This window comes from Streptomyces sp. NPDC041122 (assembly GCF_055592445.1).
In genome coordinates this window covers 491,301-572,642 of record NZ_JBVIYQ010000006.1, presented here as the reverse complement: position 1 = coordinate 572,642, position 81,342 = coordinate 491,301, and the positions used below count along the sequence as shown (strand labels likewise).

General features: G+C 72.2%; 59 protein-coding genes (1 of these 59 cut by a window edge). 28 read left to right on the top strand and 31 right to left on the bottom strand.

Annotation, left to right across the window (positions count from 1 at the left end):
* The 3 genes from ACZ6B8_RS24385 to ACZ6B8_RS24375 all read right to left on the bottom strand — a co-directional run.
* Positions 1-314, bottom strand: a 314-nt coding sequence (locus ACZ6B8_RS24385; protein WP_471608591.1) for an alpha-amylase family glycosyl hydrolase, incomplete at its 3' end; no start/stop codon positions are given.
* Positions 311-2,389 carry an alpha-1,4-glucan--maltose-1-phosphate maltosyltransferase gene (locus ACZ6B8_RS24380; protein ID WP_471608590.1) on the bottom strand — a complete coding sequence of 693 codons (2,079 nt, stop codon included), beginning with the start codon at positions 2,387-2,389 and terminating at the stop codon, positions 311-313. The genes ACZ6B8_RS24385 and ACZ6B8_RS24380, both read right to left, overlap by 4 nt.
* A 59-nt stretch (positions 2,390-2,448) precedes the next feature.
* The gene (locus tag ACZ6B8_RS24375) at positions 2,449-2,694 is read right to left on the bottom strand and encodes a DUF5133 domain-containing protein (protein ID WP_355819589.1); all 246 of its coding nucleotides are present in this window, start codon (positions 2,692-2,694) and stop codon (positions 2,449-2,451) included.
* Between the two features lie 301 nt (positions 2,695-2,995).
* Here ACZ6B8_RS24375 and ACZ6B8_RS24370 point away from each other — a divergent pair, with 301 nt between their 5' ends.
* The 6 genes from ACZ6B8_RS24370 (at position 2,996) to ACZ6B8_RS24345 (ending at position 11,628) form a co-directional block, all read left to right on the top strand.
* The gene (locus ACZ6B8_RS24370; protein WP_471081415.1) at positions 2,996-3,478 is read left to right on the top strand and encodes a pep a2; all 483 of its coding nucleotides are present in this window, start codon (positions 2,996-2,998) and stop codon (positions 3,476-3,478) included.
* A 124-nt stretch (positions 3,479-3,602) separates the two neighbouring features.
* Positions 3,603-5,723, top strand: a complete 2,121-nt coding sequence (gene glgX, locus ACZ6B8_RS24365) for a glycogen debranching protein GlgX (protein WP_471608589.1) — start codon at positions 3,603-3,605, stop codon at positions 5,721-5,723.
* Positions 5,724-5,772: 49 nt separating this feature from the next.
* Positions 5,773-6,417 carry an endonuclease gene (locus ACZ6B8_RS24360; protein ID WP_471608588.1) on the top strand — a complete coding sequence of 215 codons (645 nt, stop codon included), beginning with the start codon at positions 5,773-5,775 and terminating at the stop codon, positions 6,415-6,417.
* Between the two features lie 95 nt (positions 6,418-6,512).
* On the top strand, positions 6,513-8,096 hold the full coding sequence (locus ACZ6B8_RS24355) for an FMN-binding glutamate synthase family protein (protein ID WP_471608587.1): 1,584 nt from the start codon (positions 6,513-6,515) through the stop codon (positions 8,094-8,096).
* Between the two features lie 50 nt (positions 8,097-8,146).
* Positions 8,147-9,877 carry a thiamine pyrophosphate-dependent enzyme gene (locus tag ACZ6B8_RS24350; protein ID WP_471081427.1) on the top strand — a complete coding sequence of 577 codons (1,731 nt, stop codon included), beginning with the start codon at positions 8,147-8,149 and terminating at the stop codon, positions 9,875-9,877.
* Positions 9,878-10,104: 227 nt separating this feature from the next.
* Positions 10,105-11,628: a catalase gene (locus ACZ6B8_RS24345; RefSeq protein WP_471081430.1), complete on the top strand. Its 1,524-nt coding sequence runs from the start codon at positions 10,105-10,107 to the stop codon at positions 11,626-11,628.
* A gap of 90 nt (positions 11,629-11,718) precedes the next feature.
* Here the strand turns inward: ACZ6B8_RS24345 and ACZ6B8_RS24340 are convergent, their stop codons facing one another.
* Positions 11,719-13,764 carry a SpoIIE family protein phosphatase gene (locus ACZ6B8_RS24340; RefSeq protein WP_471608586.1) on the bottom strand — a complete coding sequence of 682 codons (2,046 nt, stop codon included), beginning with the start codon at positions 13,762-13,764 and terminating at the stop codon, positions 11,719-11,721.
* 261 nt (positions 13,765-14,025) lie between these two features.
* On the opposite strand from ACZ6B8_RS24340, the gene ACZ6B8_RS24335 reads away from it, so the two are divergent.
* The 5 genes from ACZ6B8_RS24335 (at position 14,026) to ACZ6B8_RS24315 (ending at position 19,492) form a co-directional block, all read left to right on the top strand.
* Entirely contained in the window at positions 14,026-14,292 is a 267-nt protein-coding gene (locus tag ACZ6B8_RS24335) for a GlsB/YeaQ/YmgE family stress response membrane protein (protein ID WP_389722894.1), read from the top strand.
* A 173-nt stretch (positions 14,293-14,465) separates the two neighbouring features.
* Positions 14,466-15,095 (top strand): alpha-ketoglutarate-dependent dioxygenase AlkB, encoded by a 630-nt coding sequence (locus tag ACZ6B8_RS24330; protein WP_471608585.1) that lies wholly within the window; start codon positions 14,466-14,468, stop codon positions 15,093-15,095.
* A 702-nt stretch (positions 15,096-15,797) separates the two neighbouring features.
* Entirely contained in the window at positions 15,798-17,210 is a 1,413-nt protein-coding gene (locus ACZ6B8_RS24325) for a family 2B encapsulin nanocompartment shell protein (protein ID WP_471608584.1), read from the top strand.
* A 52-nt stretch (positions 17,211-17,262) separates the two neighbouring features.
* Entirely contained in the window at positions 17,263-18,582 is a 1,320-nt protein-coding gene (locus tag ACZ6B8_RS24320; RefSeq protein WP_471608583.1) for a family 2 encapsulin nanocompartment cargo protein terpene cyclase, read from the top strand.
* Between the two features lie 16 nt (positions 18,583-18,598).
* Positions 18,599-19,492 carry a geranyl diphosphate 2-C-methyltransferase gene (locus ACZ6B8_RS24315; protein WP_471081445.1) on the top strand — a complete coding sequence of 298 codons (894 nt, stop codon included), beginning with the start codon at positions 18,599-18,601 and terminating at the stop codon, positions 19,490-19,492.
* A 72-nt stretch (positions 19,493-19,564) separates the two neighbouring features.
* Here ACZ6B8_RS24315 and ACZ6B8_RS24310 read toward each other — a convergent pair whose 3' ends face one another.
* The 12 genes from ACZ6B8_RS24310 to ACZ6B8_RS24255 form a co-directional block, all read right to left on the bottom strand.
* Positions 19,565-20,965, bottom strand: coding sequence for an MDR family MFS transporter (locus tag ACZ6B8_RS24310; protein WP_471608582.1), 1,401 nt, complete (start codon positions 20,963-20,965; stop codon positions 19,565-19,567).
* A complete protein-coding gene (locus ACZ6B8_RS24305; protein ID WP_471608581.1) occupies positions 20,962-30,960 on the bottom strand; it encodes an amino acid adenylation domain-containing protein in 9,999 nt (3,332 codons plus the stop codon). The genes ACZ6B8_RS24310 and ACZ6B8_RS24305 overlap by 4 nt, the downstream gene beginning before the upstream one ends.
* 1 nt (position 30,961) lies before the next feature.
* Positions 30,962-31,747: an ABC transporter ATP-binding protein gene (locus tag ACZ6B8_RS24300; protein WP_471608580.1), complete on the bottom strand. Its 786-nt coding sequence runs from the start codon at positions 31,745-31,747 to the stop codon at positions 30,962-30,964.
* Positions 31,744-32,742: a FecCD family ABC transporter permease gene (locus ACZ6B8_RS24295; protein WP_471608610.1), complete on the bottom strand. Its 999-nt coding sequence runs from the start codon at positions 32,740-32,742 to the stop codon at positions 31,744-31,746. The genes ACZ6B8_RS24300 and ACZ6B8_RS24295 overlap by 4 nt, the downstream gene beginning before the upstream one ends.
* Before the next feature lie 2 nt (positions 32,743-32,744).
* The gene (locus ACZ6B8_RS24290) at positions 32,745-33,779 is read right to left on the bottom strand and encodes a FecCD family ABC transporter permease (protein WP_471608579.1); all 1,035 of its coding nucleotides are present in this window, start codon (positions 33,777-33,779) and stop codon (positions 32,745-32,747) included.
* Positions 33,776-34,771 (bottom strand): ABC transporter substrate-binding protein, encoded by a 996-nt coding sequence (locus ACZ6B8_RS24285; RefSeq protein WP_471608578.1) that lies wholly within the window; start codon positions 34,769-34,771, stop codon positions 33,776-33,778. Before ACZ6B8_RS24285 ends, ACZ6B8_RS24290 begins: the two co-directional genes overlap by 4 nt.
* 135 nt (positions 34,772-34,906) lie before the next feature.
* Positions 34,907-35,758 (bottom strand): siderophore-interacting protein, encoded by an 852-nt coding sequence (locus ACZ6B8_RS24280; protein WP_471608577.1) that lies wholly within the window; start codon positions 35,756-35,758, stop codon positions 34,907-34,909.
* The gene (locus ACZ6B8_RS24275; protein WP_471081465.1) at positions 35,755-35,994 is read right to left on the bottom strand and encodes a phosphopantetheine-binding protein; all 240 of its coding nucleotides are present in this window, start codon (positions 35,992-35,994) and stop codon (positions 35,755-35,757) included. Before ACZ6B8_RS24275 ends, ACZ6B8_RS24280 begins: the two co-directional genes overlap by 4 nt.
* A 326-nt stretch (positions 35,995-36,320) precedes the next feature.
* Positions 36,321-37,700: a mycothione reductase gene (locus tag ACZ6B8_RS24270; protein WP_471608576.1), complete on the bottom strand. Its 1,380-nt coding sequence runs from the start codon at positions 37,698-37,700 to the stop codon at positions 36,321-36,323.
* 60 nt (positions 37,701-37,760) lie between these two features.
* The gene (locus ACZ6B8_RS24265) at positions 37,761-37,988 is read right to left on the bottom strand and encodes a hypothetical protein (protein WP_471608575.1); all 228 of its coding nucleotides are present in this window, start codon (positions 37,986-37,988) and stop codon (positions 37,761-37,763) included.
* A 117-nt stretch (positions 37,989-38,105) separates the two neighbouring features.
* On the bottom strand, positions 38,106-38,873 hold the full coding sequence (locus ACZ6B8_RS24260; RefSeq protein ID WP_471608574.1) for a heparin lyase I family protein: 768 nt from the start codon (positions 38,871-38,873) through the stop codon (positions 38,106-38,108).
* A gap of 208 nt (positions 38,874-39,081) precedes the next feature.
* The gene (locus ACZ6B8_RS24255; protein WP_471081477.1) at positions 39,082-39,648 is read right to left on the bottom strand and encodes a DoxX family protein; all 567 of its coding nucleotides are present in this window, start codon (positions 39,646-39,648) and stop codon (positions 39,082-39,084) included.
* 187 nt (positions 39,649-39,835) lie between these two features.
* Here ACZ6B8_RS24255 and ACZ6B8_RS24250 point away from each other — a divergent pair, with 187 nt between their 5' ends.
* The 3 genes from ACZ6B8_RS24250 (at position 39,836) to ACZ6B8_RS24240 (ending at position 41,786) form a co-directional block, all read left to right on the top strand.
* Positions 39,836-39,985, top strand: coding sequence for a hypothetical protein (locus ACZ6B8_RS24250; RefSeq protein WP_355819660.1), 150 nt, complete (start codon positions 39,836-39,838; stop codon positions 39,983-39,985).
* A 169-nt stretch (positions 39,986-40,154) separates the two neighbouring features.
* Positions 40,155-40,727 carry a dihydrofolate reductase family protein gene (locus tag ACZ6B8_RS24245; protein WP_471081481.1) on the top strand — a complete coding sequence of 191 codons (573 nt, stop codon included), beginning with the start codon at positions 40,155-40,157 and terminating at the stop codon, positions 40,725-40,727.
* A gap of 54 nt (positions 40,728-40,781) precedes the next feature.
* Positions 40,782-41,786: a YdcF family protein gene (locus ACZ6B8_RS24240; RefSeq protein WP_471081484.1), complete on the top strand. Its 1,005-nt coding sequence runs from the start codon at positions 40,782-40,784 to the stop codon at positions 41,784-41,786.
* A gap of 226 nt (positions 41,787-42,012) precedes the next feature.
* Here ACZ6B8_RS24240 and ACZ6B8_RS24235 read toward each other — a convergent pair whose 3' ends face one another.
* Complete coding sequence (locus tag ACZ6B8_RS24235; protein ID WP_471608573.1) at positions 42,013-43,110, bottom strand: LacI family DNA-binding transcriptional regulator; 1,098 nt, start codon at positions 43,108-43,110, stop codon at positions 42,013-42,015.
* Between the two features lie 334 nt (positions 43,111-43,444).
* On the opposite strand from ACZ6B8_RS24235, the gene ACZ6B8_RS24230 reads away from it, so the two are divergent.
* The 4 genes from ACZ6B8_RS24230 to ACZ6B8_RS24215 all read left to right on the top strand — a co-directional run bounded on the left by ACZ6B8_RS24230 (position 43,445) and on the right by ACZ6B8_RS24215 (position 49,226).
* Positions 43,445-44,425 carry an ABC transporter permease gene (locus tag ACZ6B8_RS24230; RefSeq protein WP_471081490.1) on the top strand — a complete coding sequence of 327 codons (981 nt, stop codon included), beginning with the start codon at positions 43,445-43,447 and terminating at the stop codon, positions 44,423-44,425.
* Between the two features lies 1 nt (position 44,426).
* Positions 44,427-45,332, top strand: coding sequence for an ABC transporter permease (locus tag ACZ6B8_RS24225; protein ID WP_471608572.1), 906 nt, complete (start codon positions 44,427-44,429; stop codon positions 45,330-45,332).
* On the top strand, positions 45,329-47,464 hold the full coding sequence (locus ACZ6B8_RS24220) for a dipeptide ABC transporter ATP-binding protein (RefSeq protein WP_471608571.1): 2,136 nt from the start codon (positions 45,329-45,331) through the stop codon (positions 47,462-47,464). The genes ACZ6B8_RS24225 and ACZ6B8_RS24220 overlap by 4 nt, the downstream gene beginning before the upstream one ends.
* 82 nt (positions 47,465-47,546) lie before the next feature.
* Positions 47,547-49,226 carry an ABC transporter family substrate-binding protein gene (locus ACZ6B8_RS24215; protein WP_471608570.1) on the top strand — a complete coding sequence of 560 codons (1,680 nt, stop codon included), beginning with the start codon at positions 47,547-47,549 and terminating at the stop codon, positions 49,224-49,226.
* On the opposite strand, the gene ACZ6B8_RS24210 is transcribed toward ACZ6B8_RS24215, so the two are convergent.
* The 3 genes from ACZ6B8_RS24210 to ACZ6B8_RS24200 form a co-directional block, all read right to left on the bottom strand.
* Positions 49,187-51,655 carry a glycoside hydrolase family 3 C-terminal domain-containing protein gene (locus tag ACZ6B8_RS24210; RefSeq protein WP_471608569.1) on the bottom strand — a complete coding sequence of 823 codons (2,469 nt, stop codon included), beginning with the start codon at positions 51,653-51,655 and terminating at the stop codon, positions 49,187-49,189. The two genes, ACZ6B8_RS24215 and ACZ6B8_RS24210, sit on opposite strands and share 40 nt — an antisense overlap.
* A gap of 35 nt (positions 51,656-51,690) precedes the next feature.
* A complete protein-coding gene (locus ACZ6B8_RS24205) occupies positions 51,691-53,451 on the bottom strand; it encodes a discoidin domain-containing protein (protein ID WP_471608568.1) in 1,761 nt (586 codons plus the stop codon).
* A 151-nt stretch (positions 53,452-53,602) separates the two neighbouring features.
* Positions 53,603-54,715: a DUF1996 domain-containing protein gene (locus ACZ6B8_RS24200; protein WP_471081508.1), complete on the bottom strand. Its 1,113-nt coding sequence runs from the start codon at positions 54,713-54,715 to the stop codon at positions 53,603-53,605.
* 351 nt (positions 54,716-55,066) lie between these two features.
* On the opposite strand from ACZ6B8_RS24200, the gene ACZ6B8_RS24195 reads away from it, so the two are divergent.
* Complete coding sequence (locus ACZ6B8_RS24195; protein ID WP_471608567.1) at positions 55,067-56,845, top strand: coagulation factor 5/8 type domain-containing protein; 1,779 nt, start codon at positions 55,067-55,069, stop codon at positions 56,843-56,845.
* Between the two features lie 272 nt (positions 56,846-57,117).
* Positions 57,118-58,068 (top strand): trypsin-like serine peptidase, encoded by a 951-nt coding sequence (locus ACZ6B8_RS24190; RefSeq protein WP_471608566.1) that lies wholly within the window; start codon positions 57,118-57,120, stop codon positions 58,066-58,068.
* Between the two features lie 201 nt (positions 58,069-58,269).
* Here ACZ6B8_RS24190 and ACZ6B8_RS24185 read toward each other — a convergent pair whose 3' ends face one another.
* Complete coding sequence (locus ACZ6B8_RS24185; RefSeq protein ID WP_471608565.1) at positions 58,270-58,821, bottom strand: AAA family ATPase; 552 nt, start codon at positions 58,819-58,821, stop codon at positions 58,270-58,272.
* 473 nt (positions 58,822-59,294) lie between these two features.
* Here ACZ6B8_RS24185 and ACZ6B8_RS24180 point away from each other — a divergent pair, with 473 nt between their 5' ends.
* From ACZ6B8_RS24180 to ACZ6B8_RS24160, 5 genes are all read left to right on the top strand, one after another.
* Complete coding sequence (locus ACZ6B8_RS24180) at positions 59,295-59,954, top strand: carbonic anhydrase (protein WP_471608564.1); 660 nt, start codon at positions 59,295-59,297, stop codon at positions 59,952-59,954.
* Positions 59,955-60,007: 53 nt separating this feature from the next.
* Positions 60,008-61,528 carry a SulP family inorganic anion transporter gene (locus ACZ6B8_RS24175; protein WP_471608563.1) on the top strand — a complete coding sequence of 507 codons (1,521 nt, stop codon included), beginning with the start codon at positions 60,008-60,010 and terminating at the stop codon, positions 61,526-61,528.
* A gap of 155 nt (positions 61,529-61,683) precedes the next feature.
* Entirely contained in the window at positions 61,684-61,845 is a 162-nt protein-coding gene (locus ACZ6B8_RS24170; protein WP_355819701.1) for a hypothetical protein, read from the top strand.
* A 203-nt stretch (positions 61,846-62,048) separates the two neighbouring features.
* Positions 62,049-63,284 (top strand): phenylacetate--CoA ligase family protein, encoded by a 1,236-nt coding sequence (locus tag ACZ6B8_RS24165; protein ID WP_471608562.1) that lies wholly within the window; start codon positions 62,049-62,051, stop codon positions 63,282-63,284.
* Between the two features lie 23 nt (positions 63,285-63,307).
* Positions 63,308-63,856: a glycine-rich domain-containing protein gene (locus ACZ6B8_RS24160; protein ID WP_471081530.1), complete on the top strand. Its 549-nt coding sequence runs from the start codon at positions 63,308-63,310 to the stop codon at positions 63,854-63,856.
* 424 nt (positions 63,857-64,280) lie between these two features.
* On the opposite strand, the gene ACZ6B8_RS24155 is transcribed toward ACZ6B8_RS24160, so the two are convergent.
* Positions 64,281-65,627 (bottom strand): phosphatase PAP2 family protein, encoded by a 1,347-nt coding sequence (locus tag ACZ6B8_RS24155; RefSeq protein WP_471081532.1) that lies wholly within the window; start codon positions 65,625-65,627, stop codon positions 64,281-64,283.
* A 288-nt stretch (positions 65,628-65,915) separates the two neighbouring features.
* On the opposite strand from ACZ6B8_RS24155, the gene ACZ6B8_RS24150 reads away from it, so the two are divergent.
* Positions 65,916-66,521: an HAD family hydrolase gene (locus tag ACZ6B8_RS24150; RefSeq protein WP_471608561.1), complete on the top strand. Its 606-nt coding sequence runs from the start codon at positions 65,916-65,918 to the stop codon at positions 66,519-66,521.
* A gap of 29 nt (positions 66,522-66,550) precedes the next feature.
* Here the strand turns inward: ACZ6B8_RS24150 and ACZ6B8_RS24145 are convergent, their stop codons facing one another.
* Genes ACZ6B8_RS24145 through ACZ6B8_RS24135 form a run of 3 tightly spaced genes read right to left on the bottom strand, consistent with a single transcriptional unit; the run spans position 66,551 to position 71,135 of the window.
* Positions 66,551-67,897: an MFS transporter gene (locus ACZ6B8_RS24145; protein ID WP_471608560.1), complete on the bottom strand. Its 1,347-nt coding sequence runs from the start codon at positions 67,895-67,897 to the stop codon at positions 66,551-66,553.
* Complete coding sequence (locus ACZ6B8_RS24140; RefSeq protein WP_471608559.1) at positions 67,894-69,918, bottom strand: PEP/pyruvate-binding domain-containing protein; 2,025 nt, start codon at positions 69,916-69,918, stop codon at positions 67,894-67,896. Before ACZ6B8_RS24140 ends, ACZ6B8_RS24145 begins: the two co-directional genes overlap by 4 nt.
* Positions 69,915-71,135, bottom strand: a complete 1,221-nt coding sequence (locus tag ACZ6B8_RS24135) for an ATP-grasp domain-containing protein (protein ID WP_471608558.1) — start codon at positions 71,133-71,135, stop codon at positions 69,915-69,917. The genes ACZ6B8_RS24140 and ACZ6B8_RS24135 overlap by 4 nt, the downstream gene beginning before the upstream one ends.
* A gap of 426 nt (positions 71,136-71,561) precedes the next feature.
* On the opposite strand from ACZ6B8_RS24135, the gene ACZ6B8_RS24130 reads away from it, so the two are divergent.
* Both ACZ6B8_RS24130 and ACZ6B8_RS24125 read left to right on the top strand, forming a co-directional pair.
* Complete coding sequence (locus ACZ6B8_RS24130) at positions 71,562-72,857, top strand: PAS domain S-box protein (RefSeq protein WP_471081547.1); 1,296 nt, start codon at positions 71,562-71,564, stop codon at positions 72,855-72,857.
* 163 nt (positions 72,858-73,020) lie between these two features.
* Positions 73,021-74,412: an aminopeptidase P family protein gene (locus ACZ6B8_RS24125; protein ID WP_471608557.1), complete on the top strand. Its 1,392-nt coding sequence runs from the start codon at positions 73,021-73,023 to the stop codon at positions 74,410-74,412.
* 62 nt (positions 74,413-74,474) lie between these two features.
* Here the strand turns inward: ACZ6B8_RS24125 and ACZ6B8_RS24120 are convergent, their stop codons facing one another.
* From ACZ6B8_RS24120 to ACZ6B8_RS24095, 6 genes are all read right to left on the bottom strand, one after another.
* On the bottom strand, positions 74,475-75,341 hold the full coding sequence (locus ACZ6B8_RS24120; RefSeq protein WP_471608556.1) for a calcium-binding protein: 867 nt from the start codon (positions 75,339-75,341) through the stop codon (positions 74,475-74,477).
* A 248-nt stretch (positions 75,342-75,589) separates the two neighbouring features.
* Positions 75,590-76,543, bottom strand: a complete 954-nt coding sequence (locus ACZ6B8_RS24115; protein WP_471608555.1) for a DUF5829 family protein — start codon at positions 76,541-76,543, stop codon at positions 75,590-75,592.
* A gap of 556 nt (positions 76,544-77,099) precedes the next feature.
* Positions 77,100-78,785, bottom strand: a complete 1,686-nt coding sequence (locus ACZ6B8_RS24110; RefSeq protein WP_471608554.1) for an FAD-dependent oxidoreductase — start codon at positions 78,783-78,785, stop codon at positions 77,100-77,102.
* Positions 78,786-78,814: 29 nt separating this feature from the next.
* A complete protein-coding gene (locus ACZ6B8_RS24105; protein WP_471081562.1) occupies positions 78,815-79,729 on the bottom strand; it encodes an AurF N-oxygenase family protein in 915 nt (304 codons plus the stop codon).
* A 209-nt stretch (positions 79,730-79,938) separates the two neighbouring features.
* On the bottom strand, positions 79,939-81,129 hold the full coding sequence (locus ACZ6B8_RS24100; RefSeq protein ID WP_471081565.1) for an MFS transporter: 1,191 nt from the start codon (positions 81,127-81,129) through the stop codon (positions 79,939-79,941).
* Positions 81,113-81,342: the end of a GNAT family N-acetyltransferase gene (locus ACZ6B8_RS24095; RefSeq protein WP_471608553.1), read on the bottom strand. It continues 349 nt past the right edge of the window; only the last 230 of its 579 coding nucleotides appear in the window; the start codon falls outside the window, past its right edge; its stop codon occupies positions 81,113-81,115. The genes ACZ6B8_RS24100 and ACZ6B8_RS24095 overlap by 17 nt, the downstream gene beginning before the upstream one ends.

Genomic DNA, 81,342 nt, shown 5'->3' with positions numbered 1-81,342 from the left:
GAGTCGACGAATTCCACGAAGTCGGCGAGGTCACCGAACTCGGGGAGTACGGCGGTGTAGTCGGAGACGTCGTAACCGCCGTCGCGCAGGGGGGACTTGAAGAACGGGGGCAGCCACAGGCAGTCCACCCCCAGCCACTGCAGATAGTCGAGCTTGGCGGTGATGCCCTTCAGATCGCCGATGCCGTCACCGTTGCTGTCCTGGAAGGAACGGACCAGCACCTCGTAGAAGACGGCACGCTTGAACCACTCCGGATCGAGATCTTTCTCCGGAGTGTCCTCGAAGGTGTCCTTGACGGGCTCATTGATGATCATTGCGTGGGTGACCCTCCGTTCAGTGGTGGAGACGGTCGCAGGACGAGGACGTGCGCGGGGGCCTGGCCCGGTTCGAGGCGCACGTAGTTGGTCCTGCCCCAGTGGTAGGTGTCGCCGGTGAGCTCGTCGCGCACCGGCACGGTCTCGTCCCAGCCGAGGCCGAGGCGCGGCATGTCGAGGGCGACGGTGGCCTCCTGGGTGTGGTGCGGGTCCAGGTTGACCACCACCAGCACGGTGTCGTCGCCGGAGCGCTTGCTGTAGGCGATCACCGCGTCGTTGTCGGCCCGGTGGAAGTGCAGGTCGCGCAGTTGCTGCAGGGCCGGGTGGTCCCGCCGGATCCGGTTGAGCGCGGTGATCAGGGGGGTGATGGTGCGCCCCTCGCGCTCGGCCGCCGCCCAGTCGCGCGGGCGCAGTTGGTACTTCTCCGAGTCGAGGTACTCCTCGCTCCCCGCGCCGGCCGCGGCGTTCTCGCACAGCTCGAACCCCGCGTACACGCCCCAGCTCGGCGCGAGGGTCGCGGCCAGCACGGCCCGCAGCTCGAAAGCGGGACGGCCACCCGTCCGGAGGAACTCCGAGAGGATGTCCGGGGTGTTCACGAAGAAGTTGGGCCGCAGATACGGGGCGGTCTCCCCGGCGAGCTCGGTGAGGTAGTCGGTGAGCTCCTGTTTCGTGTTCTTCCAGGTGAAGTAGGTGTACGACTGCTGGAACCCGGCCTGGGCCAGCGCCCGCACGACCGGCGGCCTGGTGAAGGCCTCGGCCAGGAAGAGCACGTCCGGGTCGGTGGCGTTGATGTCGGCCAGGACCTTTTCCCAGTAAGCGACGGGCTTGGTGTGCGGGTTGTCGACGCGGAAGATCCGTACGCCGTGGCCCATCCAGAAGCGCAGCAGCCGCACGGACTCCTCGACCAGGCCCGGCAGATCGCGGTCGAAGGCGATCGGGTAGATGTCCTGGTACTTCTTCGGCGGATTCTCCGCGTACGCGATGGAGCCGTCCGGGCGATGGGTGAACCATTCGGGGTGCTTCTCCACCCAGGGGTGGTCCGGGGAGCACTGCAACGCGAAGTCCAGCGCCACTTCGAGCCCGAGCCGCCCCGCCTCGCCCACGAACGCGTCGAAGTCCTCCAGCGTGCCCAGGTCGGGATGGACCGCGTCATGACCGCCCTCGGGCGAACCGATCGCCCATGGCACACCGACGTCGTGGGGGCCCGCGGACAGGGAGTTGCCGGGGCCCTTGCGGTAGGTGGTGCCGATGGGGTGGATCGGCGGCAGGTACACGACGTCGAACCCCATGGCCGCGATCTCCGGGAGCCGCCGCGCGGCCGTGCGGAAGGTGCCGGACACCGGCGGCGCGCCCTCGCGCACTTCGGCGCCCTCCGAGCGCGGGAAGAACTCGTACCAAGAGCCGTACAGCGCCCTGCGCCGCTCGACCAGCAGAGGCAGAGCGTCCGAACGGGTGACGCGCTCGCGCAGGGGGAACCGCGTGAGCACCGCGGTCACCGCGGGGGCCAGGGCGGCGCCGAGACGTGCGGAGGGTGTGCGCAGGTCGTCCTGCAGCGCGTCCGCGGCGGCCAGCAGGGTGCGGCGTTCCGTACCCGCCGGGGCCCCGGCCGCGGCCCGCTCGTACAGCGCCGCGCCCTCCTCCAGGACCAGCCCGACGTCGATGCCCGCGGGAATCTTGACCTCGGCCGCGCGACGCCACTCGGCCACGGGATCCGTCCACGCCTCCACCGCGTACGTCCAGCGCCCCTCCGCGTCCGGCGTCACCTCGGCGCCCCAGCGGTCGGAGCCCGGGGACAGCTCGCGCATCGGCGTCCAGGGTCCGCGCCGCCCGTCGGGGCCGCGCAGCACCACGTCGGCACCGACCGCCCCGTGTCCTTCGCCGAACACCGTCGCCGTGACCTGGAAGGTCTCGCCGGGCACGGCCTTCGCCGGGCGACGGCCGCCGTCGACGCACGGCCGGACGTCCCGCACCGGCACGGACAGCACCGCCGCCTGCGCTCGTGCCGGCGCCTGCGCCCGCGCGCGGACGGAACTCGGCGCCGCGGAGGCGGCGTTCGTCTCCGGAACTGCGGTCATCGAATCTCTCCTCCGCCGCGCTCGTGGTGGGCGCGGCCCCGGGCAGGAGCCGCGCGTGACTACTGCCCCAGACGCTCGGGCGCCGGCCGCGGCCGGCACGCGGCGCGCGGACGCAGGTACTCCTCGGCCGCCTCGGCGGCAGCCCGGGCCGTGCACTCCCCCATCAGCACACAGAGGGTGTACGCGGTGTTCTCGAAGTGCGTGCGCACGTCACGGTCGGCGGGGCGGACGAACAACAGCCGTTCCCACGACCGGTACTGACTCAGATGCCGCGCGACGACATCTTTGGCGGGCAACAGCACCACGCTGCTCACCTACGTTCTGCGACGGGTGCGACCGGAGCGCCTGGCCGACGCGGAACGGCACCGCACATGGAGGACCGGACAGCTCGCGCCGACCGGGTTTCCAGACTCATGGTGCACGCTCGACCACGCAGCGTCTTGTTGGCTATTCAACAAGTGGCCCCTGGTGCTCGTGTTGCGCGAATGGAGTAGTGCTCTCACTCTGAGACTGACTCAGGAGCGATCAGTGCTCACGCTTCGTGTTCGGGGCTCGGTCCGCAGGGCCGAAGAGGAGCGAGAGCTCCGCCGAGAGGAGCCAAGCGCAATGAAGTCGGCAACCCCCCGCTACTACCACCTCGATGTGGAGATCAGCCCGGAGAGGATCGTTCAGATCGATCGCATTCTCGCGGCCCATCTCCGGCACTGGGGCCTGGGGATCCTCGTCGAGCCCGTCGGCCACTGCACCCGTGTGCTGCTGCGGGCCATCGAGGAGCACGCAACGAACAAGCAGACGGCCGTCGAGCTGTGGTGGACGGGGCACCATCTCATCACCGGTGTGTCGGACAAGGACCGCGACCTCGGACCGCACTACGCACCGCAGGGGTTCCTCGCCCAGATCGCCGCGCTGAGCGACGGCTGGGGCAGCTGCCCGGCGGCCGACGGAAAGATCATCTGGTTCGCCCACCGCGACCGCACGCCCGACCACGCCCCTCTCTCCCCGCTCACTCCCGTGCCCTGTGTGCCCGAGTCGCTCGAGGTGCCGCAGGAGGAGACCATGGCAGTCCTGGCGGGTGTGCCGGAGACGTGAGACCCGGCGCGCAGCGGCCCGTTCGCCCCATCGGCGACGGCCGCACGCCACCCGCGCAACTGGAGGCGGAGGCCCTGCCCGTACGGGCGCGGGGCCTTCCGTCCATCGTCAGGAAGGCAGCCGTGTGCGCACCTGGACCGGATCCCCTTTCCCCCTGGGCGCCACCTACGACGGGGAGGGCACGAACTTCGCCCTGTTCAGCGAAGTGGCCCACCGCGTCGTCCTCGTCCTCTTCCACGAGGACGGGACGCACGACGACGTCACCCTCACCGAGGTCGACGGCTTCGTCTGGCACTGCTATCTGCCCGGGGTCGGCCCCGGCCAGCGGTACGGCTACCGGGTGCACGGCCCCTGGGACCCCGCCGCGGGCCACCGGTGCAACCCCGCCAAACTCCTCCTCGACCCCTACGCCCGGGCCATCGAGGGCGAGATGGACAACCACGCCTCGCTGTACGAGCGAGCGGCGCAGGGACCCGAGCGGGCGGACAGCGCGGGGCACACCCCGCTCTCCGTCGTCGTCGACACGTCCTTCGCCTGGGGGGACGACCGGCCGCCCCGTCGGCCCTACGCGGAGACGGTCGTCTACGAGGCGCACGTCCGCGGTCTGACGCAGCGGCATCCCGGGGTCCCCGCCGAGCTGCGGGGCACGTACGCGGGCCTCGCGAGCGACGCCGTCATCGACCACCTCACCTCCCTCGGGGTGACCGCCGTCGAACTGATGCCGGTGCACCAGTACGTGCAGGACGGCTTCCTGCGCGACCGCGGGCTCTCCAACTACTGGGGATACGCCTCCATCGGCTTCTTCGCCCCGCACAACGGGTACGCCGCGCGCGGCGCCCGCGGCGAGCAGGTCGACGAGTTCAAGTCGATGGTCAAGGCGCTGCACGCGGCGGGCCTCGAAGTGATTCTCGACGTGGTCTACAACCACACGGCGGAGGGCAACGAGAACGGCCCCACGCTCGCCTTCCGTGGCCTCGACAACGCCTCGTACTACCGGCTGCCGGAGGACGACCGGGCCCACTACTTCGACACCACCGGCACCGGCAACAGCCTGCTGATGCGGCACCCGAACGTCCTGCAGCTGGTCATGGACTCGCTGCGGTACTGGGTCACCGAGATGCACGTCGACGGCTTCCGCTTCGATCTGGCGGCCACGCTGGCCCGGCAGTTCCACGACGTGGACCGGCTCTCGGCCTTCTTCGACCTGGTCCAGCAGGACCCGGTGGTCAGCCGGGTCAAGCTCATCGCGGAGCCCTGGGACGTCGGCGACGGCGGCTACCAGGTGGGCAACTTCCCGCCCCTGTGGTCGGAGTGGAACGGCAAGTACCGGGACGCGGTGCGGGACTTCTGGCGGTGCGGGGACCACACGCTCGCCGAGTTCGCCTCCCGGCTGACCGGCTCGTCCGACCTCTACCAGCACGACCGGCGCCGCCCGCGGGCCAGCGTCAACTTCGTCACCGCCCACGACGGCTTCACGCTGCGCGACCTGGTCTCGTACGACGCCAAGCACAACGAGGCCAACGCGGAGGACAACCGGGACGGCGAGAGCGACAACCGCTCGTGGAACTGCGGCGCCGAGGGTCCCACCACCGACGAGCGGATCCTGGAGCTGCGCGCCCGCCAGCAGCGCAACTTCCTCGCCACCCTGATGGTCTCGCAGGGCATCCCGATGCTCGCGCACGGCGACGAACTGGGCCGTACCCAGCAGGGCAACAACAACGCCTACTGCCAGGACAACGAGCTCTCCTGGGTCGACTGGGACCTCGACGACGACCAGCGCGACCTGATCGGGTTCACCCGGCGGGCCATCGAACTGCGCGCCGCGCACCCGGTGCTGCGCAGGCGCCGCTTCTTCCGCGGCGAGCCGCCGGCCCGCGACAGCCGGCCCCTGCCCGACCTGGTGTGGCTGCGGCCCGACGCCCGGGAGATGACGGACGAGGACTGGCAGCGCCCCGACGCCCACGCCGTCGGTGTCTTCCTCAACGGCGACGCCATCGCCGAGCCCGACGCGCAGGGCAGGCCCGTGGTGGACGACTCCTTCCTGCTGCTCCTGAACAGCTGCGGGGACCCGGTCGTCTTCCGGCTGCCCGACGCCTCGTACGGCGAGCGCTGGGAGACGCGTCTGGACACCACCGATCCGCAGGGCCTCTCGGACGAGACGGAACACAAGGCCGGCGGTGAGGTGACCGTCGCCCCGCACAGCCTTCTCGTGCTCTCGCGTCCCTGTGTGGGCACGGCGTCATAGCGGGCAGGGGAACGCTGTCGGACCGGACCCATGCCAAGGAGGTGGCGCCATGGCCGGAAGGAAGGCCGTGCTGCGGGAACTGCTCAGGACCTCGGGACAGACGTACGCCGCCGAGGCGGGCATCCGGCTGACCTGCACCCCGCAGCCGCTCTACCGCACGCTCGTCCTGTCCTGCCTGCTCAGCGCCCGCATCCGGGCCTCCGTCGCGGTGGCCAGCACGCGCGCGCTCCACGACGCGGGGATGCGCGGGCCCCGGCAGATGGCCGACGCCACCTGGCAGCAGCGCGTCGACGCCCTGGGGCGTGGCGGCTACCGGCGCTACGACGAGAGGACCGCGACACAGCTCGGTGACGGCGCCCGGCTGGTGATCGACGAGTGGCACGGCGACCTGCGCCGGGTCCGGGACGAGGCCGACGGCGACGTGGCCGCCCTGAAACGCATGCTGCGGCGGGTGCCGGGCCTCGGCCCCACCGGCGTGGACATCTTCCTCCGCGAGGTGCAGGACGTATGGCCCGAGTACCGGCCGCACCTGGACGCCAAGGTGCTGCAGGGGGCGGAGCGCCTCGGCCTGCCGCGGGACGCGTCCGCGCTGCTGCGGCTCACCGACGAGCGGCCGAGCGTGGTGGCCGCCGCCCTGGTGCGGGCCGCCCTCGACGGGAAGATCGCGGAGGAGTGCCTGGAGCGGGCCGGCTAGTGCCTGTCGCGCCTCCGGCCGCCGCGCACCCCCGGGCCACGGATTCGGTGGCCCGGCTCACGTGTGACCTGCCGGATTCGGGTCACGTGAGGATCATGACCCGATTTGCAACGGTAGGCCTGCTGGTGGCGGGCGCGCTGGGCGGCGTGCTCCTCGCGCTGCTGGTGTCGCCGTGGTGGTGGCTGCTCGCGGCGCCCCTCGTGGCCCTTGCGCTCACCGGCACGTACGACATCCTCCAGCGGCGCCACAACGTGCTGCGGAACTATCCCGTGCTCGGGCATCTGCGTTATCTGATGGAGGCCCTGCGCCCGGAGCTGCAGCAGTACTTCGTGGAGCGTAACTACGACGGCAGGCCGTTCGACCGCGACACCCGCAGCATCGTCTACGAGCGGGCCAAGGGTGTCTCCGCCGAGGAGCCGTTCGGCAGCGAGCGCGACATGGACCAGCGCGGCTACGAACTGCTCATACCGTCCATGGCTCCGGTGGACGTGCCCCACGAGCCGCCCCGGATCCGCGTCGGCGGCCCCGACTGCGCCAAGCCGTACGACATGGCGCTGCTCAACGTGTCGGCGATGAGCTTCGGCTCGCTCTCCGCCAACGCCGTGCTGGCCCTCAACACCGGGGCGGCGCGCGGCGGCTTCGCGCAGGACACCGGGGAGGGCGGTCTGTCCGAGTACCACTTGCGGCCCGGCGGCGACCTCGTCTGGGAGATCGGCACCGGCTACTTCGGCTGCCGCACCCGCGACGGGGACTTCGACGCCGAGCAGTTCGCCGAGAAGGCCGCCCACCCCACCGTCCGCTGTGTGTCGCTCAAGCTGTCGCAGGGGGCGAAGCCGGGCATCGGCGGCGTCCTGCCCGGCTCCAAGGTCAACGCCGAGATCGCCTCCGTACGAGGGGTGCCGAAGGGCGAGACCGTCGTCTCGCCGCCGTACCACCGCGTCTTCTCCACCCCGCGCGAGCTCGTCCTCTTCCTCGCCCGGATGCGGGAGCTGACGGGCGGCAAGCCGGTGGGCTTCAAGCTGTGCCCCGGCTCCCGGAGGCAGTTCCTCGCCGTGTGCAAGGCGATGGCGGCCGAGGGGATCACCCCGGACTTCATCGTCGTGGACGGCGCGGAGGGCGGCACGGGCGCGGCCCCGCTGGAGTTCGCCGACCACCTCGGGCTGCCGCTCACCGACGGCCTCATCACCGTCCACGACGCGCTGACCGGCACCGGGCTGCGGGACCGCGTCCGTGTCGGAGCGAGCGGCAAGGTCGCCACGGGCGCCGACATCGTCAAGCGGCTCGCCATGGGCGCCGACTACACCAACGCGGCCCGCGCGATGATGTTCGCGGTCGGCTGCATCCAGGCCCAGCGCTGCCACACCAACCGCTGCCCGACCGGCGTCACCACCCAGGACCCGCGCCGCGCCCGCGCCCTCGACGTCGCCGACAAGTCCGCCCGCGTCACGCGCTACCAGCAGGCCACCGTGCAGAGCGCGCTGCGGATCATGGCCGCGATGGGCGTGCGCGACACCGCGCAGCTCGGCCCGCACCTGCTGCGGCGCCGCGAGGACCGCGGCCACTTGCGCTCCTACGCCGAGCTGTACGAGTGGCTCTCCCCCGGCGAGCTGCTCGCCGAGCCGCCGGAGAGTTGGGCCGCGGACTGGCGCGCGGCCGACCCGGACGCCTTCACCCTCTGACGGCACCCCCGATGTCCCGATCGCTTCCCGATCCCCCGAAAGGAACACTCATGTCCCGCACTGTTGCCCGTGTCGTGGTCGACGCCCTGGAAGAGCTCGGAGTGCGCCACGTCTTCGGCGTGGTGGGCGACGCCCTGAACCCCTTCACCGACGCCATCCGCGAATCCGGTTCCGTCGACTGGGTGGGATGCCGGCACGAGGAGGCCGCGGCCTTCGCCGCCGGCGCCCAGTCCCAGCTCACCGACACGCTCGGGGTCTGCATGGGCACCGTGGGTCCGGGCTCCGTGCACCTGCTCAACGGGCTGTACGACGCCGCCAAGAGCGGCACCCCGGTGCTCGCCATCGCCGGCCAGGTACCGCTCGCCGAGGTGGGCACCGACTACTTCCAGGAGGTCGACAACGACCTTCTCTTCCGTGATGTCGCCGTCTTCCGCGCCACCGTCACCTCACCGGAGCAGATGCCCGGCCTCCTCGAGATCGCCGTCCGCTCCGCCATCGGCCGCCGCGGCGTGGCCGTCCTGACCGTGCCCGGCGACGTCGGCGGCCAGGAGCTGGCGAACGACCGGCCCGCCCGGCTCTCCGTGGCCGGGTCCGCCAACCGGCCCGACGACCCGGTCCTGGACGAGGCGGCCGCCGCGCTCGACGACGGCGGCAAGGTCACCATGCTGGTCGGCCGAGGGGCGCGCGGCGCCCGCGAGGACGTCCTCGCCCTCGCCGACCGCCTCGGCGCGCCCATGGTGCTCACCCTGAAGGCGAAGGAGGGCTTCGAGGGCGACAACCCCTACCAGGTCGGCCAGACGGGGCTGATCGGCAACCCGGCCGCCGCCCACGCGATGGACCACGCCGACACCCTGCTGCTGCTCGGCACGGACTTCCCGTACCGGGAGTGGTACCCGGAGGGGAAGAAGGTCGTCCAGGTCGACCGGGTCGCCGAACACATCGGCCGGCGCGTGCCGGTCGACGTGGCCCTCGCCGCCGACGTCGGCCCCACCGTGCGCGGCCTGCTCACCCGCCTGAAGCGGCGCGAGGACCGCGGGCACCTGGACGGAGCGCGGGAGAAGTTCGCCAAGTGGCAGCAGGGCCAGCAGCGGCTGGCCCGCCCCGACCACGACCACGGCCTGGTCGGCAAGGTGCGGTCCGCCCTCGACAACCGCGACCACCTGGTGCGTCCGGAGGCGCTGGCCGCCGCGGTGGACTCCGTCGCCGCCGACGACGCCGTCTTCACCTCCGACACCGGCATGGCCACGGTGTGGCTGTCGCGCTTCGTGGAGATGCGCGGGTCCCGCCGGCTGCTCGGCTCGTACAACCTCGGCTCGATGGCCAACGCGATGCCGCAGGCGATCGGCGCGCAGCTCCTGGACCCCGAACGGCAGGTCGTCGCCTTCTGCGGCGACGGCGGCCTCGGGATGCTGCTCGGTGACCTGATGACCATCCGCAGCAAGCAGCTGCCGGTCAAGCTGGTCGTCTTCGACAACCAGCGGCTGGGGATGGTGAAGCTGGAGCAGGAGGAGGCGGGCCTGCCGGAGTTCGGCACCGAGCTCGACAACCCGGACTTCGCCGCCGTCGCGGAGTCGATGGGCATCACGGGCATCCGGGTGACCCGGGCGGAGGAGCTGACCGCGGCCGTCGAGCGGGCGTTCGCCACGCCGGGCCCGGTGCTCCTGGACGTCCTCACCAACCCCGAGGAGATCGCGGTGCCGGCCAAGCCGACCGTGCAGCAGGGCTGGGGGTTCGCCATCGCCAAGATCCGCGAGAACCTCTCCAGCTCGGACGGCCGCTGACTCGGGCGGCCGCTGAACCGAAGCCGAACCAGACAGATGTGCGGAGCAGGTATTGGCGGCGCCAAGCCGGGCACTCGATGGCTGTCCGGTGAGAGATCCAGCCGGGTCTCCCCGGGGTCGTACCCGGGCCGCACCCGGAACGGCGAAATAGCAGCACCGCAGGAAAAGCCGCAATATGGACTTATCGCCAACGCCAGACACCGCCGCAGGAAAGGCACACGTAGCCCATGAACGACGCCACAGGTAAGGCCACCACCACCGATGCCGGCGTTCCGGTCGAGAGCGACGAACACTCGCTCACCGTTGGCGCCGGTGGCCCGATCCTCCTGCAGGACGGCTATCTGATCGAACAGATGGCCCAGTTCAACCGGGAGCGCATCCCCGAACGGCAGCCGCACGCGAAGGGCAGCGGCGCCTTCGGCCACTTCGAGGTCACCGCCGACGTCAGCGCGTACACGAAGGCCGCGGTCTTCCAGCCCGGGACCCGGACCGACCTCGTGGCCCGGTTCTCCACCGTGGCCGGAGAGCGCGGATCCCCGGACACCTGGCGGGACCCGCGCGGTTTCGCGCTGAAGTTCTACACGTCCGAGGGCAACTACGACATGGTCGGGAACAACACCCCGGTCTTCTTCGTGAAGGACCCGATGAAGTTCCAGCACTTCATCCGGTCCCAGAAGCGCAGGGCGGACAACAACCTCCGCGACCACGACATGCAGTGGGACTTCTGGACCCTCTCGCCGGAGTCGGCCCACCAGGTCACCTGGCTGATGGGCGACCGGGGCATCCCGCGCACCTGGCGCCACATGAACGGCTACACCTCGCACACGTACATGTGGATCAACGCGCAGGGCGAGCGGTTCTGGGTGAAGTACCACTTCAAGACCGACCAGGGCGTGGAGTGTTTCACCCAGCACGAGGCCGACCAGATGGCCGCGGCCGACACCGACTACCACACCCGGGACCTCTTCGAGCACATCCGGGACGGCGACTTCCCCAGCTGGACGCTGTACGTGCAGATCATGCCGTACGAGGAGGCGGCCACCTACCGGTTCAACCCGTTCGACCTGACCAAGGTGTGGCCGCACGGCGACTACCCGCTGATCGAGGTCGGCAGGATGACGCTGGACCGCAACCCCACGGACAACCACGCCGAGATCGAGCAGGCGGCGTTCCAGCCGAACAACCTGGTGCCGGGCATCGGTCCCAGCCCCGACCGGATGCTCCTCGCGCGGCTGTTCTCCTACGCCGACGCGCACCGCCACCGGATCGGCGGCAACTACCAGCAGCTGCCCGTCAACGCGCCCGTCGTGCCGGTGCACTCGTACTCCAAGGACGGAGCCATGGCCTACCGCAAGGTCACGGATCCGGTGTACGCGCCGAACTCCAAGGGCGGCCCGGCGGCCGACACCGCCCGTTACGGCAACCCGCCCAGCTGGCACGCGGACGGCGAGATCACCCGCGCCGCCTACGTCGACCACGCCGAGGACGACGACTGGGGCCAGCCGGGCACCATGGTGCGCGAGGTCCTCGACGACGCGGCGCGCGAGCGCCTCGTGGACAACGTCGTGGGGCATCTCCTCAACGGCGTGACCGAGCCGGTGCTCCAGCGGGCCTTCGAGTACTGGAAGAACATCGACAAGTCGGTGGGCGAGCGCATCGAGCAGGGTGTGCGCGCCAAGGCGAACGAGAAGGACCCGAAGGCCGACCAGCAGGCCAACCCGGCGCGGAGCAGCATGCAGGACAAGGCCTGACCCGCGTCCGACGCGACAACCGGTAGTGTGCCGCCGCCCGAAGGATGGCGGCACCTCCATGTGTGCCGCCGGCCGGCCGCGTACGAGTGATCAGGCGTCCGGCACCGCGAAGTCGCACCAGACGGCCTTGCCCTCGCCGCGTGGTTCGACGCCCCAGCCGGACGCGACCGCCTCCACCAGGAGCATCCCCCGGCCCGAGGTGGCGGTCTCCCCCGGCGTCCGCTTGCGCGGGCGGTCGCTGGAGCGGTCCTTCACCCAGAGCCGGACGCGGCGCGGCGGTCCCGTGAGCACCTCCAGGGTGAGGATCGCGCCGCCTTCGGTGTGCACCAGGGAGTTGACGAGGAGTTCACCCGCGGCCACCTCGACGTCGTCGGCGACCATGCCGAGGCCCCAGGAGGCGAGGTGCTCCCGCAGCGCCGCGCGCGCGTCGGCGAGGCCCTCGGGGTCGGCCTGGTGCACGTACCGGTGGATGCGCGGCTCCTGGAGAGTGCCGGGGTCGGGGAGGCGGCGCAGCACCAGGAGCGCCACGTCGTCACCGGTGCCCCAGCGCTCCCACAGCGCGTTCGAGAGGTGGTCCGCCAGCTCCTCCGCCGATTCGGGTGCGGCGCGCAGCACCTCGGCGAGGTTCCGCATGCCGGTGTCGAGGTCGAGTCCGGCGTCCTCGACGAGTCCGTCGGTGCACAGCACCATGGTCTCGCCGGGCACCAGGTCGAGCCGGACCTCGGGGTAGTCCTCCATGCCGAACTCCGTGGCCAGCCCCAGCGGCAGCCCGCCGCGCACCCGGGGCACGCCGACCCGGCCGTCCTGATGGCGCACGAGCGGTGGCAGATGTCCGGCCCGCACCGCGCGCACGATGCCGGTGGCGGGGTCGAACTGGGCGTAGGTGCAGGTGGCGAACCGCTCGGTGTCCAGCTCGGCCAGGAAGCGGGAGGTGCGCGAGAGCACCGTCGCGGGCGGGTGCCCCTCGCCGGCGAAGGCGCGCAGGGCGATGCGCAGCTGCCCCATGATGGCGGCGGCGTGGGTGTCATGTCCCTGGACGTCCCCGACGACCACGCCGATGCGCCCACGGGGCAGGGTGATGACGTCGTAGAAGTCGCCGCCGACGTCACGGCCGCCCCAGGCGGCGTGGTAGCGCACGGCCACCTCGGTGTCCGCGACCTCGGGGATCCCCCGCGGCAACATGGTGGCCTGGAGGCTCTTGGCGAGGTCGCGCTCCTCGTCGAAGAGCATGGCGCGCTGCAAGGACTGGGCGACGATGCCGGAGAGGCCGATGCACAGGTTGCGGTCCGCGTCACTGAAGTTCCTGCGGCCCCGGTAGAACAACGCGAGTCCGCCGATGGCGCGGTCCTGCGCGACGAGCGGCAGGAACGCCGCCGAGTCCAGCTTCATCTCCTCGATGTAGGGCCGCAGCCGGGTGAAGCGCCGGGCCAGGTCGGGCAGCGAGCCCACGAACCGGGGCTGGCGGGTCATGACGGCCTCGGCGAGCGGCAGCGACTCGTCGACCTTGTACAGCTTGAGTTCGTCGAGGACCTGCATCGAGTGGCCCACCAGCGCGATGAGCTTGAGGTTCTCTCCCTCGACGAGGCCGAGGACGAGGCCGTCGGCGGCGAAGCGGTCGAGGCCGGACGCGCCGGAGAGCACGGCCACCACGTCGTCGACGGTGACGGCCCGCGAAAGGGCCTGCGTGGTGCCCTGCACCATCAGGGCGATGCCCTGGCGGCGCTCCTCACGGGCGTCGGTGGCCGCGAGTTCGGCACCGTCGCTCGCGGCATCCCGCAGGGTGCCGATGACGCGTACGGCCAGTCCCTCCGGGGAGCGCGTGATGTGGCCGCGGGCGTGGCCGAGGTGCAGGGAGCCGTCGCGGTGCCGAGCCCTGAAGTAGACCCCGTAGTGGTCGGCGCCGGTGTTCACGGCCTCGGTGACCGCGTAGTTGATCCGGACGGCCTCTTCGGGGGGCAGCCGCCCCTGGAGCGAGCCGACGGTGCCCTCGAACTCCTCGGGGCGCAGGTCGAGCAGGGCGAGCGAGCCGGCGTCGAGGCTGAGCTCACCGCTGACCAGGTCCCAGTCGAAGCAGCCCACGCCGGTCAGGAGCAGGCACCGTTCCAGCTCGATGGGGGGCTTCTTGGCTGACGTCATATCTGTCTCCGGTATGCCGCCTCGCCACCTTATGCGCCAACTGCCCGGCGCGCGCGGCCGGGCACCTCGGGTGACGATGGTGACCGCGGGCCCCTTCCGCCACCGGGCGGCGCCGAAACCGCGACCTTCGTCCCTCGTGACGTGACCTTGGTCCTGTGTGAGACGCCCGGAGCGGGACATCCGTCACGGTGTCGGACAGCAGGTCTCCTGCCGTCACGTGAACAAGCGACCGTCTTGTACGCAAGCGAAAGGAACGTACTCGTGGGCATCATCGCCTGGATCCTGATCGGTCTCATCGCCGGAGCCATCGCCAAGGCCCTCACGCCCGGCAAGGACCCGGGCGGCTGCCTCGTGACGATGCTCATCGGCATCGTCGGTGGTCTGCTCGGCGGCTGGCTGGGCAAGGTCATCTTCGGTGTTCACTCGATCAACGGCTTCTTCCACCTGTCGACGTGGATCGCCGCCATCGTCGGCTCCGTGATCGTGCTGTTCCTCTACCGGCTCTTCACCGGCAAGCGGGCGCACTGACCCGAACGGCGCAACGCGCGGCGCCCGCCCGGTGCCGACGACTCGGAGGCCTTCTCCGTCGTCGGTACCGGGCGGGCGCTTTTCGCGCGCCCGCGCGCGGGCCTCGCCGGTCCGCGCGGCCCCGCCGCGAACATAATTCGTGCACGCGTTCGATTCAGGTGTAGCCTGGTCCCATGTCCGGCCACCAGCTCCAGGGATCGCTCTTCGACCAGAGCGACGACGTACGCCTGGGCTCCCTGGAGGGCCTTCGCAGGACGGTCCTCGGCGACGGGGCGTGGATCGACCTCCTGCCGGGCTGGCTCCGGGGCGCCGACGAACTGTTCGAACGCCTGGCCACGGACGTCCCGTGGAAGGCCGAACGCCGGCAGATGTACGAGAGGGTCGTGGCCGTGCCGCGCCTGCTGTCCTTCTACGGCGCCGGCGAACCACTCCCCCACCCCGTCCTCGACGAGGCTCGGCGGTCCCTCTCCGCGCACTACGCCGACGAGCTCGGCGAACCGTTCACGACGGCCGGCCTGTGCCACTACCGCGACGGGCGGGACAGCGTCGCCTGGCACGGCGACCGCATCGGACGCGGCGCCCGCGAGAACACGATGGTCGCCATCCTCTCCGTGGGAGCACCCCGCGACCTGCTGCTCCGCCCGCTGCGCGGCGGCGGGACCGTCCGGCGGCCGCTCGGGCACGGCGATCTGATCGTGATGGGCGGATCCTGCCAGCGGACCTGGGAGCACGCGATCCCGAAGTCGGCCCGGGCCACCGGCGGACGCATCAGCGTCCAGTTCCGGCCGCACGGAGTGCGCTGATCCGGTCGTTCGGGGTGCGCTGACCGCCCGCCGTCAGCCCCGGGGGCGGGCGAGCGCGAAGACGTGCCGACGGACAGCCGCGCGTCCACGAGCCACTCGGCGACGGAGGCTTCCCGGGGCGCTCGACGTCACCGTCTCGCAGTGGGCCGCCGCAAGCACGCGTACCGTCGGCAGGGTCGACACCCTTCAGCGAGTACGGACGACGAGTGGTGCCGGCGGTCGGCCGTGGCCGGTCCGTCCCCTCGACTCGGCGCCCCGCTCGCACTCCGGGCGGCGCACGCGAGGGGCTCGGACGGAAGTGCCGTGCCGCGGACGGGACATGACGCGGCGCTCACCGAAGTGTGACCGCATCCGCCGCCCCGTCGTGCTGTGCCCTGACGCGATTCGGACAGCCACCGGTGGGATCGACGGCGGCACATGCGACAGGCATGCGCAGGGTGCGGGCGCGAGCGGCCCGCACGGCCCGTCGGGGATCACCCCGCACATCACGGCTGGATCCCGTCGGTACCCGGGCAAACATCGCAAGGGCGCGATCATCGTATCGAGTTAATGTCGTCGGCTTTTCCTGGTCCGGCGGGTGGAGCGGCCCTTAGTGTTCCCCTGGATCTGGACGGATTCCCGTTCCTATACCCCTTTTTCCTCCTGTTGCCCGATGGCGCCCGTATCGGCGCGTACCCGCCATGACCAAGGAGAGCCCGCCTGATGACCGTTGACTCGAGCCCGCAGGCCCGGACGGCGCCGCCCAAGCAGTCCAGCCTGGGCACGGCCGCCGCCCGGAACCTCGCCACCACGACCAAGTCCGCCCCGCAGATGCAGGAGATCACCTCCCGCTGGCTGCTGCGGATGCTCCCCTGGGTGGAGACCAAGGGCGGCGCCTACCGCGTGAACCGCCGGCTGAGCTACACCGTCGGCGACGGACGCGTGGACTTCATCCAGGACGGCGGCACCGTCCGGGTCATCCCGGGCGAACTCGGTGAACTGGCCCCGCTGCGCGGCTTCGACGACGAGGAGGTGCTCCGCGCCCTCGCCGGCCGGTGCGTCCAGCGCGACTTCGAGGTGGGCGAGACGCTGGTCGAGCGCGGCGCGCCCGCAGACCGGCTCCACCTGATCGCCCACGGCCGCATCGGCCAGACCACCGAGGGCCCGTACGGCGACGAGGTCGCCCTCGACGTGCTCGCGGACGGCGACCGGTTCGGGGACGACGCGCTGCTCGACGAGGGCGCCCGCTGGGAGCAGACGGCGACCGCCGAGACCTCCGGCACGCTGCTCACCCTGTCCCGCGAGGACTTCAACGCCGTGCTCTCCTCGGCGTCGAGCCTGCGCGACCACATCGAGGAGTACAAGGCGCGTGGCGACCGCCGGCAGAACCATCGCGGCGAGGCGGAGATCGCGATGTCGGCCGGGCACACCGGCGAGGCGGAGCTGCCGGGCGCGTTCGTCGACTACGAGGAGAAGCCGCGGGAGTACGAACTCTCCGTCGCCCAGACCATTCTGCGGATCCACACCCGGGTTGCCGATCTCTACAACGGCCCGATGAACCAGACCAAGGAACAACTGCGGCTCACCATCGAGGCGTTGCGCGAACGCCAGGAGCACGAGCTGATCAACAACCGGGAGTTCGGCCTGCTCCACAACGCCGACTTCAAGCAGCGCATCCAGCCGCACTCCGGCCCGCCCACCCCGGACGACCTGGACGAACTGCTGTGCCGCCGGCGCGGATCCAAGTTCTTCCTCGCGCACCCCAAGACCATCGCGGCGATCGGGCGCGAGCTGAACGCGCGCGGCGTCTACCCGGACCACGTCGACCTCGGCGGCCAGCAGGTGCCCGCCTGGCGCGGCGTACCGATTCTGCCCTGCAACAAGATCCCGATCAGCAAGGAGAAGACCAGCTCGATCCTCTGCATGCGTACCGGCGAGGAGAACCAGGGCGTCATCGGTCTGCACCAGACCGGTCTCCCGGACGAGTACGAGCCGGGCCTCTCGGTCCGTTTCATGGGCCTCGACGAGAAGGCGATCACCTCTTACCTCGTCAGCACCTACTACTCCGCCGCGATCCTCGTGCCGGACGCGGTCGGCGTCCTGGAGAACGTGCAGATCGCCCGCTGGCCCAAGTAGTAGCGGTCGCCCGTAGTGGCCCCCGCAGCGGCCCACCTTCAAGGAGCCATTGATGCCCGCGCCTGAGCCGACCCCCCCGCAGCCGAGTGCGCCGGAGGCCGTCACCCCTTTCGGGGCGGACGTCCTCGCGGACGCCGCGGCCCGCGCCTGCGACATCAGGGCCGCGTTCGGCGACCCGCCCGCCGCGCCCGACCTGCCCACCCCTTCACCACCACCCGAGGCTTCCGCCGCTCCCGCCGCTCCACCGGCCGAAGTACCGGGGGCCGGGGGCGGTCTGGCGCGGCTGCTCAGCGGCCCCAGCGGGATCGGCACCGCCGGTCTGCGGCTCGTCCCGCGCGAGGAGCCACCGCCGGCGGCGCCCGCGGCCCCGGCCGCCGCGCCGTCCGAGGCGGAGGGCACCCCGATCCCGGGCCTCTACCACCATCCGGTGCCCGAGCCGGATCCCGCCCGGGTCGAGGAGGTCAGCCGCCGGATCAAGTCCTGGGCGCTGGACGAGGTGAGCCTCTACCCCGACGACTGGGAGGAGGAGTTCGACGGCTTCCTGGTGGGGCGCTACATGGTGGGCTGCCACCCGGACGCCCCGACCGTCGACCATCTGATGCTCGCCACCCGGCTGATGGTGGCCGAGAACGCGGTGGACGACTGCTACTGCGAGGACCACGGCGGCTCCCCCGACGGTCTCGGGGAGCGGCTGCTCCTCGCGCACACCGCCCTCGACCCGCTGTACACCACGCGGGAGTACCAGCCGCAGTGGGAGAAGTCGCTCCACTCGGACGCTCCCCGGCGGGCCTACCGCTCCGCCATGGAGTACTTCGTCGAGGCGTCCACCGCCTCCCAGGCCGACCGGTACCGGCACGACATGGCCAGGCTCCACCTCGGCTACCTCGCCGAGGCGGCCTGGGCGCAGCTGGACCACGTACCGGAGGTGTGGGAGTACCTGGCGATGCGCCAGTTCAACAACTTCCGCCCCTGCCCCACCATCACCGACACCGTCGGCGGCTACGAACTGCCGGCGGACCTGCACGCACAGCCCGCCATGCAGAAGGTCATCGCGCTCGCGGGCAACGCGACGACCATCGTCAACGACCTGTACTCGTACACCAAGGAGCTCGCCTCCCCCGGCCGGCACCTGAACCTGCCGGTGGTGATCGCCGAGCGCGAGGGTCTCTCCGACCGGGAGGCCTATCTGAAGTCGGTCGAGGTCCACAACGACCTGATGCACGACTTCGAGGCCGAGGCCGCTGCCCTGGCCGCCGCCTGTCCGGTGCCGACCGTGCAGCGCTTCCTGCGGGGCGTGGCCGCGTGGGTCGACGGCAACCACCACTGGCACCGGACGAACACCTACCGCTACAGCCTGCCCGACTTCTGGTAAGAGAATGGATTCACCTGTGACCAGCACCGAACTCACCGCCACCCCGGCCACCGCCGCCACCCCGCTGCGCATCCCCGGCCCGGCGACGCCCTATCAGGGGGACATCGCCCGCTACTGGGACGGCGAGGCCCGGCCCGTGAACCTGCGTCTCGGCGATGTCGACGGTCTGTACCACCACCACTACGGCATCGGCGAGGTCGACCGGAGCGCGCTGGGCGACCCCGGTGACAGCGAGAGCGAGAAGAAGCTGATCGCCGAGCTGCACCGGCTGGAGTCGGCGCAGGCCGAGTATCTCCTGGGACACCTCGGCGACATCGGCCGCGCCGACACCCTCGTGGACGCCGGCTGCGGCCGCGGCGGCTCGATGGTGATGGCCCACCAGCGGTTCGGCTGCAAGGTCGAGGGGGTCACGCTCTCCGCGAAGCAGGCCGACTTCGCCAACGGGCGCGCCCACGAACTGGGCATCCAGGACCACGTCCGCGCCCGCGTCTGCAACATGCTCGCCACGCCCTTCGAGACCGGTCTGGCCGCGGCGTCGTGGAACAACGAGTCGAGCATGTACGTCGACCTGCAGGACCTCTTCGCCGAGCACTCCCGTGTCCTCAAGGTCGGCGGCCGCTACGTGACCATCACCGGCTGCTGGAACCCCCGGTACGGCCAGCCCTCGAAGTGGGTCTCGCAGATCAACGCGCACTTCGAGTGCAACATCCACTCCCGCCGCGAGTACCTGCGCGCCATGGCCGACAACCGCCTCGTGCCGCAGGCCGTCATCGACCTGACGCCGGACACGCTGCCCTACTGGGAGCTGCGGGCGACGTCCTCGCTGGTGACGGGGATCGAGGACGCGTTCATCAACTCCTACCGGGACGGCTCCTTCCAGTACCTCCTCATCGCGGCCGACCGCGTCTGAGCGACGGAACGACCGGGGAGGGCCCGACAGTCGCGGGCCCTCCCCTCCCTCTTGCCCATGCCCCTTTCTTGCCTACGCCCCCTTGGGCCGCGTACGGGGCAGTCGCGTCGCCCCCGCCGCCGCGAGGAGGCAGAAGGCGAGCACCCACCAGAAGGTGTCGCCGAACGCCGCGGGGATGTCCGCGTCCCGGGCGGACAGCCGGTTCTGAAGGACGACCGCGAGAGCGGCGGTTCCCACCGAACCTCCCACCGTGTTCAGGAGGTTGAGCGCTGCGGACGCCCTCGGCAGGTGCTCGGGCCCGATGCGGCTGTAGACGATGTTCATCACCGGCGCGCCGATCATCGCCATCCCGATGCCGCGCACCGCGAGCGCCGCGATGATCACCGCCTCGGGCGGCGCGTGGCCGAGCTGGGTGAACGGGACCGTGCCGGCGACGATCAGCACGATGCCCGTGACCACCAGGGTCCGCGGCGCCACCTTGTCGATGGTCCTGTTGACCAGGAACGAACCGGCGGCGGCACCCAGCCCCTGCGGCGCGAGCAGCAGCCCGGCCTCCCACGGGGAGAGACCGCGACCGGTCTGGAAGTACAGCGGCAGCAGGAACGTCGTGCCGAACACCGACGCGCCGAGGACCAGCAGCGCGAGCGCGGCGGCACCGAACGGCGGCCGGGTGAACAGGCGCGGGTCCACCAGCGGCGTCCCGTCGGTCCGCAGCCCGTGCACGGTGAAGGCGGCCAGCATCGCCACGCCCGCCACCACCCCGGCCACGGCGGGCAGCGTGGCGCCGTGGGCCACCTCGGTCAGCCCGTAGACGAGGGCGGCCAGACCGGGTGAGAGCAGCGCGGCGCCCCGGAGGTCGAACGCCGTGCGCCGCGGCGAGGGCGGCACGTCGGGCACGTACCGGCGGGCGAGGACGGCCGCGACCACGCCGATCGGCAGGTTGACCAGGAACAGCCACGGCCAGGAGGCGATGCCGAGCAGCGAGCCGCCGACGAGCGGGCCGAACACCGGGGAGAGCAGCGGGACGACGGCGACGACGCTGATCACCCGGCCGGTGCGGTGTCGTCCCGCGACCCGGGCCAGGATCGCCTGCCCGGTGGCGGGCAGCAGCCCGCCGCCGAGGCCCTGGATCACTCGGAACACGACCAGGCTGGCCGCCGACCACGCCAGCGCGCAGAGCACCGAGCCGAGCAGGAACACGCCCGCGGCGGTGAGCCAGACCCGGCGGCCGCCGCATCGGTCCGACAGCCAGCCGGACGCGGGCACCGCCGCGACGACGGCCAGCAGATAGGCGGTGCTCACCCACTGGATGTCGGCGACGGAGGCGTCGAACTCCTTGGTCAGGCGGTCGATTCCGACGCTGACGATGGTGGCGTCGAGCGTCGCCATGAAGGTGCCGAGCACCAGGATGAACGCCATCCGCAGCAGGTCCCCGTCCACCCGCTCGGCCGGTGGTGCGACATCGCCGGTCATCGCGCCTCCAGGAACGTGCTGACGTCGTCGTCGAGGTGGCGGTCCAGGGAGCGGAGCAGGGTGAGGAGTTCGTCGGCGAGGCCGTCGACGTCCACGCCGGCACGGTGGGCGAGGACGCCCGTCCAGCCGTCGCCGTCCGGCATGACCGTCAGGGTCACCGGGTGGTGGGTGGACTCGCGGAACCGGGTGCCGACGACCGTGAGACCGGGGGCCGGTTCGCGCAGGCGGTCGGGGTCGACGGGGTAGTTCTCAAACACCACCAGGCTGTCGAAGAGCCTGCGCCGTCCGGTCAGCCGCTCCAGATCGGCGAGCGCGACGTGGTGATGGTCCACCAACGCCCGCTGTCTGGCCTGGAGTTCGGTGAACGTTTCGGCGAGGGTGCCGGTGAGGCGCGCCCGTACCGGAACGGTGTTGGCGAGCAGGCCGACGATCTCCTCGACGCCCGCCAGCTCCGGGGGGCGGCAGGCGACCATGGCGCCGAAGCAGACGTCGGCGCGGCCGGAGCGGCGGGCGAGCAGGACCGACCAGGCGCCCTGCACCAGCGTGTTGCTGGTCAGGCCGCGGCGTGCTGCGAGCCGGCCGAGGTCGGCCATGAGGCCCGCGTCGAAACTGATGAGCGCGGGGTCCTGCCAGGCCGCGCCGACCTCACCTGCGGCGAGATGGTCCCCCTCCGGGAGGTCTTGCAACTCGACTTCCCACGGCATGAGTTCGGGCTCATGGTCGGCGCGCCAGCGCAGGTAGTCGCCGAAGGGCACAGGCGCGGGCAGGTCGGGTGCCGTGCCGCGGACCCGTGCGGTGTAGAGCTCGAACAGCTCGGTGAGGATGCGCGGTGCCGACCAGCCGTCGGAGAGCACATGGTGGCTGGTCATGACCAGGTCGGCGCGCTCGGGGCCGGTCCGGATCACCGTGAGCCGCAGGAGTGGGCCCGCGGCGAGGTCGAACGGCTCGGCCAGGTCGGCCGCGAGGGCCTCGTCGGCCGGTCCGTCGACGACACGGAAGTCCGGCGTCGGCGTCTTAGGGATCACCGCCAGGTCGGCGGGGAACACGGCGCCCAGGTTGGGGTGGCGGGCCAGCAGGTCGGCGCCCGCGACGCGCAGGGCGTCGATGTCGAGCGCGCCCGCCAGGGAGAACGTCGACTGCACGGTGTACGGGTCGGGCTGCTCGGTGCGCGAATGGCGCAGCATCACTTCCTGGAGCGGGGTGAGGGGCTGGATCTCGGCGACTCCCCGGTCGTGGTCGAGCGCGGAGATCTCCGGTGCGGCGGCGAGGTCGAGGAGGGCGGCCCGCAGGCACTCAGCCAGTTCCGCGATCTCCTCGGCGGTGAACAGTTCGGCGGGCCAGGTGATGCGGACGCCGAGGGCGTCGTCGCGCACCAGGGCGTTGACCATCAGGCCGTGCGGCAGGGGAAGGTCGTCGGTGCCGCCGGAGCCGAGCGGGTCGGCGTCCGGGGCCGGCCGCCACGGGGTCTCCCGGGACGGTGCGCCGGGGAACTGGCCGAGGTAGTTCCAGGCGATCTCGGGCTCCACCGGGGCGAGCAGGCCCGCCGAGGTGAGGATCCCGTACCCGAGCGCGTCTCCCTGGGCGCGCAGCCGCTCCCGGACCGCCCGCACGTCGTCGTCGGCGTGCAGCCGCACCGGGTGGACGGCGGTGAACCAGCCGACGGTCTGCGAGAGGTCGACCTGCTGCGGTCGTCCGTGGCTCTCCAGTGCGACCAGAACCTCCGGCGCGCCGCGCCACTCCCGTACCGCTCGCGCGAGCGCCGTGAGCAGCACCGCGTCCGGGGTGCCGCGGTGGGCGGCGGGCAGCGTGGTGATCAGGGCGCGCGTCGACGCGGCGTCGAGCCGGAGCTCGTGGTGGCGTGCCGTCGCCACGGTGTCCCGCGCCGGGTTGAGCGGACGGGCGGCGAGGGGCTGGGTGGCGGTCATCCGCCGCCAGTGCGGCAGCTCGGCCCGGCGGTCGGCGTCGCGCAGCGTCCGCGCCCAGCCGAGGAAGGACTCGCCGTGGCGGGCGGGGGTGCCTCCGGCGTGGGCGTGCTCCAGGTCGTCGAGGAGGACGCGCCAGGAGACGCCGTCGACGACGAGGTGGTGGGCGATCAGGACGAGCCTGCCCGGGCGTTCGGGCCCGGCGTCGACCCAGAGGGCGCGCAGCATGGGCCCCGTGCGTGGGTTCATCGCGGCGCGGGCCGCGGCGACGTGGGCGTCGATCACCGGACGCAGGTCGTCGTCGGTCGCCCGTACGCAGGTCAGGACGTCGGCGCCGGTGAGCGTGCCGGTTTCGGGGATGTGCAGGGCGTCGTCGGTGAGGCGGGCGCGGAGGACGTCGTGCCGGGCGAGGAGGGTGTCGAGCACGGTGCGCCAGGTGGCGGCGTCGCCGCCCGGCGGGACGCAGATCTCCGTCCACTGGCAGAACCCGTCCGCCGCCGTGCCGGCACGGCGCAGCAGGTCCCGCATGACCGGGGTGAGCGGCGCGTCGCCGGTGGCGGGTGCCTCGCCCGTCTCCAGGGCGCGGGCGCGGGCCGCGATCCCGGCGACGGTCAGTCCCTCGAACACGTCGCGGGCGGTCAGGCCGAGGCCGTGGCGCCGGGCGCGCGAGACGACCTGGAGCGAGACGATGCTGTCGCCGCCGATGGCGAAGAAGTCGTCGTCGGGGCCGACGGCGTCGGTGCCGAGGACGTCCCGGAAGACGCCGAGCAGCACCGCTTCGGCTTCGGTCGCGGGTTCACGCCGTGCGGCCGTCACCGTCTCGGGAGCGGGCAGCGCGGTGGGGTCGAGCTTGCCGCTGGGGCTCAACGGCAGCCGGTCGATGGGTACAAGAGCCGTCGGCACCATGTGGTCGGGGAGCTCGTCGGCCAGGTACGCGCGGAGCTGCGCGGTGTCCGGGTCGGCGCCGTCGGTCGGGACGACGTAACCGACGAGCCGCCCCTCGCGCACGATCACGGCGCAGGCCCGTACGTCGGGGTGGCCGGTCAGCGTGGACTCGATCTCGCCCGGCTCGACGCGGAAGCCCCGCACCTTGACCTGGTGGTCGACGCGGCCGAGGAACACCAGCTGCCCGTCGGGCCGCCACCGCACGAGGTCGCCGGTGCGGTACATCCGCTCGCCGGGCGGGCCGAACGGGTCGGCGACGAACCGCTCGGAGGTCAGGCCGGGGCGGCCGAGGTAGCCGCGGGCGACGCTGGGCCCGCCGAGGTACAGCTCGCCCGTCACACCGGTGCCGGTGGGCTGGAGTCCGCCGTCGAGGACGTAGGCGCGGACGTTCGGGTCGGGCCGCCCGATCGGCAGCGGCCCCTCGTCCTGCGGGTCGTAGTGCCAGGTCACCGCGTTGATGGTGACTTCCGTCGGGCCGTACGCGTTGAAGAGCGCCCGGCGGCCGCGTCCCCAGCGGCGCGCCAGCTCGGGGTCGAGCCGCTCGGCGCCGACGACGAAGAACACGTCGGGGTCGACGGTGCGGTCGTCGGGCATCGCGGCGAGGAACGACGGCAGCAGGTTCACCCCGGTCACGCGGTGTTCGGCGATGTAGTCGAGGAGTTCGTCGCCGGGGACGCGCACCTCCTCGGGGGCGATGACGGAGGTGCCGCCGGACAGCAGCGGCACCATGGTCTGCCAGAACGCGACGTCGAAGCCGGTCGACGCGAAGTGCAGGTAGCGGTCGTGCTCGGTGACGCCGACGACCTCCTCCTGCAGGGCGATCAGGTCGGGCACGCCCCGGTGGGTCACGCCGACGCCCTTGGGCCTGCCGGTGGTGCCGGAGGTGTAGATGACGTACGCGAGGGCGTCGTCGGTGAGCTTCGCGCGCGCCTCGGCCGGGTCGGTGTCCGGCAGAGCGGCGAGCGTGGCCGGGTCGTCGAGGCGCAGGACCGGGATCTCGCGGGCGACGGGCAGTTCGGCGCCGGTGGAGACGACGGCGGCCGGGGCGATGTCGTCGAACATGAACGCGAGCCGCTCGCGCGGGTAGCTCGCGTCCATCGGCACGTGGACCGCGCCCGCCTTGGCCACGCCGAACAGCGCGACGGTCATCTCGATGTCGCGGCCGAGCAGGACGGCGACGGGGTCCTGCGGTCGTACCCCGTGCGCGATGAGGGCGTGGGCGAGCCGGTTGGCCCGCCGGTCGAGCTCGGCGTAGCTGAGGCGGCGGTCCCGGCAGACCAGGGCCTCGGCGTAGGGCTTGCGGTCGACCCAGGCGGCGAACTCCGTCAGCCAGTGGCCGCGGTCCTTGGCGGGGACGATCCCGGTGCCGGTGCGCAGGATCCGCTCGCGCTCCTCGGCGTCGAGCGTGGGCAGCCGGAGCGCGGGACGTGCCGGGTCGGCGACGAGTTCGCGCAGGAGGGTGTGCAGCCGGCGGCCGTGGTCGCGCACGGTGGCGGGGTCGAAGGCGCGCGGCTGGTAGCCGAGGCCGATGGTGATCTCGTCGTCGGGGATGACGATGACGGTCAGGGCGTAGTGCGTGGCGTCGGTGATGTCGACGCCGGCGAGGTCGAGGCCCGGGGCCAGCGGAGTGCGCTTCCGGCTGGAGAGCGGGAAGTTCTCCATCACCAGCATGGTGTCGAAGAGTTCGCCGACGCCCACCGCCCGCTGGATCTCGGGCAGTCCGACGTGGTGGTGCTCGGCCAGCGCCACGCTCTCGGCGTGGACCTGGGCCATGAGGTCCCGGGCGGTCTGGTCCTGGGTGTGCCGGACGCGGACCGGGATGGTGGTGCCGAGCTGGCCGATCATCGACTCCACGCCGGCGACCTCGGCGGGCCGGCCGGAGACGGGGCAGCCGAAGACGACGTCGCGGCGGCCGGTGAGCCTGCCGAGGAGCAGGCCCCAGGCGGTCTGCAGGACGGTGGTCAGGGTGACGCCCTGTTCGCGGGCGAAGGCGCGCAGCCGGTCGCTGAACTCGCGGCCGAGTGCGAGGGTTTCGCGGTGGGGGCGCTCGACGCCGCTCTCGGCGCTCGCGGGCGCGAGGCGCGTCGCGTCGTCGACGCCGGCCAGCGCGTCCCGCCAGGCGGTGAGCGCCACGTCGTGGTCGCGCCCTGCCAGCCAGTGGAAGTACTCCGACAGGGGCGGGGCGGCGGGGGCCGCGGGGCCGCCCCCGAGCTCGGCGTAGAGGGCGAGCAGGGTGCGGCCGACGAGCGGCATGGACCAGCCGTCGAGCAGCGCGTGGTGGTTGGTGATGACCAGCTTGTGCTCGTCGGGTCCGACGCGGGACAGCAGGAAGCGGATCAGCGGAGGACGGGTCGGGTCGAAGGGGCGGGCCAGTTCGGCGCGGGCGGCCTCCGGGAACCGGTCGTCCTCGCGCCAGTCCAGGGCGACGTCGGCGGGGACGACCTGGACGACGTCGTCCCCCGCCGTGGCCAGGTGGACGCGCAACGCGGGGTGGCGGCGCAGCAGTTCGCGGGCGGCCTCCGCCATCCGGCCGGGTTCGAGGTCGCCGACGAGGGTGGTCACGGCCTGGACGACGTAGACGTCGGCGTCCTGGTCGTCGCGGACCAGGGTGTGGAAGGAGAGGCCGACCTGCAGCGGGGTGGCGGGCAGCACGTCGGCGATGCGGCCGGTGCGTTCGATGGCGTCGATGGCGGCCTGGTCGAGAGCGACGTGCGGCAGGTCGGAGGGGGTGAGCCCGCCGCAGGTGTGGCGCGCGTGCTCGGCCAGCGCGTCCAGCGTCGCGACCCAGGTCTCCCGCAGGGCCGTCACGGTGTCGGCGTCGAGCACCTCGGAGGCGGCCGTCCACTCGACGGCGAGCCGGGGCGCGCCCTCCTCGTGGACGAAGCAGTTGAGGGCGAGCACCTGTTCCAGCGCCTTGGCCCCGGGCTCGGTCACCGAGAAGGCGTCGCGCTCGGGCAGGCGCCAGCCCGTGCCGGGCAGCGAGCCGAATCGGCCGAGGTAGTTGAGCAGGACGTCCGGGGGCGGCACGGCTCCGAGCTCCGGGCTGATCTGCGGGTCGAGGTGGCGCAGGACGCCGTAGCCGATGCCGCCGTCGGGGACCGCGCGCCGGGCCTCCTTCGCCGCGCGCAGCGCGCGCCCCGCATCGCCCTCCAGGGGCACCCGTACCGGGTACTCGCCGGTGAACCAGCCGACCGTGCGGGACAGTTCGAGGTGCTCGCGGCCGTGGCCCTCCAGGGAGACGGTGACCGCGTCCCCGGGCAGGCCCCAGGCGCGCAGGGTGAGGGTGAGGGCGGCGAGGAGCACCTCGTCGACGCCGGCGCGGTAGGCCGCGGGCAGCGTGGTGAGGAGTGCCTCGGTGGTCTCCGGTGAGGCCACGGTGGTCGACCGGTGGGCGGTCGAGACGGTGTCGCGCGCCGGGTCGAGGGGGCGGGCGCCCAGCCGGACGGCGGAGCCGAGTGCGGTCCGCCAGTGGGCGAGTTCGCCGCGTCGCGCTCCGGACTCGCCCTGGGCGGCCAGGTACAGGGCGTGGCGTCGCCATGAGGTGCCGGTGGGTTCGAGGGGCGCGCCCGTGCAGGCCGCGTACAGGTCGGGGAGCAGGATGCGCCAGGACACGCCGTCCATGGCGAGGTGGTGGACGGCGACGACCAGCAGGTCGGCTTCGTCGTCAGCGGTGCGGATCAGGCAGGCGCGCACCAAGTCGCCGGTACGGGGGTCGAGTTGACCGGCGAGGTGCTCGGCCACGGTGGTCGTGTCCGCGCCGTGCACCTCGTCGACGACGGCGCGCACGGCGCCGCGGGGCAGCACCTCCAGGCCGCCGCGGGGCAGCACCTCCAGGCCGTCGTCCGCACGCAGCCGCAGCGCGTCGTGGTGGTCGAGCACCGCCTGGACGCCCGCGACCAGGTCGGCGCGGTCGAGCGCGTCGACGCCCACAGCGGTCCACTGCGCGTATCCGGCGACGATGTCCACGTCCGGGTGCGGGTCGAGCAGGCCGCGCACGATGGGCGGCGCGGGGACCGGCCCGATCGGGTCGTCCACGGGTTCGGCGACCGACTCGACGAGCCCGGCGGACGCGGCGAGGGCGGCGAAGCTGCGGCGGGCCAGCAGGTCCCGCGGCCGCAGGTCGAGGCCCTTGGCCCGGAGGCGGCTGCTGAGGGTGATGGCGGTGATGCTGTCGCCGCCGAGCGCGAAGAAGTCGTCGTCGACGCCGACCCGTTCGACCTCGAACACCTCCGCGAGTACGGCACAGAGCAGCCGCTCCCGTTCGGTGGCCGGTTCCCGGCCGCCGCCGGTGGAGGCGGGGGCGGGCAGGGCGGCACGGTCGAGCTTGCCGTTGGGGGTGAGCGGGAGCGCGTCGAGGACGACGACCGCCGCGGGCACCATGTGGTCGGGCAGCCGCTCCGCCAGCAGGGCGCGTACCGCGTCCCCGGTGGCCGTGGCGGACACCACGTAACCGATGAGGCGGGAGGAGCGGATGGTGGCGGCCGCCGCGGTGACGCCGGGCAGCGCGCCGAGCGCGGCCTCGACCTCGCCGGTCTCGACCCGGTGGCCGCGGATCTTGACCTGTCCGTCGGCGCGGCCCAGGTACTCCACGCCCCGGCCGGGCACCCAGCGGGCCAGGTCCCCGGTGCGGTACATCCGCTCGCCCGGCGCGCCGAAGGGGTCGGCGACGAACCGTTCGGCGCTCGCCCCGGGCCGGCCGAGGTAGCCGCGGGCGAGGTGCGGTCCCGCGAGGTACAGCTCGCCCGTGCGACCGTGCGGCACCGGTTGCAGCGCACTGTCGAGGAGGTGGACGCGGGTGCCCGCGAGGGGGTGGCCGATCGTCGGGGCGTCGCCGTCGATCCGTGCGGTGGTGGCGTCGACGGTGGCCTCGGTGGGCCCGTAGAGGTTGCGCGCGGTGATCCCGGAGGCGGCGATCCGCCGCCACAGGGCGTTCGGGGTGGCCTCGCCGCCGAGGACCAGCAGCGTCGGCTCCCGCTCCAGGAGCCCGGCGTCGATCAGCGGCGCGGCCATCGACGGCGTGGTGTCCACGATGTCGATGCCGTCGCGGTCGAACGCGGCGAGCAGCGCGTTGGCGTCCCGGACGGTGTCGGCGTCGTAGACGTGGAGTTCGTGGCCGCACAGCAGCCAGACCAGGTGGTCGAAGGCCGAGTCGAAGGCGAACGAGTAGGTGTGGGCGGCGCGCAGGCGCCGCCCGGCGGCCCGTTCGGCCTCGGCGACGACCGTGGCGCGCTGGTGGTGCAGGAGCGAGGCGAGTGCGCCGACCCGGCCGAGCACGCCCTTGGGGCGGCCGGTGGAACCGGAGGTGTGGATCACGTAGGCGAGGTGCTCGGGGTGGCGGGGCGCGGCCAGTTCGGCGGCGGCCAGCGGCGCGCCGGACAGGGTGGCGGCCTCGTCGAGCAGGGTCTGCCAGGGCAGCCCGTCGACGGCGTCGGTGGCGGTCAGGACGAGGGCGGGGCGGGTGTCGTCGAGCAGGTCGCGCAGCCGCTCGGCGGGGTGGGCGGTGTCCAGGGGCAGGAACGCGGCGCCCGCGTCCATGACGGCGAGCAGGGCGGTCACGGAGTCCGCGGAGCGCGGCAGGGCCAGCGCGACGATGTCCTCGGTCCCGATGGAGCGGGCCCGCAGCGCGCGGGCGACGCGGTGCACGCGGTCGGCCAGCGCGGCGGCCGTCAGCCGGTGTTCGCCGCAGACCAGTGCCGTGCCGTCGGGATCGGCTGCGGCCATCGCGTCGAACGCCGTCGGAACGTCGACGGGCGTGCCGGGCAGCGCGGGCGGGCACCGGTCCGCGAGGAGCCGGTCCGCGTCGTCGGCCAGGGCGATGCGTCCCACGGGCAGGCCGTCGAGCAGCCGGGAGAGCAGGGTCCGCAGCGCGGCGAGGAGGGCGTCGACGGCGGCCTGGTCGTTGGTCCGTGCGTCCACCTCGAAGCCGAGCAGCAGCCCGCCGTCGTGGGCGGGCAGGACGCTCAGGCCCATGTCCTCCGGCGGCCCGCCCGCGACGTTGCGCAGCACGCCGCGCGCCCCGGCGAAGTCGAGGGCCAGGTCGAAGGCCTTGAGGTTGATCCCGCGGCCGTGCAGCAGCGCGCCCGCACCGGGCACGCCGAGGTCGCGCGGCAGGTCCTCGCCGCGGTAGCGCTGGTGGTCGCGCATCTCCTTCGTCGCGGCGGCCACCCGCCGGCCCAACTCGCCGAGAGTGTCGCCGGGTTGGACGGTCAGCCGCATCGGCAGGATGTTGACCGCCATGGCCGGGGTGCGCAGTTCGACCGAGCCGGCACGGCACATCAGCGGCAGGGCGAACACGATGTCGGTGCGGCCGAGCATGCGGTGCAGGAAGGCGGCGTAGCCGGCGATCAGTGCCTCGCCCCAGGTGACGCCCTGCTCGTCGGCGTAGGCGCGCAGCCGGGCCGTCTCCTCGGGCGAGAGGGCGGCGCGGGCGGTCAGCGTGCTGTCGGGCGCGCCGGCGGCGATGTCGTTCTCGCCGAGGTCGGGCAGCGGGGTGAACCGCTCGACCCAGTACGCGCGGTCCTCGCGGGCCCGGTCGCTCTCCCGGTAGGCGCGGTCGGCGGCCACGAAGTCGGCGAAGCCTCCGAAGGCCGACGGGCGCGGCTCCGCCCCTTGGACCAGGGCGGTGTAGCGGGCGGCGGTGCGGCGCGCGAGCATCGCCGCGGTGTAGCCGTCGAAGACCAGGTGGTGGCCGAGCTGGGTGTACCAGATCTCGCGGTCGGAGAGTCTGATGACGGTACGCGCGTACAGCGGCCGGTCCACCATCCCCCGGCAGGCCTCGCCCACCCGGGCCCGCTCCGCGTCGACGAGGGCGTGGGCCGCGGCGACGGGGTCGGCCGCATCACTGACGTCGGCCACCCGGGGCGGTGCGACCGGCTCCTGGCCCACCCGCTGGCGCGGCCCTTCAGGGGTGTCGTACACCCGCAGCCGCAGTGTCTCGGCCTCCTCGGTGGTCGCCCGGACGGCCTCGACGAGCGCCGCGACGTCGACGGGGTCGCCACCGGATATCTCCACCACGTCGCCGACCACGTAGTACGGCGAGTCCGGCTCCAGGCGCTGTGCGTTCCAGATGCCCGTCTGGGCGCCGGTCAGCGGGAGCAGGCCGTCCGAGGAGACGCTTGCGGTGCTCAACTCATTCTCCTTGCAGGGTGGGGACGACCATCGGCGTATCGGTCACCGGGTCGGGGACGATGACGCTCGGCAGGTCGAAGACGTCCTTGATCAGGGCGGCGTCCACGATGTCCGTGGGGACGCCCTCTGCGGCCACCCGGCCGTCCTTCATGGCGACCAGGTGGTCGGCGTAGCGGCACGCCTGGTTGATGTCGTGCAGGACGGCGATGACCGTGCGGCCCCGGTCGCGCAACGCGGACAGCAGGCCGAGCAGTTGGTACTGGTGGGTGATGTCCAGGAAGGACGTCGGCTCGTCGAGCAGCAGGCAGGGCGTCTCCTGGGCGAGCACCATGGCCATCCACACCCGTTGGCGCTGCCCGCCGGAGAGTTCCTGCACCGGCCGTTCGGCGAGGTCGGTGACGCCGGCGGCGTCCATCGCCTCGGTGACGGCCTTCTCGTCGGCGGCGGACCACAGCGCGAGGAGCGACTGGTACGGGAAGCGGCCCCGGCCGACGAGTTGGCGGACCTTGATGTCGTCGGGGGCCTGCGGGTCCTGCGGCAGGAAGCCGAGTTGCTTGGCCAGGGCCTTGGCCGGGTAGCCGCCGATCTCCAGGCCGTCGAGCTGGACGTGGCCGCTGTCGGGGCGCAGCAGCCGTACGAAGGCCCTCAACAGGGTTGATTTGCCGCAGCCGTTGGGGCCCACGACGGCGGTGAACGCACCGTCGGGGACGTCGAGGTTCAGTCGGGTGGAGACCACGCGGTCTCCGTAGCGCAGGGTGAGGTCCCGCGCGGTCAGGCGTGCGCTCACGCGCGCCTCACCTCCTTGGTCAGCAGCCAGATCAGGTAACAACCGCCGATCGCGGTGCTCACCACGCCCACCGGCAGCGCGACGGGCGCCAGCAGCATCTGGGCGATCAGGTCGGCGCCCAGGAGCAGCACCGCCCCGGTGAGCGCCGCGGGGAGCAGCGGGACACCGGCGGCGCCGGCGAGCCGGCGGCCGATCTGCGGGGCGGCGAGCGCGATGAACGCGATCGGCCCGGCCACCGCGGTCACCGTCGCCGTGCAGCCGACGCCGACCAGGACCATGACGAGGCGGAGCCGGTCGAGGGCGACGCCGGTGGTGACGGCGACGGCGTCGCCGAGCGACGCCTGGTGCATGGCGTGCGCCCGGGTGGCCATGAGGGCGAGCAGCACGCCGATCACCGTGAACGGGATGCCCAAGTCCTCCCAGCCGACGCCGTTGAGCGATCCGGCGCTCCAGCCGACCGCCGCGATCGCCACGTCCAGGTCGGCGCGGAGCACGATCCACGCATTGACCGCGGTCACCATCGCGTTGACGGCGATGCCGATGACGACGAGGCGAAGGCCGGAGAATCCGCGGTCGAAGGAGAGGAGGTAGATGGCGGCCGCGACGACGAGCCCGCCGGTCACGGAGCCGACGGCCAGTTGGGCGGAGGTGCCCGACAGGGCGGTGAGGGCGACGAGGGCTCCGGTGTAGGCGCCCGCGTCGAGGCCGATGACGTCGGGGCTGCCCATCGGGTTGCGGGTGAGGTTCTGGAAGAGGGCCCCGGCCACGCCGAGTGTGGCGCCGAAGACCAGTCCGGCGAGCACCCGCGGCAGCCGCCAGTCCGAGATGACGACGGAGGGTTCGGTGCCGCTCAGCGCGGAGAACACCTCGTCGGGGGTGGACCAGGAGGCGCCGTAGCAGAGCCCGGTGAGGGCCAGGGCGAGCGTGAGGGGGACCAGGACGGCGACGAGCACCACCGTGCGGCGCTCGGTCCGCAGTCCGCGGACGTTGAGCATGCTCACAGCGACCCCGCCCCGTGGCGGCGGACGGCCCAGATCAGCATCGGGCCGCCGAGGAAGGCGGTGACGATCGCCACCGGCACCTCGCCGGTGGGCAGCAGCACGCGCGAGCCGATGTCGGCGATCAGCAGCAGGATCGGCCCGAGGACCATCGAATGGAGCAGCAGCCACGGCACCGAGCCGCCGGCCGGCCTGCGGACCAGGTGCGGCACGATCAGCCCGACGAACAGGATGGGCCCGGCCACCGCCGTCGCGGCCCCGCTCAACACGGTGATCAGGACGAGTGCGGCGGTCCGTACGCGGACCACGCTCGCGCCCAGGGTCTGTGCCACGTTCTCGCCGAGCGCCAGTGCGTTGAGGGCCCGGCTCAGCAGCAGGGCGCCGAGCAGGGACACCGCGATGGCGGTCAACGGCCAGGCCAGCGGGGCCTGTTCGCGGGACGCGAGCGAGCCGACCGACCAGAACCGGTAGACGTCGAAGGTGTCCGGGAGCATCAACCGCAGGCCCAGCGCGACGCCGCCGAGCACCGCGGTCAGGGCCACACCGGTGAGCACGAGGCGCAGCGGGGAGCGGCGCCCGACGGCGGCGACGAGGAGCGCGGCGAGCACCGAGCCGGTGACCGACCAGCCCAACTGGCCCGCCTGCCCGGCGGCGAGACCGAGTCCGGAGCCGACGGTGATGGCGAACCCGGCGCCCGCGGTGACCCCGAGGATGCCGGGTTCGGCCAGCGGATTGCGGGCCAGCGTCTGGATCAGCGCGCCCGCCACCGCGAGGGCGGCGCCCACCGCGACGGCGAGCAGCGCGCGGGGCGCGCGGACGTCGCGCACGATCACGTGGTCGTCGGTGCCCCGGTGGTCGACGAGGGCGCGGACGACCTCGGTGGGCGCGATGTGCCGGGCGCCGACGCCGACGCTGAGCACGGCGACCACCAGGAGCAGGACGACTCCGCAGGCGAGGAGGGCTACCTGTGCTCCGCTGCGCGGGCCGGCCCGCCGGGTTCCGAGCGCCTCGGGGGCGCGGCCCGCGACGGTCACCGCTTCAGGAGCGGCGCGAACGACGTGTCGACCGCGTCCAGGGTCCGCATGGCCTGGCCGTAGGTGGCGGACTCGGTGTAGCGCAGCGGGAAGGTCTTGCCGGCCTTCACGGCGGGCAGGTTCTTCCAGAGCTTGGAGTCCATGACGTACTTCACCGGCTGCGGGATGCTGCCGTCGGCGTTGACGGAGTACGTGATGGCGTCGGCCTCGCCGAGCGCGTCGGGGAGCTCTTCGAGGGAGGGGTACTCGCTGACGGCGCGCGAGCCGGGGCCCTTCTTCTTGACCTTGCCGTAGTACGTCGCGCCGACGTCCTCCGCGATGTTGGTGCCCCAGGAACGGCCGAACTCCCGCTGCCAGGTGCCCTTGGCACTCTCGCCGTACGCGCCGACGTGGCCCAGCTTCAGCTGTGGAAGGACCTTCCGGTACTTCTTCGCCAGCCGCGCGGCCTTGGCCTCGTAGGTGTCCTTGATGGCGTCGAACTTCTCGAGCCCGCCCGCCGCGTCGGCCTGCTGGCGGGACTGTTGGCGCCACATGGACGGCACGGTCGGGCCGATCGCCACCACGGGCGCGATGGACTCCAGACGCTTGACGTCGACGTCGCCGAGGGCCGGCTTCGGCACGCCGATCACGATCAGGTCGGGCTTCGCCTCGGCGACGGCCTCGTAGTTGGTCTCGGCCGCCTGTTCGCCCGCCACCTTGGGGAGCTTCTTGTACGTGGCGAGGTCCCGCTTGCTCATCATCGGCTCGCCGCGCTTCCACGACGAGACCCCGACCAGCGGCACATGGGCCTCGATGAGGACGGGCACGGCGTAGCCGGTGGCGACCACACGCTTCGGGTCGGCGGGGATCTTGATCTTGCCGTTGTCGGCGGCGAACACCCGGGGCGAACCCTTGCCGGAGCCCTTCGAGCCGCCGTCCGACGACCCGCACCCGGTCAGCGCCAGGGCCAGGGCCACGGCTCCGATCAGCCCCGACGATCTGCGTATGGACATTCTTCCACTCCTTGTTACTTAGGTAAGGCTAACCTTAGTTGATGTTTTCGGGAGACAGCACATCCCAGGTCCGAACCCGTTCCGCCCGGCCGGCTCGACCGCTCGGTCAGCCGTCCCGGCCGGTCGGCCGTCGCGTCAGTGGTCGTCCTCGTCGAAGTCGGCGACGCCGCGCTTCCAGTAACCGGTGATGTCGTGGTCCGCCTTGCCGAGCCCCAGCGCGTCGCGGACCCAGCGGCGCAGCGGCTTGATCTGCCCCGCCTCGCCGGCGATCCACACGTACAGCCGCTCCCCCTCGGGCACGGCCACCGCGGTCACGGCACGCTCCAACGCGCCGCCGGTGCCCGCCGGAAGAGCTCCCCGGTGCAGCCAGTGCACCTCGAAGCCCTCGGGCGCCGAGAGCTCGATCTCCTCCGTGGCATCGGCGACTTCGATGAAGGCCCAGCCCTTCGCGGTCCGGGGCAGCTCTTCCAGCCGGCGGGCGATCGCGGGCAGGGCGGTGATGTCGCCCGCGAGGAGGTAGCGGTCGTAGGCGTGCGGGACGATCAGGCCGCCGGGAGGCCCCGCCACGTGCACGACCGCGCCCGGCTCGACCCGGTGCGCCCAGTCCGAGGCGAGCCCGCCGTCGTGCGGGACGATGTCGATGTCGAGCTCACGGGCGGCAGGGTCGTACCGGCGCACCGTGTACTCCCGCGAGGTGGGGGCGGGCCGCGGCCAGCGCAGCATCGATCCGTTCCGCTCAGGCAGTCGCAACGAGCCGTCCGGCTCCGGGAAGATGAGTTTCACGTGCTCGTCCGGCGCGTGCGCCTCGAACCCCTCGATGCCCGCACCGCCCAGAGTCAGCCGCAGCAGACCGGCACCGACCTCGGCCGTGCGGACGACCTCGGCCTGCCGGAGGCCGATCGGGTAGCCCACCTTCTCGGCGTGCGCACCGTTTTGCACCTCGGCGATCCGCTCCAGGTGCCGGTCGCGATGGTCGACCCGCCTCATGCGTCACGGCCCGTCAGGAGCGCGGTCCAGTGGGCCAGTTCGGGCCGCTCGGCCAGGTCGGGGAACTCCAGCGAGCCGGCGCCCGCGTCGCGCCACCGCTGAACCAGCGTCATGATCCGCACCGAGTCGAGCCCGAGGTCGAAGAGGTCCTCCCCCGGCACGATCTCGGCTGGATCGCAGTCGAGCAGCTCCGCGATGTCGGCGCGGACACGCTCGGGCGACAGGGTCTGGCTCATCGGGTGACTCCTTCGGGACGGTTGCCGCCCGCCGGCGCGTTCGGCGAGCGGTGGCGAGCGGTGGCGATACGGACATACGGGGACACCCCCGCACGGCGCGGGCGAGACGGGCAGCATCGGCGCAGCTCGGTGCACACTTCCCCGCCCCGCCAATTAGTGAGGCAAGGCTAACCTAACCTACGGGCACGAGGGGCATGCAAAAGGGGAGGCACACCATGTGACCTCCCCTGACTCCGGCTCTCCGCCGCCGCGTCACATCGCGGCGCGCACGGGCCCGTTGACCGCGCGGGCCGCGGAGGCGGCTCCCGCCGCGCCGCCCGCGCCCCTCACCCGTCCTCCCCCAGGTCGAGATCGCGCAGCGCGTTGTCGACGACCTCGGTGAGGGCCGGGTGGACCCACAGCGGGCGTTCGGCGACCTCCCGCGCCTTCAGCCCGAAGGTCATGGCGAGGACGAAACTCTGGATGAGGGTGGCGGCCTGCGGACCGAGCACGTGCGCGCCGAGCAGCCGTCCGGAAGCCCGGTCGGCGAGAACCTTGCAGAATCCCTGGGTGTCCTCCAGCGCCCAGCCGTACGCGACGTCCTCGTAGCGGCACGTCCCGACCGCGTAGTCCAGGCCCTGCTCCACGGCCGCCTGTTCGGTGAGGCCGACCTGGGCGATCTGGGGGCGGGTGAAGACGGCCGAGGGCACCACGTCGTACGACATCGTGCGTGGCCGGCCGGGGTGGAGGAGGTTGTGCGCGACCACCTCGCCCTCCCGGTTGGCCACGTGCTTCAGGGGCGGCCCCGGCACGATGTCGCCGAGGGCCCACACGCCCTCGGCGCTCGTGCGCAGTTGCTCGTCGACCTCGATCAGGCCGTCGTCGTCGCAGGTGACGCCGGTTCGGTCCAGGTCGAGCCGGTCGCTGTTCGGCGTGCGCCCCACGGCGACGAGCAGGGTGTCGGCCTCGATCTCCGAGCCGTCGTCGAGCGTCAGCCGCAGCGCTCCGGGGCTGCCCTCCACGCGGACCAGTTCGCGGCCGAGCCGCAGGTCGTGGACGGGACGCACGATCTCGGTGAACGCCGAGGCGACCGAGGTGTCCTGCCCGGCGAGGAGCTTGTCCTGCTTCTCCACGATGGTCACGGAGCTTCCCGCCGCGTGGAAGACGTGGGCCAGCTCGGCGGCGATGTAGCCGCCGCCGAGGACCACCAGCCGCCGCGGCACCTCGTCGAGGCGCATCACGGTGTCGGACGTCTCGTAGGGCAGTCCTGACGCGGCGACCACGGGCGGCACCACGGGACGCCCGCCCGCGGCCACCACGATCCGGTCCGCGCTCACGGAGACGGGGCCGTCCACCGTCTCCACCAGCAGTTCCCGCTCGCCGGTGAACCGCGCGCGCCCTTGGTACACCGTCACGAAGTCGTCGTCGCGGCGGCCGGCCTCGCCGTCCCGCGCGGTGGTGTCGAGCCGGCCGAAGACGCGTTCCTGGACGGCCGGCCAGGCGATGCCCTCCAGGCTCGCCCGCACGTCGTGCCGACCGGACTCGCGGACCGTGTCGGCCACCTCCGCCGTCACGGCGAGCATCTTGCTGGGGATGCAGCCCGCGTTGAGGCAGGTGCCGCCGAAGGGGCCCGCCGCGACGAGGGCGACGTCGAGGTGCGCGAAACGGTCGTCGATCACCGCGTTGCCGGTGCCCGCGCCGAGGACGAGAAGATCATGGTGTCGCATATGCGGAGCGTATCCAGGTATGCCCGTCGCACACCTCGTACACGGCGGAGCGGCCCGGCCCTACAGGTGGCGCGGCGGGCTGTTGCGGATCGCCGAGCGGCGGGCCCACAGCGCGCACCCCAGCAGCGCGAGTCCGGCGAACGAGTACACCCACGCGTTCGTCGTCCCCGTGGCCGCGCCGATCGCCCAGACCAGCGACCACACGGCCAGCAGGACGCACAGGGCGCTCCAGGCCACGCCCCACATCCGCTGGCGCGCTTCGAGTCGCTGCGACGTACCGCGTTCCATCTCTCCCATGGCGGGCGGGCCACTGTGCTCTTCACGCATCGTCATACTCGGCCGAATGCCCCCGCCTCCGTTGATCAATCCCCGCGGTCGGCGGGTTCAACTTCCGCCGTGGCGTGGTCAGTCGACGTCCGAACGGGTCTGCCCCATCGCGAGCCCGTCGATCCAGTTGATGGACGCCGTACTCACGTCGGTGCCCCAATAGGTGCCCCAGCGCGGCTTGTTGCCGAGGTCGTCCCAGGTGCGGGCGCCGGTGCGGGAGGCGATCTCCTGACCGTCGAGATAGACGGAGAGCTTGCCCGAGCTGCCCGAGCTGGTGGTGATGCCGAGCTGGATCGCGTGCCAGGCGCCGGCCGACCACGCGGCGGAGCCGATGGGGGTCCACACCTCGCCGGGCGCGACGTACCAGACCTTCAGCTTCCCGTCCTCCACCTTCATGATCACGGGATAGTTCTGGCTGTGCTGGTCGTTGGTGCCGTTCGACTTCCACTGGAAGACGGTCTGGGCGTCGCCCGTCTTGGTCATGGAGTCCCAGCCGAACCAGTAGGTGCCGCCCTCCCGCCACGGGTACTCACCGGACGCGGTCCGCACGTTGTGCGCCTCACAACGCGGCACACCGATGGGCTTGTTGAACTTGAAGATGTCGCCGCGCGAGCCGCCCCAGTTGTCGACGGTGACACTCGCCGGCGATGCGCACAGGGTGGTGCCGAACACGCCGAGTCCGTTCGACGCGTCGCCGTCCCACAGCACGCTTCGGGTCCCGGCGGGCCTCTTGTCGCGCTCGGGCGCCGGGGCGCCGCTGGATTCGGGGGCGGCGAGGGCCCAGGCGGCGAGAACGGCGACGGCGACGCCGCCCGCCGAGGTCAGTGTCTTCCCGGTACGGTGCACGGCTGCTCCTGCGCGTCGTGGGGGGGGTGACGGATTCGGCCACCGGCCGAGAATGACACCGGCCCGCGGGGGCAGCAAGCGCTTTCACACCGGGGATCCCGACCTTCACAACTCCGGTACGCGACACCCGAACGGCGCGCCACCGGAGTACCGATGACGCGCCGTCAGGTCTGCTGTCGTATCGGCCGGTCGCGGATCCGGCCCTTCCTCACAGATGCCGCGTGACGGCCTGCTGCGCGCTCTCGGACAGCGAGCGGACCGTCCCCGCGGCGCCCTCCGCCGCCCCGCTCAGCGCGCCGACGGCGTCGCGCCGGGCGCGCCGGGCGGTGCGCCGGCCGGTCACCGCGGCGGCACGGGTGCGGTAGGCGACGGACGGCTTGCCGTGCGTGTCGGCCGCCGCGATGAGGAGTCCGCCGAACAGCGAGACGTTCTTGATGAACTGGGTGCGCTGGGCGGCCCGTCGCTCGGGGTCCTTCTCCTTCCACCAGGCGTGCCCGGCCAGCGTCGTCGGCACCAGCGTGCCGGCCAGTGCGAGGGCGGCCACCCGCGGCACCCGCCCGGTCGCGAGCATCAGCCCGGCGCCCAGCTGCACCGCGCCGTTGAGGCGGACCAGCTTCTCGGGGTCCTCGGGCAGCCAGGGGATCCGGGAGGCGACGGGGGCCGCGAGCGGCTCGGCGGCGGGTGCCACGCGCTCCGGGTTCCGGAGGGTGTGCACCCCGCCGGTGACGAAGACGGAGGCGAGCATCGGACGTGCGCATTTCCTGAGAACAGCCATGTCTCTCGGCTGCCCGCAAAGGCCGCGTCCAGACACGTTTTCCCGCCGAACGGGACACGGCGCCCCGCTCCCCCGTCGTGCTCACCGGGCCGACCCGGGGTGAGGACGCGGCTACGGGGTACGGGAGCAGCGACCCGACGACAGCGACACATCCGCCGCCACGGCGGTGAGAACCCGGGAGGACCTCATGGCCGGACTGATCGCACGCCTCAAGGCCTACAGCCGCACCCCGCAGGGCCGGCAGACCGTCGACACGGTGCGCCGCGCCGCCGCCGACCCGCGCAAGCGCGCGCAGGCCCGTTCGCTCCTCACACGTCTGCGCGGGCGCCGCCACTGACCCGCCGCCCTCGTACGGGCGAACCGGGCTGAGGCCGGTGCGTCTTGCGGCGATGAGTTTCTCCACGCCCCGGGGTCTTCAGGGATAGTTGGCGCACCGCGGCCGGACCACCGGTTCCGCGGGCGCCGGCCGACCGCTTCCCGCCCACCCGATCCACCCAGGAGACCCCATGCGCACCCTCATCAGCACCGCCTTCGTCTCGCTCGACGGCGTGGTGGAGGCCCCGGGCGGTGAGCCCGGCTACCGGAACTCCGGGTGGACGTTCAAGGACGTCGAGTTCCTCCCGGAGGCGTACGAGATCAAGGGCAGGGAGCAGCAGGAGGCCGCCGCGATGATGCTGGGCCGGGCCAGCTACGAGGCGTTCAGCGCGGTCTGGCCCGACATGACGGATTTCGCGCGGTACAAGGTGCTGCCGAAGTACGTCGTCTCCACGACTCTCGACGAGAAGGACCTGGTGGAGAACTGGGGCGAGACCACGATCCTGCGCTCGCTGGACGACGTCGCCGCCCTCAAGGAGACCGAGGGCGGCCCGATCATCGTCCACGGCAGCGCCGCCCTCAACCGGAGCCTCTCGGACGCGGGCCTCATCGACCGCTACCACCTGCTCGTCTTCCCCCTGCTGCTCGGGGCGGGCAAGCGGCTGTTCAGCGACACGGACAAGGACGCCCAGAAGCTGCGCCTCGTCGAGCACGAGGTCTACGCCAACGGCCTGCAGAAAAACGTCTTCGACGTCGTCCGCTGAGCTCCGGACGGCCCGGAGACCGGAACACTCGGACACTCGGAGACCCTGTTGCGGATGGTCATTTACGCCCCGGCGGCGCTGCTTTTCCTCGTCTTCTGCTGGCGCATGGCGCGCGAACGCCGCCGGTTCGGCAACGCCGTGCTCCTGGGCCTGGCCGCCCTGTGCGCACTGGCGGCGTGGATGTACCAGCTCGTCACGGCGGGCTCCACCTCGGGCCGGATCGTGGCCGCCGCGCTGCTCGGCCTCGGCGCGCTCGGCATTCTCGTCCTCGTCTGCCTGCTCTTCCTCAACGGCCTGAACATGGTGCGCAAGGAGGGCAGGAGCCCCACCAATCTGCTCTCCCTGATGGGCGCGGTGTGCGTCGTCGCCGTCGTGGCGCTCGTGATCACCGCGGCCGTGCTGCGCACGCCCGTGCTGATCGGTGTGGGGGTGGCGGCGCTCGGACTGGCCTGTTACCTCTCGTTCCTGTTCCTGAGCTTCGTCGTGTACGCGTTCCTGTACGGCCGCATGCGGATCCGCCGCAAGGCCGACTTCGTGGTGGTCCTGGGATCCGGCCTCATCGGCGGCTCCAAGGTGCCCCCGCTGCTCGCCAGCCGGCTCCAGCGGGCCCAGGAGGTCCACGCGCTGCTCAGCAAACGCGGCGGCGCACCCGTGCTCATCGCCTCCGGGGGCCAGGGGCCCGACGAGGAGCTTCCGGAGTCCCACGCGATGGCCGACTTCCTCACCGAGCGCGGCTTCCCCGCCGACCTGATCGAGCGGGAGGACCGGTCGACGACGACCGAGGAGAACCTGCGGTTCAGCAAGGCGATCATGGAGAAGACCGACCCCGGCTACCGGTGCGTCGTCGTCACGAACAACTACCACGCCTTCCGTGCCGCGCTCACGGCGCGCCGGGTCGGCGTCCGGGGGCAGGTGGTGGGCTCGACCACGGCCGCGTACTTCTGGCCCAACGCGACGATCCGCGAGTTCGCGGCCGTCCTCGTCGCCTACAAGCGGACGAACATCGCCCTGTGCCTGCTCTTCGTCCTCAGCGGGATCCTGGCCTGGGCCACGCGCTGATCGGAAGGCCCTCCGAGATCTCTGGGAAGAGATCCGTGTAACCGCATCCGTGGTGGGCAGGCGTACCAGTGCAGGGGTGACATCCTGCTGGGGCCGCCGAGAATGGTCAGTGGGCGGCCCTCCTCCGAGCTGAGCGGCCGCGCCTTCGTGGGACAGGGACGCGGCCGCTCACGTTCTGTCCGCACCCCGGACCCGCACCGTGAGCGGCACGTCGCGCGGGCGGCCCTCAGGCGGAGTCCCGCACCACCAGCTCCGGCTCGAAGATCATCGAGGTCGGCTCGGTGCGGGTGCCCTGCACGTGTTCCTGGAGCAGCCCGGCCATGGCCGCCGTCATCCTCTCCACCGGCTGCCGCACGGTGGTGAGCGGCGGGTGGCAGGTCAGCGCCACGCTGGAGTCGTCGAAGCCGACCACCGCCACATCCCGCGGCACGCTCCTGCCCCGCTCGCGCAGCAGCTCGCACACGCCCTGCGCCATGAGGTCGTTGGCCACGAACACCCCGTCCAGATCCGGGTGCTCGGCCAGCAGCCGGACCATCGCCTCGGCGCCGCTCTCCCGGGTGAAGCCACCCTCCGCGATCGGCACGCGCGCCGTCCCCGCGCGCTCCAGCGCCTCGCGGAAGCCGGCGAGCCGCTCCCGTCCGGCCGGCAGGTCCAGCGGGCCGGTGACGCTCGCCAGTCTGCGCCTGCCCCGGGCCAGCAGGTGCTCGGCGGCCAGCCGCCCGCCGTCCCGGTGCGCCAGGTCGACGTAGCTGATCGGCACGGGCCGTGCGGGCCGCGCGAAGCACACCGCGGGCAGCCCCTCCGCCACCAGCATCGAGGGCAGCGGGTCCGCCGCGTGCGTGGAGACCACGAGGGCCCCGTCGGCGCTGCCCTGCCGGAGGAAGCCGGTCACCTGCTTCCTGGCCTCCTCGGTCTCGGCGACCATCAGCACCGGATGCATCGAGCGCGGCCGAAGGAAGCCGACCACGCCGCTGACGACCCGGCCGAAGAAGGGGTCGGCGAAGACACGGGCGGCGAAGGCGTTCTGCGGGGCGTCGCCGTCCGCGCCGTGCGGGCCGTCGGTGGTGGCCACGTCCCCGGGCGTCCGGGGCTCGCTCTCCTCGCCCGCGCCCGAGATGACCAGGGCGATGGTCTCCGTACGCCGGGTGACCAGGGAGCGTGCCGCGCGGTTCGGCGCGTAGCCGGTGCGCTCGATCGCGGCGCGCACCACGTCCCGGATGGCCGGGTCGACGTTGCGGACGCCGTTGATCACCCGTGACACGGTCGCCCGGGAGACGCCCGCCTCCCGTGCCACGTCCTCGAGCGTCAGCGACCGTCTCTCCATGCGTGCACTCTAACTTCCCTTCCGGACACGGAGATAGAGCGCTCTCCCGGGGCGGGACCTCCGCGGAAGCCGACGCGTCGGGCATGCCGCCACGTGCCCGAGATCGTTTTTGCTTCGGCAACATTGCGATCTCTACGGCAGCATTGCGGCCTCATGGCGGAACCAGGCAAAACCTGGCGCGGCCCTCCGGTACGGACCAAGCTGACATTCGCCCCTTCGAGGGCACGTTCCGTACCCGTACGCCCCAGAAAGCTCCACCACACATGTACTCGACCTGTCCCTCCGGCGCCGTCCCGGCGCGTCCCGCACGTGTGGCGAGGGGGCGGTCCGCACCATGCGCTATGTAGTGCGCAAGGCGGGCGGCTGGCTCCTGATGATCGCGGTCGCGACCAACGCGACGTACTTCCTGGCCAGTTGGTTCCTCGACCCGCGCTCGAACTACAAGGAGCTGCGCCCCGTCCGCACGGAGGAGCAGATCGGCCGGGCCCTCGCCCCGTACAACCTCGACCCCGGCGTGCCGGTGGTGCAGCGGTGGTGGAACTGGCTCACCTCGGTGGTCACCGACTTCGACTGGGGCAGCTCACCCACCGGTGTCTCCGTCAACGGCGAAGTGGGCTACCGCGCGCTCGTCAGCGCCGAGTTGGTCGTCACGGCGACCGTCCTGTCCGTCGTGATCGGCGTCGCGCTCGCCGTGTACACCGCGTCGCGCCAGTACGGTGTGGCCGACCGCGTCTCGCAGGCCGTATCCATCGCCGTGTTCAACGTCCCGACGTCCGTCGCCGCGCTCGCCGTGGTCTTCGTCGCCATCTGGCTCAACCAGCACGCCGGGCTCGGCTTCCTCTACGTCGCCGGGGAGAACTCACCCGACGTGCAGGGGCTGCTCCCGACGATCGGCGACCGGCTCCTCCATCTGATCCTGCCGACGCTCACCCTGACGCTGATGGGTTACGTGGGCTACCACCTGACACAGCGTTCGCTGCTGCTCGACACGATCAACGCCGACTTCGTGCGTACGGCCCAGGCCACCGGCCTCACCCGCGGCCAGGCCGTCCGCAGGCACGCCCTGCGCGCCGCGCTGATCCCGACGGTGGCCTCCGTGGCGTTCAGCGTGCCCGCCATCTTCACCGGAGCCGTCATCACCGAGACGGTCTTCGGCTGGAACGGCATGGGCCGGTACTTCATCCAGACCATCGGCAAGAACGACGTGCACGGCACCGTCGCGACGGCCGCGTTCGCCGCGGTGCTCACCGCGATCGGCGCGATCCTCGCGGACATCGCCACGGTCTTCCTCGACCCGAGAGTGCGGGTGAACTGACATGGCGACAGCAACCGCCACCGGCGCCGTCACGGTCCGCCCCGACCTCGGCCGCGGCCGGCTCTACCTGCGACGCTTCCTGCGCAACCGCCTCGCCGTCGCGGGGGTCGTGATCTTCGTCCTGCTCGTCCTGTTCAGCCTGTTCGGCGGCCTGTTCACGCCCTACACCCACACCGACGCCGACTTCGCCGCGCTCACCCGGCCGCCGAGCGACGTGCACTGGTTCGGTACCAACCAGGGCGGCAACGACGTCTACGCCAGTGCGGTGCACGGGCTGCGGCGCTCCCTGGTGATCGCCGTCAGCGTGTCCGTCCTGACCATCGTCGTGGCCGCGGTCATCGGCTCCAGCGCCGCGTACTTCGGCGGCCGGGTGGAGAGGCTGACGCTGGCCGCCATCCACTTCCTGCTGATCGTCCCCTCGTTCCTCATCCTCGCCCTGGTCTCCAACCGCCTGGCCGGCGACTGGCGCGTGCTCATCATCGTCCTGACCCTGTTCGGCTGGATGTCCACCGCCCGGGTCGTCTGGGCGGTCTCGACCTCCCTGCGCGAGCGGGACTACGTGAAGGCCGCGGAGTTCATGGGCGTCCCCCCGCTGCGCATCATCCTGCGCCACATCATCCCCAACCTCGGCTCCCTGCTCATCGTCAATCTGACGCTCGGCGTCGTCGCGACCGTGCTCAGCGAGACCGCCCTCTCGTTCCTCGGATTCGGCGTCCAGACCCCGGACGTCTCCCTCGGCACGATGCTCGCCGACGGGGCGACCACCGTCACCAGTGCCCCCTGGCTCTTCGCCTTTCCGGCGGGTCTCGTCGTCCTGCTCACCGTCTCGATGACCTTCATCGGCGACGGGCTGCGCGACGCCCTCGACCCCACCTCGGTGACCGGCGCGGCAGGAGGCCGACGATGACCCTCACCACTCCCCTGCGGGACGACCCGGTCTCCCCCGCCGGCGCCACCCCCGTGCTCTCCGTACGGGACCTGCGGATCTCCTTCCCCTCCGAGTCCGGGCCCGTCGAAGCGGTCCGCGGCGTCAGCTTCGACCTGCTGCCGGGCCGGACTCTCGGCATCGTCGGCGAGTCGGGATCGGGCAAGTCGGCCACCGCGATGGGCGTCATGGGCCTGCTGCCGCCCACCGCCGGCCTGAGCGGCCAGGTGCTGCTCGGCGGGCAGAACCTGATCGGCCTCGACGACCGTGCCCTCTCACGGGTGCGGGGCAAGTCGATCGGCATGGTGTTCCAGGATCCGCTGTCCGCGCTCACCCCCATCTTCTCCGTGGGCAGGCTGCTCTCCGACGCGCTGCGGGTCCACCAGGACCTGACCAGGAAAGCTGCCTGGGAGGAGGCCGTCGAACTGCTCGACCTCGTCGGCATCCCCGACGCGCGCAACCGTGCCTCGGCCTTCCCCCACGAGTTCTCCGGCGGCATGCGCCAGCGGGTGGTCATCGCCATGGCGATCGCCAACCGGCCCAGCGTGCTGGTGGCCGACGAACCGACCACCGCGCTCGACGTCACCGTGCAGGCGCAGATCCTCGACGTACTGCGTCTCGCGCAGCGGGAGACCGGCGCCGGGCTCGTTCTGATCACCCATGACCTCGGCGTCGTGGCCGGTCACGCGGACGACGTCGCCGTCATGTACGCGGGCCGCTTCGTGGAGAAGACGGACGTCCACGCGCTGTTCCGGCGGCCGACGATGCCGTACACCGCACGGCTCCTGGCCGCGGTGCCGACCGTGGACGGCGGGATCCGCCGGCCCCTCGTACCGATCGGTGGGGAGCCGCCCGCCCTGTCGGACCTCCCGGGCGGCTGCCCCTTCGCGAGCCGGTGTGCCGTCGCGCTCGACGCGTGCTCCTCCGACGAACCGGAGCTGCGCCGGGTCGCCGGGCACGGGGACGTGGCGTGCCTGCGCGCGGACGAGATGGCCGACGGCACGCTCGACCCCACCGGGGGCGTCGCGTCCACCGGGCGGGAACCGGGCACGGGCGCCGCCACGGACGGCGACGTGGTGCTCCGCGTCGAGGACCTCGTCAAGACCTTCCCCGTCACCAAGGGCGCCTTCATCAAGCGCCGGGTCGGCACCCTGCACGCGGTCAACGGAGTCAGCTTCGAGCTGCGCGGCGGGCAGACGCTGGGGCTGGTCGGCGAATCCGGCAGCGGCAAGACGACGACGCTGATGGAGATCCTGCGGCTCGCACGGCCCGAGGGCGGCCGGATCGAGATCGCGGGGCAGGAGGTCGGGGCGACGGCGGGCAAGGACGCCGGTGCCGCGGCGGGTGCCACCGCTTCCTCGTCCGGTCCGGGCGAGCGCGCACGCGCCCTGCGGCACGACGTGCAGATCGTCATGCAGGATCCGATGGGCGCCCTGGACCCGCGCCTGACCGTCCACCAGCTGCTCGCCGAACCCCTGCGGGCCGTGGGCCGCGACCGCGACGCCATCCGGTCCCGCGTCCACGAACTCCTGTCACTCGTCGGTCTCGACTCCTCGATGAGCACCCGCTTTCCGGCCGCGCTCTCCGGAGGCCAGCGCCAACGCGTCGGCATCGCCCGCGCCCTGGCCACGGACCCGAGGCTGCTCGCCCTCGACGAGCCGCTCTCCGCCCTGGACGTGTCGGTACAGGCCGGGGTGATCAACCTCCTCGACCGGCTCAAGCGTGAGCTGGGGCTCGCCTATCTCCTGGTCGCCCACGACCTCGCCGTGGTGCGCTACATCTGTGACCGCATCGCGGTGATGTACCTGGGACACGTCGTCGAGACCGGCGACACGGAGACGCTCTTCTCCGACCCCAAGCACCCCTACACCCAGGCGCTGTTGTCGGCGATCCCGGTCCCCGACCCGGAACGGGAACGCACCCGCGAACGGATCGTCCTCCAGGGCGAGCAGCCGAGCGCCACGAACCTGCCGAGCGGTTGCGTGTTCATCGACCGCTGCCCGTTGTACCGCCTCGCCGACGAGGACGTCCGGGAGCGCTGCCGCACGGAGCGCCCCGCGCCCAGGTCGGCGCCGGGGCGACCGGGCCACGCGTACGCCTGCCACGCCGCCTGATCAGGGCCCGACGGCCACCGCCGGCCACCCGACGACCGACTCCTCCATCACCCTCTTTCCCTCACCCCAAGGACGCTCTCCCATGCGCGCAAGACTCGCCCTGCCCGTCGCTCTCATCGCGGCCATCTCCGTCACCGCCACCGCGTGCCAGTCCTCATCCGGTGACGCCGCGGGCTCGGACGGCAAGGACACCCCCTCCGCCGCGTCGGCCGCCGCCGACTACAACCCGACGCCGTACGACGAGCTCAAGGACGGCGGGACCTACACGACGGTGGGCACGTTCGACGAACAGGGCAACCCCTTCCACGTCAACGGCACTCTGGTCGCCTCCCGGGTATGGGCCTGGTACAACGCGAACGCGATCACCTTCTCGCCCACCGGTGAAGTGCGGTACAACCCCGACTACTTCAGCGATGTGAAGGTCTCCGTGAAGGGTGGCAACCAGAAGGTCGTCCTCACGATCAACAAGAAGGCCACCTTCAACGACGGAACGCCGATCGACTGGACCGCGATCAAGGCCACCTGGAAGGCCAACAACGGTTCCGACAAGGACCTCGCGGCCTCGTCCACCGAGGGCTACGACCGGATCACCGACGTCGCGCGGGGCAAGGACGACAAGCAGGCGGTCATCACCTTCAAGGGCGTCAACGCCGCCTGGCCGAGCCTGTTCTCCACGTTCCTGCACCCGAAGGCCGCGACGGCCGACCACTTCAACAAGGCGTACGTGAAGAAGGCGCACCCCGAGTGGGGCGCGGGCCCGTACACGGTCGGCTCGTGGAACACCCACTCGGGCAACATCACCTTCGTCCGCAACCCGAAGTGGTGGGGCAAGAAGGGCAAGCTCGACAAGCGCGTCTACGTCAACCTGGAGTCGACCGCGGCGGTCAACGCCTTCAAGAACGGTCAGATCGACTACGTCTCCGCCGTCGACGCCGAGAGCCTCAAGCAGGTGAAGGGGCTCAAGGGCACCGAGATACGCAGCGGCGGCAGCCCGTTCGAGTACTCGCTGAACTTCAACACCAAGTCGTCGGTCCTCGGCGACAAGGCGGTACGCAAGGCGATCCAGGAGAGCATCGACCGCACCCAGATCGCCAGGATCCAGTTCCAGGGCCTGGACTACAAGGAGCCGCTGCCCGGATCGGCCGTTCTCTACAGCTTCCAGAAGGGGTACGAGGACAACGTGTCGGCCGTCCTGAAGTACGGGCCCGACCAGGCGAAGAAGGACCTCGACGCGGCGGGCTGGAAGCCGGGGAGCGACGGTGTCCGGGAGAAGGGCGGCAAGAAGCTGGAGGTCGGATACACGCTGCTGGGCGACGACCCGCTGGGCAAGGCCACCGCGGGCGCGCTGGCCGCGATGCTGAAGCCGGTCGGCGTGCGCCTCGCCATCAAGAAGGGCGACGACGCGGACTTCTCCACCATCCTCAGCGAGCGCAAGTTCGACCTGTTCCTCTCGGGCAACCGCTCGATGGACCCCTACGGCACCCGCTACCTGTGCGAGACCTACTGCTCGGACCGTGATTCCAACATCACGGGGGCCGGGTCCCCCGCACTGGACAAGGAGATCCGCGCCACGTCGGACATCGCCGACCTGGACCGGCAGACCACCGCGGTGAACAAGGTCGAGCGGAAGGCGCTCCAGGACTACGCCAAGCTCCCGCTGTTCAGCGGCCCGTCGACGTACGGCGTCAAGAAGGGCCTGGCGAACGTGGGCGCGACCATCTTCTACAACCCCCTGCCCGAGACGGTGGGCTGGGAGAAGTAGCCCTCCTGCACGTCCACGGCGGTGGCGAGGGGCAGATCGCCCGCGGAGCGCCCCACCAGCACCGAGAACCGGCCCGGCTCGATCCGCCAGGATCCGGCCGGAGTCGACCAGTGCCGCAGGGCGCGTCCCGGGACGCGCACCACCGCCTCCGCCGTCCCGCCCGGCACCGTCCGCACCGCGGTGTAGCCCGCGAGCCAGCGCACCGGGCGCTCCACCGCCGACCCCGGCCTGGCCAGATACACCTGGACGACCTCGCGGCCGGAGCGCCCACCGGTGTTGCGCAGCCGCACCCGTACGTGGAAGTCGTCGCCCGCCATCACGGCGGCCGGCGCCTCGACGGCCTCGTACGCCCAGGTCGTGTAGCCGAGCCCGTGCCCGAACCAGTAGGCGGGCGAGCGCCCGGCGCGCAGCCACGCGCGGTGGCCCAGGTGCAGGCCCTCGGCGTAGGTCACGGCGTTCCGGTCGGGGTGGGTGGCGGCGACCGGGGCGTCGTCGAGCCGGGCGCCCCAGGTGGTCGGCAGCCGGCCGCCCGGTTCGGTCCCGCCGAAGAGGACGTCGGCGAGGGCGGCGCCCGCCTCCTGCCCGGGGAACCAGGTGAGCAGCACGGCGGCGACCGCGTCCCGCCAGGGCAGTTCGACCGGCGCGCCCGCTTCGACGACGACCACCGTCCGCCTGTTGGCGGCCGCGACGGCGGTGACCAGGGCGTCCTGGTGGCCGGGCAGGGCGAGCGAGGTCCGGTCGTGGCCCTCGGCTTCCGCGCCCTCCGCGGTGCCGACCACGACCACCGCCACGTCGGCCCGGCGCGCCGCCTCGACGGCCTCGGCGAGCGCCTCGTGCGGGTCGGGGCGGGGCGGCGCGGCGGTGACGACGGTGGCGCGGCCGGTGTCCGGCGCGAGTTCCCGCCGGGCCACCACGAGCACCGGCTCGGTGCCGCCGATCTCCGCCCGTCCGTACCGGCAGGGCGGGGTGACGTGCTTGACGGCCGGGTCGTCGGTGCGGCACGGGAAGTCGCCGTCCACCACGGGCCGTCCGTCGACGGTGAGCGTCATCCGGCCGAAGCCGCCGACGCCGAAGGTCCACGCGCCCGCGGCCGTCGGGGTCAGCAGCGCCCTGACCTCCACCGTGTGCGCTCCCTGCGGGGTCGGCGGCTCCAACTGGCGTCCGGTCGTGCGGTGTTCGGCGTGCAGCTCTCGGCCATGGGGGTCCAGGACCCTGACGAGGACACCCGGCTCCCCCGTGCTCGGGTCGAGGCAGTTCTCGGTTCCCAGCGGGGGCGGCGGGGCACCGACGGCCGGGCCGGGGGCGTGGACGACCCGCGCCCGGCCGCGCAGGTGGTCACGGATCCCGGCCAGCGGCGTGACGATCCGCTCCGGGTGGACCCCGGCGCTGCCGCCGCCCTGCACCTGGGGCCGTGCCGCATGGGTTCCGATCACCGCGACCGTGCCCGACTCCGTTGCCGACAGGGGCAGTAGACCGTCGTTGGACACGAGCACCGTGCCGGCCGCCGCGGCGCGGCGCAGCAGCCGGCGGGTGGACCCGGGCGGCGGTACGGGCACGGCGGCGGACCGGGCGGGGCCGAGGGCCCCCACCCGGTCGGCCAGCCGCAGGACCCGGACCACCTTGTCGTCGATGGCCGCCTGGGGAACGCGGCCGGCGCGGACGGCATCGAGGAGTGTCTCGGCCCACGGGCCGCCGGGCCCCGGCATGACGAGGTCGAGGCCGGCGGTCGCGGTGTCGACCGTGGTGCGGGCGGCGCCCCAGTCCGAGAGCACGGCACCGTCGAAGCCCCACTCGTCCTTGAGCGGCCGGGTCAGCAGGGAGTGGGCCGTCATGGTGGTGCCGTTGACGCCGTTGTAGCCCGCCATCACCGCCCACGCCCCGGCCCGCACCGCCGCCTCGAAGGGGGCGAGGTACACCTCCCGCAGGGTCCGCTCGGCCACCCGGACGTCCAGCGTCATGCGGCCCGCCTCGGAGTCGTTGGCCACATAGTGCTTGGGGGTGGCTGCGACGCCGTGCGCCTGGATGCCGCGGACCAGGGCGGCCCCGGTCCGGCCCGCGAGCTCCGGGTCCTCGGAGAGGCATTCGAAGTGCCGGCCGGCCACCGGCGAGCGGTGCAGGTTCAGCGTGGGGGCGAGCAGCACGTGCACGCCCTTGCGCCGGGCCTCCCGGGCCAGCAGCCCGCCGAGTTCCTCGACGAGCGGCTCGTCCCACGTCGCCGCGAGCGCGGACGCCGACGGCAGGAGCGCCGACGTCCGCCGCTCGTCCCAGGCCTCGCCCCGTACTCCGGCGGGTCCGTCCGAGGTCACCATCTCCCCCAGGCCGACGGCCGGTTCGGCGTGGGTGCGCCAGGTCGTCGCACCGGTCAGCAGGCGCACCTTCTGCTCGGTGCTCAACTTGTCGAGCAGCCGCAGGAGTTCCTCGTCGTTCATCGAATCCGCCTTGTTCTCGTTCCGGACGGGCTGGGTCAGCGGTAGACACCGAACTCGTAGAGCGAGTAGCCCCATCCGGTGCCGCGGGCGGTGCCGTTGACGCGGACGTAGCGGCCGGTGCCGCTGACGTCGAAGTCGTCGATGCCGCCGTTGCCGTCCCGTACCTCGCGGACGGTCCGCCAGTTCTGCCCGTCGTCGGAGGTCTGGATCGTGTAGGCCTTGGCGTACGACGTCTCCCAGTTGAGCTGGACGTGCCGGAACGACTGGCTGGAGCCGAGGTCGACCTGGAGCCACTGGGGGTCGCTCCAGTCGCTGGCCCAGCGCGTGGTCACCTTGCCGTCGACGGCTCCCGCGGGGGTGCAGGGGCAGTCGCCGCCGCCGGTCTGGTGGGAGGAGGCGGTGGCGGTCTTGCCGAGGGCGATGTTCGTGCCGTTGACGGGCGGTGCCACGACCCGTACCGAGCGCGTCTCGACGCCGACGTTGCCCTTGCCGTCGGTGACCTTCACATAGATCTTCCAGACGCCCGTGCGGTCGGGTGCGGTGACCTTCAGCCGGCCGGAGCCGAGGTTCGTCAGGGGCAGGGGCGTCAGGTTCTTGTCCTTGTCGATGTACATGCTGTTGGCGAGGACCTCGTAGGACAGGGTGTCGCCGTCGGGGTCGGTCGCCTTGGTGGCGAGGGTCAGCGCGCCGCCCGCGGGGACCTTGGCCGCGTCCCCTTCGACGGTCATCCCGGAGATGACGGGCGGGGTGTTGTCGTGCGAGGTGTCGGCTCCGTAGGCCTTCTTCACCGCGTAGTACGACAGGCGCTTCTGGCCCGCGGGCAGCAGGTTGAACCAGATCCCGCCGAAGTCGTACTCGGTGCCGTAGTGGAACATCGTGGCACCGAGCGCGACGCCCTTGTGGCCGGTGATGCAGTTCCAGGCCTTGGTGTAGCCCTCGGCCTTGGCCCGGTCCGTGGGCTCCTCGGGCACTCCGTTGGCGTCGTCGGGGACCTCCCACTCCCCCGCCGGCCCGGTCTCGGTGACGATGTAGGGCTTGGTGTAACCGCCCTGCTCCCAGGTGGACTTGATGTCGCACACGGCGTTGTAGGAGTTCACGGCGTACAGATCGAGGTCCGGCGCGTTCCTCTTGTAGTAGGGCCAGGCTCCGGTCCACGCGTCGGTGGAGGTCACGGGGTGGTTCGGGTCGACGGAGTGGATCTTCTTGGCGATGTCGTTGACGAAGGTGGTGTAGGCGTTGCGCTGCCGTTCCAGCTCGTCACCGGTGTAGCAGTTCTGGAGTCCGAGCACCGACTCGTTGCCGACGTTCCACATCAGGACACCGGCGTGGTCCTTGTAGGTCTGCACCCACTTGGGGAACTCGTCGAGCATCTGGTTCTTGTACGCGGTGTCGGTCAGGTAGTTGACGCAGCCGCCGCTGCCCGGGCCGCCGCCCGGCTGCAGCCAGAAGCCCGCGATCACCTTGACGCCATGGGCGGCGGCCGAGTCGAACAGCGGCTTGCTGGAGGCGTCGGTGCCCCAGGTGCGGATCGTGTTGACGCCCATGGACTTGAGGTCCGGCATGTACTTGTCGGCGTCGGCGACGCTCGGGCCCCAGGTCAGGCCCTTGATCTGGTAGGGCGAACCGTTCACCGAGAGCTGCCAGTTGCCCTGGGAGCCGGTCACCTTCACCACGTTGCCCGCGGCGCCGGCCTGCTGGGCGGGCAGCGCGAGACAGCCGGTGGCGAACAGGGCGACGGTGAGCGGAACGGCCAGGCGACGGCCGCCTGTCGGCCGGGATGCGGGGGTCGAGGGCATGGGGGATCTCCTGAGGGAGGGTGAGGAGCAGGCGTGCGAGGGAGGTGGCTCCGGGGAGCGACACGGAACCCGGAGGACGGAACCCGAAGAGCGGGAGGGAAGAGAAGGAACCGGGGGCGGCCCGGGGGAGCCGGGCCGCCCCCGGCGTGTGTCACGGCAGCTCGTAGTTCTCGTCGAGCGCCGCGCCGGCCTCGGGGTGCGTCTGGTCGTACCCGCGGGCGTCGCACTGCAGGCCGCCGACGACACAGTGGTCGACCAGCGCCTTGAGCGTGGCGGGGTCCCACGCGTTGAAGAAGTCGTAGTGGAAGGAGTGGCCCTCGCCGCTGGCCAGCCGCACCTGCGAGAGATCACCGTTGACCGGGAACGCCATCTTGAACTCGATCATCGGCAGCGCGACCGGGTGGGAGGCCGGGCAGACGTTGTCGTTGGTGCCGGACTTCACCTGCGGATAGGCCATGTGGCTCTGGTGGTCGGGAGAGTCCAGGTGCACGCCGTCCCAGCAACTGGGGGCCTGGAAGCGGATGTTGAGCTGAGTGGACTGCGTGGTCGGACAGTTCTTGGGAATGTCGACGTTGAAGTAGCTCTCACCGCACTCCCAGCCCTCCACGAAGCCGGGATGGCGGCGGAACTCGTCCGCGGACTGCATGGGGCTGCCCACGACGTAGCGCAGCCCTTCAGGGAAGGGACGCACGCTCGTGTAGTCGGTGACGCCGGCCTTGTAGTAGATGGTCTGCGGGCCGACCGGCAGCACCGGCTGGTCGCCCTTGAACAGGGTGGGCATCCAGTACGCCGACTTGTCGCCCGGGGCCTTGCAGGCGGTGTTCCCCTGCTTCAGGGAGTCCGTGGTGCTGCGGGCGTCGGTCGTCGTGTTGCCCATGAAGGTGTGGTCGTGGGACTTGCCCGGTTGCCCCGGGTAGACGATCGGGTCGTCCGGCCTGGTGTGCGTGACGGAACAGTTGGCCTGGAACTCGTGGAAGTACCGGTGGGGCGGGTCCTTCAGCGCGGGTTTCACGTCGGTGACCGGGGACTTCGCCGGGATGAAACCGTCGCCGTCACGGTCCTCGGCGGCCGGGACGGTGGACGCCGCCATGGCGTGCCCCGCCCGTTGCGCGGAGTGCGCCGTGTGCGCGGAACCGCCGCCGGCCGCGCTCGCCGGTACGGGGTCGGCGTCGGCGCCCAGCGCCATGCCGCCCACCCCCAGCGAGGTCACCAGGAGCGCGCCGGATACCAGTAACCCTGAGATGATCTTCGATCTCCGTGCCATGGAGACCTCCTGCCGCATCGGAAGGGACTGCCTTGGGGGACCTTGCGAGCGCTCCGGGAGAGCGCTCTCCCGTTTCCGGAGTGTTGCGGTCCTGGCGTGACCGTGTCAATAGAAAGTGAACGCTCGACGGCTCCCTCCCCTCCTGCCTCCAGAGCGCGCACCGACCGCGCCGCACCAGAGCCGCTTGGGCTCAACTAGCCGACTTCGTACGGTTTTTGACGCTTCAACAGCGAAAACAACCGTCACTACAGAGCTACCTCTTGACGCGCCCTTCACGCGGATGAACTATTCCCGGTCAAGAGAGCGCTCCCACGGCCCCTGATCGTTCACTTTCTGAAACAGGAGAGCCCCATGCCAACCTCCCCCACACGTCGCACGGTTCTGGGCGCGATCGCCGCGTCGGCCGCCGCCGCGAGTCTCGCTCCCACGACCGCCGCCGCCTCCCCGGCCTCATCGGCCTCCGCCCGGACCCCGGCCGCACGCCTCCCGGGCGGCGGTGACCTCGGGCCCAACGTGATCGTCTTCTCGCCGTCCACCTCCGGCATCCAGGCCAGACTCGACGAGATCTTCAAGCAGCAGGAGAGCGCGCAGTTCGGCACCGGGCGCTACGCGCTGCTGTTCAAGCCGGGCACGTACAACGGCCTCAACGCCCAACTCGGCTTCTACACCTCGATCGCGGGGCTCGGCCTCTCCCCCGACGACACGTCGATCAACGGCGACGTGACGGTCGACGCCGGCTGGTTCAACGGCAACGCCACCCAGAACTTCTGGCGTTCGGCGGAGAACCTGGCGCTCACGCCGGTCAACGGCACCAACCGGTGGGCCGTGGCGCAGGCGGCCCCGTTCCGCCGCATGCACATCAGGGGCGGCCTCAACCTCGCCCCGAACGGCTACGGCTGGGCCAGCGGCGGCTATATCGCCGACAGCCGGATCGAGGGCAGCGTGGGCCCCTACTCGCAGCAGCAGTGGTACACCCGGGACAGCTCGGTGGGCGGCTGGGTCAACGCCGTCTGGAACATGGTGTTCTCGGGGGTGCAGGGCGCGCCGGGCCAGAGCTTCCCGAACCCGCCGTACACCACGCTGGAGACCACGCCGATCTCGCGCGAGAAGCCGTTCCTGTACCTGAGCGGCTCGGAGTACCGGGTGTTCCTGCCGGAGAAGCGGACCAATGCGCGTGGTACGACCTGGGGCAGCGGCACGCCCCGCGGCACCTCGCTGCCCCTCACCCAGTTCTACGTCGCCAAGCCCGGCACCAGCGCCGCCACGATGAACGAGGCCTTGGCCCAGGGCCTCAACCTCCTGCTGACACCCGGCATCTACCACGTCGACCGGGCGATCGAGGTCAACCGCGCCGACGCCGTCGTGCTCGGCCTCGGCTACGCCACCCTGGTGCCCGACGGCGGGGTGGCCGCGATGAAGGTCGCCGACGTGGACGGGGTGCGGCTCGCCGGGTTCCTCATCGACGCCGGCCCCGTCAACTCCCCCGTACTGCTCCAGGTGGGGCCACGCGGCGCGAGCAGGGACCACTCCGCGAACCCGATCACCGTCCAGGACGTCTTCATCCGCATCGGCGGCGCGGGGCCCGGCAAGGCCACGGTCAGCATGGAGGTCAACAGCCGTCACACGATCGTCGACCACACCTGGGTGTGGCGGGCCGACCACGGCGCCGGCGTGGGCTGGGAGACCAACCGCGCGGACTACGGAGTGCGCGTCTACGGCGACGACGTCCTGGCGACCGGCCTGTTCGTGGAGCATTTCAACAAGTACGACGTGCAGTGGTTCGGCCAGCGCGGCCGCACGGTCTTCTTCCAGAACGAGAAGGCGTACGACGCCCCCAACCAGGCTGCCGTCCAGGACGGCAGCGTGAAGGGGTTCGCGGCCTACAAGGTCGAGAACTCCGTGACCGCCCACGAGGGGTGGGGCCTCGGCAGCTACTGCAACTACACGTCGGACCCGTCGATCCGCCAGGACCACGGCTTCGCCGCGCCGCGGACGTCGGGCGTCAAGTTCCACGACCTCCTGGTCGTCTCGCTGGGCGGCAAGGGCCAGTACGAGCACGTCATCAACGACACGGGCGCCGCCACGTCGGGCACGTCGACGGTGCCGTCGACGGTGGTCTCCTATCCGTGATCCGCTCCCGGCGGTCTCCCCGTGGCGGACGGCCGTCCGGCCGGCCCGGTCGCGGGGAGGCCGTCCGGCCGTGTCACAGCTTGTCGACACAGCTCGGTGGTGACGCAACCCGTGTGGCGGGTTCTCCGCTCTAGCAGTGCGGATCCGGCACCACGGCTACGGACGGCGCATCGGCTTCCGCCCTGTCCGCCGGTCCGTGCCCGTCGTGTCCGTCGCGCCTGGCGTACCCGGCGCGTCCGTCGCACCTGTCGCACCGTCAAGGAGACCCTGCTGTGACCGAGACATCCGCCCTCGTGGCCCGTCGTCATCTCGTCCGGGCCACGGGGCTCGCCGCCGCCGGCATGGCCCTCGCTCTCGCCGTCCCCGCCCCGGCGACGGCGACACCGACCACGCCCGCGGCCACGGCGAAGGCCGGGGCGAGCCGGATGCGGGCCGACGCCGGCCCCGTCTCCGCACTGAAGTACACGGCGCAGGAGCGCAAGGAGGCGCTCTCCTACTGGACTCCCGCCCGCATCAAGGCCGTGGGCGAGTCCGTCGATCTCGGCCCGACCGGGCCCAAGGCCAAGCCGTGGCGGGGCCCCACGCTCAAGACCGTCGGGCGGCTGTTCTTCGTCAACGCGGCCGGCGCCGACACCTGGTGCACGGCCACCGCGGTGAAGAGCGCCAACCGCTCCGCCGTCATGACGGCGGCCCACTGCGTGCGCCGGGGCTCATCGCCCGCCAACACCAACATCGCGATGGTCTTCGTGCCCGCGTACCACAAGGGCACGAAGCCGTACGGCGCGTTCGCGGTGCGCCAGGCCGTGACCCCGCGCGCCTGGGAGACGGACTCCACCGACGACGTGGCCACGCTGGTCGTCGACGCCGGCAAGGACGGCAAGAAGCTCACGGACGTCGTGGGTGGCACGCCCGTCGCCTTCGGCCGGCCGGTCGGCGGCACGATCTCGGCCCTCGGCTACTCGGCGACCCGCCCGCAGCTCGGCGAGGAGCTCCTGCGGTGCGTCGGCACCGCGAAGAAGGAGGGGACCACCCAGGCCATCCCCTGCGACATGAGCGGCGGCTCCAGCGGCGGCCCGTGGCTCGCGGACTTCGACGCCGCCACCGGCAAGGGGACCCTGGTCTCCGTCAACAGCGCGCTCGACTCCCTGGAGCCGACCAAGATGTACGGGGAGATCCTGAAGACCACGGCGAAGAAGGTGTACGACCAGGCGCAGCACGCCTGATGTCGGCGCGGCCGCCCTATGACGTGGATCATGCCGGAGGTCCGTAGCGGGTCGTGGGGATCGGGCTACGGGCTCAGGCACGCGGACGAGGCGGCGGCACCCAGGCGCAGGTCCTGCTCGCCCGGCACCTCTTCTTGCGCAGGGAAGTCGTCCCGGGCCGAGGCCGGGCGGGCGGAGTCGGCCGGGGACCGCCCGCCGAGGTCAGAGCTTCGCCACGATGGCGTCCACCGTCTCGTCGAGCGACTGCCCGGAACTGTCCAACCACTGGCCCTCGCCCGCGAGTTCGGCGCGCATCGCCTCGTCCAGGAACGACCAGTCGTCCGCGAGGACCTTGTCGCGTGCGGTGAGCCGGTCGGAGACGACCTTCATCGACGGCGCGAGCACGATCAGACGCAGCGGCAGGCCCTGCAACTGCTCCCGGTAGAAGTCGAGATGCGCGCGCCGCACCACCACGTCGTCGATGACCGGGACGACGCCCGCGGCATGGAAGCTGCGGGCGAGCACGGCTCCGTTGCGCGCGCGGAGCAAAAGCTGACGGTCGGCTTCCAGGTCCTCCTCCGGCTTGGGCAGACGGCCCCCGGAGACGATCAGGTCCTGCAGGTGGTCGCCCTCGATGTGCGCGCCGAGGGGGAAGCGGCGGGCCAGCTCCGCGGAGACCGAGCTCTTGCCCGACCCCGGGACGCCCACGACGAGGAAGACGTGCGGGGCCGGGTCGGTGTCGACGGCCTGCCCCTGGAACGACGTTTCCGGCATGTTCCTCTGCTCTTCTGCTCGCCCGGTTCCTTTACCCTCCGCCCGGCCGCCCCTCCGACAGCCGCGTACACCGCGGCCGGGCAACCGAGGCGGGGATCGTAACAACCGGGCGCCCTCTGATCCGATCCGTTTTCTCGCGCCGGGGTGCGCGCCCGGTTCGGGTGCGAATGCAACAGCTCGCGAACGGATCCCCTTCACCTCGCCCACACAAACTGCACCTCGATCTTTACCCAACGGTTGATTGCTGGACCAACTCCCAGCCGAGGGGCGGTTATTACTCATTCTTTGGCAGAATTTTGCTCTGCCATCCAACCGTAATGCGATGGCAAAGTGGAGGACACGACGGCCGTCCAGGCTGTCCACCAGGTCGGCGCCCCACCCCCGCCACAAGCGGGCGGCGCCGCCCACCGTCACCAACGACCCGACCACACCGCGCCCCGGCCCCGCCGGAGAGACGCAGGAGGCAGGCCACCTTGAAATCACTGATGGACCACGCCCGTTCGTTCGCCACGACACACGTGGCGGACCCCCGGAACGCCGCGGCGTTCGAGGCACTCGAAGCCGGGCAGTCCCCTGAGGCCCTCTTCGTCACGTGCTCCGACTCACGTGTCGTCCCGACCCTGATCACCGGAGCACGCCCCGGCGAGCTCTTCGAACTCCGCACGGCGGGCAACGTCGTACCGCCCTACCCCGCAGACCGTCGCGCCGGGCGCACGGACGAGACAGGCCCGGGCCACCACCCCGTGAGCGAAGCGGCCACCATCGAGTACGCGGTGTGCGTGCTCGGCGTCCGCTCCATCGTCGTCTGCGGACACTCGCACTGCGGTGCGGTGGGTGCGCTGGTGCGCCGCGAGGACCTGTCGGCGGTGCCCGCCGTACGGGACTGGCTGGAGCACTCCGTCGCCCCCGACGACGCCCTGCGCTCGCTCGCAGCGTCCTCGCCGGACGTGGCCGAAGCCGTCCAGACCCATGTGCTCGCGCAGGTGGAACGGCTGCGGACCTACCCCTGCGTACGGGAGCGCGTCGCCGACGGCTCGCTCACCCTGCACGCCTGGTACTACGAGGTGCACACGGGCACCGTCACCGCCCACCGCCCCTCGGACACCGGCCGGCCGGCGTTCGCACCGCTGTGAGAGCCGCCGCGCCCCACTGACCGGCCCGCTCCCACGACAGGACCCCCACCCTCATGTCCTCCCTTCCCACACCGCCATCCCCCCTTCACTCGCCGTTCGCCGCCCTGCGCGAACCGGGCGTGCTGCGCCGGGACATCCTGGCCTCACTCGTCGTCTTCCTGGTCGCCCTGCCGCTGTGCGTCGGCGTGGCGGTCGCCTCCGGCGTGCCCGCCGAACTGGGCCTGGTCACCGGTATCGTCGGCGGCCTGGTCGTCGGCTTCCTGCCGGGCAGCGCCCTGCAGGTGAGCGGCCCCGCGGCCGGCCTGACCGTGCTCGTCTTCGAGGCCGTCCGCGAATTCGGGCTCAGCATGCTCGGCGTGATCGTGCTGCTCACCGGCGCCCTGCAGATAGCACTCGGCCTGCTGCGCTGCGGACGGTGGTTCCGCGCGATATCCGTCTCCGTCGTCCAGGGCATGCTGGCGGGCATCGGACTCGTCCTGATCTTCGGCCAGCTCTACACGATGGCCGGGGCGAAGCAGCCGCTCTCCGGCGTCGACAAGATCACCGGAGTGCCCGGACTGATCGCCGACACCGTGCGGGACACCGCCTCACTGACCGCCGCGGCCGTCGGCCTCGGCACCATCGGTGTGCTCGTGCTGTGGCCCAAGCTGCCCGCGGCAGCGCGCCTGGTGCCCGCCCCGCTGGCCGCGGTCGCACTGGCCACCGCCGTCACCGCCGGCCTCCGGCTCGACGTGGCGAACGTGTCGGTGCGCGGCATGGTCGACGCCGTCCAGCCGCCGGGCTTCGGCGACCTCGCCGAGCTGGGCAGCGTGGCGCTGCTCGGCACCGTCCTGGCGTTCACCCTGATCGCGTCCGCCGAGTCGCTGTTCAGCGCGGCCGCCGTGGACCGCATGCACGACGGGCCGCGTACGCAGTACGACAAGGAGCTCGTCGCCCAGGGCGTCGGCAACACGGTCTGCGGTGTGCTCGGCGCGCTCCCGATGACCGCGGTGATCGTCCGCAGCTCCGCCAACGTCCAGGCGGGCGCCCGCACTCCGCTCTCGCGGATCCTGCACGGCGCGTGGCTCCTGCTGTTCGCGGTGCTGCTGCCCGCCGCGCTCGGCATCATCCCGCTGGCGGCGCTCGCCGGTGTCCTGGTGCACGCGGGGTGCAAGCTGATCCCCTTCAGGGACATCGTCCCGCTCGCCCGGGAGCACCGCGGCGAGGCCGTCGTCCTCGCCGTCACGGCGATCGCCATCGTGGTGACCAACATGTTCGAGGGTGTGGTGCTCGGCCTGGTGCTCGCCGTGGTCAAGTCCGCCTGGGACACCTCCCATGTCCAGCTGGACGTAAGGGAGTTGACTGACGGCCGGATGGTCGTGACCCTCACCGGGAACGCCACATTCCTGCGGCTCCCCCGCATCCTGGAGACCCTGGAGTCCCTGCCCAAGGACCGGCCCATCGAGCTGGACCTGACCGAGGCCCGCCATCTGGACCACGCCTGCCGCACGACGCTGGAGAACTGGGCGCTGCGGCACAACGACAGCGGCACCGAGGCCGTCCGGATGAAGACCCTGCCGGCGGTCCGGTCCTGACGGGCCGGGTCCGGTCCTGACGGACCTCTTTCCCTCCGGTGCGCCCCTCGTGACGCGCACCGATTCCCCCCAGCTCCGGGGGCGAGCACCGAACGCTCGGCTCCCGGTGGTCCCGCACTCGGCACGACCTGCCGACCGATCATGGAGGTTTCACCGTGGAACAGCTCATCAAGCGCATGACCGAGGAGTCCGTGTGGCAGAAGTGGGTCGCCGCCAACTCGGCCCAGGGCGCGGCCGGCGCGAAGGAGGGCTGTATCAGCGCGACGCCGAAGAGCGGCTGCATCAGCGCCACCGGCAAGACCGGCTGCATCTCCTGACCCGCTGACGGAAGGGGCGGTCGGCCGCGGATCGCCGGATCGGCCGCCCGGTAGGGGCGGTTGGCCGCGGAGTTCCTGATCCGCCGACCGGCAGGGGCGGTGGCCGCGTCGTCACCGGCTGCGGCCGCCGCCCCTTCCCCTCACTCCCGGCCCCCCTCGTCCCTACCTCCTACCCCCTGTCCCCGCCTCGCACCGGAGCCCTCTTGAACCGCCTGCCGAGCGCCGACGTCCTGGACCGCGTCCGGGACATCCCCCTCTACCGCCCGTCCGTCGAGCGCGGCGATTTCCCGATCCTGGAGAAGCCGGAGATCGCCCGGGACTTCCCCGCCAACTGGATGACGCCGGAGCTGGCCTGCGCCCTGGAGACGGGCGAGGCCGAGTTCGTCCTGTCCACCGGGACCAACCACGCCCGCATGCAGATCATCCGTCCGCCGTACTTCCTGCTCCGCTCGTACTACCGCCTGTGGAGCGAGCATCCCGCGCTGGGCGCGCTCTGGCACGACGGTGCCCGGCGCGTCTCGTTGACCACCGTGCTGGCCACCGAGCACGTCGCCCGCGTCAACGCCCGCAATCCCGGACGGACGTCGGGCGAGCGCTGGCTCGACGAACGGACGCTGTACCTCAACCGCGTCCTGGATCCGGCCGACTGGGACCGCGCCGAGGTCGAGCGGATGCTCGACGAGATCGCGGAGGTGAGCGCGGCGCATCCGCGCGGCGGCTATCTCCTGGACTGCTCCGGTTACCACCTGGCGCATCTGGTCCGCAGGGTCGACGCCTGGGGCCTGTGGGACCGCTTCCCCCGGCCGGCCGGCATCATCCACGCCTACGAGTACACGCCGCTGAACGTCCGCGCGTATCTGCGCTCCCACTTCGACTGCCCCATCGTCGACCTCTTCGGCAGCACCGAACTCGGCTACCTCTTCTACGGGGACGCCGACGGGAGCGGAGACGGAGGTGGCCGCTACCACCCGTATCTGCACGACATGAGCGTGGAGTTGATCCCGGTCGAGCCGGGCAGCGGCATCCACAGCCTCATCGTCACCAGCGTCCGCAACCCGTACATGCCGCTGGTCCGCTACCGGTCCGGCGACTGTGTGCGCACTGCCGACGGCAGCGCCGATCCGGCGCGGATCGTCTCGTTCTGCGGCCGCGAGAAGGAACTGCTCCGCACGCCCGGCGGCCCGGTCGCCCAGGCCGATCTCGACGCGCGCGTCACCGCCGTCGCGCCGCGGGTCTTCCTGCACCAGCTGCGGCTGACCGGCGACGAGGCGTGCGTGCTGTGGTGCACGACCTTCGACGGCGAACCCCTCACGCCCGCCGAGGAGACCGGGCTTGCGGCCTCAGTGGGGGCGCTGACCGGCAGGGCCTGCCGTGTGGAGCACCGCGCCCATGTGCCGATCGGCCGCTCCGGCAAGTACGCCTGGCTGACCACGCCCTAGCGACGACCACGACAGGACCGCGCATGCCCACCACGTCCCACCCGTCCACGCCCGCCCCGTACGCCACGGCCCCGGCCCCGGCGCCCACCGCCGAGGAGCTGCTCGGCTCCGCCCTCCACGAGGAGGTCGTCCGGCACTTCGCGGCGAAGTCCGACGCCCCCGACGTCCCGTACGTCACACACCAGGTCCGCGAATGTCTGCGCTACCTCTATCTGGTCTCCCGCCACCCCGACCGGCTCGGCGGGCTCTTCCTCCCCGTCGAACAGGACATCGACGAGATCTGGCACTACCTCATCCTGCAGACCCGCGAGTACCGCGAACTCTGCGAACAGCGGCTGCCCGGCGGCCACTTCATCCACCACCGCAGCGTGTCCTACGACGCCTACCAGCAGGCGCCGGGGCGCGCGACGGCTGCGGAGGAGGCACTGCGGTGGATTCCGCTGTACACGGCGGCGTTCGGGCCGTACGACGACGCGGCGCTGCCGCACTGGACGGTCGTGCGCTTCCTCCACGACGAGCTGGGGATGTCCCTGCGGCAGATCGGCTCCCTGGCCGACGCCTCCGAGAGGTGACGCGGGCGTTCTTTCTCGGGTTGCCCCGCCGCGGCCGGATGCGCACGTTGCCGACACGCGCTTCTCCGTCAGCTCCCGGGCTTCGGTGACTTCGCCGACCCCGTGACGTCGCGACCCTGGCGTCGGCCGCCGAAGAGGCCGGCGGGGACGAGCTCTTCGTGTGGGACCACGTCCTGCACCGCAAGCACCAGGGGCGGCCGTTCGGCGACCCCTGGATGCTGCTCACCGCGGCCGCACGGACGAGTACCGCAGCTTCGGCGACACCGCCGAGCCGCGGGTCCTCGCGGAGCGGCTGGACGAGGGCTGGGACTGCTCAGGTGCTTCTGGTCCGGGGAACCGGTGAACCATCACGGCCGGCACTACGAGGCCCACGACGTCACCCTGGTGCCCGCCACCGTGCAGCAGCCGGGGCCGCCCGCCCGGCTCAGACCATCTCGGGCTGCGGCTCCAGCTTCTGGGCGGGAGCGATCTTCGGCTCCCACAGCCGGGTCGTCCGCATGTAGGTGTGGACGACGGAGACCATCGCCAGGACGAGCAGCGGCCCGAACAGCCACGGGTGCCTCGCCATCTCCATCGGGGCGAAGCGGTAGGACACCAGGAGCGCGGTGAAGACCGCCGCTCCGTAGGCGACCAGCCAGACGCCCGACCGGTCCCAGCCGCGGTCGTGCGAGCGCAGCGCCGCGTCGATCGTGACGGCGAAGACCACGCCGGCGATGATGTCCGCGCCGTAGTGGTACCCGAAGCCGAGGGTCGCGCCGAGCGTGGCGACGAGCCAGAACGCGCCCGCCGCCCGCAGCGCCCGCGGTCCCTTGCGGGAGTGGATGAAGATGGTGGTGGCCCAGGCCGTGTGCAGACTGGGCATGCAGTTGCGCGGGGTCAGGTCGTCGTACGTCATCTGGCTCGGCGCCGTGAGCGAGGGCGGCGTGTGGGGCCACAGGTCGGCCACCGCCCACTGCACCCCACCGGTTCCGGAGGCGCCGGGTCCGTACGCGAAGACCGGGCCGACCACCGGGAAGATCATGTAGATCGCGGGGCCGAGCAGCCCGATGACGAGGAACGTGCGCACCAGATGGTGCCCGGGGAAGCGGCGTTCGGCCGCCACATGGCGCAGCTGGTACAGGGCGACCGCGACGGCGGCGACCGCGAGTTGGATGTAGACCCACTCGAGGACGTGCGTGCCGACCGTGCCCGTGGCCTCGACCATGCGGCCCACCACCCACGACGGGTTGCCCAGCGCATGGTCGGCGGTCGCCACGTACTGGTCGAGCACCGTCGGGCGGGTCTTCCACGTGATGAGCAGCCAGGCGTCACCGGTCTTGCGGCCGGCCACCAGCAGCAGACCGAGGCCGACGCCCTTCAGCAGCAGCACGCGCTCGGCGCCGGTGCGGCGCGTGAGCGCGATGACCCCGTAGCCGAGGAGCACCCACAACGCGCCGTTGCCGAACATCATGTCGGCCCCGACGATCCACCGCACCACAAAGAAGACGACATCGATGCCGACGGCGACACCGACCGCGATGAACCGCTCGCGCCAGGTGAGCACCACCATCATCAGGGCCATGCTGGCGTACAGCAGCGGCCCCGACTTCGGCGCGAAGATGACCTCGCGCGCCTGGTTGGTGAGCGGTCCGGCCACGCCGTAGTGGCGGACGGCGATCTCCAGCGCGACGAGGAACCCGAGGGCCACGACGGCCGCCACGGTCCACAGAATCGCCCGTGGCTGTCGCCACGCGGCGAACAGCGTCTTTCTGTTGTCTATTCGGGACGACACCCGCGATGCTATGGATTTCAATTTTTGGCCGATGTGTGAGATGTCAGCTACGTGAATTACGCATTGTGCCGGAGGGCGTACTTCCGGTGAAGAACGGTCGATCGGGGCGATCGGCCGCGAGTTTGAGCATGCTATCGGAGCGGCGTCCGCGGGGTTCCGCTGGTCGTGAGCTGTCGGGAGAACCGCCGGACACGAGGGCCCCGCATGGGATATCTTGCGGCGCCTGCATGTCATGCACCGGACATTCGTGCGCCCTGGGGGGCGCACCGACGAGAGGGCGGCGACGCCATGAAGAGATCCGCTTCCAGGGCCCCGGTCCGCACGGGCCTCGCGTTCGGCGCGGCCCTGGCGTCGACCGTGCTGTGCGGTACGGCTCCGGCCGCCGCCGCTCCCGCACACGGTGACTCCGCGCGCGGCTGCCCCGTCGTCTACTTCGACCTGGGCGAGACGCTGGTGCACACCGCCGACGACGGCAGCACCGGCTACCGGCCCGGCGCCGCCGCCTATCTGCGCACCCTGCGCTCCCACCACATCCGGATCGGCCTGATCACCAACGTGCCGTCGTCCTGGGGGAAGACCGACTCGGAGCGCGCCGCCCGGCTCAGGCAGGAGGTCGACGCCACCTGGCAGGGGTCCGCGCCCTTCGCCTGGGAGGACTTCGGCGACCGGATCCGCACGCCGCGCACCGAGGCGGAGCGCAAGCCGGCGCCCGTCCTCTGGCAGCGCGCGAAGGCGGACGCGGGTCGCTGCCGCGTCGTCTACCAGGCGGAGACGGCCGAGGAGGTCGAGGTCGCCGGCTCGCTCGGTTATGTGCCGTACCAGGTGGCGCGGCCCCACCGGCCCGCGTATCTGCCGGTGGGGCTCATCGAACTCCTCGGCCGCCGCTCCGGCTGACCGGAGTCAGAAGAGCGGCGCGACCTGCCTCAGGTGGTGCGGCCGGCCGGATCGGGTGCCGGTCGCGCCTCGGGGGCCGCCCCCTTCTGGTCCCGCCGCACGGCCCCGCTGCGCAGGAGCAGTTGGAAGGCGCCGAGGAGCACCGCCGTGGCCAGCGCGCTGTGCCACAGCAGGGCGTCCAGCTGCCCGGCGGAGAGATAGGCACCCACGGCGACCGCGGCCAGGGCGCACACCGCGCGGTCCACGATGCTCTCCACCGAGAGCAGGGTGGCGCGCGGGGCGTCCGGCGGCACCGCGTCGTTCACGAGCTTGCGCTGCACCGGGTACGCGAAGCCGGTCGCCGCGGCGAAGAGGCAGAGCAGCCCCACCACGACCCAGGGGCCGCCGAGCGTCATCGCCGCGAGGGTGCCGGCGAGCGCGAGGCTGAGGACCGAGACCCAGGCGACCGGCGTCAGGCGCCGGCTCAGCCACTGGGGCCGTGCCGAGGCGACCGCCTCCGCCACCGTCATCGCGGCCAGCACCCCGCCGTGCGAGGCCTCCGCGATGCCGTGGTCGAGCAGGATCGGCTGGAAGAGGTTGACCTGGCAGATCCGCGACAGCGTGAAGACCGCGACGCCCTGCACCATCACCAGGGCCAGCCACGGCGAGGCGGCGACGCAGCGCAGCGCGGAGCCCGCGTCCCGCAGGAACGCGCCGCCCCTGCGCCCGCCACCGGACCGGTCGGCCGCCCGGCCCGCGCCGGCCTCCCCGGCGAGCCGGGGCAGCGCGACCGCGCACACGAGGGAACCCGCCGCGCTGGCGGCGCTCAGCACGTACGGCGCCGCGTGGGCGACCGCCATCAACGGCCCCACCAGCGGCCAGCACACCACCTTGGCCGCGAGCCCCAGGGCCCGGGCGGTGCCCTCGGCCCGCAGATAGTGCTCGTCGGCCCGCTCCGCCCGCAACCCGTCGTACAGATAGGCGCTGGCCGCCCCCGAGGTGAGGGAGCGCCCCGCGGCGATGGCGAGGAAGTGGACGAGGAAGCCGGTGTACGAGGCGCTGAAGACCGGAGCCAGGTTCGCCGCCGTCATGACCACCGCGCCGGCCCGCAGGCAGTTGCGGGGGCCGATCCGGTCGGCGATCAGCCCGGTCGGGATCTCGAACAGGCAGAACGCCACGTAGTAGATGCTCTGGATGCCGAAGATCTGCGTGTCCGAGAGCCCGGCGGTCTTCTGGTAGGCGTAGAAGACCGGCATCCACCACAGCAGGTTGAACAGCAGCTGGAAGCCGTAGTTGAGCCGGATGATCCGGCGGGCGGTGTCGGTGAGGCCGGCGGCCCGGCCCTTGCCGGGGCCCGTTCCCCCGTCGGTCGCCGTCCGCCATAGACGCGGGCTCACAGCGCGTACGGGCGGATCTGGACCAGCCGGAAGTCGCCCCGCTCGGTCATCAGCCACTCGATGTCGAGCGGCTTGTCCACGTCGCCGCCGCCGAAGTGCGACCCGCTGAAGTGCGACTGCAGGAGCCGTCCGGTCAGGGACAGGTCCGCGAGCCGGGCGCGGGTGCCTGCGGAGAGCGCCTCGCCCCAGGAGCCGAGGGCGACGGTCCTGCCGCCGCCCTCCACGGTGTTGTAGAGATACTGCTGCGGGAGCACCGAGCCGTCGACCACCTGCTCGGGCGAGCCCGGGGAGCAGTTGAGGTAGACGTTGCGGAAGTCCTCGCGGCGCGTCGGGTTGCAGGTCACCAGGACGCCGCCGAGGGAGGCGGGCACGTACTCCTGGATGATCACGCCCATGTAGGTGTCGTCCAGGGAGATGCCGACCTGGTGGCGCAGGCGCACGCTCCGGGGCGACACCATCGAGGCCCACACCTGCCGTACGGCGTCCAGGAGTTCACCGGTGCCGTGGACGGTGGTCACGGAGTCGTAGACGCCCGCGGCGGAGAAGCCCGGCAGGTCCTCGGCGTTGGACGAGGAGCGCACCACCAGGCGTCCGCGCGAGGCCACGGACTCGGGAAAGGCCTGGCAGATCTGCCGTACGACGGTCTCGGGCACGGGGGTCTGCCGGATCAGCTGCTGCAATTGCAGGCAGAGCGAGTCCAGGACGTCGGTGGCGTCCAGTTCGAGGGCCATCTTCAGCTTGCCGATGCCCTGTTGGAGGGCGGGCGAGGAGGCGAGGAAGTGCTGCTGGAGCGCGAAGGGCAACGCCACGCCCTCCGGCGCGCCGACCGTCGCGGCCACGAAGTCCGCTGCCGTGGAACGCAGTTCGCCGGCCGAGGGCGCCGGCAGGCCGAAGCGCGCCGCGAGGTGGCCGTAGAGGTCCTCGCGCGGCGGCCGGGGCCGGCCGTAGAAGGCGATCAGGTCGGCGGTGCGGCTGTCGAGGACGTGGTGCAGCTCGCCGAGGTTGGCGGCCTTGGTGCCGTAGCGGTCCCGGTCGGCGCTGCGCAGCCGGTGCAGGGACAGGACCGGCACGTCCTCGAGCAGCGGAGGTTCCAGCCGGATGCGCTGCTGGTGCCAGGCCGGCACCCGCAGCTCCGGTTCGTCGTCGAGACGGTCCAGGGATATCTCGTCCTCGCGCACCCGGTAGCGGACCCAGGCGCCGTCGAGGCCGTCCCGCTCGACGAGCTGCTCCAGGTCGCACACGATGGCGTTGGGGATGCCCCAGCCGGAGGCGAGGACGTTGGTGTGCGACAGCGGGGTGATCGGCGCGGTGTTGAGGAATCCGGCCACCCGGGGCACGTCGTCCGGCAGGCACGGCATCGCCACGATGTCGGCCCAGCCGAGGCCCGCCTCCGCACGGGCGTACTCCTCGTCCGTGCGGAAGAAGCGCAGCCGGCCGGTGGCCTCGCCGGGGTTGAGCGGCGTACGGGTGCGGGAGCCGAAGAGTTCGTGGCTCAGGATGCGCGGCACGCGCAGTTCGCTGATGGCCGCCAGCTCCTCCTCCTGGCCGTGGTTGGCGGGCTTGAGCAGGAGGGGCAGCCTGCCGTCGACCCGCTCCCGTACGAAGTCGTAGAAGAACGCGAGGAGTTCGCCGTGCATGGTGTCGGCCTCGGTCGTCTCCAGGACGAGGAAGGTGCGCTCGCGTCCTTCCGCGTCCTGTTCGGTGTGCAGCGAGAGCACGCCGAGCAGGAAGCGCCGCCCGGGGTCCATGTACACGGAGGCGTTGAACGCGTCGAGGTCCGCGTCCAGGCGGGCGAGGTCCATGCCGAGGACGTGGGTGGCGATGTAGTTGACGTGGAAGGGGTGCGCGGCCGTGTCGAGCAGGTGCCAGATGTTCTCGGCGCGGTCGACCACGACCTTGAGGTACGGGTGCCCGGCCAGGACCCCGGAGAGGGTGCGGAAGAGCGGCAGGGAGAGGTTCTCGCCGACGACCGTGCGGTCCGTGGCAGGTTCGGCGGCGCCTGCGAACAGTTGGGCGGTCATCGGGAAGCCTCCTCGGGACGTACGGCGGGCAGGACGTGGGGCAGGACGTCGATCAGGGTCGCGAAGTCGCGGAGCACGGTCCGCGGGTCGGCGGCGGAGAGCAGGCACAGGGCGGCCATGGTGTTGGCGCCGGCGGCGGGGTCGTAGACGGGCACGACGCCGCCGTCGGGCAGCGAGCTCTCCGCGACCACCGACAGCTCGCTGCCCCGGCTGAGCGGCACGCCGGCCGCGACCGCGGCGTCCCAGACCCTGCGGTCCCGCCATGCCTCGCCCTTGCCGTCGACGGCGAGGACGACGAGCGAGCCCGCCGCGCCGCGCGCCTGCCCGGGGGTGAGCGCCTGCGCGGGCCACGCCACCGGACGGCCGAGGAGGTGGTCGACGAGCATGCCGATCAGGTCGAGCCCGAAGACCTCCTCGATCTGCGGCACCGTCATCGCGCCGCCGAACCGGGCGGCCGTCTCGATCAGCCACATCTCGCCGTCCGCCCCGAGCTTGATCTCGGTGTGGGTCCCGCAGTCGCGCAGGCCGAGGGCGTCGACGGACTGCCGCGCCAGGGCGACGATCCGGTCCTGGGCGTCCTGGGACGCCAGCAGGGCGGGGGTGATGCCCGCGCGTTCGGTGAACGGCTCGACGGTGGGCATCCGGCCGCTGAGGCAGACCGGGTGGAAGACACCGTCGGCCACGACGCCCTCGACGCTGACGTAGTCGCCCCAGCCCGGCTCGTCGAACCAGTCCCCCGCGGTGCCGGTCACGATCTGCTCGACCACGAAGTCCGCGTTCGCCTGAGCGACGTGCAGCTCGGCGTACCCCAACTGGGCGGACTCGTCCATCACTTCCCGCGAGCGGCGCCAGGCGGCGGACACCTCGTGCGGGGAGCGGATGATCTGGTGCGCGGTGGATCCCGCGCTCCAGGCCGCCTTCAGGAGCAGCGGGAAGGGCAGGTGCCCGGCCGCCTCGCGCAGGTCGTCCTCGGTGGCGACGGGGCGGAACTCGGGCTGCGGCAGGCCGTGTTCGTGCCAGGTGCGGCGCATCAGCCGCTTGTCCCTGGCGAGCGCGGCGGCGGCGCCCGCCCCGGCGAGGCCGAGCTTCTCGCACGCTTCGGCGACGGCCACGACCGCGTACTCGGAGAAGGTGAGCACCGCGTCCGCCCCCACGGCCCCGGCCTGCGCGACGATCAGGGACACGAGGTCGGAGCGCTGCGCTTCGGTGGGCGTCACCACCGAGGCGCACAGTCTCCGTGCGGCGCCTGCCACGGAAGGAGGCAGAGCGCTGAGCGCCAGCAGGTGCACTTCCGCCCTCGCGGCCGTCCGGGACAGGACGTGACCGAGCGGCGGACCACCCTTGGCATGCACTAACAGCACCTTGCTCACTGAAGTTCGTCTCCATTCATCCGGTTGGTGCGTGTTGTCCTGCGGGGCCGGTGACGCGCGTAGAGCGTGGGGGATCACCGGGGGTATGTAGCGGGGCGTGTTCACCCGCACACTCAAGGGGACCAGGCGGCAGGCGCCCTCGGCGCCACCGGGGGCGCCCGCCGTTCAGGCAAATGCCTGAGTCGCACGCCGTGTTGGACCGCCGGGGACGCGGGGCACGCACGGCGAGGTGACGGCACGTCAGTCAGCCGCATTACGGACGGAGAGACCGCTGTGGACGATTCCAGCCTCAAGGCGCTGCTCGAGCACCTTCCCGTGTTCTGGTGGGAGGTCGACGAGCCGTGGCAGGTGCTGGAGAGAGGGGGCGGCGCCTTCGCCGACACCGGTACGGCCCAGCGTTTCCTGGACCGGATGCACGAGGAGCGCGCGTCCTCGGGTCATCCGCCACAGGAGGCCCGCTGGCAGGCCCGGTTCGACGGCCGCACGTTCGACGTGAGCTGGCCGCCGGAGGAGGACGGCGCCCGCAGCCGTACCCGCGGCCTCGCCGTGGAGGTCGACGCCCACCCCGAAGTCCCGCGCCGCTACGCCGCGTTCGCCGACCTCGTCGACCTGGCCCCGGCCGCCGCCTTCATACGGGACCGGGAGGGCCGCTACCTGTGGGCCAACCACGCCTACGCGCACCTCTACGGCACCACCCCCGCGGAGCTCGCCGGCAAGCGCATCGAGGACTTCGACGCCCCCGCCGAGGCGGCCCGCTTCCGCGCGCTGGACCAGGAGATCCTCACCCTGGGCACACCGGTGCGGCACACCCTCGGCTACCGGCGCCCGGACGGCAGCGCGGGCCAGGCGGTCGGGCACCGCTTCCCCGTACGGGAGATGGCGCAGACCTGCGTCGCCGGGATCTACGTGGACATCACGGACCACCTGCGCACCCTGGTCCAGCGCCAGGAGGCCGAGGAGCACCTCCAGGCGTTGCGCGACCACAGCGGTCTGCCGTGCGCGTTGCTCTCCGCCAACGGGCGGGTGGTCGAGGCGAGTACGGCGGCCGCCGAACTGTTCCGGCTCAGCCTGCCCGACCTGGTGGGCCGCCGCGCCCACACCCTGCTCGCCCCCGACCCGGAGCTCGGCCGGCTGCACCGCAGATGGCACGGGCTGATAGCCCGCCGCACCAGGCGCGTGGAGACCTCGACCGTGCTCGTCGATGCCGAGGGACGCCTGCGCCGCGCCCAGCTCCATCTGACGACGGTCGGCCACTCCGCCGCGCGGGCGCGGCACGTCTGGGCTGTCGTCACCCACCAGAGCCTCGCCCACGACGCCCATCCGTCGCTCACGGCCGCGCAGATCCGCATCCTCTCCCTCCTCGCGGAGGGCAGTACCAACAGCGACATCGCCACGTCGCTGCGGCTGTCCCGGCAGACGGTCGACTACCACCTCAGCCGGCTGCGGCAGCTCCTGGGCGCCGCGACTCGGCCCGCGCTCGTGGCGCGCGCCTACGTCCTCGGCATCCTGGCCCCGCGCGCCTGGCCCCCGCGCTCGGCCACGGCGGCCCATCCCCTCAGCACCGTCTGAGGTCGCGGGCCCGGCGGGGGCGGCCCAGGGCAGTCTCAACTTCTGCGCGGGTCAGGGCAATTGACGCCGACCGTCGCCTGCCACGGAAGCCGCGCCATAGTAATGTGACATTTTACTGACCGGCCTTCGGGCCTCCGTTCGCGTTCTTCCCCAGGGAGTTCTCGTGACCGCATCAGGCACCCGTCCCGCCGCCCCGACGCTCCACACCGGCAGTCATGACCCGGCCGCCTCCCCGGAGTTGTCCCGCTTCATGGCCGTCTCATGGGCGCCGTCCCCGCTGCCGGACTCCGCCCGGGTCGCCGCGTACGCCCTCACCTCGGTGCGCCGGGCCCGGCTCTCCGCCCGCTTCCCCGGCGAGCGGCTGATCATCCCGGCGGGGGATCTCACGGTCCGGTCCAACGACTGCGACCACCGCTTCCGCCCGCACAGCGGGTACGCGTGGCTGACCGGGCTGACCGGCGAGGACCAGGCGGGCGGAGTGCTGGTCCTCGAACCGTCGGGGCCGCACGGGCACGAGGCCGTGCTCCATCTGCGGCCGCGCTCCCCGCGCGGCGCGGGCGACGAGGAGTTCTACCGGGACCGGCGGCACGGCGAGTTCTGGGTCGGCCGCCGTCCCGACCTCGCCGAGGCGGAGCGGCTCACCGGCATCCGCTGCGCCCACCTGGCGGACCTGGGCTCGCCGACGGGCCGCAACGCCGCGTCCGACCCCGAACTGGCCTCGGCGCTGTCCGAGTTGCGGTTGGTCAAGGACGCCTGGGAGGTGGACCAGCTGCAGCTCGCCGTCGACCACACCGCCGCCGGCTTCGAGGACGTGGTGCGGGCCCTGCCGCGGGCGCTCGCGCACCCGCGTGGCGAGCGCTGGATCGAGGGGACGTTCGGCCTGCGCGCCCGCGCCGAGGGCAACGGCACCGGCTACGAGACCATCGCTGCCTCCGGAGCGCACGCCTGCGTACTGCACTGGATACGCAACGACGGCCGGCTGAACCCCGACGAACTCCTGCTCCTGGACGCGGGAGTGGAGACGGACACCCTCTACACCGCCGACATCACCCGCACCCTGCCGCTCTCCGGCCGCTTCTCCCCCGTCCAGCGTCAGGTGTACGAGCTGGTGCTCGCCGCCCAGGAGGCGGGTATCGCGGCGCTGCGGCCCGGCGCCCGCTTCCGGGACTTCCACCGGGCCGCGATGCGGGTGATCGCGGAGGGGCTCGCGGACTGGGGGGTGCTCAAGGACGCGCGGGGCGACCTGCACCGCCGCTACACCCTGTGCGGCAGCGGCCACATGCTCGGGCTCGACGTCCACGACTGCGCGAAGGCGCGGGCCGAGACGTACCTGGACGGCGTCCTGGCGGAGGGACAGGTCCTCACCGTGGAGCCCGGCCTCTATCTCCAGCCGGACGACGAGACGCTGCCCGCCGAGTTGCGCGGCATCGGCGTCCGTATCGAGGACGACCTCGTCGTGACGTCGCAGGGCGCCCGGCTGATGTCGGGCGCCCTGCCGCGCACCGTCGACGGCATCGAGGAGTGGATGGCCGCCCTGCTCGACGGGCGCGACTGACGTCCGGCGGCGGGGCGGTCCGGGCCGCCCCGCCGCCTTGTGGCCCTTCGTTGCGGAAGGCCCTAGTCCTGGTACACCTTGTTGCGGCCCGGCCCGCCGGAGAGGGTGTCGTTGCCCGGGCCGCCGTGCAGCAGGTCGTCGCCGCTGTTGCCGTAGATGACGTCGTCGCCCGCGGCGCCGTACAGCTTGTCGTTGCCGCGGCCGCCGAGGATCTTCTCCCCGTGGGCGCCGCCGTACACGGTGTCGTCGCCGTCGCCGCCGGTCAGGGTGTGGTCGACGGCGTCGGACGTGGCGCGCAGGGTGTCGTTGCCGGGGCCGCCGTCGCAGTCGGAGACGCAGTGGGTGAGCGTGTCGTTGCCCGGCCCCCCGAAGGAGCCCTCGCTGTACACGCCGCCGCTCGTGTCGAGGTGGTCGGCGCCGTCCTCCCCGTACAGGGTGGTGCTGAGGTCGCCCTTGAGGGTGTCGTCGCCGGCTTCGCCGTGGAACTGCAGGTAGGCGCTGTTCCCCGCGGCCACGGTGACGCTGTCGTCCTTGTCCCCGACGTACGCGCCGAGCGTGATCAGGTCGGAGGCCCGGTCACCGGGGTCGGCGATGGTGCACAGGACGCGGGTGGGGTCGGCCGCGTCCGGGTGGCCGCACCCGGAGCCCTCGGGGGTGGTGATGGCGACGCGGTCGTCGAGGGTGACGTCGTACACGCCCTCGTTCTCCCCGACGGAGCGGTAACGGGTCTTGACCGTCAGCTGGTTGACCTGGCCGGGGGCGGCCCGGTACTCCAGCCGGGAACCGGATACCGGCTCCACGGTGGCGGCCGGGGCGGCGGCCGTCGCCGACGGGGCGCCGGTGAGACCGGCGAGCACCGCGGAGCAGCCCAGTACGGCGGCGACACCGAGCGGGCGAAGGCGGTCATTGCGTAAGGGTCGAGCGAACATGCGGGGTTCTCCTGGTGGTCCGGTGGTGCGGCCGGCACCTCGGGTGCCGTCGGTGGCGGTGTGCCCCCTCACCCGTTCCAGACCGCCTGCGCGAGCCGCCGTTGCACTCCCGCGCCCGCTGTTCACCAGGGATTCATTGCCGTACGGCCGTTCGACGCCCGGCGGTTGCCCGGGGTTGGCCCCGGACAACCACCGCGTACTCGAGAGCTGTTGGAGCCTACGGACCTCTGCTCCCCGTGCCTGCCGCCCTACTGCGCCCCGGCGAACCTCCACACGGCGCGGGCGCCCGGGCCGACCGTGAGCGTCGACCGGCCGATCCGCTCCATGTGCCGCTGCTTCACGCTCTTGTTGAGCGCGAAGGTGATCTCGCGCAGGCCCGCGTCCGCGCGGGACGTCGCGTCGAGGCGGATCGTGGTGCCGCCGCGCAGGGCGACGGCGCTGCCGTCCGGCTGGGTGCGGACCGTGAATCCGCCCGCCCGGAGCACCGGCACGGTGCTCGCGACGTCACGAGCGGTGGTGGCGAGCCGGATGGACGTCACGTCGCGCATCCGGTGGTCGCGGTAGTCGTCGTTGAGGTACCGCTCTCGTCCGACGTCACCGGGGTGGGCGGCCGGCTCCGTCTTGGAGCGCGGGTCGGCGAAGTACTCCGGCCGGTACTCCATCGTCCAGGCGCCGAAGGAGTCGTACGCGTCGGCGGCGATGGCGAAGAAGCCGTCGAACCACGGCACCGGGACGCCGTCACCGAAGTCACGGGTCTGCGTGAAGTCGGCCGGGGTGACGCCGAGGCCGACGAGCCGCTCGCGCACCGTGGCGAGATCGCCCGCGCGCTCGACCGAGAGACCCATGCCGCCGGCGCCGAACTCGTTGTCCCTGCCCGCCAGATCACCGACGCCGAACAGCTCGACGTAGGTCTCGCGGCCCATCAGGTAGCGGCCGGTCCAGGTCTGGCCGTCGGAACCGGTCGTGGTGCGGACCTGGAAGTTGGCGAAGTCCCGCAGATAGGCGGAGTGCTCGATGGCGTCGGCGGTCTCGCGGTCGAGGACGCCGTACGCATGGTTGAAGAAGAGGAGTTGGCGGCCTGTGGCGGGCCCGTCGTCGTCGGCCTGCGCCGCCCACGCGCCACCCCCCGGGGTCCAGAGCAGCGCGGCGGCGAGCACCACGACGAGGGCCAGGAACGTCCGCATCTTCCGGCGCAGCAGCATGCAGGCGATCGTAGGTCGGCCGGCGCCCCGGACGGGCGCACTCCGCCGAGTTGGCCCCGGCGCGGGTCATGGGTTAAAGTCGATCTTGTGCTCGCCGCCGGAACGACGGCGCCGGGCCCGGCGTTGGTGGTCCAAGGAAAGGCGCCCCACTTCCTGTGGGGAGATGCAGGTGCAAGGCCTGCCCAGCGCTCGCGAAGGAAGGCCCGGTCTCCTCAGGGAGGCCGGGCCTTCCGCTGTTCCCACCGGGTCCGGCTGTTGCCCGGGGCGGGGTGCGGGGCGGTGCGCGTGGGGTGCTCCGCACTCCGATCGGTGTGCGCGGTGTACTCGGGGTAGAGATGGAAAGGAACGCCTTCCATGCTCCCACTGCCTTGGTGAACTCCCGCGCACCGAGGCCGTAGTTGAGGCGGGTCGGCCGCGCCGCACGGGGTGAGCCGGCGCGGCCGGACCTGCACGGCCATGCGCCCGCGGTGCCCCCTGCCCGGCATACGCCGGCCGTACGAACAGCGGCGGGGGCGTGCCCCGTCCGAGCGGATCCCGCAGGGGCGCAGGGCGGCCGTCAGCGCAGCAGGCCGCCGCGGCCCGCCCTCGCCGTCGCGACCAGCTCGTCCACCGTGGCCAGTTTGACCCGCGGGCGTCCCGTTCCCTGTCCTCGTGCGGCCTCGGCCCGTTCGATGGCGGCCAGGCCGCGCGCGTCGACCACTTGACGGTTGCGGCGGCGGGCCAGCCGGTGGAACGCCTTCGGGGCGTACCGCGGCGCCGGGAGCGCACCCGCGACCGCGTCGGCGAGCAGGGTGGAGACCGTCTCCGCGGCGCAGGTGCGGTTGGCGCCGATGCCACCGGTGGGGCCGCGCTTGATCCAGCCCACGACATAGGTGCCCGGCTGCCCGCTGACACGGCCGCCCTCGTGGGGCACGGTGCCGTGCGCCTCGTCGAAGGGCAGCCCGGCGACGGGCACCCCGCGGTAGCCGATCGCACGCAGCACGAGGCCCGCCGCCACCGTCCGCTGCCCCGTGCCCGCGGTCACCCGGACCGCCTCCACCCGTTCCGTGCCGAGGAGTTCGGCGGGTTCGCAGAAGAAGCGCAGCACGATCCTGCGGCCGGGCGCCGGCGGCTGCTCCCACTCCGGCCGGGAGCGCGGGACGCCGCGCAGGACCGCCGCCTTGTCGTCGGCGCCCGCGGCGTCGATGGCTCGTGCGACGCGCGGGTCGTGGTCGTCCACCATGAGCTCCACACCCGGCAGATGCTTCAGGGCCAGCAGCTCGGAGCGGGTGTACGCGGCGTCCTCGGGGCCGCGCCGGGCGAGCAGGACCACCTCGCGCACCGCGCTGTCGCGCAGGGCCCGCAGCGCGTGGTCGGCGATGTCGGTGCGGGCGAGGGCGCTGGTGTCGGCGAGCAGGATCCTGGCCACGTCGAGGGCAACGTTGCCGTTGCCGACGACGACGGCGCGCTCGGCCGACAGGTCGACGCCGTCCGCCGCCGCGTCCGGGTGGGCGTTGTACCAGGCGACGAACGCGCTCGCGGAGGTGCTGCCGGGCAGCTCCTCCCCCGGTATCGCCAGGCGCCGGGCGGCCGATGCGCCGACCGCGTAGATCACCGCGTCGTGGTGGGCGGCGATCTCCTCCGGGGTGACGTCGGTGCCCACGTCGAGGCCGAGGTGCATCCGCACCCTCGGATGTCCGTGGAAGCGCGCGAACGTGTCACCGACCTTCTTGGTCGCCGGGTGGTCGGGCGCCACGCCGTAGCGGACCAGGCCGCCCGCCACCGGCAGCCGGTCGATCAGCGTCACCTCGGCGCTGGTGTGCAGCAGCAGGTCCTGCACGGCGTACATCCCGGCGGGTCCCGTGCCGACGACGGCGACCTTCAGCGGGGCGAAGTCCGCGGGCAGGACGCGGGGGAAGGACGGCTCGCCCCAGGCGTGGAAGTTCGGCCCCTGCCGGGCGGATCCGGCCTGTGGCTCGGACGCGCGGGCGGCGTCCGCCGCAGCCGGATCACCCTCGTAGTAGGCCGCGTTGAGGGCGGCGTACTCCTTCTGCCCGGCCGGCAGGCTGTCCACCGGGAAGATCGCGTCGACGGGGCAGGCGTCCGCGCAGGCGCCGCAGGCGATGCACGTCTTCGGGTCGATGTGCAGCATCTCGGTGCTGCCGAACGCCCGCTCCTGCGGCGTGGGGTGGATGCAGTTGACCGGGCACACGGCGACGCACGTGGCGTCGCTGCAACAGGTCTGCGTGATGGCGTAGGTCATGTTCGTCGGCTCAGCTCGCTCGGATCGGCTCAGATGAGGTGGGCGCGCTTGTAGAACGCCAGGGCCGGCTTGGTGAGCAGTCCGCACGAGGCGAGGAACTCCATGAGCCCCGAACAGCTGGACCGCATCATGGACTTGTGGTGCTCGTTGGCCTTCGCCTCGGCCAGCGCGCGCTCCTCGTCGAGGCCGGCGTTCGCGTACACCTTGCGGTTCACCATGCTGGTGACGATGACGTACGAGGCGATGGCGATGACGAGGGCGTTGATCTGGCGCCGCGCCCGCCCGGCGCCCGCGAGCTGCTTGCGCGTCTGGTCGCGGGCGAACTTCATGTGCCGGGACTCCTCGACGACATGGATGTTGTTGATGGTGCGCACGAACGGCACGACCCGCTCGTCCCGCATCCAGTCGCGCTGCATCACGTCGAGGACCTCTTCGGCCACCAGGATCGCGGCGTACGCGGCCTCGCCGAAGGCCACCGACTTGAACGCCCTGCCCAGTTCGACGGCCCACCGGCGCGGCCGGTAGGCGGGTGCGCCGAGCTTCTCGGCGCCCCGGGCGAACATGATGGAGTGGCGGCACTCCTCGGCGATCTCCGTGAGGGCCCACTGCACCTCGGCGCTGGTCGGGTCCTTGGCGTAGACGTCGCGCAGCACCATCTGCTGCAGGATCATCTCGAACCAGATGCCCGTGCTGGCCACCGACGCGGCCTCCTGCCGGGTCAGCTCCTTGCGCTGCGCCTCGGTCAGCTCCTGCCAGTAGGCGGTGCCGTAGAGCGTGCACCACTCGGGGCTCGCGCCGTGGTACTCCCGGTCCAGCGGTGTCTCCCAGTCGACCTCGGTGGCCGGGTCGTACGCCAGCACGGCGGCCGAGTCCAACAGCCGCCGGGCGACGTCGCCTTCCGGTGAACTGCCCTGTGTGCTCGGCCGAACAGTGCTGCTTGCCATGTCGCGGCTCCCTTGGCTTCAGACGTCCAGGCAGCGGGCACGGCGCCGCGTCGCACGGCAGGCCGCGACCCCCTTGTTAGACGGAATGTATAACAAGGGGGTCGGGTGCGCCTACCCTCGAGTAAGTACGAGTTGCAGCAGCGCAGGTGGGGCGGGTGGGACGGTACCGGCCACCGGATGGGACGGGGCGCGGGAGTCCGCGCGCACGCTCAGCCGCTCGTCGTCACGGGCCACCGGATCCGCGTGCTGCACGCCGAGACGACGAGCGCCGACGCGGCGACAGCGGCGAGCCCCCACACGAGGCTGCTCGCGTGGGCGATGAAGCCGATGAGCGGCGGTCCGGCCAGCAGACCCGTGGTGCCCATGGCGGCGACCAGGGTGAGGGAGTCCGAGCCCTGTCCGGCCGCGGCCACATAGACGCACGGGGTGACGGCCGCGATGCCGAGGCCGACACAGGCGAAGCCGAGCAGCGCCGGCACCAGACCCCCGCTGAGCAGGGCGAGCGCCAGGCCCGCCCCCGCCAGCACGCTCCCGGACAGCACGATCCGGCCGTCGCCCCAGCGGCTGCGCCAGCCGTCGGCGAAGAGGCGGGCGACGACCATCATCCCCGAGACCACGGCGATGCCGAGGGGCGCGAGCTCGGCGGAGGCGTCGGCGACGTCCTTGAGATAGAGAGCGGACCAGTCGTTCATGGCGCCCTCGGTCACCGTGCCGAAGGCCATCGCGACGCACATCCACAGCGTCATGGCGGACGGCACGGTCCACTTGCTCTTCGCCGGCCCGGCCGCCTGCTGCTCCTCTCCCGCCTTGCCCGTCTCGTCCGCGGGGTCCGCCTTCTCGGCGAGCAGCCCCGTCCGCGCGTACGCGACGAGCAGGAGCAGGAACGCCGCAGCCGCGCCGAAGTGCACGGCGACCGCCGACGTCACCGCGTTCATTCCGGAGGCAAGCAGTGCGGCGAGCAGGGAACCACCGCTGAACGTGGCGTGCAGGCGGGCCATGGCGTTGCGTTCGTACCGGCTCTCCAGCTCGGCGCCCTGGGCGTTCATGGCGACGTTCAGACAGCCGACGAGGACGCCGTCGACGCACATGACGAGCAGCGCGACCGGGTAGTTGGGCGCCCCGGCCAGGGCCAGGAGCAGCAGGGCGAGGCAGAGCGCCGACAGGAGCGCGAGGCGCTGCGAGCCGAGGCGCCGCATCAGCACCGCGACCACCGGGAACGACACGGCCGCGCCGATGCCCGCGGCCATCAGGAGCACGCCGACCTCCGCGTCGCTCAGGTCGAGGTCCGCCTTGATGGCCGGGATCCGCGACGCCCAGGTGGCGTACTGGAAGCCGAGCGAGCAGAACAGCGCCGCGATCGCCAACTGGCTCCGGTGGAAGGGATCACGCAACCTGAGCACTCGTATCAGTCCACTTCTCGGTGTCCGTCGATGGTTCTGTCCCGCCTTGGGCCCGCAGCTCCGCGGGGATCGCCCGCGCCATGTAGACCGCCGTCGGGCCGTACCCGGCCGGCGGCGGACCCCCGGCCCGGGCGACGAAGCCGCGGCCCGCCCAGAACGTCTCGCTGCCGCCGACCGCGATCAGGGAGATCCGGTCGTACCCGAGCGAGCGGG

Bases quoted from the DNA above. Each gene is read 5' to 3' on its own strand.
- ACZ6B8_RS24285 (WP_471608578.1), bottom strand. From the start codon at position 34,771: ATGTCCATACGCAGATCGTCGGGGCTGATCGGAGCCGTGGCCCTGGCC.
- ACZ6B8_RS24380 (WP_471608590.1), bottom strand. From the start codon at position 2,389: ATGACCGCAGTTCCGGAGACGAACGCCGCCTCCGCGGCGCCGAGTTCC.
- ACZ6B8_RS24320 (WP_471608583.1), top strand. From the start codon at position 17,263: ATGCCCGCGCCTGAGCCGACCCCCCCGCAGCCGAGTGCGCCGGAGGCC.
- ACZ6B8_RS24105 (WP_471081562.1), bottom strand. From the start codon at position 79,729: ATGGCAAGCAGCACTGTTCGGCCGAGCACACAGGGCAGTTCACCGGAA.
- ACZ6B8_RS24110 (WP_471608554.1), bottom strand. From the start codon at position 78,785: ATGACCTACGCCATCACGCAGACCTGTTGCAGCGACGCCACGTGCGTC.
- ACZ6B8_RS24120 (WP_471608556.1), bottom strand. From the start codon at position 75,341: ATGTTCGCTCGACCCTTACGCAATGACCGCCTTCGCCCGCTCGGTGTC.
- ACZ6B8_RS24265 (WP_471608575.1), bottom strand. From the start codon at position 37,988: ATGGAACGCGGTACGTCGCAGCGACTCGAAGCGCGCCAGCGGATGTGG.
- ACZ6B8_RS24340 (WP_471608586.1), bottom strand. From the start codon at position 13,764: ATGACGTCAGCCAAGAAGCCCCCCATCGAGCTGGAACGGTGCCTGCTC.
- ACZ6B8_RS24355 (WP_471608587.1), top strand. From the start codon at position 6,513: ATGACCCGATTTGCAACGGTAGGCCTGCTGGTGGCGGGCGCGCTGGGC.
- ACZ6B8_RS24370 (WP_471081415.1), top strand. From the start codon at position 2,996: ATGAAGTCGGCAACCCCCCGCTACTACCACCTCGATGTGGAGATCAGC.
- ACZ6B8_RS24215 (WP_471608570.1), top strand. From the start codon at position 47,547: ATGCGCGCAAGACTCGCCCTGCCCGTCGCTCTCATCGCGGCCATCTCC.
- ACZ6B8_RS24280 (WP_471608577.1), bottom strand. From the start codon at position 35,758: ATGAGGCGGGTCGACCATCGCGACCGGCACCTGGAGCGGATCGCCGAG.
- ACZ6B8_RS24150 (WP_471608561.1), top strand. From the start codon at position 65,916: ATGAAGAGATCCGCTTCCAGGGCCCCGGTCCGCACGGGCCTCGCGTTC.
- ACZ6B8_RS24200 (WP_471081508.1), bottom strand. From the start codon at position 54,715: ATGGCACGGAGATCGAAGATCATCTCAGGGTTACTGGTATCCGGCGCG.
- ACZ6B8_RS24240 (WP_471081484.1), top strand. From the start codon at position 40,782: ATGGTCATTTACGCCCCGGCGGCGCTGCTTTTCCTCGTCTTCTGCTGG.
- ACZ6B8_RS24115 (WP_471608555.1), bottom strand. From the start codon at position 76,543: ATGCTGCTGCGCCGGAAGATGCGGACGTTCCTGGCCCTCGTCGTGGTG.
- ACZ6B8_RS24350 (WP_471081427.1), top strand. From the start codon at position 8,147: ATGTCCCGCACTGTTGCCCGTGTCGTGGTCGACGCCCTGGAAGAGCTC.
- ACZ6B8_RS24295 (WP_471608610.1), bottom strand. From the start codon at position 32,742: ATGCTCAACGTCCGCGGACTGCGGACCGAGCGCCGCACGGTGGTGCTC.
- ACZ6B8_RS24210 (WP_471608569.1), bottom strand. From the start codon at position 51,655: ATGAACGACGAGGAACTCCTGCGGCTGCTCGACAAGTTGAGCACCGAG.
- ACZ6B8_RS24220 (WP_471608571.1), top strand. From the start codon at position 45,329: ATGACCCTCACCACTCCCCTGCGGGACGACCCGGTCTCCCCCGCCGGC.
- ACZ6B8_RS24360 (WP_471608588.1), top strand. From the start codon at position 5,773: ATGGCCGGAAGGAAGGCCGTGCTGCGGGAACTGCTCAGGACCTCGGGA.
- ACZ6B8_RS24195 (WP_471608567.1), top strand. From the start codon at position 55,067: ATGCCAACCTCCCCCACACGTCGCACGGTTCTGGGCGCGATCGCCGCG.
- ACZ6B8_RS24325 (WP_471608584.1), top strand. From the start codon at position 15,798: ATGACCGTTGACTCGAGCCCGCAGGCCCGGACGGCGCCGCCCAAGCAG.
- ACZ6B8_RS24185 (WP_471608565.1), bottom strand. From the start codon at position 58,821: ATGCCGGAAACGTCGTTCCAGGGGCAGGCCGTCGACACCGACCCGGCC.
- ACZ6B8_RS24225 (WP_471608572.1), top strand. From the start codon at position 44,427: ATGGCGACAGCAACCGCCACCGGCGCCGTCACGGTCCGCCCCGACCTC.
- ACZ6B8_RS24205 (WP_471608568.1), bottom strand. From the start codon at position 53,451: ATGCCCTCGACCCCCGCATCCCGGCCGACAGGCGGCCGTCGCCTGGCC.
- ACZ6B8_RS24160 (WP_471081530.1), top strand. From the start codon at position 63,308: ATGCCCACCACGTCCCACCCGTCCACGCCCGCCCCGTACGCCACGGCC.
- ACZ6B8_RS24245 (WP_471081481.1), top strand. From the start codon at position 40,155: ATGCGCACCCTCATCAGCACCGCCTTCGTCTCGCTCGACGGCGTGGTG.
- ACZ6B8_RS24230 (WP_471081490.1), top strand. From the start codon at position 43,445: ATGCGCTATGTAGTGCGCAAGGCGGGCGGCTGGCTCCTGATGATCGCG.
- ACZ6B8_RS24345 (WP_471081430.1), top strand. From the start codon at position 10,105: ATGAACGACGCCACAGGTAAGGCCACCACCACCGATGCCGGCGTTCCG.
- ACZ6B8_RS24235 (WP_471608573.1), bottom strand. From the start codon at position 43,110: ATGGAGAGACGGTCGCTGACGCTCGAGGACGTGGCACGGGAGGCGGGC.
- ACZ6B8_RS24255 (WP_471081477.1), bottom strand. From the start codon at position 39,648: ATGGCTGTTCTCAGGAAATGCGCACGTCCGATGCTCGCCTCCGTCTTC.
- ACZ6B8_RS24275 (WP_471081465.1), bottom strand. From the start codon at position 35,994: ATGAGCCAGACCCTGTCGCCCGAGCGTGTCCGCGCCGACATCGCGGAG.
- ACZ6B8_RS24175 (WP_471608563.1), top strand. From the start codon at position 60,008: ATGTCCTCCCTTCCCACACCGCCATCCCCCCTTCACTCGCCGTTCGCC.
- ACZ6B8_RS24140 (WP_471608559.1), bottom strand. From the start codon at position 69,918: ATGACCGCCCAACTGTTCGCAGGCGCCGCCGAACCTGCCACGGACCGC.
- ACZ6B8_RS24250 (WP_355819660.1), top strand. From the start codon at position 39,836: ATGGCCGGACTGATCGCACGCCTCAAGGCCTACAGCCGCACCCCGCAG.
- ACZ6B8_RS24270 (WP_471608576.1), bottom strand. From the start codon at position 37,700: ATGCGACACCATGATCTTCTCGTCCTCGGCGCGGGCACCGGCAACGCG.
- ACZ6B8_RS24310 (WP_471608582.1), bottom strand. From the start codon at position 20,965: ATGACCGGCGATGTCGCACCACCGGCCGAGCGGGTGGACGGGGACCTG.
- ACZ6B8_RS24330 (WP_471608585.1), top strand. From the start codon at position 14,466: ATGTCCGGCCACCAGCTCCAGGGATCGCTCTTCGACCAGAGCGACGAC.